This window comes from Nocardia sp. NPDC055029, assembly GCF_053608525.1.
This window is the reverse complement of record NZ_JBSGVQ010000022.1, coordinates 1-113063: the sequence shown is the minus strand read 5'-3', so window position 1 is coordinate 113063 and position 113063 is coordinate 1. Positions and strand designations below refer to the sequence as shown.

105 protein-coding genes and 5 tRNA genes are annotated in these 113063 nt (G+C 69.0%); 53 read left to right on the top strand and 57 right to left on the bottom strand.

Features of this window, described 5'->3' with window-relative positions; all coding sequences use genetic code 11:
* Positions 1 to 198 precede the first annotated feature (198 nt).
* The 3 genes from serC (at position 199) to ACWF9G_RS20035 (ending at position 3532) form a co-directional block, all read left to right on the top strand.
* Complete coding sequence (gene serC, locus ACWF9G_RS20045; protein WP_452516987.1) at positions 199 to 1320, top strand: phosphoserine transaminase; 1122 nt, start codon at positions 199 to 201, stop codon at positions 1318 to 1320.
* Between the two features lie 313 nt (positions 1321 to 1633).
* Complete coding sequence (gene sepH / locus ACWF9G_RS20040; RefSeq protein WP_379307648.1) at positions 1634 to 2641, top strand: septation protein SepH; 1008 nt, start codon at positions 1634 to 1636, stop codon at positions 2639 to 2641.
* A 153-nt stretch (positions 2642 to 2794) separates the two neighbouring features.
* Complete coding sequence (locus ACWF9G_RS20035) at positions 2795 to 3532, top strand: DUF6928 family protein (RefSeq protein ID WP_452516985.1); 738 nt, start codon at positions 2795 to 2797, stop codon at positions 3530 to 3532.
* A gap of 6 nt (positions 3533 to 3538) precedes the next feature.
* Here ACWF9G_RS20035 and ACWF9G_RS20030 read toward each other — a convergent pair whose 3' ends face one another.
* Positions 3539 to 3841 carry a DUF2537 domain-containing protein gene (locus ACWF9G_RS20030; protein WP_379307644.1) on the bottom strand — a complete coding sequence of 101 codons (303 nt, stop codon included), beginning with the start codon at positions 3839 to 3841 and terminating at the stop codon, positions 3539 to 3541.
* A complete protein-coding gene (locus tag ACWF9G_RS20025; RefSeq protein WP_452516984.1) occupies positions 3838 to 4641 on the bottom strand; it encodes a TrmH family RNA methyltransferase in 804 nt (267 codons plus the stop codon). The genes ACWF9G_RS20030 and ACWF9G_RS20025 overlap by 4 nt, the downstream gene beginning before the upstream one ends.
* A gap of 25 nt (positions 4642 to 4666) precedes the next feature.
* On the opposite strand from ACWF9G_RS20025, the gene ACWF9G_RS20020 reads away from it, so the two are divergent.
* Positions 4667 to 5068: a YccF domain-containing protein gene (locus ACWF9G_RS20020; RefSeq protein WP_379307642.1), complete on the top strand. Its 402-nt coding sequence runs from the start codon at positions 4667 to 4669 to the stop codon at positions 5066 to 5068.
* Here ACWF9G_RS20020 and ACWF9G_RS20015 read toward each other — a convergent pair whose 3' ends face one another.
* Positions 5069 to 5506 carry a MarR family winged helix-turn-helix transcriptional regulator gene (locus ACWF9G_RS20015; protein WP_379307640.1) on the bottom strand — a complete coding sequence of 146 codons (438 nt, stop codon included), beginning with the start codon at positions 5504 to 5506 and terminating at the stop codon, positions 5069 to 5071.
* A 62-nt stretch (positions 5507 to 5568) separates the two neighbouring features.
* Here ACWF9G_RS20015 and ACWF9G_RS20010 point away from each other — a divergent pair, with 62 nt between their 5' ends.
* Complete coding sequence (locus ACWF9G_RS20010) at positions 5569 to 5829, top strand: DUF2530 domain-containing protein (RefSeq protein WP_452516982.1); 261 nt, start codon at positions 5569 to 5571, stop codon at positions 5827 to 5829.
* On the opposite strand, the gene ACWF9G_RS20005 is transcribed toward ACWF9G_RS20010, so the two are convergent.
* Positions 5826 to 7865, bottom strand: coding sequence for a neutral/alkaline ceramidase (locus ACWF9G_RS20005; protein ID WP_452516980.1), 2040 nt, complete (start codon positions 7863 to 7865; stop codon positions 5826 to 5828). The two genes, ACWF9G_RS20010 and ACWF9G_RS20005, sit on opposite strands and share 4 nt — an antisense overlap.
* 119 nt (positions 7866 to 7984) lie before the next feature.
* On the opposite strand from ACWF9G_RS20005, the gene ACWF9G_RS20000 reads away from it, so the two are divergent.
* The gene (locus ACWF9G_RS20000) at positions 7985 to 8611 is read left to right on the top strand and encodes a TetR/AcrR family transcriptional regulator (RefSeq protein WP_379307634.1); all 627 of its coding nucleotides are present in this window, start codon (positions 7985 to 7987) and stop codon (positions 8609 to 8611) included.
* On the opposite strand, the gene ACWF9G_RS19995 is transcribed toward ACWF9G_RS20000, so the two are convergent.
* Entirely contained in the window at positions 8608 to 11655 is a 3048-nt protein-coding gene (locus ACWF9G_RS19995; RefSeq protein WP_452516977.1) for a sacsin N-terminal ATP-binding-like domain-containing protein, read from the bottom strand. The genes ACWF9G_RS20000 and ACWF9G_RS19995 overlap by 4 nt on opposite strands.
* Positions 11656 to 11699: 44 nt before the next feature.
* Positions 11700 to 13160 carry a DUF3027 domain-containing protein gene (locus ACWF9G_RS19990; RefSeq protein WP_452516976.1) on the bottom strand — a complete coding sequence of 487 codons (1461 nt, stop codon included), beginning with the start codon at positions 13158 to 13160 and terminating at the stop codon, positions 11700 to 11702.
* 17 nt (positions 13161 to 13177) lie between these two features.
* Between ACWF9G_RS19990 and ACWF9G_RS19985 the strand changes: the two genes are divergently transcribed.
* The 3 genes from ACWF9G_RS19985 (at position 13178) to ACWF9G_RS19975 (ending at position 16372) form a co-directional block, all read left to right on the top strand.
* Positions 13178 to 13954 carry a glutaminyl-peptide cyclotransferase gene (locus tag ACWF9G_RS19985; protein ID WP_452516974.1) on the top strand — a complete coding sequence of 259 codons (777 nt, stop codon included), beginning with the start codon at positions 13178 to 13180 and terminating at the stop codon, positions 13952 to 13954.
* A 67-nt stretch (positions 13955 to 14021) separates the two neighbouring features.
* On the top strand, positions 14022 to 15860 hold the full coding sequence (locus tag ACWF9G_RS19980) for an MFS transporter (protein WP_452516972.1): 1839 nt from the start codon (positions 14022 to 14024) through the stop codon (positions 15858 to 15860).
* Positions 15857 to 16372, top strand: coding sequence for a DUF2771 domain-containing protein (locus ACWF9G_RS19975; protein ID WP_379307626.1), 516 nt, complete (start codon positions 15857 to 15859; stop codon positions 16370 to 16372). Before ACWF9G_RS19980 ends, ACWF9G_RS19975 begins: the two co-directional genes overlap by 4 nt.
* A gap of 48 nt (positions 16373 to 16420) precedes the next feature.
* Here ACWF9G_RS19975 and ACWF9G_RS19970 read toward each other — a convergent pair whose 3' ends face one another.
* The gene (locus ACWF9G_RS19970; protein WP_189031244.1) at positions 16421 to 16840 is read right to left on the bottom strand and encodes a cold-shock protein; all 420 of its coding nucleotides are present in this window, start codon (positions 16838 to 16840) and stop codon (positions 16421 to 16423) included.
* Positions 16841 to 17002: 162 nt separating this feature from the next.
* Between ACWF9G_RS19970 and ACWF9G_RS19965 the strand changes: the two genes are divergently transcribed.
* Positions 17003 to 17236: a hypothetical protein gene (locus ACWF9G_RS19965; protein ID WP_452516970.1), complete on the top strand. Its 234-nt coding sequence runs from the start codon at positions 17003 to 17005 to the stop codon at positions 17234 to 17236.
* 373 nt (positions 17237 to 17609) lie between these two features.
* Positions 17610 to 18218, top strand: coding sequence for a transglycosylase family protein (locus ACWF9G_RS19960; RefSeq protein ID WP_379307622.1), 609 nt, complete (start codon positions 17610 to 17612; stop codon positions 18216 to 18218).
* A 66-nt stretch (positions 18219 to 18284) separates the two neighbouring features.
* Here ACWF9G_RS19960 and ACWF9G_RS19955 read toward each other — a convergent pair whose 3' ends face one another.
* On the bottom strand, positions 18285 to 18476 hold the full coding sequence (locus tag ACWF9G_RS19955; protein ID WP_189030191.1) for a hypothetical protein: 192 nt from the start codon (positions 18474 to 18476) through the stop codon (positions 18285 to 18287).
* A 39-nt stretch (positions 18477 to 18515) separates the two neighbouring features.
* Here ACWF9G_RS19955 and ACWF9G_RS19950 point away from each other — a divergent pair, with 39 nt between their 5' ends.
* Positions 18516 to 20816, top strand: coding sequence for a helicase-associated domain-containing protein (locus ACWF9G_RS19950; protein WP_379307620.1), 2301 nt, complete (start codon positions 18516 to 18518; stop codon positions 20814 to 20816).
* A 10-nt stretch (positions 20817 to 20826) separates the two neighbouring features.
* Here ACWF9G_RS19950 and ACWF9G_RS19945 read toward each other — a convergent pair whose 3' ends face one another.
* Positions 20827 to 21336 carry an LppU/SCO3897 family protein gene (locus ACWF9G_RS19945; RefSeq protein ID WP_379307618.1) on the bottom strand — a complete coding sequence of 170 codons (510 nt, stop codon included), beginning with the start codon at positions 21334 to 21336 and terminating at the stop codon, positions 20827 to 20829.
* A 108-nt stretch (positions 21337 to 21444) separates the two neighbouring features.
* Here ACWF9G_RS19945 and ACWF9G_RS19940 point away from each other — a divergent pair, with 108 nt between their 5' ends.
* Positions 21445 to 22305, top strand: a complete 861-nt coding sequence (locus tag ACWF9G_RS19940) for a hypothetical protein (protein WP_452516968.1) — start codon at positions 21445 to 21447, stop codon at positions 22303 to 22305.
* Between the two features lie 88 nt (positions 22306 to 22393).
* Positions 22394 to 23281, top strand: coding sequence for an LLM class flavin-dependent oxidoreductase (locus ACWF9G_RS19935; protein ID WP_452516967.1), 888 nt, complete (start codon positions 22394 to 22396; stop codon positions 23279 to 23281).
* A 21-nt stretch (positions 23282 to 23302) separates the two neighbouring features.
* Here ACWF9G_RS19935 and ACWF9G_RS19930 read toward each other — a convergent pair whose 3' ends face one another.
* The 4 genes from ACWF9G_RS19930 to ACWF9G_RS19915 form a co-directional block, all read right to left on the bottom strand.
* Positions 23303 to 23695 carry an SgcJ/EcaC family oxidoreductase gene (locus tag ACWF9G_RS19930; protein ID WP_452516965.1) on the bottom strand — a complete coding sequence of 131 codons (393 nt, stop codon included), beginning with the start codon at positions 23693 to 23695 and terminating at the stop codon, positions 23303 to 23305.
* Between the two features lie 112 nt (positions 23696 to 23807).
* A complete protein-coding gene (locus ACWF9G_RS19925; protein ID WP_452516964.1) occupies positions 23808 to 25199 on the bottom strand; it encodes a M1 family metallopeptidase in 1392 nt (463 codons plus the stop codon).
* Between the two features lie 71 nt (positions 25200 to 25270).
* On the bottom strand, positions 25271 to 25936 hold the full coding sequence (locus ACWF9G_RS19920; RefSeq protein ID WP_379307609.1) for a DUF3239 domain-containing protein: 666 nt from the start codon (positions 25934 to 25936) through the stop codon (positions 25271 to 25273).
* Positions 25937 to 26030: 94 nt separating this feature from the next.
* Complete coding sequence (locus tag ACWF9G_RS19915) at positions 26031 to 27698, bottom strand: DNA repair helicase XPB (RefSeq protein ID WP_379307607.1); 1668 nt, start codon at positions 27696 to 27698, stop codon at positions 26031 to 26033.
* A gap of 373 nt (positions 27699 to 28071) precedes the next feature.
* Here ACWF9G_RS19915 and ACWF9G_RS19910 point away from each other — a divergent pair, with 373 nt between their 5' ends.
* Both ACWF9G_RS19910 and ACWF9G_RS19905 read left to right on the top strand, forming a co-directional pair.
* Entirely contained in the window at positions 28072 to 28668 is a 597-nt protein-coding gene (locus ACWF9G_RS19910; protein WP_452516995.1) for a LysE family translocator, read from the top strand.
* A gap of 268 nt (positions 28669 to 28936) precedes the next feature.
* On the top strand, positions 28937 to 29554 hold the full coding sequence (locus tag ACWF9G_RS19905; RefSeq protein WP_379307654.1) for a trimeric intracellular cation channel family protein: 618 nt from the start codon (positions 28937 to 28939) through the stop codon (positions 29552 to 29554).
* A gap of 10 nt (positions 29555 to 29564) precedes the next feature.
* Here the strand turns inward: ACWF9G_RS19905 and ACWF9G_RS19900 are convergent, their stop codons facing one another.
* Entirely contained in the window at positions 29565 to 30743 is a 1179-nt protein-coding gene (locus ACWF9G_RS19900; RefSeq protein WP_452516961.1) for a pyridoxal phosphate-dependent aminotransferase, read from the bottom strand.
* A 174-nt stretch (positions 30744 to 30917) separates the two neighbouring features.
* On the opposite strand from ACWF9G_RS19900, the gene ACWF9G_RS19895 reads away from it, so the two are divergent.
* Positions 30918 to 31133 (top strand): hypothetical protein, encoded by a 216-nt coding sequence (locus ACWF9G_RS19895; RefSeq protein WP_379307603.1) that lies wholly within the window; start codon positions 30918 to 30920, stop codon positions 31131 to 31133.
* Positions 31134 to 31183: 50 nt separating this feature from the next.
* Here ACWF9G_RS19895 and sigJ read toward each other — a convergent pair whose 3' ends face one another.
* The gene (gene sigJ, locus ACWF9G_RS19890; RefSeq protein WP_379307601.1) at positions 31184 to 32077 is read right to left on the bottom strand and encodes an RNA polymerase sigma factor SigJ; all 894 of its coding nucleotides are present in this window, start codon (positions 32075 to 32077) and stop codon (positions 31184 to 31186) included.
* Between the two features lie 66 nt (positions 32078 to 32143).
* Here sigJ and ACWF9G_RS19885 point away from each other — a divergent pair, with 66 nt between their 5' ends.
* Positions 32144 to 32722, top strand: a complete 579-nt coding sequence (locus ACWF9G_RS19885; RefSeq protein ID WP_452516959.1) for a GNAT family N-acetyltransferase — start codon at positions 32144 to 32146, stop codon at positions 32720 to 32722.
* Between the two features lie 136 nt (positions 32723 to 32858).
* Here ACWF9G_RS19885 and ACWF9G_RS19880 read toward each other — a convergent pair whose 3' ends face one another.
* Positions 32859 to 35552, bottom strand: a complete 2694-nt coding sequence (locus ACWF9G_RS19880) for an ATP-dependent RNA helicase (protein ID WP_452516958.1) — start codon at positions 35550 to 35552, stop codon at positions 32859 to 32861.
* A gap of 133 nt (positions 35553 to 35685) precedes the next feature.
* Between ACWF9G_RS19880 and ACWF9G_RS19875 the strand changes: the two genes are divergently transcribed.
* A complete protein-coding gene (locus ACWF9G_RS19875) occupies positions 35686 to 36303 on the top strand; it encodes a LysE family translocator (protein ID WP_379307593.1) in 618 nt (205 codons plus the stop codon).
* Here ACWF9G_RS19875 and ACWF9G_RS19870 read toward each other — a convergent pair.
* Positions 36297 to 37082: a helix-turn-helix domain-containing protein gene (locus ACWF9G_RS19870; protein ID WP_379307591.1), complete on the bottom strand. Its 786-nt coding sequence runs from the start codon at positions 37080 to 37082 to the stop codon at positions 36297 to 36299. The two genes, ACWF9G_RS19875 and ACWF9G_RS19870, sit on opposite strands and share 7 nt — an antisense overlap.
* An 86-nt stretch (positions 37083 to 37168) precedes the next feature.
* Here ACWF9G_RS19870 and ACWF9G_RS19865 point away from each other — a divergent pair, with 86 nt between their 5' ends.
* The gene (locus tag ACWF9G_RS19865; protein ID WP_379307589.1) at positions 37169 to 37531 is read left to right on the top strand and encodes a nuclear transport factor 2 family protein; all 363 of its coding nucleotides are present in this window, start codon (positions 37169 to 37171) and stop codon (positions 37529 to 37531) included.
* 48 nt (positions 37532 to 37579) lie between these two features.
* Here the strand turns inward: ACWF9G_RS19865 and ACWF9G_RS19860 are convergent, their stop codons facing one another.
* The gene (locus tag ACWF9G_RS19860) at positions 37580 to 38671 is read right to left on the bottom strand and encodes a 3-deoxy-7-phosphoheptulonate synthase (protein ID WP_452516956.1); all 1092 of its coding nucleotides are present in this window, start codon (positions 38669 to 38671) and stop codon (positions 37580 to 37582) included.
* Positions 38672 to 38986: 315 nt separating this feature from the next.
* Between ACWF9G_RS19860 and ACWF9G_RS19855 the strand changes: the two genes are divergently transcribed.
* Entirely contained in the window at positions 38987 to 39796 is an 810-nt protein-coding gene (locus tag ACWF9G_RS19855) for an NmrA family NAD(P)-binding protein (RefSeq protein ID WP_452516954.1), read from the top strand.
* Positions 39797 to 39894: 98 nt separating this feature from the next.
* Here ACWF9G_RS19855 and ACWF9G_RS19850 read toward each other — a convergent pair whose 3' ends face one another.
* The 3 genes from ACWF9G_RS19850 to ACWF9G_RS19840 all read right to left on the bottom strand — a co-directional run bounded on the left by ACWF9G_RS19850 (position 39895) and on the right by ACWF9G_RS19840 (position 45121).
* Entirely contained in the window at positions 39895 to 40365 is a 471-nt protein-coding gene (locus ACWF9G_RS19850) for a carboxymuconolactone decarboxylase family protein (RefSeq protein ID WP_452516953.1), read from the bottom strand.
* A 94-nt stretch (positions 40366 to 40459) separates the two neighbouring features.
* Positions 40460 to 41323: an oxidoreductase gene (locus ACWF9G_RS19845; protein ID WP_452516951.1), complete on the bottom strand. Its 864-nt coding sequence runs from the start codon at positions 41321 to 41323 to the stop codon at positions 40460 to 40462.
* 78 nt (positions 41324 to 41401) lie between these two features.
* Positions 41402 to 45121: a non-ribosomal peptide synthetase gene (locus tag ACWF9G_RS19840; protein ID WP_452516950.1), complete on the bottom strand. Its 3720-nt coding sequence runs from the start codon at positions 45119 to 45121 to the stop codon at positions 41402 to 41404.
* A 230-nt stretch (positions 45122 to 45351) separates the two neighbouring features.
* Here ACWF9G_RS19840 and ACWF9G_RS19835 point away from each other — a divergent pair, with 230 nt between their 5' ends.
* Positions 45352 to 46971 carry a (2,3-dihydroxybenzoyl)adenylate synthase gene (locus ACWF9G_RS19835; RefSeq protein ID WP_452516949.1) on the top strand — a complete coding sequence of 540 codons (1620 nt, stop codon included), beginning with the start codon at positions 45352 to 45354 and terminating at the stop codon, positions 46969 to 46971.
* Positions 46972 to 47080: 109 nt separating this feature from the next.
* Here the strand turns inward: ACWF9G_RS19835 and ACWF9G_RS19830 are convergent, their stop codons facing one another.
* Positions 47081 to 48337 (bottom strand): salicylate synthase, encoded by a 1257-nt coding sequence (locus ACWF9G_RS19830; protein ID WP_452516993.1) that lies wholly within the window; start codon positions 48335 to 48337, stop codon positions 47081 to 47083.
* Positions 48338 to 48571: 234 nt separating this feature from the next.
* Here ACWF9G_RS19830 and ACWF9G_RS19825 point away from each other — a divergent pair, with 234 nt between their 5' ends.
* Positions 48572 to 51001 carry a glycerol-3-phosphate 1-O-acyltransferase gene (locus ACWF9G_RS19825; RefSeq protein ID WP_379307573.1) on the top strand — a complete coding sequence of 810 codons (2430 nt, stop codon included), beginning with the start codon at positions 48572 to 48574 and terminating at the stop codon, positions 50999 to 51001.
* Positions 51001 to 52416: an HAD-IB family hydrolase gene (locus tag ACWF9G_RS19820; RefSeq protein WP_452516947.1), complete on the top strand. Its 1416-nt coding sequence runs from the start codon at positions 51001 to 51003 to the stop codon at positions 52414 to 52416. Before ACWF9G_RS19825 ends, ACWF9G_RS19820 begins: the two co-directional genes overlap by 1 nt.
* 35 nt (positions 52417 to 52451) lie before the next feature.
* Here ACWF9G_RS19820 and ACWF9G_RS19815 read toward each other — a convergent pair whose 3' ends face one another.
* From ACWF9G_RS19815 to ACWF9G_RS19805, 3 genes are all read right to left on the bottom strand, one after another.
* A complete protein-coding gene (locus tag ACWF9G_RS19815) occupies positions 52452 to 53657 on the bottom strand; it encodes a Dyp-type peroxidase (RefSeq protein WP_452516945.1) in 1206 nt (401 codons plus the stop codon).
* A complete protein-coding gene (locus ACWF9G_RS19810) occupies positions 53650 to 54201 on the bottom strand; it encodes a copper chaperone PCu(A)C (RefSeq protein WP_452516944.1) in 552 nt (183 codons plus the stop codon). Before ACWF9G_RS19810 ends, ACWF9G_RS19815 begins: the two co-directional genes overlap by 8 nt.
* A 97-nt stretch (positions 54202 to 54298) precedes the next feature.
* Complete coding sequence (locus ACWF9G_RS19805; RefSeq protein ID WP_379307567.1) at positions 54299 to 54847, bottom strand: hypothetical protein; 549 nt, start codon at positions 54845 to 54847, stop codon at positions 54299 to 54301.
* Between the two features lie 151 nt (positions 54848 to 54998).
* On the opposite strand from ACWF9G_RS19805, the gene ACWF9G_RS19800 reads away from it, so the two are divergent.
* Positions 54999 to 55439 (top strand): DUF6069 family protein, encoded by a 441-nt coding sequence (locus ACWF9G_RS19800; protein ID WP_452516943.1) that lies wholly within the window; start codon positions 54999 to 55001, stop codon positions 55437 to 55439.
* A gap of 61 nt (positions 55440 to 55500) precedes the next feature.
* Here ACWF9G_RS19800 and ACWF9G_RS19795 read toward each other — a convergent pair whose 3' ends face one another.
* Positions 55501 to 56262, bottom strand: coding sequence for a polyprenol monophosphomannose synthase (locus ACWF9G_RS19795; protein ID WP_379307650.1), 762 nt, complete (start codon positions 56260 to 56262; stop codon positions 55501 to 55503).
* Positions 56263 to 56346: 84 nt separating this feature from the next.
* A complete protein-coding gene (locus tag ACWF9G_RS19790) occupies positions 56347 to 57030 on the bottom strand; it encodes a GAP family protein (protein ID WP_379307563.1) in 684 nt (227 codons plus the stop codon).
* 142 nt (positions 57031 to 57172) lie between these two features.
* Here ACWF9G_RS19790 and ACWF9G_RS19785 point away from each other — a divergent pair, with 142 nt between their 5' ends.
* The 3 genes from ACWF9G_RS19785 to ACWF9G_RS19775 are packed head-to-tail and all read left to right on the top strand — an operon-like array spanning position 57173 to position 59787.
* Positions 57173 to 57490: a hypothetical protein gene (locus ACWF9G_RS19785; protein ID WP_452516941.1), complete on the top strand. Its 318-nt coding sequence runs from the start codon at positions 57173 to 57175 to the stop codon at positions 57488 to 57490.
* Positions 57490 to 58752: a hypothetical protein gene (locus tag ACWF9G_RS19780; RefSeq protein ID WP_452516940.1), complete on the top strand. Its 1263-nt coding sequence runs from the start codon at positions 57490 to 57492 to the stop codon at positions 58750 to 58752. Before ACWF9G_RS19785 ends, ACWF9G_RS19780 begins: the two co-directional genes overlap by 1 nt.
* A 9-nt stretch (positions 58753 to 58761) precedes the next feature.
* Entirely contained in the window at positions 58762 to 59787 is a 1026-nt protein-coding gene (locus ACWF9G_RS19775; RefSeq protein WP_452516938.1) for a hypothetical protein, read from the top strand.
* 65 nt (positions 59788 to 59852) lie between these two features.
* Here ACWF9G_RS19775 and ACWF9G_RS19770 read toward each other — a convergent pair.
* A tRNA-Asp gene (locus ACWF9G_RS19770) sits at positions 59853 to 59926 on the bottom strand.
* A 116-nt stretch (positions 59927 to 60042) separates the two neighbouring features.
* Between ACWF9G_RS19770 and ACWF9G_RS19765 the strand changes: the two genes are divergently transcribed.
* Entirely contained in the window at positions 60043 to 60696 is a 654-nt protein-coding gene (locus ACWF9G_RS19765; RefSeq protein ID WP_452516936.1) for a TetR/AcrR family transcriptional regulator, read from the top strand.
* Positions 60693 to 63905, top strand: coding sequence for a carboxyl transferase domain-containing protein (locus ACWF9G_RS19760; RefSeq protein ID WP_452516934.1), 3213 nt, complete (start codon positions 60693 to 60695; stop codon positions 63903 to 63905). The genes ACWF9G_RS19765 and ACWF9G_RS19760 overlap by 4 nt, the downstream gene beginning before the upstream one ends.
* Before the next feature lie 25 nt (positions 63906 to 63930).
* Here ACWF9G_RS19760 and ACWF9G_RS19755 read toward each other — a convergent pair whose 3' ends face one another.
* Complete coding sequence (locus tag ACWF9G_RS19755) at positions 63931 to 64785, bottom strand: haloalkane dehalogenase (RefSeq protein ID WP_452516933.1); 855 nt, start codon at positions 64783 to 64785, stop codon at positions 63931 to 63933.
* 183 nt (positions 64786 to 64968) lie between these two features.
* Here ACWF9G_RS19755 and ACWF9G_RS19750 point away from each other — a divergent pair, with 183 nt between their 5' ends.
* The 4 genes from ACWF9G_RS19750 to ACWF9G_RS19735 all read left to right on the top strand — a co-directional run bounded on the left by ACWF9G_RS19750 (position 64969) and on the right by ACWF9G_RS19735 (position 68857).
* A complete protein-coding gene (locus ACWF9G_RS19750) occupies positions 64969 to 65790 on the top strand; it encodes an SDR family oxidoreductase (protein ID WP_452516931.1) in 822 nt (273 codons plus the stop codon).
* Between the two features lie 24 nt (positions 65791 to 65814).
* The gene (locus tag ACWF9G_RS19745; RefSeq protein ID WP_379307548.1) at positions 65815 to 67029 is read left to right on the top strand and encodes an acyl-CoA dehydrogenase family protein; all 1215 of its coding nucleotides are present in this window, start codon (positions 65815 to 65817) and stop codon (positions 67027 to 67029) included.
* Positions 67030 to 67133: 104 nt separating this feature from the next.
* Complete coding sequence (locus tag ACWF9G_RS19740; RefSeq protein ID WP_452516930.1) at positions 67134 to 68117, top strand: NADPH:quinone oxidoreductase family protein; 984 nt, start codon at positions 67134 to 67136, stop codon at positions 68115 to 68117.
* A gap of 50 nt (positions 68118 to 68167) precedes the next feature.
* Entirely contained in the window at positions 68168 to 68857 is a 690-nt protein-coding gene (locus ACWF9G_RS19735) for a TetR/AcrR family transcriptional regulator (RefSeq protein ID WP_379307544.1), read from the top strand.
* A gap of 153 nt (positions 68858 to 69010) precedes the next feature.
* Here ACWF9G_RS19735 and ACWF9G_RS19730 read toward each other — a convergent pair whose 3' ends face one another.
* The 11 genes from ACWF9G_RS19730 to ACWF9G_RS19680 all read right to left on the bottom strand — a co-directional run bounded on the left by ACWF9G_RS19730 (position 69011) and on the right by ACWF9G_RS19680 (position 76256).
* The gene (locus ACWF9G_RS19730; RefSeq protein WP_452516928.1) at positions 69011 to 70135 is read right to left on the bottom strand and encodes a tyrosine-type recombinase/integrase; all 1125 of its coding nucleotides are present in this window, start codon (positions 70133 to 70135) and stop codon (positions 69011 to 69013) included.
* On the bottom strand, positions 70135 to 70347 hold the full coding sequence (locus ACWF9G_RS19725) for a helix-turn-helix domain-containing protein (RefSeq protein ID WP_452516991.1): 213 nt from the start codon (positions 70345 to 70347) through the stop codon (positions 70135 to 70137). The genes ACWF9G_RS19730 and ACWF9G_RS19725 overlap by 1 nt, the downstream gene beginning before the upstream one ends.
* A gap of 15 nt (positions 70348 to 70362) precedes the next feature.
* Positions 70363 to 72072 (bottom strand): replication initiator, encoded by a 1710-nt coding sequence (locus ACWF9G_RS19720; RefSeq protein WP_452516926.1) that lies wholly within the window; start codon positions 72070 to 72072, stop codon positions 70363 to 70365.
* Positions 72073 to 72116: 44 nt separating this feature from the next.
* Positions 72117 to 72764: a hypothetical protein gene (locus ACWF9G_RS19715; RefSeq protein ID WP_452516924.1), complete on the bottom strand. Its 648-nt coding sequence runs from the start codon at positions 72762 to 72764 to the stop codon at positions 72117 to 72119.
* Between the two features lie 142 nt (positions 72765 to 72906).
* Positions 72907 to 73095 (bottom strand): hypothetical protein, encoded by a 189-nt coding sequence (locus tag ACWF9G_RS19710; RefSeq protein WP_452516922.1) that lies wholly within the window; start codon positions 73093 to 73095, stop codon positions 72907 to 72909.
* A gap of 2 nt (positions 73096 to 73097) precedes the next feature.
* A complete protein-coding gene (locus tag ACWF9G_RS19705; RefSeq protein WP_452516921.1) occupies positions 73098 to 73406 on the bottom strand; it encodes a hypothetical protein in 309 nt (102 codons plus the stop codon).
* The gene (locus tag ACWF9G_RS19700; RefSeq protein WP_452516919.1) at positions 73403 to 74704 is read right to left on the bottom strand and encodes an FtsK/SpoIIIE domain-containing protein; all 1302 of its coding nucleotides are present in this window, start codon (positions 74702 to 74704) and stop codon (positions 73403 to 73405) included. Before ACWF9G_RS19700 ends, ACWF9G_RS19705 begins: the two co-directional genes overlap by 4 nt.
* Positions 74704 to 74928 (bottom strand): hypothetical protein, encoded by a 225-nt coding sequence (locus ACWF9G_RS19695; protein WP_452516917.1) that lies wholly within the window; start codon positions 74926 to 74928, stop codon positions 74704 to 74706. Before ACWF9G_RS19695 ends, ACWF9G_RS19700 begins: the two co-directional genes overlap by 1 nt.
* Position 74929: 1 nt before the next feature.
* Positions 74930 to 75535 (bottom strand): DUF2637 domain-containing protein, encoded by a 606-nt coding sequence (locus ACWF9G_RS19690; protein WP_452516915.1) that lies wholly within the window; start codon positions 75533 to 75535, stop codon positions 74930 to 74932.
* A 2-nt stretch (positions 75536 to 75537) separates the two neighbouring features.
* Positions 75538 to 75813: a hypothetical protein gene (locus ACWF9G_RS19685; protein WP_452516914.1), complete on the bottom strand. Its 276-nt coding sequence runs from the start codon at positions 75811 to 75813 to the stop codon at positions 75538 to 75540.
* Positions 75810 to 76256: a hypothetical protein gene (locus tag ACWF9G_RS19680; RefSeq protein ID WP_452516912.1), complete on the bottom strand. Its 447-nt coding sequence runs from the start codon at positions 76254 to 76256 to the stop codon at positions 75810 to 75812. Before ACWF9G_RS19680 ends, ACWF9G_RS19685 begins: the two co-directional genes overlap by 4 nt.
* Before the next feature lie 165 nt (positions 76257 to 76421).
* On the opposite strand from ACWF9G_RS19680, the gene ACWF9G_RS19675 reads away from it, so the two are divergent.
* The 3 genes from ACWF9G_RS19675 to ACWF9G_RS19665 all read left to right on the top strand — a co-directional run bounded on the left by ACWF9G_RS19675 (position 76422) and on the right by ACWF9G_RS19665 (position 78740).
* A complete protein-coding gene (locus ACWF9G_RS19675; RefSeq protein ID WP_452516910.1) occupies positions 76422 to 77267 on the top strand; it encodes a GntR family transcriptional regulator in 846 nt (281 codons plus the stop codon).
* The gene (locus ACWF9G_RS19670) at positions 77264 to 77947 is read left to right on the top strand and encodes an HAD family hydrolase (RefSeq protein ID WP_452516908.1); all 684 of its coding nucleotides are present in this window, start codon (positions 77264 to 77266) and stop codon (positions 77945 to 77947) included. Before ACWF9G_RS19675 ends, ACWF9G_RS19670 begins: the two co-directional genes overlap by 4 nt.
* Before the next feature lie 631 nt (positions 77948 to 78578).
* Entirely contained in the window at positions 78579 to 78740 is a 162-nt protein-coding gene (locus tag ACWF9G_RS19665; protein WP_452516907.1) for a hypothetical protein, read from the top strand.
* A gap of 477 nt (positions 78741 to 79217) precedes the next feature.
* Here the strand turns inward: ACWF9G_RS19665 and ACWF9G_RS19660 are convergent.
* The 4 genes from ACWF9G_RS19660 to ACWF9G_RS19645 all read right to left on the bottom strand — a co-directional run bounded on the left by ACWF9G_RS19660 (position 79218) and on the right by ACWF9G_RS19645 (position 80293).
* Positions 79218 to 79294, bottom strand: a tRNA-Phe gene (locus tag ACWF9G_RS19660).
* A 58-nt stretch (positions 79295 to 79352) separates the two neighbouring features.
* Positions 79353 to 79426 (bottom strand) — tRNA-Asp (locus ACWF9G_RS19655).
* Between the two features lie 30 nt (positions 79427 to 79456).
* Positions 79457 to 79529: transfer RNA gene (locus ACWF9G_RS19650), tRNA-Glu, on the bottom strand.
* Between the two features lie 92 nt (positions 79530 to 79621).
* Positions 79622 to 80293, bottom strand: coding sequence for a TetR family transcriptional regulator (locus tag ACWF9G_RS19645; protein ID WP_379307542.1), 672 nt, complete (start codon positions 80291 to 80293; stop codon positions 79622 to 79624).
* Between the two features lie 796 nt (positions 80294 to 81089).
* Here ACWF9G_RS19645 and ACWF9G_RS19640 point away from each other — a divergent pair.
* Positions 81090 to 81165: transfer RNA gene (locus ACWF9G_RS19640), tRNA-Lys, on the top strand.
* 186 nt (positions 81166 to 81351) lie between these two features.
* On the opposite strand, the gene ACWF9G_RS19635 is transcribed toward ACWF9G_RS19640, so the two are convergent.
* Entirely contained in the window at positions 81352 to 84378 is a 3027-nt protein-coding gene (locus tag ACWF9G_RS19635; RefSeq protein ID WP_452516905.1) for a toll/interleukin-1 receptor domain-containing protein, read from the bottom strand.
* Positions 84379 to 84605: 227 nt separating this feature from the next.
* Between ACWF9G_RS19635 and ACWF9G_RS19630 the strand changes: the two genes are divergently transcribed.
* The gene (locus tag ACWF9G_RS19630; protein WP_452516904.1) at positions 84606 to 85199 is read left to right on the top strand and encodes a DUF937 domain-containing protein; all 594 of its coding nucleotides are present in this window, start codon (positions 84606 to 84608) and stop codon (positions 85197 to 85199) included.
* A gap of 229 nt (positions 85200 to 85428) precedes the next feature.
* Positions 85429 to 86385, top strand: coding sequence for an acyl-ACP desaturase (locus tag ACWF9G_RS19625; RefSeq protein WP_452516903.1), 957 nt, complete (start codon positions 85429 to 85431; stop codon positions 86383 to 86385).
* 62 nt (positions 86386 to 86447) lie between these two features.
* On the opposite strand, the gene ACWF9G_RS19620 is transcribed toward ACWF9G_RS19625, so the two are convergent.
* Positions 86448 to 87032 (bottom strand): hypothetical protein, encoded by a 585-nt coding sequence (locus ACWF9G_RS19620; RefSeq protein WP_452516902.1) that lies wholly within the window; start codon positions 87030 to 87032, stop codon positions 86448 to 86450.
* Positions 87033 to 87322: 290 nt separating this feature from the next.
* On the opposite strand from ACWF9G_RS19620, the gene dusB reads away from it, so the two are divergent.
* The 3 genes from dusB (at position 87323) to phoU (ending at position 91496) form a co-directional block, all read left to right on the top strand.
* Positions 87323 to 88486 carry a tRNA dihydrouridine synthase DusB gene (gene dusB, locus ACWF9G_RS19615; protein WP_452516900.1) on the top strand — a complete coding sequence of 388 codons (1164 nt, stop codon included), beginning with the start codon at positions 87323 to 87325 and terminating at the stop codon, positions 88484 to 88486.
* Between the two features lie 183 nt (positions 88487 to 88669).
* Positions 88670 to 90739 (top strand): LCP family glycopolymer transferase, encoded by a 2070-nt coding sequence (locus ACWF9G_RS19610; RefSeq protein ID WP_452516898.1) that lies wholly within the window; start codon positions 88670 to 88672, stop codon positions 90737 to 90739.
* A gap of 94 nt (positions 90740 to 90833) precedes the next feature.
* Positions 90834 to 91496 carry a phosphate signaling complex protein PhoU gene (gene phoU, locus ACWF9G_RS19605; RefSeq protein ID WP_379310335.1) on the top strand — a complete coding sequence of 221 codons (663 nt, stop codon included), beginning with the start codon at positions 90834 to 90836 and terminating at the stop codon, positions 91494 to 91496.
* Between the two features lie 60 nt (positions 91497 to 91556).
* Here the strand turns inward: phoU and pstB are convergent, their stop codons facing one another.
* From pstB to ACWF9G_RS19575, 6 genes are all read right to left on the bottom strand, one after another.
* Complete coding sequence (pstB, locus tag ACWF9G_RS19600) at positions 91557 to 92333, bottom strand: phosphate ABC transporter ATP-binding protein PstB (protein WP_379038492.1); 777 nt, start codon at positions 92331 to 92333, stop codon at positions 91557 to 91559.
* A 19-nt stretch (positions 92334 to 92352) separates the two neighbouring features.
* A complete protein-coding gene (pstA, locus tag ACWF9G_RS19595) occupies positions 92353 to 93258 on the bottom strand; it encodes a phosphate ABC transporter permease PstA (protein ID WP_379310334.1) in 906 nt (301 codons plus the stop codon).
* A complete protein-coding gene (gene pstC / locus ACWF9G_RS19590; protein ID WP_379038490.1) occupies positions 93258 to 94229 on the bottom strand; it encodes a phosphate ABC transporter permease subunit PstC in 972 nt (323 codons plus the stop codon). The genes pstA and pstC overlap by 1 nt, the downstream gene beginning before the upstream one ends.
* A 91-nt stretch (positions 94230 to 94320) precedes the next feature.
* On the bottom strand, positions 94321 to 95433 hold the full coding sequence (gene pstS, locus ACWF9G_RS19585) for a phosphate ABC transporter substrate-binding protein PstS (RefSeq protein WP_452516896.1): 1113 nt from the start codon (positions 95431 to 95433) through the stop codon (positions 94321 to 94323).
* 294 nt (positions 95434 to 95727) lie between these two features.
* Positions 95728 to 96636: a mycothiol synthase gene (gene mshD, locus ACWF9G_RS19580; RefSeq protein ID WP_452516894.1), complete on the bottom strand. Its 909-nt coding sequence runs from the start codon at positions 96634 to 96636 to the stop codon at positions 95728 to 95730.
* Positions 96637 to 96711: 75 nt separating this feature from the next.
* Entirely contained in the window at positions 96712 to 97473 is a 762-nt protein-coding gene (locus ACWF9G_RS19575; protein WP_379310331.1) for a winged helix-turn-helix transcriptional regulator, read from the bottom strand.
* A gap of 218 nt (positions 97474 to 97691) precedes the next feature.
* Here ACWF9G_RS19575 and ACWF9G_RS19570 point away from each other — a divergent pair, with 218 nt between their 5' ends.
* From ACWF9G_RS19570 to ACWF9G_RS19545, 6 genes are all read left to right on the top strand, one after another.
* On the top strand, positions 97692 to 98537 hold the full coding sequence (locus ACWF9G_RS19570) for an LmeA family phospholipid-binding protein (protein WP_452516893.1): 846 nt from the start codon (positions 97692 to 97694) through the stop codon (positions 98535 to 98537).
* Positions 98534 to 98968, top strand: a complete 435-nt coding sequence (locus ACWF9G_RS19565) for a thioredoxin family protein (protein WP_452516892.1) — start codon at positions 98534 to 98536, stop codon at positions 98966 to 98968. The genes ACWF9G_RS19570 and ACWF9G_RS19565 overlap by 4 nt, the downstream gene beginning before the upstream one ends.
* Before the next feature lie 277 nt (positions 98969 to 99245).
* Positions 99246 to 99716 carry a DUF4395 domain-containing protein gene (locus ACWF9G_RS19560; protein ID WP_452516890.1) on the top strand — a complete coding sequence of 157 codons (471 nt, stop codon included), beginning with the start codon at positions 99246 to 99248 and terminating at the stop codon, positions 99714 to 99716.
* A gap of 31 nt (positions 99717 to 99747) precedes the next feature.
* Entirely contained in the window at positions 99748 to 100581 is an 834-nt protein-coding gene (locus ACWF9G_RS19555; protein ID WP_379310327.1) for a sulfurtransferase, read from the top strand.
* Positions 100582 to 100586: 5 nt separating this feature from the next.
* Positions 100587 to 100892: a DUF1416 domain-containing protein gene (locus ACWF9G_RS19550; protein WP_452516888.1), complete on the top strand. Its 306-nt coding sequence runs from the start codon at positions 100587 to 100589 to the stop codon at positions 100890 to 100892.
* Positions 100893 to 101072: 180 nt separating this feature from the next.
* A complete protein-coding gene (locus ACWF9G_RS19545; RefSeq protein ID WP_452516887.1) occupies positions 101073 to 101765 on the top strand; it encodes an FABP family protein in 693 nt (230 codons plus the stop codon).
* A gap of 331 nt (positions 101766 to 102096) precedes the next feature.
* Here the strand turns inward: ACWF9G_RS19545 and cydC are convergent, their stop codons facing one another.
* The 5 genes from cydC to ACWF9G_RS19520 all read right to left on the bottom strand — a co-directional run bounded on the left by cydC (position 102097) and on the right by ACWF9G_RS19520 (position 109611).
* Positions 102097 to 103839, bottom strand: coding sequence for a thiol reductant ABC exporter subunit CydC (gene cydC / locus ACWF9G_RS19540; RefSeq protein WP_452516885.1), 1743 nt, complete (start codon positions 103837 to 103839; stop codon positions 102097 to 102099).
* Positions 103836 to 105992, bottom strand: a complete 2157-nt coding sequence (gene cydD / locus ACWF9G_RS19535) for a thiol reductant ABC exporter subunit CydD (RefSeq protein WP_452516884.1) — start codon at positions 105990 to 105992, stop codon at positions 103836 to 103838. Before cydD ends, cydC begins: the two co-directional genes overlap by 4 nt.
* A 3-nt stretch (positions 105993 to 105995) precedes the next feature.
* Positions 105996 to 107024 carry a cytochrome d ubiquinol oxidase subunit II gene (gene cydB, locus ACWF9G_RS19530; RefSeq protein ID WP_452516883.1) on the bottom strand — a complete coding sequence of 343 codons (1029 nt, stop codon included), beginning with the start codon at positions 107022 to 107024 and terminating at the stop codon, positions 105996 to 105998.
* Positions 107025 to 107033: 9 nt separating this feature from the next.
* Positions 107034 to 108530, bottom strand: a complete 1497-nt coding sequence (locus ACWF9G_RS19525; RefSeq protein WP_452516881.1) for a cytochrome ubiquinol oxidase subunit I — start codon at positions 108528 to 108530, stop codon at positions 107034 to 107036.
* A 178-nt stretch (positions 108531 to 108708) separates the two neighbouring features.
* Positions 108709 to 109611, bottom strand: coding sequence for an aminodeoxychorismate lyase (locus ACWF9G_RS19520; RefSeq protein WP_452502116.1), 903 nt, complete (start codon positions 109609 to 109611; stop codon positions 108709 to 108711).
* Positions 109612 to 109711: 100 nt separating this feature from the next.
* Between ACWF9G_RS19520 and ygfZ the strand changes: the two genes are divergently transcribed.
* The 4 genes from ygfZ (at position 109712) to ACWF9G_RS19500 (ending at position 112935) form a co-directional block, all read left to right on the top strand.
* Positions 109712 to 110827 carry a CAF17-like 4Fe-4S cluster assembly/insertion protein YgfZ gene (gene ygfZ / locus ACWF9G_RS19515; RefSeq protein ID WP_452516879.1) on the top strand — a complete coding sequence of 372 codons (1116 nt, stop codon included), beginning with the start codon at positions 109712 to 109714 and terminating at the stop codon, positions 110825 to 110827.
* Positions 110824 to 111588, top strand: coding sequence for an MOSC domain-containing protein (locus ACWF9G_RS19510; protein WP_452516878.1), 765 nt, complete (start codon positions 110824 to 110826; stop codon positions 111586 to 111588). The genes ygfZ and ACWF9G_RS19510 overlap by 4 nt, the downstream gene beginning before the upstream one ends.
* The gene (locus ACWF9G_RS19505; protein ID WP_379311481.1) at positions 111585 to 112535 is read left to right on the top strand and encodes an asparaginase; all 951 of its coding nucleotides are present in this window, start codon (positions 111585 to 111587) and stop codon (positions 112533 to 112535) included. Before ACWF9G_RS19510 ends, ACWF9G_RS19505 begins: the two co-directional genes overlap by 4 nt.
* Positions 112536 to 112710: 175 nt before the next feature.
* Complete coding sequence (locus ACWF9G_RS19500; RefSeq protein WP_189030048.1) at positions 112711 to 112935, top strand: DUF3073 domain-containing protein; 225 nt, start codon at positions 112711 to 112713, stop codon at positions 112933 to 112935.
* Positions 112936 to 113063 lie beyond the last annotated feature (128 nt).

Sequence of the window (113063 nt, the reverse complement as noted above, 5' to 3'; positions counted from 1 at the left end):
TTCCCCGCACTCCCAGCCATGCCGGAGGAGGACAACTACGCCGTGCGTTCACTGATCGCGGTTTCGGTCAGGATTCGCACCGATCGCGTCGATAGTGTGCGGTCGGCGCAGTGGAACCAGCCCCACCCCGCGTGTCCCGCCTCACAGCACCCACCCCACCCCGACAACTCCCGCGCCCCCACCACTAAACTCACCCCCATGACCAGTGCGTTCCCGACCATTCCCGCCGACCTCAAGCCCGCCGACGGACGGTTCGGCTGCGGCCCGTCCAAGGTCCGCCCGGAGCAGCTGCAGTCCCTGGTGACTGTCGGCGCCTCGGTGTTCGGTACCTCGCATCGCCAGAAGCCGGTCAAGGACGTGGTCGCGCGTGTGCGCAACGGCCTGCGTGAGCTGTTCTCGCTGCCCGAGGGCTACGAGGTCGTGCTCGGCAACGGTGGCACCACCGCGTTCTGGGATGCCGCCGCGTTCGGCCTGATCCGCGAGCGTTCGCTGCACCTGACCAACGGTGAGTTCTCCTCGAAGTTCGCCTCGGTCGCCAAGGGCAACCCCTTCATCGGTGACCCGATCGTCGTCTCCTCGGAGCCGGGCAGCGCGCCCGAGCCCGTCTCGGACCCCTCGGTCGACCTCATCGGCTGGGCCCACAACGAGACCTCGACCGGTGTGTCCATCCCGGTCTCGCGTCCGGTCGGCTCGGAGAACGCCCTGATCGCCATCGACGCCACCTCCGGCGCAGGCGGCCTGCCGGTGAACATCGCCGACGCCGACGTCTACTACTTCGCCCCGCAGAAGTGCTTCGCCGCCGACGGTGGCCTGTGGATCGCGATCATGAGCCCGGCCGCGCTGGCCCGCGTCGCGGAGATCAAGGCCTCGGGTCGCTGGACCCCGGAGTTCCTGTCGCTGCCGATCGCCGTCGACAACTCCACCAAGGACCAGACCTACAACACCCCGGCGCTGGCCACCCTGCTGCTGTTCGCCGACCAGATCGAGTGGATGAACGCCAACGGCGGCCTGGACTGGACCGTCAAGCGCACCCTCGACTCGTCCTCGCGCCTGTACTCGTGGGCCGAGTCGAGCTCCTTCGCCACCCCGTACGTCACCGATCCGGCGCACCGTTCGCAGGTCGTCGGCACCATCGACTTCGACGACGCCGTCGACGCCGCCCAGGTCGCCAAGATCCTGCGCGCCAACGGCATCGTCGACACCGAGCCGTACCGGAAGCTGGGCCGTAACCAGCTGCGCGTCGGCATGTTCCCGGCGATCGACCCGGAAGACGTGTCGCAGCTGACCCGTTCGATCGACTGGGTTGTCGGCCAGCTCTGAGATAAGACCGCAATCAGGGCCGGTGCCCGGTGAACCCTTTTCGGTTCATCGGGCACCGGCCCTTTGCGTAGGTTCTCCACGGGTTCGCAACATTTGCATTCCAGCAGCGGTTCGCTGGGCGGCAATTGATGTTGATCCATCACCAAAATCCCTGCACACGACCAGGATTCGTGTGGTGAGCCGATCAGATTAGCGGGACCTGGCGTCCCGGTGCGCGATTTCGGTCGTGCGTGTCTGCTGCGGCGGGCAAGTAATGTGCACTACTGTCTAGGAAAGTGGGCGGTGTCGTAGCCGACGCGATAGGGAGGTAACGGTGCGTGAACTTCGAGTGATCGGGGTGACGCCCGACTCCACGCACATCGTGTGCAGTGACACCGAGTCCGGCACCAAGTTCCGGTTGCCCGCCGACGACAAGCTCCGCGCGGCGGCGCGCGGCGACCTCGCACGATTCGGCCAGATCGAGATCGAAACGGAAGCATCTATGCGTCCTCGCGATATCCAGGCCCGTATTCGAGCCGGAGCGTCCGTCGAGCAGGTCACGGCGGAGTCCGGGATGCCGGCCACCAAAGTCGAACGTTTCGCCTACCCGGTGTTGCTGGAACGCGCACGCGCCGCCGAACTGGCGCAGAAAGCGCATCCGGTGCGCCCCGACGGACCCGCGGTGGAAACGCTGCACGAGATCGTCACCGCGGCCTTCGCCGAGCGCGGCCACACCATCGAACAGGCCGAATGGGATGCCTGGAAAGACGAAAAGGGTTTCTGGGTCGCCCAATTGCAGTGGCGCCACGGTCACTCCGAGATCGCGGCGCACTGGCGCTACCAGCCGGATGCGCACGGCGGCTCGGTGTCCCCGCTCGACGACCCGGCCAACGACCTGATCGATCCCGATTTCGGTCGCGCGCTGCGCGGGCTCGCCACCATCCTGCCCACCCCGGTGGAGCAGGCCGCACCGGTCGTCGAACCGCCGACCCCGGTGGAGCCGCGTCCGCGCGAGCAGGTCGCCCCGACCGCGCGTCCTGCGAGCCGTCCCGCCCAGCCGACGCTGGACGAGTACTACGAGCAGCGCGCGGTCGCGGCCGGTGGTGGGGCCGCGGCGATTCCGGCCGCGGCGATTCCGGCCGCACCGGTGCCCGCCGCGGCGATTCCGGCCGTTCCGGCGGCGCCGAGTCAGCCTGCGGCACAGCAGCAGGACAAGGAGCCCGCGGCGACGGAACCGGCGGCGGAGAAGCCTGCCGCGAAGCCCGCACGGGCCAAGCGCGGCAAGGCGCCGATGCCGTCCTGGGAAGACGTCTTACTGGGCGTCCGCAGCTCCGGACATTAACCGCCTCTCCGCGTCTTTTGGCCAGACTCAGGTGCGGGGTCGGGGTGCGTTGGCGGCCGGTGGTTGTCGGCGAGTTGAGTTAGCCCGTTCCCGGTGAGTTACCCATGTTCTTGCTAGAGCTGGTGATTCGGTCCAGGTGGGAGGTGGTGGCTGGTGATATCTGCTTCCACCCTCTGGTATGTCGACACTCCGGATCCGGTGGGTGTGTTGCGGGACCACCCCGAACCTGATCCTGCCGCCGCCGCGGCGCTCGCCGGGCAGTTGTACGCCGAGCACGATGTGCTGCCGATCATGATCGGGACGCTCAACGGGTGTGCCGCGCCGGATCGGGACGAGGTGTACATCGGGTGCTATCCGGGGCTGACCGTCGTGTGCACGGCCGAGGCGGCACTCGTGCGGCCGACGAAACTGCCGGATCTGCTGGTGCGGCCGCTCGCGTCCGAGCAGACCTATCTGGTGTCGTTCGACGCGACACTGCACTGGGGCGCGTTCGCGCATTGGGAGCGGGGCGAATTCCGGCGCTCGTTCAGTTCCACCCGGGTCGACATCCTGGAGAACGAAGGGCTGCCGATGGTGTGGGAGCGGCCGTTCTGGGCGGGTGAGCATCCCGTGCGGTGGTGGGACGGCACGCATCCGGGACCGCAGTCGCTGCCGTTCGATCCGCCCGACTTCGCCGACGCGGCCAATGCCGAATGGCTCGGCTTCCACTACCGCACGCCCGCCGAGCCGGGCCGCCTCGTCCCTGGCGACCTGGCGGTCTGCGGGTTCACGCTCTATCCGAAAGGCCAGGCACCACAGCCCCGGCCCGCGCAAGGGGCAAGGCCGGGCGCGGCCACCCGGCGCAAGCGGGGCCTGTTCGGCTGGCTGCACCGCACCGACCGGGTGCTGTGACGCGACTCAGCCGCCGAGCTCCTCGACGATCACCGCCAGCCAGCCGGCCAGCACGCCGATCGCGGCGCCCGCCAGCACCCACCGCACCACCGGGGTGAACCGCCAGCGCCACGCCGTCGGCGCCACCCCGATCGCGGCGACCAGATTCACCGCGACGGCCAGTAATGGATGCACCGCGGCCAGCGCGGCGCCGAACGCGTAGACCGCGACCGCGCCGAGCACCGCGACAAGCACGACGACAGTGCAGCCCGCGACCCATGGCACCGAATCCGGTTGGGCGCGATAGGGACCGTCCGGCTCCTGCTTCACGATGTCCGCACCCGCTCGTAGAACGCCATCGCCGCCGCGGTCGCCACATTGAGCGAATCGGTGCCGGGCGACATCGGGATCCTGGCGCGCACATCGGTGGCGCGCATGGCCTCCTCGGTGAGTCCTGGTCCCTCCGCGCCGAGCAGCAGCGCTACCCGCTTGCCCGTCATCGCCGTCGCCAGATTCATCGCCGCGGGATCCGGGGTCAGCGCGATGATCTGGAAACCGCGCTCGCGCAACAGGTCGAGGCCGCCCGGCCACGACGGCAGCTGCGCGAACGGCACCCGCAGCACGTGCCCCATCGAGACCCGCACCGCGCGCCGGTAGAGCGGATCGGCGCACCGGTCGCCGAACAGCACCGCGTCCGCGCCGAGGCCGGCGGCATTGCGGAACATCGAGCCAAGGTTCTCGTGGTCGTTGACGCCTTCGAGCACCGCGACCGTGCGGGCGCCGTCGAGCACCTCCGCGGGCGTCAGCTCGGCCGGGCGCGGCGCAACGGCCAGGACACCGCGGTTGAGATGGAAGCCGACCACCTCGGCCATCACCTCGGCGCTGGCCCGGTAGTACGGGATGTCGCGGCCTGCCAGGTCCCCGGCCAGCGGCTCGTAGCGTTTCCCGACACCGAGCAGGGCGCTCGGGGTGAACCGGGAGCCGAGCATCCGCTGCACGACGACCACGCCCTCGGCGATGACCAGGCCTTTTCGCCCCGGCAGGTCCGGCCTGCGGTCGGCGGAGGACAGGTCACGGAAGTCGTCGACCCTGGGGTCGGCGGGGTCGTCGATGTCGATCACTTCGGCCACTGGACAATCCTGGCATGATGGAAGCATGAAGATCGTGCAGTTGATCTTGAACATCCTGTGGGTGGTGCTGTGCGGCTTCTGGATGGCCCTCGGCTATCTGCTCGCGGCACTGATCTGCTTCATTCTCATCATCACCATTCCGTTCGGCATCGCCTCGTTGCGGCTCGCCGGGTACGTATTCTGGCCGTTCGGCCGCACGGTGGTCGGCAAACCGAGCGCGGGCGCCGGCTCGCTGATCGGCAACGTGATCTGGTTCATCTTCGCGGGCTGGTGGCTGGCGCTCGGCCATATCGCCACCAGCATCGCGCTGGCGATCACGATCATCGGGCTGCCGTTCGCCTGGGCGAACCTCAAGCTGGTGCCGCTGTCGCTGTTCCCGCTCGGCCACGAGGTCGTCGACGCCGACGACGCGCGCGCCGCGAGCTGATCACTCGGATTCGGCGACGATCTGGTTCATGATCTCGACGGCCCGGTCCAGGATCTCGATCTGCTCGGGCCGCAGGCGCGAGAGCTGATCGGTCATCCACGCCTCGCGGGCATGCGTCTCGTCGGCGACGAGCGCGCGCCCGGCCGGTGACAGCGACACGATGATCTGCCTGCCGTCGGTCGGGTGCGGGCGGCGCTGCACCAGATCCAGGTCCGACAGCGAGGCGATGACGCGCGTCATCGACGGCGGCTGCACCCGCTCCTTGCCTGCCAGCACCCCCGGCGTCATCGCGCCATCACGCGCCAGCGTCGCCAGAGCCGACAGCTGGGTGAGCGAAATCTGCGCGTCGGCACGGCGGCCGCGCAGGTGTCGCGTGAGCCGTACGACGGCCAGTGAGAGATCACCGGCCAGGGCACGGACGTCCGATGGCGTTGTCACAGTGCAGAACTCTACGGTACGGCCGCGCCCCCTGACGGGTTTCACGCGGCTACTGTTTGGGTATGGATATCGGCCACGTCAGTTCCGAGATGCCCGCGCTGCCCCGACGTCTGGTAGATCCGCGGCCGGTCGTCGTCGCCGGTTTCGTCGCCTGGCTCGTGGCCGCGGCACTGGTGTGGCTGAATCCGGCCTGGTCAGAGGCCAGGCCAGTATGCCTGATGGGCCTTGCGGTCGGCGTGCTCGGCCTGTCGATCTTCCTGCTGCAACGCCGGTCCGCCCGGCGCGGCGACAAGGGCGCCCAGGTGGGGCTGCGGACCGACTAACCGATCACCTCGAATTCGGCGCTCGTCCCGGTGACCGGACGCAGCGCCCCGTCGGCGCCGAGCGCGTCGGCGTAGTGCACGAACCGGTGCGCCCCCGGCGTGGCCGACGCGGGGATGTCCCAGCTGAATCTGGCGATCGAGATCGCGTCGCCTTCCTTGCGCCAGTGGAATCGCACGTCCCACTCCCCCTCGTTGGCCACCCGTACCCAGTCGCCCGCGCTCGTGCGGCGCTGCACCACCAGGAACGTGTCGCCGCGGCGCGGATTGTGTTTGGGATGGGCCGAGACGAACTCGACCGCGACCCGCTCCCCGCGCGGACACTGCGCGGGCGGCTGCACGAGAACGTCGCCGAAAGCGCGACCCTGTGGTGTCGCGTCCGGGCCGGGGGTCGAGGCGAAGTTCGGTTGCAGTGCCGAGACATCGCGCGGCGCCGGACCGCGGCCGATCGCCCCGCCCGCCACGAACGCCGCAGCCAGCCGGGTGAATTCCTGGAGGTACGCGCCAAGCGTGTAGCGCCCGAACAGCGTCGAGGCGCCCTCGTACTGCTGCGCGTCGTACTCCTCGGGCGTGGTGACGTATTCGTGGTAGGAGTTCGCGTAGCCCTGTAGCAGCACCTGTTCCGGGTCGACGCCCAGCGCCGCCGCCACCGCCCGCCGCACCCGCAGGCCGGCGACGATGGTGAATTCCGCGCCGGCGGCGGCCAGATACAGCCCGCCGATCCGGATCAGCTGGATCGGCACCACATTCGGCACCCATGGCACCGGCGGGAGCAGACCAAGCGGCACCGCGATCGCCTTGGGCGCCTGGGCATCCGCGAGCCAGGCCGGGTGTGGCTGGTCGATCCCGCCGAGGAAGTCCACCAGCGGATTGCGTACGCCCTCGGGAATCGGCCCGCCGGGCAGGCCGGGACCGTCCTCGACGCTGCCCGCGATCAGCGAGACGCCGGCGGCGGCGGGCGAGGTGCGTCGCGGTGCGCCGTCGGGAGTGAAGCGGCCGTCGACGGTGACGTCGGCCAGGTCGATGTAGCACAGCAGCGAGTCCACCGAGCCCGACATCGAAACAGCCTGCGCCGCCGCTCTTTTCGATGCCGCGTACTGGCGTTCGCCGAGGATTCTGGTGTTCTCGAACTCGTCGGTGGTCGGCCCGTCACCCGGGGCGAGGTTGAGATTGGGCGACATGTCACCGGCATTGGTCTGCGCGAACGCGGCGATATAGGACGCCGGTCCGTCGAGATGGCGCACGCCGTGTTCGATGTGCTCGGCGGCGAAGCTGGCGTAGCCCTTGTTGTCCGAGCTGATCAGGCGGTTCGCGTTGGTCATCGAGGTGTTGTGGGTGGCGAACCAGGTGAGCGCGCCGACCTCGCGGCCCGCCCTGGTGAAGACCAGCGTGGTCACCGCCGGGTCGACGGCGCCGGGGAACACCGCGCGGTCGGCCTCGGGATTGCGCTCGAAGGAGACGCGGGACCGGTTCACGCTGGCATCGTGCAATTCGGTGCGGCCCAGCGCGATCGCGCCGGGACCGAAGTCGGCGTCGGCCGCGGCGATCGCTTCGACGATGCCGTTCACCTCGGCGTCGTACACCTGCTGCTGAAATCCGAGCGTCGCCAGCGTGTAGGCGTAGTCGTGCGCGGAACCACCACAGCTGGAATGGGTGTGGGTGGAGGTGAGCACGACATTTCGCTCGGTATAGCGATCGCCGAATCGCTGCGCGAGCGCGAACAGCACACCGCGATGGACCGACCCGAACACCGCGCCGTTCTCCACCGCGACGTAGGCGATCCGATTTCCGCCCGCACCGATCACGAACGCGCGCGCCCGCGGGCGCAGATGAATTCCGGCGGTGGCCTGATCGAGTTGCGAGTAGCCCATCATGCCGCATTCCGCCGCGGGTCCGGTGAGATCGGCGATACCGAGACCGAATTCGAATCCGTCCGGTTTCAAATTCGCGTGCGCGGCGGGCGTTCCCGTGGCGACGAGGGGAACGGCGGCCATACCCAGCGCCGAGGCGGTGAGGACGGTACGGCGGGACACGGACATCAGGCGACTCCTTCGCAACTTCCGTTTCGGAGACAACCACACCAACTGGTCATATGTCCAGTATTTTCTCGCGGACCGGCGAATTGACTGTTTGCCACGCGAGCGCTTAACTCGCACGGGTGTCCTCCCGATTGAGCGTCGAAGAACGACGAGCCCACCTGATCGAGGCAGCGATCGGTCTCGCCGAGAAAAAGGGCGTCGCGGGCGTGACCACCCGCGATGTCGCCCAAGCGGCAGGTGTTTCGCTTGGTGTGGTGCATTACTGTTTCGAAAACAAGGATGCGCTGATGACCGAGCTGGTCAAAGCGTTGTCCATGGAATTGCGCGATTCCGTCGATGCGGATGATTCGATCTGGGCGGATGCCGGAACAGGAAAAGAAGCGCTTCACAAATTGGTGCGCGGCGCACTGGAACTGATGTGGCGCAACATCGAGGCCACCCCGGAACGTCAGCTGCTCACCTACGAAACGACCACCTACTCGCTGCGCGAGGGTGAGACGACACCGGCCAAGATCGCGATCGCCCGCGAGCAGTACGCGTTCAACGACAGCACCGTCGCCGACGTGATGGACCACTGCCGGGAAGCCACCGAGACCACCTGGAACACTCCCATCACGGAGCTCAGCCGGTTCATCCTCAACGTCATCGACGGCATCGTGCTGCGCTGGCTGGTCGACGACGACAGCGAATCCGTGCAGACCCAGCTCGATCTGCTCGCCGAGATGGTCACCGCGCACGCGCGCTAACCGCGCGGCACCTGGACGTGCACGGCGTCGTCGGTGAGCCACCACGGCACCCGCACGGTGCCCGACAGCGCGCCGCGCAGGTACACCTCGAGGGTGTCGTGCAGGACCAGCGCGCCGCTCGTGTCCGCCGGTGACCACAGCTGCCGCAGCACCACGCCCAGCGGGTCGGCGGCCCAGGTGGTTCGCCTGCCGGTGCCGAGCACCTCGGCGCTGACTTCCTCGGAGACCAGCGGCAGATCGAGCAGGGACGCCAGTGCGCCCGCATGGGCGGTGTCGCCGGCGACCAGCCGCTCCGGCGGGACCACCAGGCCGAAGCAGGGCTGGTCGAGCACCATGGCGGTGCCCGCGTCGACGACCGCGCCGGACAGGGCGCGAACCTGCTCGGGGAGATCCAGTTCGCGCGGATCGAGCGCGCCGGACTCGACGGCGGCGGCCAGGCGGGCGTGGGTGTGGGCGATGACTTCGGGCGCCGGGGTTTTCGACGGGTCGGCGAGGGCGTCGAGGAGTTCTTCGGCCAGTTCGGCCGACATCACGTCCGGGCGGACCAGGATCGGGCGCAGGACGTCCAGATCCGGTCCTTCGATGCCGTCGACCTCGAACGCCGGGAGCAGACCGGCGAATTCGTCGTCTCCGGGGTGTCGCAGGCGACCGAGGGCGATGCCGTCGATGTGGGCGTGGCGGTGCAGCCACCAGGCGGTATAGCCGTCGCGGTCGGCGAGCAGGGCGCGGGTGCGCGGTTCGGACAGCAGGTGGCGAAGCGCTGTGGGCCAGCGATTTTCGTCGACCAGATCGAGGTCGCGGACGGCGGCGAGCTCGCGGGGGTCCGCGGAAAGGCTGTCCCACCAGTCGTGTTCGTCGTCGAGGTCGTGGTCGGGGCCGATCGGATCGGGGTCGGTGAGTACCGCGAAACCCCAGCCGACGCCGATCGCGCGCAGGGCCTGTTCGCCGTACTCGGCGACCACATCATCGGCGATGGTGCCGAACGGCGAGTCCGCTTCCAGGACGGCGGCGAGCGGGGCGCCGGGGAGCAGCAGCTCGTCGGCGGGGCGCAGTTCCCCTGTGTCGTCGGGCAATTCGAGCAGACCGAGCCAGGAGGGCAGCGTCTCCGGTGTCGCGAACGGGGCCAGGTGCAGGACCGCGTCGACCGTGTCCGGGTCGGCCGGGTCCTGCTCGAGCAGGTCGTGCAGGCCCGGATCGGTGAGCAGGTCCTCCGCGGTGGCACTGCGGGCGCCGAGGCGGGCCAGCAGGGCGTGCGTGGCGTCCGGGTGGACCAGGCGGGCCCAGTGCACCGGGACGGCGACGGTGAGCTGGTCGTCGAGCACGACGGTGCGCGGCCCGGTGACGAGCCTGCCGTCGGCGAGCGGCACCGCGAGCGCACCGAACTCCTCGGCGGTCACGGTGTCGACCACGAACGGTTCGAGCGCGGCGTAGAACCGCTGCCACCAGTGCGGTTCCCGGTCCAAGCCGCTCGACAGGTCGGCCAGGGCGGCGGGGCCGAGACGGTGCACGTCGAGGACGGACAGCTTCTCCTGCTGAGCGCGGCCGGAGAGCTCCGGGATCACCAGGGGGCCGGTGATATCGGCGAGCAGGGTCGCCAGTTCCGGGGTGAGGTCGGGGAATACGCTCGCGCGGGTGGGGATGCCGCAGGGGGCGGCAGCTATGTCCACACCCGTACGCCCAGGCGTAACGGGTGCGGATGTTCCGTGCGCGTCGTCGGCGGTGGACCCGGCAGACACATCGAATGCGAGGACATCTACGGCAGTCGCTGACCCGGCCGGCGCACCGGGCACGAAGTCATCGGCACCCACGTCGGCTCGGCCGGTACCGGAGGTGGGGCAGACGGGGAGCCAGGGGTTGGTGCGGAGTTCGGTGGTGACGGCTTCGCGGAGGAGGCCGTCGGCTTCGCTACGGGCGAATCCGGGGGCCGGGATCAGGACGAGGCGGTCGCGGGGCGGGAGGGCGCGGGCGAAATCGGCGTAGCCGGTGGCGATTTCGGTGAGGCGGGCGCCGGGGAGGAGGCGGCGGCGATCGGGCTGCATGGGGATGTCGGCGACCAGGATCGCGGGGAGGGATAGTTCCTCGTCGGAGCGGGTTGGTGCGCGCAGGACATCAGGAGCGGTGGCGACAGGGCGGCCGTCGCGCAGGGGCAGCAGCCAGCGAGCCCTGGGGGTGCTGTACTGCCACCAGCGCTGGGTGGTGTTACCGGATTGAGCGGGGCCGCCGGACTGCGCGGCACCGCCCGACTGCGCGTGGTCACCGGACTGGGCCGCATCGCCCGACTGCACGTGGCCACCGGGCGCCGCACCGCCGGACCGCGCGGGGGCACTGTGGTGGGCGGCACCACCGGACTGGGCGGGGGCGCTGGACTGGGTGATCGCCAGCTCGGTGAGACCGTCGGTGTCTAGGTCGATGACGGTGCTGGAGAACTCCGCGTCGGCGATCCGGATGCGGTGCAGGGCAGGCAGTTCCAGGAGGAGGTCGACTGCTTCCGCGCGCATCGCATCGAGCAAGGCGTCAGCGTCTACGTCGTCGCGCAGGTGGATGACGATCTCGGTGTCGGCGCCGGCGACCGGGAAGGTCGGCACCGGCCAGGCCAGGCGCAGCACCGGTGGCGCGATCGCCGCCAGGTCGTCGGGGATCTGGATCCCGATGTCGTGCAAGGAGTTCAGCGTCGCGACGCGGGAGAAGCGGATCGATCCGGTCGTGGAACGGACTTCGATCTCGTCGCCGACGGACCGCACCGCCGTGAAGCCGACACCGAACCGCCCGACCTGCTCGTCACCGGCCTTCCCCGACGCGCGCAATGCGGTGAGCGCGTGCACACCGGAAACACCCAGCGGCACACCGGTATTGGCGACATGCAGACGCCCGTCGAGCACCCGCACGGTGAGCTCACCCGCCACCCCCGCCTTCGCCGCGGCATCGGCGGCGTTCTGCGCGAGCTCGGTGAGCACCCGATCCCGGTAGCCCGCGGCCACCAGATCCGCCTCACTCGCACTGTCCTCACGCAGCCGAGTCGGCGAATCCCGCCAGGCGGCAAGCACTCCGGCACGCAGTTCCGCGGTGCCGAAGGGGTCCGCCGAACCGTTCAGCGCGCCACCGACGATCCGTGCTCACTCACCGAATCGCCCGCACCCTCAGCACCCGAATCAGATTCAGCCGCGCCCTGTTCGGCCACGGTCTCCTGTTCGTCGGCCGCAGCCTCCGCGCCCGATGCATCGGCTCCAACCTGTTCGGCACCAGCAGAAGTCGCCTCAGCAGCCGTATCAGCGACAACGTCGGTGTCCGAAGCGAGCTCAGCCCCAGCGCCCGAGGCCGGTGCCACCGTCGCGACTTGGTCGGATTCCGTCACAGCCTCAGCGGTGGAAGCAGATTCGGCCCCGATGTCGCCGGCGCCGGTAGCAGTCGCGCCCGCGGCCACCTCGGCGTCAGCCTGCGACTCCGTGGCGGCAGCCTGGGCGGCCTTCGCCTCAGCCGGAGCTTCCGCGGCGACAGCCTCCGCACCGGTGGCGGGCACAGCCTCCGCGGCCACGGCCTCAGCACCCGAGGCGGACGCACCCTCAGCGGCGACAGTCTCGGCATCCGGCGCGGACTCAGCGGCAGTCTCCGTAGCCGGGGCGGACGCAGCTTCCGCGGCGACGACCTCGTCGGCCGACTCCGGGCGGGCACCTTCGGCGAGTGCCGCGCGTTCGGCGGCCGCCGCGTCCGCGGCTTCCGCCTCGGCGGTCTCCTGCGAGACGGCGGGCCGTCCTGGCTCGACTGCCGCAGCGTCAGCCTCGGCCGCTGCCACGGTGCCGGCAGGCCGCACGATCTCGACGAAATCCACGGCGTGGTCGTCGAAGGCTTCGTAGCGGGGTGAACCGTTGCCGCTGGGGGCGACCACGTCGGAGTGGGCGCCGCAGCCGTATTCGATGTGGACGACGTGGCCGTCGGCGCCCATCGCGTTGCCGCAGACACCGAACGATTCGCGCAGGGCGCCTGCCAGGGGCAGGTAGAAGCCGCAGAGGCCGCAGGTGGAGGGGGCGGCCTTGGCCATCTCGGTGTCGGGGCCGAACTCGGTGTACCAGCGCTGGGCGGCGTCGAGGCGACCTTCGAGGCTGAGCACCTGGGTGCGGCCGAGGCCGACCTCGTAGGCCACCTCGTCGACGACCGGGTCGCCGTTGGCCACATAGCCGGGGACCAGACGCGGATCGTCGGCGGGCGGGGCAAGCAGGTCGCCGGGGCCGAGGTCGCCGGGGCGCACGCGCTGCTCCCACGGGATGAAGTCGGGGGAGATCAGGGCGTCGGGGCCCGGCAGCAGCGCCGACTCGCTGACCGTGGCGTATTCGGCCTCCGGCGGCGCGGCGACGACGACGGCCCACTGCCAGCCGCGGTAACCGGGCAGGGTCGCCTCGAACCGGTGGGTGGCCGCCGTCTCGTCCTCGGCACTCACCCCCAGATGGGCTCCGACCCCGTCGGGTTCCAACTCGACGAGCGCACGACGTGCGACTTCGGCCGCATCGGCCAGAACAGGACGCACGCCGGACTCCGAAACAGATACTGCGCTCACGGCATACATTTTGCCGTATGAAGTGCAATCGGAGTTCGTTGGCCGTCGCAGTGCTGGTCAGCCTGCTCGGCGCGACGGCTTGCGGCGGCTCGGAAGAGCCTGGCCCGCCGCGCTGGCGTGTGGAGGTGATCGGCTCGTCACCGCACGATCCGCAGGCTTTCACCCAGGGTCTCGAGGTCGTCGACGGAGTCCGCTACGAGAGCACCGGCATGTGGGGCGTGTCGAGCGCGCGGGCCGCCGACCAGGCCACCGGCACCGAGACCGCGCGCGTCGACCTGCCGGACCCGATGTTCGGGGAGGGCATGACCAGGGCGGGCGCCATCGTCTGGCAGCTGACCTGGAAGGACGAGGTCGCCATCGCGCGCGACCCGGTCACCCTGGCCGAGACCGGCCGCATCCGCTACGAGGGCGAGGGGTGGGGCCTGTGCGCGCAGCCGCGACGGCTGGTGATGAGCGACGGCACGCCCACCCTCACCTTCCGCGATCCAGTGACCTTCGCGGAAACGGGCTCGGTGACACTGACCGGCTACCGCGACCCACAGCCGAACGAGCTGGACTGCGCCCCCGACGGCACGGTGTACGCCAACAACTACCCCTCCGACGAGATCCTGCGCATCGACCCGGACACCGGCCGGGTGCTCGCCGTCATCGAGGCGGGCGGCTTGCTCAGCCGCGGCGAGCGGGCAGGCACCGATGTCCTCAACGGCATCGCGCATCTGCCGGGCACCGACCGGTTCCTGCTCACCGGCAAGTACTGGCCGCGCCTGTTCGAGGTGCGGTTCGTGCCGAAATGACGCGATCTGGCCGACACTGCCGCGCCGCGAGTGAACGCCGTGTGCCCGCGTGCGCCAGAATTGGACTGTGACTACGCCCCGCGAACCATCCGGTCCCGACCGTGGTCGCCGGGACGGTACCGCCGCGGGCGCCCCGCCCGGCCGACACCCCGGCTTCGGGCAGTACCCGCCGCGCGCGGGTCACGACGAACAGCCGCGGCGGCCGTCCGCACCGCGCAAGGTCTTCCCCAGCCCTGACTCGCCTGATCCGCCGACGGTGAGGTCGAGGAGCCTGTTCCGGCGCGGCAAGGCGGACCCCGATTCCGCGGCAACCACACCGCTGCGTGGCGCCCCCGGACCGAATCCACCCCGGGAGCAGGGTCGACCGGCCGACGACAAGCGCGCCGCTCCCCCGCCGACCCGCCCGCTCCCCCGCGCCGAAGAACCCGCCGACGACGAGGTCAAGCAGCGGATTCCGCGCAAGCTCACGGTGACCCGCGTCGCCGCGATGCGCAGCAGGGAACTCACCGAACGCGGCTTCGCGACCTTCCAGCGCGCCGCCAAGGCCGACGGCGCCGACCAGTCCGGCCTCACCGCGCTCACCTACGCCACGATGGCCAATTTCGCACTCGACGCCGCGATCGCCGTCTCCCTGGCCAACACCCTGTTCTTCGCCAGCGCCACCGCCGAGTCCAAGACGAAGGTGGCGCTGTACCTGCTGATCACGATCGCCCCGTTCGCGATCATCGCGCCGCTGATCGGTCCGCTGCTCGACCGGTTGCAGCGCGGTCGCAGGCTGGCCCTGGCGACGACGTTCGGGCTGCGCGCGATCTTCGCGGTGCTGCTGATCGTCGAGATCGACACGTGGGGGCTGTATCCGCTGGCCCTGTGCATGATGGTCGGCTCGAAATCGTTCGCGGTACTCAAGAGCGCGGTCACGCCACGAGTGCTGCCACCGGATATCGATCTGGTCCGTACCAACTCACGATTGACGGTGTTCGGCCTGGTCGGCGGCACGATCGGGGCAGGCGCGCTGGCCGCGCTCGCCGCGCTGATCGCCGGCTCCACCGGCGCGCTGGTGCTGGCCACCGGTATCGCCATCGCGGGAGCGTATCTGAGTCTGCGGATTCCGTCGTGGGTGGAGGTGACCGAGGGCGAGGTGCCGGCGACGCTGAGCTATCACGGTCCCGACGCGCACACCGAGGTGCTCGAGCCGGGCCAGGAGTCGTCGGTGCCGGCCAGGAAGCGGCGGCAGCCGCTGGGCAGGGCGGTGGTCACCGGGCTGTGGGGCAACAGTTCCATTCGCGTGCTCACCGGCTTCCTGACCTTCTACATCGCCTTCGTCGCCAAGGGTTCCGGCGGCAGCCCGACCGAGCAGGCGGCCATGCTCGCGGCGGTCGGCGCCGCGGCGGGCTTCGGCAATTTCGGCGGCAACGCGACCGGCGCACGGCTGCAACTCGGCAGGCCCTCGCTGGTGGTGCTCGGCTGTACCGCCGCGTGCACCGCGGTCGCGCTGTTCGCGATGCTGACCGGCAACCTGTTCGGCGCGGTTTTCGCCGCGCTGGTCGCGTCGGCGGCGAGCGCGCTGGCGAAGGTGTCGCTGGACGCCGCGATCCAGGACGACCTGCCGCCGGAGTCCATCGCGTCCGGTTTCGGCCGGTCGGAGACGGTATTGCAGCTGAGCTGGGTGATCGGCGGGGCGGCCGGTGTGCTGTTGCCGATCGAATTCTGGAAGGGTTTCGCGGTGATCAGCGTGATCCTGGTGGCCGGGCTGATCCAGACCTTCGTCAGCTACACCGGGCATTCACTGCTGCCGGGTCTCGGCGGCAACCGGCCGCAGCACGCCGAGCAGGAAGTGCCAACTACCCATCCGTTCCGGGCAGGCCCCGGTGCGGTTCCGCGAGGGACAGGAGACCCCATCCGGTGAGCAAGCTCAACGTCCGCACGATCGTCGCGCTGGTCGCGGTCGGCCTGTTCGCCGTCGCCGCGGTGACCGCCGGGCTGGTCGCGTACGCCGTGTCGAAGGCGCCCGAGCACCAACCGCAGATCACCGCGTTCGCGCACGGCGAGACCGTCACCGTCGATCCGTTCATGTACTGCACCGTGACGATGCAGGACTGCCGGTACGGCGAGATGGCCGAGCTGCCGGTGCAGTCGGGCAAGCCGGTGCAGATCTCGCTGCCGGACCAGATCTCCGAATCGCCCTGGCTGGTACAGCTGATCTACCAGCGCCCCTCCGGCGAGCAGGTCGACCGGGTGCTCAGCTTCGCCGACTACCCCGCGGGCATCCGTGCGCTCACCGTCGAATCCCAGCCCGAACCGGACCTGCGCCTGATCGGCATCGAGGTGCAGCTGCCGATCCTGGCCCGCGACACCGCCACCGGCCGCGAGAGCTACATCCCCCACGCCGCCTGGTCGATCAGCACCCCTGAGGTATAACGCCGAAAGCCCCGGCCTCGCGGAGAGGCCGGGGCAGAAAAGCCGGAGCTAGTGGTCGAGTTCGCGCGCCACGGCGCGGACGACCTCGGAGATGCGCTGGGACAGCTTGCGATCCGGGTACTTGCCCCGGCGCAGGTCCGGCTGGACCTTGGTCTCGAGCAGCGTGATCATGTCCTCGACCAGGCCGTGCAGCTCGTCGGGCGACTTGCGCGGGCCCGCGTCCTTACGGGCGGGCTGCTGAGACTGGTTGCCGCGCACGGTCGGCGGCGCCTCGAGCAGCTTCAGGCTGAGTGCCTGCGGGCCACGACGGCCCGCGGCCATGCCGAATTCGACGCGCTGTCCGGGCTTGAGCCCTTCGACGCCCTCGGGCAGCGCGGAGGAACGGACGTAGACGTCCTCGCCCTCGTCTTGGGAAAGGAAGCCGAAGCCCTTTTCGACGTCGTACCACTTCACCCGGCCGGTCGGCACTGCGCTCACCCGTTCATCATTCGACACCCGGACCCTTGTGGTCCGGGTTACTTCGTACTCTTTGTCGCGAAAAGAACGCGCCCCACAACAAGGCAGGACGCGATGTGTGCAGAGTCTACCCCGGTGGCCATACCGCGAGCACATCAGTTTTACGGTGCAACGGTGACCAACACACCTCCGCCCGCACGCGACCCTCGGCGTCCGAGCGATCGCCTGCTGCAACTCGCCGTCGTGCTGTTCGGAATCGGGATCCTGGCCGTGGTCGCGATCTTCGTGACGCCGATCGTCTCCGACAGCTCGCCGGGGCTGTGGCTGTACGGCCTGGCGATGCTCGCGCCGGTAGGTTTCCTGCTCGGCCTGGTGTTCGCGTTGTGGTCGGGCCGCCGCACGCGTTGACGCGTCAACCGGTTACCCCGGCAGATCGATGCCAAGACAGAGGTGTGATCCTCGTCACATAACGGCATGGTCACGAAGTGAGCGTGCAACCGTCGCGCACACGCGGCACCGCGACTACCTGCGCGGACACCTCCGGGATAACCCTGAGACCACCCCGATACCCGTCCTCACACGCCGGTTACCAAATAGTGACTTTCCCCGCTGTCCGTCGTACCGTTTCTCTCAGCCGGGGCAACCCCCGGAACCACCGGCCCGCCGCACCGAACTTCACCCCGCGGGTACCGGACCCCGATTGGAATCAGGGGTGAGGGCGGACCGGGAGACCTCTCGATCCGGACCACATGCAGGTGCGCACGAGAGGGAGAAACCCGATATGAGTGGACGCCACCGCAAGCCGACTTCCACCGGCCGCACTGTCGCCAAGGTCGCCGTCACCGGCGCCATCATCGGCACTGCCAGTGCAGCTTTCGCAGGAAACGCCAGCGCGGCCCCCGACTCCGACTGGGATAGCCTCGCGCAGTGTGAAGCCGGCGGCAACTGGGGCATCAACACCGGCAACGGTTACCAGGGTGGGCTGCAGTTCTCGCCCTCCACCTGGAACGCACACGGTGGTGGCGAGTACGCCGCCACGGCCAACCAGGCCAGCCGCGAGCAGCAGATCGCGGTCGCCGAAAAGGTTCTCGCTTCGCAGGGTTGGGGCGCTTGGCCCTCCTGCTCGTCCAAGCTTGGCCTGAGCAGCGGCCCGACCGAGCGCATCGCTCCCTCGGCCCCGAGCTGGGCCCCGCAGGTCAACGTCCCGCAGGTGCAGGATCCGAGCCAGGAAGTCTTCCAGGCTGTCGACCGCGCGCTCTCCGTCGTGCAGCAGCAGGGTGTCGCCGTGCCGCAGCAGGCGCTCGATTTCTTCAACTCGGCCAAGGGCACTCAGCTCGACCCGGCCGTGATCGACTTCTTCGAGGCGAACAAGGGCCTGCTGCCCTCCTGATCGCCACCGCAGACAACAAGAGCCCGCATCCCCCAGGGATGCGGGCTCTTGTCTTTCGCGTCCGAACTACACCCGGTTGATGACAGTCTGCGGGTGGATGTACGGCAGCTTGGCCGCCGGGACGGGAAACTCGGTGTCCTCACCGAAGGGCGAGAGATTACCGGCGCGGGTCGACGACAGTTCGGTCACGGCGTGCTCGCCGTCGGCCACCTGCGGCCAGCCGTTGTCGACGTAGGGTTTCTTCGATTTGTTCACCACGGCCTCATTCTGGCATACGCACAACGTAGGCTGGATCGGATGATCGCGACGGACTCCCTCGCCGATTGGCTCGGTGCGCGCACCGACGACCAGCTGGTGAAACTGCTGCAGTTGCGGCCCGATCTGGCGGTGCCGCTGCCCGCGTCGATGTCGGTGCTCGCGGTGCGCGCCCAGCAGCGGGCCTCGGTGCTGCGCGCCGCCGACGACCTCGACACGCTCGAGTTCGCGATCATCGAGGCGCTCACGGCCAACGAGGACGCCCGCACCATCGGCACCGCGATCACGCCGCTGTCCAAGACCACCCTGCACGCGCAGCTGAAGGACCGGGTCACCAAGACCGCGTTCACCGCCGCGCTGACCCGCCTGCTCGACCGCGCGCTGGTCTGGCAGACCGGCGACGGCCTGCACCTGACGCCCAGCGCCGCCGAAGCCCTCCCCTGGCCCCTCGGCGCGACGACGGCGCTGCCGGACGCGCTCACCGAGCCCGAGGTCACCACCGCGCTGGCACAGGCCAGCCCGGCCGAACGGGCGCTGCTCGAGAAGCTGGCCACCACCGGCCCGCGCGGCCGCACCAGAGACGCCGCGCCCGGCACGCCCGCCGACCGTCCGGTGCCGCGTCTGCTCGACGCCAGGCTGCTGCACCGGATCGACGACGAGACGGTCGAACTGCCGGTGACGGTCGGTCAGGTGCTGCGCGGCGAACCGGTCACCGACCCGCATGCCCTCGCCCCGCCCAAGCCGACGCTGACCAAGCACGCGCCCGCCGAGGTGAACGCGGTCGGCGCGGGCGAAGTCGGTGAGCTGCTGCGCGATTGCGCCGATCTGCTCGACGCGCTGGGCCGCCTGCCCGCCCCCGCCCTGCGCGCGGGCGGACTCGGCGTGCGCGAATTGCGCAGGCTGGCCAAGCAGACCGGCGTCGATGAGCAGCGCACCGGCCTGCTGCTGGAATTGCTCGCCGCCGCGAAGCTCGTCGAGAAGGGCTTACCCGAGCCGACACCGGAACTCGACACCACCGACGACTTCTGGGCCCCCACCCCCGCCGCCGACGCCTGGCTCGACGCACCGCCGGCGACCCGCTGGGTGCTGCTGGCGCAGGCCTGGCTGGACCTGGACCGCATGCCCTGGATGATCGGCCTGCGCGACGCCGCCGACAAGCCGATCGCCGCGCTCTCGGCGGAGCTGCGCATCCCGCACGCCGTGCGTGACCGGCACGCGATCCTCGGCCTGCTCGCCGAGTACCCGAGCGGCTCCGCGCTGTCCGCGTCCGATATCGGCAAGCTGCTGGCCTGGCGGATGCCGCGGCGGCGCAGGCACTTCCGCCTCGACGCGGTCACCGCGACCCTCGCCGAGGCCGCCACGATCGGCATGCTCGGTCGCGGCGCGCTCGATTCCGCCGCAAGGGCCCTGCTGCACGGCGCGCCGACCAGCGTCGCCGACGCCGAGGCCGAGATGGCCGCGGCACTGCCGGAACCGGTCGATCACGTGCTCGTCCAAGCCGACCTGACGGTGATCGCCCCCGGCCCGCTCGTCCCCGAACTCCGCGCCAGGATCGCGCTGGTCGCCGACGTGGAGTCGGCGGGCGCTGCCACGGTCTACCGGGTCGGCGACGCCTCGGTGCGCCGGGCACTGGACGCCGGGATGACCGCCGCCGAACTGCACGCCCTGTTCGCCAGTCACTCCCGCACGCCGGTCCCCCAGTCGCTGACCTACCTCATCGACGACGTCGCCCGCCGCCACGGCCAGCTGCGCGCAGGCATGGCCCAGTCGTTCCTGCGCAGCGACGACCCGGCCCTGCTCGCCCAGGTCCTGGCCGCACCGGTGGCCGACACCCTGGCCCTGCGCGCGATCGCGCCGACCGTCGCCATCGCCCTCGCTCCGCTCGGCGAACTGCTCGACCAGCTGCGCGAGGCCGGTTTCGCCCCGGCCGGTGAGGATTCCGCAGGCGCGATCGTCGACCTGCGCCCGCGCGGCGCCCGCATCGCCGTACGCCCCCTGGCCCGCAAGCCCTACCGCCCTAGTCCCCCGAGCGACGAGCAGTTGTCCCTGCTGGTCACCGAACTGCGCGCGGGCGAACGCGCCGCGGGTGCCCGCACCGGCCAATCCGTGCGCACCGACGGCACCCGCACCGGCACCGCGGCCACCCTGGCCCTGCTCCAACTGGCCGCCAGGGTGGGCCGCCCGGTGAACATCGGCTACGTCGACGCCCAGGGCGTCGCCAGCCAGCGCGTGGTCGAACCGATCCGCGTCGGCAACGGCCAGCTGGACGCCGTCGACCCCGTCACCGGCGCCACCCGCCACTTCACCCTGCACCGCATCGCGTCGGTCGCCCTGCTGGACTGACGCTCCAGAATTACGGCTTGGCCATGCAGAACGTCGTCTTGGGGTCGGCGACCGTGCGGAACTGGGTCGCGTCGGTGCCGCACTCGAGTTCGTCGGCAACCCCGTCGATCCGCTTGACGACCTTGAACGTCGCCTCGGGCGCGGTACAGGCGACGGCCTCGGCGGGGCGCTTGCCCGCGTCGGCGTAGCAGCTGCCCTGGGCGAAGTTGGGGGCCAGGCAGAGCGCGGTCTTGGTGTCGCCGACGGTGCCGTTGAAGGTGGCGTCGGAGACGGCGCAGGTCAGCGGGGCCGTGCCGACCTGAACGATCCGGTAGTTCGACGTCGCCGCCGAGCAGTCACCGACGGTCGCCTTCATCGCGTCGGCCGCGTTGTCGGTGACCTCGACACAGGCGCCCTTGGTGGCCGCACCCGCGGACGAGTCGCTGTCCGACGAACAGGCGACGACCGCCCCGACCAGTGCGACCGTCGCCACGGGGGCGAACACGATCCGCGCCAGCAGTCGCTTTCCTGGGAAAATCACTGAAAACCTCACTCACCGAACGGTTCAGGCATACATGGCCGCCGGTGACGATACCCAAGCCGGTGTCGTCCGCGCTCGGCCGCGTCGAACCTGGCTACCATCGCAAAGATGACCATCGACGATGTCGCAGGCGAGCTGTACGGCCTCGACCCCGGCGACTTCGTGGCGACCCGCACCGAGCGGGCCGCCCAGGCGCGCGCCGAGGGCGATCGCGACCTGGCCAAGGCCGTCACCGCGCTGCGCAAACCCACGGTCGCGGCGTGGACGGTCAACCTGCTGGCCCGGCACGCGCCGAAGGAGATCGCGGCCCTGCTCGACCTCGGTGACGCCTTGCGTTCGGCGCAGCGCCAGCTCTCCGGCGACAAACTGCGCGCGCTCGGCGCGCAGCGCCAGCAGGTGGTCAACGCGATGACCAAGCGGGCGGGCGAGCTGGCCGCCGAGCACGACCGGCCGGCGAGCGAACAGGTGCTGCGCGAGGTCGGCCAGACCCTCACCGCCGCGCTGGCCGATCCCGACGTCGCCGATCAGGTCCGCGCCGGCGTCCTGCCCGCCACGGTCACCTACGACGGTTTCGGCCCTGCCGGGCTGGTCGCGATCACCGGGGGCAAGGCCGCAGCGCCCGCGAAGCGCGCGAGCACCCGCCGTTCCGGCAAGTCACCGGAGGACGTCGAGGCGGCACGTCGCGCCGAGGCGAAGCAGGAACTCGACGACGCCGAATCCGCGCTCGAGACAGCCCGTTCAGCGCGGGATGAAGCGGAAACCGCCGCCACACAGGCCAAAACAGAGCTGGAAGAGATCGAGACTCGCATCGACGAGTTGCGCACCGAACTCGAGCACGCCGAGCAGCAGCGCCATTTCGCCCGCACCGCCGAGCATCGGGCACGCGGCGAATTGACCTCCGCACGCAGTCAATTCGAACGATTGCAGCGATCGGCCGTCCGCGCCCGCGCCCGCATGGAAGAGGAATAGTCAACCGCCCGACCACGTCGACCCCGAGGTCATCGCTACAGTCGCGGACTGGCTGAAGGCGCGCTGACGGGGCTGGCATGATCGCGGTGTGGACCTACGATTCGGTATTCAGTTGGCGCCGACAGCGACCGAGCTGCCGCAGCTACGCGCGATGGCCGTGGTGGCGGACCGGGAAGGCCTGGATCTGCTCGGCATCCAGGATCATCCGTACTCGGGCGGGCTGGCCGATACGTTCGCGGTGATCGCCACGGTACTGGCGGAAACCGAACGGCTGCGCGTGTTTCCGGATGTCGCCAGCCTGCCGCTGCGCGGGCCCGCGATGCTCGGAAAGCAGGCCGCGACGTTGGATCTGCTCAGCGGCGGGCGATTCGAACTCGCGGTGGGAGCCGGCGCGTTCTGGCCCGCGATCGGCGCCATGGGCGGACCGGTGCGGTCCAATCCCGAAGCGCTGCAGGCGCTCGAGGAAGCTACCGCGATCATCCGCGCCATGTGGCATCCGGGGACGAAGGCGACAGTCGAAGGCACGCACTACACCGTGCACGACGTGCAGTCCGGACCCGCGCCAGCGCATCCGGTCGGGATCTGGTTCGGCAGCGTCGGCCCGAAGGCCAACGCCCTCACCGGACGTATCGCCGACGGGTGGGCCGCGCCCATCCCGCACTACCTACCGTACGAGAAATGGCAAGCGACACAGGACATCATCTCCGCCGCCGCGATCGACGCGGGACGCAAACCGGCCGACATCACCCGGATGGCGCAACTCGTCGGAACGATCACCGACACTCCGGGACCGGTCACCTTGCGCGGCGAGGAACCGATTCGCACCGACGCCGCGGGCTGGGCTCGCGTACTGGCCGATCTCGCCACGGAAACCGGCTTCGACACCTTCGTGTACTGGCCGGAATCCGCCGACGATACCCAGCTTCGCCGCTGGATCGGTGACGTCGTTCCAGCCACCCGCGCCTTGTGCGCCTGACCGTCCCCGGCGCGCCACCCGCTACCCGATACTCACCGGGGTGTTCTGCCCCGTGCGGATACGCCATTCGCTCGCCCGCTGCTCGAGAGTCAAGATGATCACACCGTGCATCGGGTCCGGCGCCGAATCGTCGCTACCTCGTGTGCGTTGCCGCGCAACGACCTGCACGAATGTCGGTGCCAACTCGATAGTCTTCTCGAGGTGGTAGTGCACATTCACGTCGTGCAGTGGCCCGTTCGCGCCGAAGACGAAACGCTGTTTGGTCAGCAGTTCGTCCCGGCCGGCGGCCACACTGCCACTGAAGTTCACGAAAGTGCTGTCCTCCCAGAACAATGCGTTCATGCCGTCGGCGTCGTTGGAGTTGAACGCCCCTTCATACCGCTCCAGCACCCGCACTGCCGCATCGATCGTCATCGCTTCTCCTAGCCTCGGTTTGACGCAGTACAACCAAGGCTAGGAGCTCGAGTGCACTTCAGGTAAAGCCCGCCGAGCTGGATCACATTCTGATCGACCCCGCCGCGGCGATTCAGAGGCCCAGCGTGCCCGGGTACAGGAATGCCTCCCGCGGCGGCGACGTCGAATCCAGCCACTCGCTCAGGAATTCACCGAGCGGCATCGAAGTCCGGCTCTGCAGGAACTCCCGGAATTCCGGCATCGAGGCGTGGCCGTCGCGGTGCTCGTCCACGAAATCGCGGATGGCCGTGAAGAACACGTCCTCGCCGAGCAGTTTGCGCAGCGCGTGCAGGAACAGCGGCCCGCGGTAGTAGACCGAGGTGAACTCGTTGCCGACGCCCGGATTCGCGAGCGCGATCTCCCAGAACTCGGGGTCGTCACGGAATTTCGCGATCGTCTCGCGGTATTTGGTGTCGACGTCGGCCTGCTCGACCCGCTCGATCCAGAGGTACTCGGCGGTGTAGCTGGCGAAGCATTCGTTGAGGCAGATGTCGGACCACTGCTTCACCGACATGGTGTCGCCCCACCACTGGTGGGCCAGCTCGTGCACCACGGTGTCCAGGTCGGCCCACGGCGCATAGGTGGGCCGGGTCTGGGTCTCCAGCGCGAACGGGATCGCGGCGTCGACGTAGATCCCGCCCGCGACGTCGAACGGGTAGGGACCGTACAGGTTTTCGAGGAAGTCGAGGATTTCGGGCAGGCGCTGTTCGTCCTCGCGGTTGGCCTCGGACTCCGGCGCGAAGGCGCTCAGCACCGGGGTGCCGTTCGCCCGCCGCTGTTCGAGGAAGGTGAAGTGGTCGACCGCGACCGTGGTCAGATACCCGAGGACGGGCGACCTGGTCTCCCAGGTGGTGACGAGCCTGCCGTCGCGCACCTCGTGCACGGTGCGATCGCCCGTCGACATCACCTCCCAGTCGGCGGGCACGGTGGCGTGCAGGGTGAACGTCGCCTTGTCCAGCGGTGTGTCGTTGAGCGGATACCAGGTGCTCGCGCTGTGCGGCTGGCCGACGGCGAACGCGCCGCCGCTCGGCGCGTAGGTCCAGCCCTCGCCCGCGGTTTCGGCGGGCTGACCGGCGTAGTCGACGATGATCCGCATCGGCAGGCCGGGCGGCAGCGGGAGCAGCGGGGTGACGACCAGTTCGCGATCGCCGTCGCGGGTGAATCCCGCGGGCTGCCCGTTCACCGTCACCATCAGCACCTCGGGGCCGCGGTAGTCGAGGTTGAACTGGGCCAGCGGCTGGGTCGCGCCGGCATCGATGCGCGCGGTGCCGCGCAGGAAGGAGGTGGGCGGGTCGTAGTCGAGCGTCAGCTCGTAGTGGTCGACGTCGTAGCCGCCGTTGCCGTCCAACGGGTAGTAGGGGTCACCCAACCCCGGCGCCCCGATCAGCCCCTGGTCCGCGCCGACCGGGCGGATACCGAGCGTCAGTATCGCCAGGATCGCGCAGAGGGAGGCCGACCATCGCATCTGGACAGGTACCTTTCGCCGGATCGAGCCCCGCGGACAAACCCCATCGTCCCAGCCCCGCGGCGAGACTCCTAGCCCAGGTCGCCGGGCAGCTGCTGCGGGTCGAGCAGCAGGCGTTTGGTCGCCGTGCGCCGTACCCGCGCGGCCAGCGCCAGGTTCGCGGTGAGCAACTGCCATTCGACCTCGGTGATCTCGCCACGTGCCCGCTCGATCACCGCGCTGTCGCGGGTACCCCACGCGATCGGCATGGCGGTGACCAGCTGCCAGCGTTCGCCCACCTGCCGCGGCGCGCTGTCGGTACGGACCGCGACGGCGGGCACCCGCTCGCCGGGCTCGGGCGCGTGGCCGGGCAGCGTGCGCACCTTGCGGGTGATCAGCGCCCAGCTGCGCGTGGCCGCCGTTGGCTCGGCGACGTCGACGAGGGCGAGCAGCACGATGCCGGACGCCTCGGTCTCGGTGACCACGGCGGGCACCAAAGCACCGTCCTGGTACAGCTTTTCGATACTGGAGCGGTGCGGAGTCCACAGCGCGACCCACAGCGCGATCGCCGCGACGAGGACACACACCACCGCGAGCAGGTACCCCCACGCCTGCCCGCTCCACAACAGCGCGGCCGTGGCCGCGACGGCGAGCCCGGCCACCAGCAGCGCGACCACGCGCAGCCTGCGTAACCCGGTGAACGTCTCGTTGACCGCATGAGCGTGCTCACGGTCGACCACGAATTCGAAGCGGCGCACGGTTCCTTCCTAGCACAAGTTGCGGAGGAGTTTCCTCCACTTATCTGCCGGGGACTTCACCGCACGGTACCGCGATCCGACCTGCCGATCAGCGCTACGCGCCGTCACCGATCGGCGGTCCGAGCAGATCGTCGGCATCGGTGATGCGGTAGGCGTACCCCTGCTCGGCGAGGAACCGCTGCCGATGCGCGGCGTACTCGGCGTCGAGGGTGTCGCGGGCGACCACGGAATAGAAATGCGCCTGTCCCCCATCCTGTTTCGGCCGCAACAGCCTACCGAGGCGCTGCGCCTCCTCCTGCCGCGAACCGAAGGTGCCCGACACCTGCACCGCCACAGACGCTTCCGGTAGATCGATGGAGAAGTTCGCCACCTTGCTCACCACCAGCACCGGCACCTCGCCGGACCGGAACGCGTCGAACAGCGCCTCGCGTTCCTTGTTCTTGGTCGCGCCCGTGATCACCGGCGCGTTCAGATCGATGCCGAGTTCCTCGAGCTGATCCAGGTACGCGCCGATCACCAGCGTCGGCGCGTCCTTGTGCCTGGCCAGGATCGACTCGACCACCGGGATCTTGGTGCGCGCGGTGGAGCACAGCTTGTAGCGCTCCTCCGGCTCCGCGGTCGCGTACGCCATCCGCTCGGCGTCGGTGAGCGTCACCCGCACCTCGATGCAGTCGGCGGGCGCGATCCAGCCCTGCGCCTCGATGTCCTTCCACGGCGCGTCGTAGCGTTTCGGGCCGATCAGCGAGAACACATCGCCCTCGCGGCCGTCCTCACGCACCAGCGTCGCCGTCAGGCCGAGCCTGCGGCGCGACTGCAGGTCCGCGGTCATCCGGAAGACCGGCGCGGGCAGCAGGTGCACCTCGTCGTAGATCACCAGGCCCCAGTCGCGGCTGTCGAACAGCTCCAGGTGCTTGTACTCGCCCTTGGTCTTGCGGGTGATCACCTGGTACGTGGCGATCGTGACCGGGCGGATCTCCTTGCGCTCACCGGAGTACTCGCCGATCTCGTCCTCGGTCAGCGTGGTGCGCGCCAGCAGTTCGCGGCGCCACTGCCTGCCCGCGACGGTATTGGTGACCAGGATCAACGTGGTCGCCTTGGCCTTGGCCATGGCGGCAGCGCCGACCATCGTCTTGCCCGCGCCACACGGCAGCACCACCACGCCCGAGCCACCGGCCCAGAACGAGTCGGCGGCCATCTCCTGGTAGTCGCGCAGGTGCCACTTGGCGTCGGTGTAGTCCAGGCCGATGTCGTGCGCCTCGCCGTCGACGTAGCCGGCCAGGTCCTCGGCGGGCCAGCCGATCTTCAACAGCATCTGCTTGATGTGGCCGCGCTCGGACGGATGCACGATCACCGTGTCGTCGTCGATGCGCGCACCGAGCATCGGCGCGATCTTCTTGTGCCGCAGCACTTCCTCGAGCACCGCGCGATCCAGGCTCACCAGGCACAAACCGTGCGCCGGATGCTTGACCAGCTGCAACCTGCCGTAGCGGCCCATCGTGTCGACGATGTCGACCAGCAGCGGCTGTGGCACCGCGTACCGCGAGAAGTTCACCAGCGCGTCGACGACCTGCTCGGCATCGTGGCCGGCCGCGCGGGCATTCCACAGCGCCAGCGGCGTGATCCGGTAGGTGTGCACATGCTCGGGCGCACGCTCCAGCTCCGCGAACGGCGCGATGGCCTGCCGCGCGTTGCCTGCCAGCTCGTGCTCGACCTCGAGCAGCAGGGTCTTGTCGCTCTGCACGATCAATGGGCCGTCGGTCACAGTGCTCCTCGGCGGCCGGAGCCGCGGGTTCTGGGCCTCGCGACCCTCGACTCAGCACTCGAGACGGGCGCCTGCTGCGCACGCGCTTCGACTGCTGGGGCGAGGGGCAGCCCCGAACGGGCTCGTCAGCCCTGTGCGGGGTGCGTTCGGCCGGGATGTTTCTCCAGTGGGTACCGACGCGATGGGCGCTTCGGCAGCCTTTGTCGATTGTACGGATCGGGACCGACACGACCTGGGCCGATTCGGCCGCCCGCGCGATAGCCGGGGTCCAGCGGGTGTCGACTGGACCGCGACAAGGCCTAGCTGACCAGGTCAGACTCGACGAGTGCTTCAGACAACGGCGGTAATCGGGGTTGCGGCGGCGGCGCTCGGCATGGTGCTGACGCCAGGGCCGAACATGATGTATCTCGTATCACGGACGGTTTCGCAAGGACGGCAAGCGGGAATGATCTCGCTGGCCGGGGTCGCGGCGGGGTTCGGGGTGTATCTGCTGGCCGCCGCGGCGGGGATCACGGCGGTGTTCGCGGTGGTTCCCGGGCTGTATGTGGCGATCAAGCTGGCCGGCGCCTGCTATCTGCTGTGGCTGGCCTGGCAGGCGGTGCGGCCGGGCGGGTTGTCGGTGTTCGCGCCGGCCGACCTGCCGATTGATCCGGCGCGACGGCTGTTCACCATGGGATTCCTCACCAATCTGCTCAATCCGAAGATCGCGATCATGTACATGGCGCTGATCCCGCAGTTCGTCGATCCGGAGCGCGGGACGCTGTGGCTGCAAAGCCTGTCGCTCGGCGCGGTGCAGATCACGGTCGCGCTTACCGTCGACGCGCTGATCGTGCTCGGCGCGGCCGGACTGGCCGCCTTCCTCACCGCGCGGCCGCTCTGGCTGCGGACCCAGCGGTACCTGATGGGGACCGCGCTCGGCACCATCGCGGTGCTGCTCGCCACCGACAAGGCGCGGCCCGCCCCTGCCTGAACTCAGCCCCCACCGCGGCGGGCGAGTGTTCGACGAGGACACCCGCTGCCGCCGGGCCGCGCCACCGTGAGACCCGGCGTCGCGACGTGAAGTGCTTCCGCTCACACGCCAGGGGGCGACACGGTGAGGCCGGGTGGTCGGCGGTGAACTCCTGCGTGTCACGCTGCTGGGTGGTCCTGGCGAGAAGGAGTGAGCGGTGAGTGTTGGGTTGCTGGTGGCGGTGGTCGCGACCGGGCCGTCGGTGACGGAACTGGATTCGGCGGTGACCATGGTGCATCGGGGCGGCGAGCTGCTCGGGGTGATCTCGTTCGCCGCGTCCGGCGCGCTGGTCGCCGCCCGCAAGCGGCTCGATCTGTTCGGCATCGCGGTACTCGCCACCGCGACCGCGCTCGGCGGCGGCATCGTGCGCGACCTGCTGATCGGGCGCACGCCACCCGCCGCGTTCACCGACCTCACCTACCTGTCCGCTTCCCTGCTGACGGCCTTCGTCCTGTACTTCATCGCGCCGTCGCCCCGGCTCACCAAGGGCCCGCTGGAAATCGCCGACGCGATCGGGCTCGGCCTGTTCTGCGTCACCGGAACCGTGATCGCCGACTCGGCGGGTCTCGGCGCGCCCACCGCCGCGCTGCTCGGCATGACGACGGCGATCGGCGGCGGCGTCCTGCGCGACGTGCTCAGCGGCGAGGTGCCGCGCGTGCTGCGCCCCGACCAGGACCTCTACGCCATTCCCGCCCTGTTCGGCGCGGCCACCACCGCCACCCTGCTGCATTTCGACCTGTACCGGGCGTGGACAGGGTTGCTCGCCGCCGCCGGTGCCATCGGGTTCCGGCTGCTGGCCCGCCATTACCAATGGCACGCGCCGCTGGCCCGCCACGCTCGCGACTGAGCCAAGGGCGTCAGCGCACCGGCATACCCGCGCGCAGGCGCCGCACTCCCTCGTCGATGGTCTCGTCGCGCTTGCTGAAGGTGAAGCGCACCAGGTGTTTCCATTCGCCGGGGTGGTCGGTGAACACACTCACCGGCACCGCGACGACACCGAGACGCGCGGGCAGTTCGCGGCAGAACGCCAGCCCGTCCCGCGCGCCGAGCGGGCGGATGTCGGCGCAGACGAAGTACCCGCCGGAGCTGGCGGCGACGCCGAAACCGGTGTCGCGCAGCGCGGCCGAGAGGCGCAGCCGCTTGTCGGACAGTCCGTCACGCATGGCGCGCACCCAATCGAGTTCGGCGTTGATCGCGTGCGCGACCGCCGGCTGGAACGGCCCGCCACCGACGAAGGTGAGGAACTGTTTGGCCGCGAGCACGCCGTCGAGCAGCGGCGCGGGCGCGCACACCCAGCCGATCTTCCAGCCGGTGACATTGAAGGTCTTCGCCGCGCTGGACACCACGATGGTCCGCTCGCGCATGCCGGGCAGGGTGGAGATGCTGATGTGCTCGGCGCCGTCGTAGACGAGATGCTCGTACACCTCGTCGGCCAGCACCAGCAGATCGTGTTCGCCGGCCAGCTCGGCGATGGCGGTGAGATCGGCGCGATCGAGCACCGAGCCGGTCGGGTTGTGCGGTGAATTGATCACCAGCATGCGGGTTTTCGGGGTGATCGCGGCGCGCAGACTATCCAGGTCGAGCACGAAACGGTCGCCGTCGGGGACCAGGCGCGCGGTCCGGCGCCGGGCACCGGCCAGCGCGACCGCGGCGGCGTAGGAGTCGTAGTACGGCTCGATGAGCACCACTTCCTGGTCCGGCTCGACCAGCCCGAGCAGGGCGGCGCTGATTCCCTCGGTGGCGCCGACGGTGACCAGCACCTCGGTGGCCGGGTCGTAGGCGGTGCCGTAGCGGCGGGCGCGGTCGTCGGCGATCGCCTGGCGCAGCACCGGCATGCCGCGGCCGGGCGGGTACTGGTTGAGCCCGTCGGCGATGGCGGCCCTGGCGACCTCGAGCATGCCAGCGGGCCCGTCGGTATCCGGGAATCCCTGACCCAGATTCACCGCGTCGTGGCGGACGGCCAGTTCGGTCATCTCGGCGAAGATGGTCGATCCGAACGGGCGCAAACGGGAGACAGTGGGCGGCGCAGACGACATCTCCGCAGCGTATCCCACTTTTCGACTACGTTGCCGACCGATAGCGAACACGCATGTTTCACAAACGTTTTGGCGGGTTGACCTGCGCTATTGTGCGATCACCCAGGCTGAGCTAGCCTCGCCGTGTTCTACCTCACACACCACTGCGTGGTGGTATATCGAAAGGGGCTCCTTATGGCCTCACCTCTGCTCGATTTCATCGCCGGACCGGCTGCGTCGGAGGTTGCCGGTTCCGCTCTGCGATTCATCCACGACCATCTGCTGGGCAGCCCGATCGTGGACTACTTCACCGGCTCGGCGACCCCGGACAACAACATGGGTTCCTCGACCGGCGACCACAACCTCGGTTCGTCGACCGGCGACCACCAGTGGGGGTCGACCTACCCGTAGACACTCGCGGCATCGGACCGGATCGCGCGGGTCCGGTCCGATGCGAGGGGTCAGCGCAGCCGCGCGCCCGACAGCTTCATCACATTGGCGAAATCGTAAGCAGCCCAGACTTTTCCGTCGCGTACCGAGAATCCGAGGACGCGCACCGGCCGCCCGAACGGCGAGTTCGGATCGGTGAGCACGAGGCCCGATTGCCCGTTCACCGCGGCGAATCCCATGTCCAGCCCCGGTTCTTCCAGGTGCTTGCGCCACAGGCCCAGCGCCAGGCGCGCGATCTTCTCCGCTCCCGCAACCACATTCAGTGCGGTCTTGGTCGTTCCGCCCGCATCGGCGACGAAGGTCGCGTCCGGATGCAGGGTGGCCGCCACCGCCACCACGTCGCCGGTCGCCAAGGCGGCGAGAAACTTGTGCACCGCCTGATCGTGCACCTCGTCGGTGACCGGTTCCGGCGCCTTCGCCGCCGCCTTACGCGCCCGCACGGCCAATTGCCGTGCGGCATCAACGGAGACACCCAGGATCTCGGCGATCTCGTCGAACGGCACATCGAGGCTGTCGTGCAGGACCAGCGCAACACGCTGCTGTGGTGTCAGCGCGTCGAGCACCACCATCGCCGCCATCCGGCTGTCCTGATTGCGGACCACCACATCCAGCGGATCAGGGGTGCGCGACGGCGTGGTGACGATCGGCTCCGGAAGCCACTGCCCCACATAGGTTTCCCGGCGCACCACCGCACTGCGCAGATGATCGAGGCAGATCCGGCTGACCACCGTCGTCAGCCAGGCACGCAGATCGTCGATCTCGGACTGGTGCACCCCGGCCATCCGCAGCCAGCTCTCCTGCACCGCGTCCTCGGCGTCGCCGACGCTACCGGTGAGCCGGTAGGCGACCGAAAGCAGGTGCGCTCGATGCGATTCGAACAGGTCGGCGAGAAGCGGGGAAACCATCGTCGATGATCCTACGGACCGGAAAACCTGCTGAGAAACCGGGCGTCGACCTGTCAGGATGACACGATGTACGAGCACACGCTCACCGACGGCACGGTCTGGCTCACCCGCCCGGCCGGCGCCGACATCGACCGCATCACCGAGTGCTGCCAGGACCCCGAGGTGGGCCGCTGGACGACGATTCCCGTCCCGTACAGCCGCTCGGACGCCGAGCAATTCCTCGACCTGGTCGTCGCACCCGGCTGGGCGGGCAACGCGCCCGTCTGGGCGATCCGCACCGCCGAGGACGGGCAGGTCGAAGGCATGATCGGCCTGCACGCCCGCAGCCCCGGCGTCTGCGAGATCGGCTTCTGGCTCACCCCCGGCCACCGTGGCCACGGCCTGATGTCACGCGCCATCGCCCTGGTCTGCGGCTTCGCCTTCGCCCCCGACGGCCTGGCCCTGGCCCGCATCACCTGGCGCGCCATGGTCGGCAACCACCCCTCGGCCGCCACCGTCCGCCGCAACGGCTTCCACTACGAAGGCACCGCCCGCCTCGGCGGCATCCAGCGCGGCGCCCGCGTCGACGAATGGCACGCGGCCCGCCTGTCCACCGACCCACCCGGCCCCGCCGACACCTGGCCCGCCGACATCGCACCCCACTGAGCTACCTCCGTCCAGCGCGTCGGCGACATCCCGGGCGTGCGGCGGCGGGTTCGAGTGCACGCGTCGGGAGACTGGTCGCCGCGGATGGCCGACCACGATGTTCGCGTGAAAGCCTGGTGATCAATCGGCCGGCTGCTCAGTTCGGGCGGGTGGACGCGCGACGGGCGGTGCCGCGGTGGGCCGTGATCGTCGTCGGGTCCTCTGGCCAGGCGTGTTTCGGGTAGCGGCCGCGCAGGTCGGCGCGGACCTGGGGCCAGCCGTTCTTCCAGAAGCTGGGGAGGTCGGCGGTGACGGCGACGGGGCGCTGGGCCGGGGAGAGCAGGTGCAGCAGGATCGGGGAGCGACCGTCGGCGAGGGTCGGTGGGTCGGTCCAGCCGAAGATCTCCTGGACCTTCACGGCCAGGACCGGCGGTTCGGCGCTGTAGTCGAGGCGGATGTGGCTGCCGGAGGGGACTTCCAGGCGTTCGGGGGCGAGGTCGTCGAGCCGGGCGGCCTCCGGCCATGGGAGCAGGCGGCGCAGGGCGGTGCCCGCGTCGATGCGGGCGAGGTCGGATCGGCGGCGGGCGGTGGCGAGTTCGGTGCCGAGCCAGTGGTCGAGGTCGGCGAGGAGCGCGTCGTCGTCGACGGCGGGCCATGGGGCGCCGAGTGCGCGGTGCAGGAAGTCGAGACGCTGCCGTAAGTTGCGGGCGTCGTCAGTCCAGCGCAGGAGCTCGAGCCCCTCGGACCGCAGACCCTCGCGCACCGCCTTCTCCACCAACCACGTATCCGGTTCGCGCAGCGCCTTTTCCGACAGAACGATGGCCCCGAGCCGCTCCACCCGCCGGGCAACCACGTCACCCGACTCCCACCGCACCTCCTCGGCCCGCGTCACCAACCCGGGTGCGGCCTCCCTGGCGAGATCCTCATCAGCGATGGCCGCCAACCGAATTCGCCCCTCGGACCGCCCCGGATCTCGATCGGCCACCGCCACCGCGAGCCATTCCGCCCCGAGACCGGAACCCGGCGGCACAGTCACCGCCGTACCCCCAGCCATGAGATACGAAGACCCGCTCGCCCGCCGCTTAGCCAGCCGCTCCGGATGCGCCAGAGCGATCATGAGCGCGGCGACATCCGCAGCCGACGCCGATTCAGGCCTCGCATCGCCACGCGCGGCGACTGATGACGATCCGGACATCGCGCCGCCGGGCTTATCGACAGCCGATGCGGATCCGGGCCTGACGACGTCGCGCGTACCGGTCGATACCTCGCCGGATCGGCCGGTCCTGTCTGGTGCGGACTTGCCTGCCGCGGGGCCGTCGGCGGGCAGGTCGGTCGCGGCGACCAGTGTGGTCAGGCGCTGAACTTCCTTCGTCCAGCGGGTTGGGCGTTCGGCGCGCAGGGCGCGGAGTGCGGCGGCCGCGTCGACGCCCGGGGCCAGGGAGTCGTCGTCCATGAGGACCACCATTTCGGCGGCGGCGCGCGCACCGACGTGGGCGGCGCCGTCGAGGAGGGCGCGGGCGAGGCGGGGATGCAGGCCGAGGGCGGACATGGCGCGGCCGCGTTGGGTGATGCGGTCGGTATTGTCGAGGGCGCCGAGGGCGCGCAGGACGGTGCGGCCAGCGGCCAAGCCGCCTTCGGGTGGAGCGTCCCACCAGGCGAGGCCGGTGCCGTCGGGGGTTCCCCAGCAGGCCAATTCCAAGGCGAGGCGGGTGAGTTCGGCGGTGCGGATCTCGGGTTCGGGGTAGGCGGGCAGGGTTTGGTGCTCGTATTCGGGCCAGCAGCGCCACGCGTAGCCAGGAGCTTCACGGCCTGCGCGGCCTGCGCGCTGTTCGGCGACCGCGGCCGAAACACGGACGGTCGCGAGGCCGGAGAGGCCTCGACGGTGGTCGATGCGGGGCACCCGCGACAGACCGGAGTCGACGACCGCGCGGACACCGGGCACGGTGAGGCTGGATTCGGCTACCGCCGTTGACAACACGACGCGACGCCGAGCACCCGGCCGCAAGGCGGTGTCCTGGACCGAGCTGCCCAGCCTGCCGTGCAGCGGTACCACGTCGACCTCGCCGAGATCGCGCAGCAGACCCGCCGTCCGGTTGATCTCGCCGACCCCGGGTAGAAAGACCAGCACGTCCCCGGCGGTGGCGGTCAGCGCGCTGCGGACAGCCCGCGCGACCTGCGCTTCGATCCGCTCCCGTGGCAGCGCAGGCACGTAGTCGACGTCGACCGGATAGGCCCGCCCGTGTACTTCGATGACCGGCGCGCGCACCGCCCCCGGCGATGGTGGGGCGTTCCCACCGGAGCCGGACGCGGACGACGCGACAGACCCGTCCCCCGCGCCGAGCAGCACCGCGAGCCGATCCGCCGCCACTGTCGCCGAGGTGGCGAGCACCCGCAGGTCCGGCCGTAGCCCCGACCTGGCGTCGAGCAGCAGCGCCAGCAGCAGGTCGGCGTCCAGGTGCCGCTCATGGCACTCGTCGAGGACCACGGTGCCGACCCCGGCAAGTTCCGGATCACTCTGCAACCGCCGCACCAGCAACCCCGAGGTCACCACCTCGACCCGCGTCCTCGGCCCGACCTTCCGATCCCCGCGCACGGCATACCCGACGGCCTCCCCCACCTTCTCCCCAAGCAACGCCGCCATCCGCGCCGCCGCCGCCCGCGCCGCCAAACGCCGCGGCTCGGCCACGACGACCCGCCCCTCGGTCTCGGCAGCCAAGGCCAACGGAACCAGCGTCGTCTTACCTGTTCCCGGCGGAGCGACCAGCACCGCGACCCCGCGATCGGTCAGCGTCTCGACGATCTCGCCCAGCGCGGGCCGCACCGGCAGATCAGGCAGTTCAGGCAGCTTCATCACCCACCAGTCTGCCGACCCGCAACTACAAGGACAGCACCCACCCGTGGTGTCGACACCGAAATCCTGGCTCGACCGAGTAACCGATGAACATCTGTTCCCCCTACACCGAGTCCTGGTTAAGCTGCGGGAGATGAACACCGAGTTCGTCCTGACCACGCTCGTCATCGTCGCCACACCGGGCACCGGGGTCCTGTTCACTCTCGCCGCCGGTCTGTCCCGCGGCGTCCGTGCCAGTGTGATCGCCGCCTTCGGCTGCACCCTCGGCATCGTCCCGCACGTGATCGCGGCCGTCACCGGCCTGGCCGCGCTGTTGAACACCAGCGCCGTCGCCTTCCAGACGCTGAAGTATCTCGGTGTCGCCTATCTGCTGTACATGGCGTGGAACACCTTTCGCGACAAGGGCGCTCTGGCGATTCCCGATGAACAGGCAGGCCCGGCGCCCTCGGCGCGCACAGTGATCACCTCGGCGATCCTGTTCAATATCCTCAACCCGAAGCTGACGATCTTCTTCTTCGCGTTCCTGCCTCAGTTCGTGCCGAACGGCGCCCCGAATGCCCTGCCACGCATGCTCGAACTGAGCGCCGTCTTTATGCTCGCCACCTTCGTGGTGTTCGCCGTCTACGGCGCGGCGGCGGCCGCGGTGCGCGGCCACATCCTGTCCCGCCCGCCCGTGGTCACCTGGATGCGACGGATCTTCGGCGCCTCGTTCCTCGCGCTCGCCGGGCGCCTGGCTGTCCAGAATCAGTAGTCGGCGGCGCGGGTGCGGAAGTATCGGCGGGTTTCCAGGTCGGCGGGAAGGTAGACCTCGACGGCGATCTCGTCGAGCGCGATATCGAACGCCGCGCCGAAGGTGGTGACCGTGTTGACGAAGCTCAGCTCGGTTCCGCGATACGCCAACCGGATGCGCAAGGCGACCTCCGCCGGGTCGGGTGGCCCCGGCTCGTGCTCGGGTCCGAACGCCGCCAATTCCTCGTATAGAGCGTGCAATTGCGGATCTCCGCCGCGCGCGGCCTGATGGGCAAGGCGGGAGAGCAGGAACGACCGCACCTGCTCCAGGTTGCGCAGCCGCGGCGCGAGCCCGTCCGGACGCAGACCCAGCCGCATCATGTTGACAGGCGGCCGCAACAGTTCCGCGGCAGCGCCTTCCAGGAACACCTCGACGGCACTGTTGGCCAGCACGAGATTCCAACGCCTGTCCACCGCGAGCGCGGGAAACGGCTCGTGCGCGAGCAGCACCTGCTGCACGGTCTCCCGTGCCCGCACCAGATCGGGCTCGTCCAGCGGTTGCTCGCGGAAGACCGGCGCGTGCCCGGCGGCGACCAGCAACCGATTACGTTCGCGCAGCGGCACATCGAGAGTGTCGGCCAAATGCAGCACCATCGCGCTGCTGGGAATCGTGCGCCCCGTCTCGACGAAGCTGACGTGCCGCGCCGATACCTCCGCCTGGATGGCCAGATCGAGCTGACTCAACCGTCTGCGCACACGCCATTCGCGCAGCAGCTCCCCCACCGGACGATCGTGCGTCATGCCCCGAGTCTGCGCCCCACCCGACACCGCCGCCATTACCAGGCGGGTAATCGACGCGCCGCATCGTGTCGGCGACCCTCAACGTCATGGACACCAACAAACAACTCGTCATCGACGGCTTCCGGCGCTTCGCGGCAGGCGATCTCGACGTGCTCCGCACCCTGGTGCACGCGGACTTCGTCGAGCACAGCCCCGGAAACCCCAGCGGGCGAGACGCATTCATCGACTACATCGCGAAAGCACCGGTCGCCGGCGCGCAGCTGGACCTGCACCGGGTCGTCGCCGAAGGCGATTTGGTGGTCGTGCACTACGCCATGACCCCGCCCGGCGCGCCGACCAGCAGCGCCGTCGTCGACATCTGGCGGTTCGTGGACGGACAGATCGTGGAGCACTGGGATGTCGTCCAGCCGGTACCCGAGGCCGACCAGATCCCGAACGGAATGTTCTGAGACGACCGAAGGACGCCCCCGTCGCCGGGAGCGTCCTTCGTGGTCGGGTCAGGCGCCGCGGCGGGATCCGACGGCGGCGGCGAGCCGGTCGAGCTGGGCGGCGGTGACGTTCCAGTCGATGCACGCGTCGGTGATGGACTGGCCGTAGGTGAGCTCGTCGGCCTTGCCGAGGGTCAGGTCCTGGCGACCGGCGACGAGGAACGACTCCAGCATCACGCCGACCACGCCCTGCTCACCGGCGGCGAGCCGGTCGGCGATATCGGTGACGACGTCGACCTGGCGGTTGTGGTCCTTGTTGCTGTTGCCGTGGCTGGCGTCGACCACCACGCGCTGGGCCAGCGAGGACTTCTCCAGCCGCAGCTTGGCCTCGGCGACCGAGGCGGCGTCGTAGTTGGTGCCGTTGCTGCCGCCGCGCAGGATGACGTGGCAGTCGGGGTTGCCGGTGGTGCGGATCAGCGCGGAGCGGCCGTCGAGGTCGGTGCCGGGGAAGACGTGGCTGGCCGCGGCGGCACGCACACCGTCGACGGCGACCTGCACGTCACCGTCGGTGCCGTTCTTGATGCCGACCGGCATGGACAGCGCGCTCGAGAGCTGCCGGTGCACCTGGCTGGCCGCGGTGCGGGCGCCGATCGCGCCGTAGGAGACCAGGTCGGCGATGTACTGCGGGGTGATCGGATCCAGGAACTCACACGCGACCGGCAGGCCGAGCGCGGTGATGTCTACGAGCACCTTGCGGCCGATACCGAGGCCGGTGTTGACGTCGAACGAACCGTCCAGGTGCGGATCGTTGATCAGACCCTTCCAGCCCAGCGTCGTGCGCGGCTTCTCGAAGTACACGCGCATCACCACGTGCAGCCGGTCGCTCAGCTCCTCGGCCTTGGCGGCCAGCTTGCGGGCGTAGTCCAGCGCGGCGGCCGGGTCGTGCACCGAGCACGGGCCGACGATCACCATGAGGCGGTCGTCGTCGCCGTTGAGCACGTCGACGGTGGCTTTGCGGCCCGCGCGGACGGTGTCGGCGAGCTCGTCGGTGATGGGGTGGACCGTGCGGACCTCGGCGGGCGAGCGCAGGGGGCTCACGCTGAGGGTGCGCTGGTCATCCAGATCGGAATGCCGCGAGTCGATATCGGCTGCGGTTGTCATGTGTGGGTTTCCTATCTTCGAGGCCGACCCACGGACTTTCGCGAACCCGTCGAGCCGGTCAGTGTCCGGCTCGGGGGTGGAGGAGGTCAGCGCGCAGGGTCGCAGACCGGCCCACCCAGGGCCGGCTCGCTAAACCAGAAATATGCGCGCTGCATGCCGTGGACTGTACCACCGGTGAAACGTCGCCAGTCAGGGCTAGGTTGCCCGGAGTGTGGACCATCACACCGCCGCGTCGGCGAAACCGCAGGCCCCGAACCCTTGACCTCTACCTTGCTCGAGCTTTTAGCGTCGGTAGTCGACGAAAGGAAATCGACTGTGACAACGCTGGTTACGGGCGCTACCGGAAACACCGGACGCCAGGTGGTACGCGAACTCGTCGGCCGCGGCGAGAAGGTCAGGGCGGTCACGCGCGATGCCGCCGCCGCACGCACCTTGCTCGGTCCGGAGGTGGAGCTGGTCACCGGGACCCACAACGTGCCGTCGACGCTCGACGATGCCTGGCATGGTGTCGACCGACTGCATGTGACGGTGACCGCCGGGCTCGGGCCGGAGCTGATCGGCCGGGCCGTCGAGGCGGGCGTGCGCCGCATCACCGTCGTCTGGGGCGGCGGGGTCGGTCCGGTCGAGGAGGCGATCGCCGAGTCCGGGGTGGAGTGGACGCGGCTGGAGCCGCAGGAGTTCATGTCGAACACGCTCACCTGGCTCGAGCCGATCCTGACCGACGGCGTGGTGCGCGAGCCCTACGACCACCCGAGCGCGGTGGTCCACGAGGCCGACATCGGCGCGGTCGCGGCCGTGGCGCTGCTGGAGGACGGCCACCACGGCCGCGCCTACAACCTGACCGGACCAGCGGCGATCACCCCGCACGAGCGGATCGCGATCCTGGCCGAGGCGGCGGGCAGGCCTGTCGAGTTCGCCAGGATCACCCATCAGCAGGCCGTCGACCGGCTCATGGCGACCGGCGTGTCCCAGGCCGACGCGGACTATGTGATCGGCTGGTACGCCGAGTCCAGCCCGGAGTCGTACACGGTCGACCCGACGGTGGAGCAGGTGCTCGGCCGCCCGGCGCGCACCTTCGCGCAGTGGGCGGCCGAACACGGGCACCGATTCGCCCAGCGCACGTAGTCGCCTGAGCCGGGCGGCAGGGTCGGCCGCTCAGCCCCACTGTCCCGGCTCGTAGTCGCCGATCGACGGCTGAGCCGGGCGGTGGCACCGGTCTGGGCTCAGCCCCACTGACCCGGCTCGTAGTCGCCGGCCGGGGTGCGGGCGATGGCGTTCATCCGGTTCCAGGCGTTGATCATCGCGATGGCGGCGATCAGCGCGGCGGTCTGATCGTCGTCGAAGTGCTTGCGCACCCGCTCCCAGGTGTCGTCGGAGACGTGGCCACCGTCGGCGACGCGGGTCGCCTCCTCGGTCAGCGCGAGGGCGGCCCGCTCGGCGTCGGTGAAGACGGTGGCCTCGTGCCAGGCGGCGACCAGGTTCAGCCGCGTCGCGGACTCGCCCGCGTGGACCGCGTCCTTGAAGTGCATGTCGGTGCAGTAGCTACAGCCGTTGATCTGCGAGGCCCGCAGCTTCACCAGCTCATAGGTGGCCTTGTCCAGCGTCGAGTCGTCGATCACCTTGCTCGCCATGGTCAGCCGCTTGGTGAAGCTGGTCGCGACACGGTTGGCGTAGAGGTCGAAGCGCGGTTCCATGATGGCTCCTTCGTCGTTCTGTGGGGTTCTACAGAGACGACGAGGGAGCCACCCGCGGTGTGACAGCATCGAAGGTGATGCCCGTCACTACCTCTCAGATCAGGCCGCAGAGCTTCTCGGAGAGTTCCCACAGCTCGGAGGCGACCGCGCGGTCCTTCGACGCGCCGGTGCTGCCACAGCGGGCCGGGTATCCGCGCAGGCCGAGCAGGCCGTCGGGGCCGTAGAACGCGCCGGGCACGACATCGGCGGTAGCCGCGAACAGGGTCGGCAGCGCGCCCTGCTCGGCGCTCTGGGCCAGCGTGCGGTTGCCCAGCCACATCACCGCGTCCTGGATCGACTCGGTGTGCGACATGAGTTCGGTCGCGGCGTAGCCGGGGTGCGCGGCCACCGAGACCACCGCCGAGCCCTCACCGGCCAGCCTGTGCTGCAGCTCGTAGGCGAACATCAGGTTGGCCAGCTTGGACTGGCCGTAGGCGAGCCAGCGGTCGTAGCGGCGGCGCTCCCAGTTGGGGTCGTCCAGGTCGATCCGGCCGATGCGGTGCGCGCCGCTGGAGACGGTGACCACGCGATCGGTGATCCGGTCGAGCAGCAGGTTGGTGAGCGCGAAGTGGCCGAGATGGTTGGTGCCGAACTGCATTTCGAAGCCGTCGGCGGTGCGGCGCAGCGGCAGCGCCATCACGCCCGCGTTGTTGATCAGCACGTCGACGCGCTCGATCGAGTCGGTGAAGGCGCGGACCGAGTTCAGGTTCGCCAGGTCGAGCTCACGGACCTCGGTCGCACCCGGCATGCTCGCCGCGACCCGCTCCGCCTTGCCCGTATCTCGACAGGCCAGGATCACCCGGGCGCCCGCGGCGGACAGCGCACGCGCGGTGGCGGCGCCTAACCCACTGTTGGCTCCGGTGACGACGATGGTGCGGCCGGTCTGGTCGGGCAGGTTCGCGGTAGTCCACTTACTCACTGGCGAAAGTCTACTGCGACCTGCGAAAATCGCGAATCGGCAAGAGCCGGTGCGTGGTCCGCACCGGCTCGGCGGCTGTCAGGACTGCGCGAGGATCTCCTCGTCGGTCATCGCGGCGACCTCGAGGTACATCGCGGCGACCGCCTCGAGCCTGCCCGTGGCGCCCGACTCGGCCTCCCGCTCCAGCATGCGCGCGGCCAGGCCGGCGATGCTGCGGGCGGTGAACAGGTCGGCGACCACGGTGTCGGGCGCGTCGAGCCATTCGCGGATGCGGGCCACCGCCGTGGTGGCCAGCACCGAGTCGCCGCCGAGGGCGAAGAAGTCGTCGGTGACGCCGATCCGCTCGGTCGAGAGGACCTCGCCGACCACCGCGGCGAGCGCGCGCTCGAGGTCGGTCCGCGGCGCGACGAATTCCGTTGCCGTCTCGCTCTTGTCGAGCACCGCGCGGACGGCCTTGCGGTCCGGCTTGGCGTTCGAGGTCAGCGGGAGCTCGGCGAGCAGTTCGAGCCGGGTCGGGACCATGTAGGCGGGCACCAGCTCGGCGGCGGCGGCGAGCACGGCCTCGATGTCGAGGGTGGCGTCCGGGGTGGCGACGATCGCGGCGACCAGCTTCGGCGCGGCCGAGCCGACCACGGCGGCCACCGCGTGCCGGATGCCTGGCACCGCGCGCAGGGCACTCTCCACCTCGCCGAGTTCGACCCGGTAGCCCCGGATCTTGACCTGGTGATCGGCGCGGCCGAGGAATTCCAGGCCGCCGTCGGGCAGGTAGCGGGCCAGGTCGCCGGTGCGGTACCAGCGCAGGCCCTCGTGGGTAACGAACCGGTCGGCGGTGCGCTCCGGATCGGCGCGGTATCCGGCGGCAACGCCGTCACCGCCGATCCACAGCTCACCGGTGACCCAGTCGGGGCAGTCGGTGCCCGCGGGCCCGACGACGCGGCACTGCACATTGCGCAGCGGGGTGCCGTAGGGCACCGCGCTCCACTCGGCGGGGACCTCGGCGCCGACGACCTCGCAGATGGTGGAGTGGATGGCGGTCTCGGTCGCGCCGCCGAGACCGGCGAACCGGCACTCCGGGGCGAGGGCGGCCAGCCGGGCGGGCAGGGCGACGTCGACCCAGTCGCCGCCGAGGATCACCGTGCGCAGCGACGGCAGCCGCTCGCCCGCCGCGGCGGTCAGCAGCATGTCGAGCAGGCTGGGGACGCAGTTCAGCATCGAAACCCGGTGGCGGCGGATGAGTTCCACCCAGCGGGCCGGGTCGCCGCGCTGGGCGTCGTCCACGGCGACCACCGCGCCACCCGCGGCGAGCAGGCCGAAGATGTCGTAGACGGAGAGGTCGAACTCCAGGGCCGAGAGGGCCAGCGCGCGGTCATCGGCGCCGAGACCGAAGCGCTCGTTCAGGTCGTCGATGGTGTTCATCGCGGCGCAGTGCGGCACCTCGACGCCCTTAGGCTTGCCGGTGGAGCCTGAGGTGAACAGCACGTAGGCGATGTTCTCCGGATCACCGAAGACGGGGCGCGCCAACGGTTCCGCGTGGGTGCGCGCCTCGGCCAGGTCGATCGCCCTTGCCTCGGGAATCTGCGCGCCACCGACGGTGAGCACCGCGACCGCGTCCGCGGTGCGCAGGATCTCCGCGCGCCGGGCGGCTGGCTGATCGAAGCCGATCGGCACGTAGACCGCACCCGCCGCGAGCACGCCGAGGACCGCGACAACCTGGTCAGGACCCTTGGGCAGCTGCACGGCCACCGAATCACCCGGCGCCACACCGACTTCCCGCAGCGCACCGGCGACGGCCAGCGCATCGGCGGCGAGCTCACCGTAGGTCAGCTGCCCGGCGGGTTCCCAGAGCACCGCGGGCGCCGCGGGATTCGTGGCCGCGTTCGCGAAGAATCCGGTGTGCAGCAGACCGCCGCTGACCGGGCCGGAAGTCGCGTTGACCCGAGCCCGGGTCGCCGCCTGCTCCACCGGGATGCGCACACCGGCCTCGGCCTGCCACCCCGCACCGCCGACCACGGCGGCGGGACCGGACTCGGCGCCACCCAGCGGATCGGCGAGCGCGGAGCTCTGGCCGCCCAGTCGCTCGATCGCCTCGATGTACCGGGCGAACATCACCTCGACCATGCCCGCGGGGAAGGCGGATTCGCGGATGTCCCAGTTGAGCAGGAGGCCGCCGCGGACCTCGGTGATCTGGGCGTCGAGGAGGACCTGCGGGCCCTGGGAGATGATCCAGACCGGGTCGCCGAAGGTGTCGGTGACGGTGTCGGCGAACAGTTCGCCCAGGTTGAGGGCGCTGGTGTAGACGATGGGGGCGAGTACCGGTTCGCCGCGGTGACGGCCGAGGTCACGCAGGACCTCGAGGCCGGAGTAGGCCGAGTGCGCGCCCGCTTCGTGCAGGCGTTGCTGGAGGGCGCGGGCGCGGTCGGCGACGGTGGCGGGTTCGGTGACGTCGACCTCGAGCAGCACAGAGGAGGTGAAGTCGCCGACGACGCCGTCGACCTGCGGGTGCACCGGCTCGCGGTGGAACAGCGGCAGGTTGAGCAGGAAACGGCGCTGCGCCGACCAGCCGCCGATGGTCTCGGCGAATACCGAGGCCAGCGCCATCGCCGGGGTGATGCCGCGGGCGTGCGCGGCGTCGAACACCCGCGCCTTGGCCTGCGGGGAGAGCCAGCGGTGCAGGCGGATCGTGCGGCTGGGGTCCGAGATCTGCTGGGCCTGCGGCAGTTCCGGCGAACCGGGCAGCTCGGGCAGGCGTTCCTGCCACCAGGCGCGGTCGCGGGCGTGCTCGTCGCCGGTGCCCGCGGGTTGCTCGGCCAGGTACTGGCGGAAGGTGTAGTCCTGCGGCGGCAGCTGTTCGCCGTGGTAGAGCCGGGCCAGGTCGGTGATGAGGATGCGGTAGCTCATGGCGTCGGCGGCGAGCATGTCGACATCGAGGTGCAGGCGGGTGCGGCCGTCGGCCAGCTGGGTCAGCGCGATATCGATCACCTGACCGTCCTGCACCGCCATCCGCTGATGGGTGCGCGCGGTCCGCAGCTCCTCGAGCCGCTGCTCGGCGTCCTCAGGGGACGCCTCGCGCAGATCGGTCACGCTGTACACGGCGCGGCCAGGCCGGTCGAGGGTCTGCTGGGTGCCGTCGGGCAGGAACCGGGTGCGCAGCATGGGATGCCGGACGAGCAGCTGCTCCACCGCGTGCTCGAGCCGTTCGGGATCGACACCGGCACCGTCGAATTCGACATAGAGGTGCGCCGCGACACCGCCGAGCTCCTGGGCGTCGGACCGGCCGATCCAGTACGCGTGCTGCATGGGGGCCAGGGCGAACGGGGTCCCGTCATCGGGCACGATCACCGAGTCGCTTGCCGCCGAATCGAAGTCGGCGTCCACCGGCTGCCTGTCGGCGGTCAGGGCACCCGGCGCGGAGACCTCGTCATCGGCAGCGGATGGCACCACTGCGTCGACGTCGCGGGCCGTGACATCGACGGCCGAGTCGGTCGCCGATGCCACGGCGCCCGCAGCCGTCGCGCTCGAGGCTTCGGTGCCGCTCACCGCGAGGTCGTCGGGGTCGGCGCCGTTGAGCAGGGCGAACCAGGCGTCGACGGTGGGGTGGGCGGCGAGCAGGGCGAAGTTCACCGCGATGCCGCGCTTGCGCCAGCCGCCCGCGAGCTTCATGGTGCGGATCGAGTCGAGGCCGAGCTGGATGAGGTCGGTGGCGTCGGCGACGTCCGAGGGGGCGAGGTCGAGGTGGCGGGCGATCGCGGCGCGGATCTCGGCGCGGTCGATCACGACGCCTTCGGGTGCTGTATCCATCTGCCGGTTCACTCCTTGCTCGCCGTCCGGGGCCGGACGGATTTCGGTACTGCCCGGCGGCAGCCTACTTCATTGAGATAGGGTTGCCTAACCTATGCAAGGTTAGCCTGCGACGCGGGCACCGAGCTACCGGTCTCCCCACCCGCGGCTATGCCGGATCGACCAGCGGGAGGGCCGAGGCCGGGTGCGAGAAACACGCGGCGTGAGCCGCCAGAGCAGCGAGGCAGAACGTGACGTCGACATCGGCCGAAGCAGACCACCGCGAGGGCTACGTCCCCTTTCCCGAGGCCGTGGCACAGCGGTACCGGGCCGACGGCTACTGGGCCGGACGCACACTCGGCGACCTGCTCCGCGACTCCGCGCGCGCCCAGCCGCAGCGTCCGGCAGTCCGCACCGACGGTGGCACCCAGACCTACACCGAACTCGACGCGGCCGCCGACCGGATGGCGCACGGCCTGCTCGCCCTCGGCATCAACCCCGGCGACCGGGTGATCGTCCAGCTGCCGAACATCCCCGAGTTCGCCACCGCCCTGTTCGGCCTGCTGCGGGCAGGCATCATCCCGGTGCTCACCCTGCCCGCGCATCGCCGCGCCGAGATCGAGCACCTCGCCGCGCTCTCCGGCGCCGTGGCCTACCTGATCCCCGACACCCTCGGCGATTTCGACTACCGCGAGCTCGCCACCACGGTGCGGCAGGCGGTTCCGTCCCTGCGCCACGTCCTCGTCGCGGGCGAGCCGGGTGAGTTCACCGCACTGGATTCGATTGCCCGCGACGGCGATTCGCTGCCCGAGATCGATCCGTCCGAGATCGCGCTGATGCTGGTCTCCGGCGGGACCACCGGCCTGCCGAAGCTGATCGCCCGCACCCACGACGACTACGCCTACAACGCCACCGCCAGCGCCCAGGTCTGCGAGCTCACCCCCGACGACGTCTACCTCGCGACACTGCCCGCCGCCCACAACTTCCCGCTGGCGTGCCCCGGCATCCTCGGCACCGTCGCCACCGGCGGCGCGATCGCCTTCACCCTGGACCCGAGCCCCGAGGCCGCGTTCGCCGCGATCGAGAAGCACGGGGTGACCGTCACCGCCGTCGTCCCGCCGCTGGCCCAATTGTGGAGCGCCGCGGTGGAATGGGAGGACGCCGACCTGAGCTCGCTGCGCCTGCTCCAGGTCGGCGGCGCGCGCCTGGCCGAGGTCAACGCCCGCGACGTGGAACCCGCACTGCGCTGCCGCCTCCAGCAGGTGTTCGGCATGGCCGAGGGCCTGCTCAACTACACCCGCCTCGACGATGACGACGAGCTGGTCTGCACCACGCAGGGCCGCCCGCTCTCCCCCGCCGACGAGCTCCGTGTCGTCGACGCCGAGGGCGACGATGTCGCGCCCGGCGAGGAGGGCGAACTGCTCACCCGCGGCCCCTACACGCTGCGCGGGTATTACCGTGCGCCCGAACACAATGCGCGCGCCTTCACCCCCGACGGCTACTACCGCAGCGGCGACCTGGTGCGGCAGCTGCCCACCGGGCACCTGGTGGTCAGCGGCCGGATCAAGGACGTGATCAACCGCGGCGGCGAGAACATCTCCTGCGACGAACTCGAGGAGCACCTGCTCGCGCACCCCGCCGTGCGGCACGCGGCGGCGGTCGGCCTGCCGGACGCCTCGCTCGGCGAAAAGGCCTGTGTCGTCCTGGTTGTCACCGGTGAGCTGCCGAGCCTCGGCGAGATCAAGACCTTCCTCACCGAGCGCGGCCTCGCCACCTACAAGCTGCCCGACGTTGTCCGGCAAGCGGATTCGCTCCCGATCACCGCCGTCGGCAAAATCGACAAGAAGGCCCTGCGCACTGATTTCGCGTGAACATGGGTAACTCGCCGGGAACGCCCGGCCCGGGCCGACGGCTGCAACCGTCGGCCCGGCCGCGCAAGTCCCGCGCACCCCACGACCGGCAGAAGTCGCGGGGAGGCGGTCAAGCCTTGACTACGTAGGGCGCGACGCTGCCGAGCTTCTCGCAGGTCTCCTCGAACTCACGCTCGGGACGCGACTGCCCGACGACGCCGGCACCGGCGCGCAGCCACGCGCCCTCACCGGTCTGGTAGATCGCCCGCAGCACCAACGTCGCCTCCATCGCACCGGTCGGCGAAACACACACCACCGCACCGGAGTACAGGCCACGCGGATCGTGATCGTTACGGAAGACGGAGTCGACGCCCTCGCGCTTGGGGATGCCGGAGGCGGTCACCGAGGGGAACAGCACCTCGAGCGCGTCCCAGCTGGTCCGGTCGGCGGCGAGAGTGCCGCGCACGGTCGACGCCAGGTGTTGCACGCTGCCACGCTCGCGCACCGCCATGAAGTCGGAGACGGCAGGCGTGCCCGGCGCGGCGACCTCGGTGATCTCGGCGAACGAGGTCTGCACCGAAATGGCGTGCTCCACGATCTCTTTCGGATCGGCGAGCAGCTCGGCGCGGGCGGCGTCATCGGCCTCGACACCGAGCCCGAAGGCGCGGGTCCCGGCGAGCGGCTCGGTGGTGACGATCCGGTCGTCGTCGACCGAGGCCACCAGCTCCGGGCTGAACCCGGCCGCTTCCAGCCCGCCGAGGCGCAGCAGGAAGGAGCGAGCCGGGGTGTTGTTGGCCCGGCCGAGACGGTAGGTGGCCGGCACGTCGACGGCGAAGGGCAGATCGACCTTCCTGGACAGGATCACCTTCTGGTAGTCGCCGGAACGGATCTCCGACACCGCCGTGGCGACGCGCCCCTGGTAGTCGGTCGGGTCGGGCCGCACGTCGACCGGGAACGCGACCGGCAGGTCGGTGCCCTGCGACGCGGCGATCAGATCGTGGATATCGCAGGCCTCGGCGGGGGTGGCGCCGCTGATCCGCACGCCGGTGGCGTCGATGCGGACCTCGATCCGCGGAATCATCAGGTGCACCAGCGGGGTCAGCGGGTTCAGGTAGCGGGTCGCGGCCAGCGAGAAGGCGCAGAACTCGAAACCGATCCAGCCGTAGGCATTGCGGCCGTCCAGCGGCAGCGCGGCCAGCGCGGCGTCGACGACCTGGGCGGGCCTGCCGGTCCACGCGCGCGCGGTGGTCTTGCCACCCCACACGGTGCGCAGTTCACCGGCGTCGAGTTCGACGCTGCCGAGCGGGTCGGCGGCGAACACCCACCCGCCGGGCTGCTCGTACATCACGTACTCGCCGAACCGATCGGCCGCCGCCAGCCGGGACATCGCTGCCGCCGGATCGGTCACATACTCCACCCGTACGGGCTGTTCCGTCGACGACAACGATCCTCCAAGGTAATGCTGACCTAACTTCTTCGTGGTTAGGTTAGCATTACCTCGTGGATTAGCCAGCCAGGTCCGTGGGTATCCTTCGCCACCCCGGCCTGCGGCACGGCCGTGCGCAACGCGCGGTAATCCAAGTTCGGTGCGCCGAGGCGGATCTGCCGCTTGAATGGAGAGATGATCGACATCGGTGGGCGGCGCGGCCCGCGAACGGGACCCATGGCCGACTCGGTGGTCGCCCTGGTCGACGCGGCCTCCGGCGTCGAACGCGAACTGATCGGCAACTGGATCGCCGAGGGCGGACTCAGCCGCGACATCGGCTCCGATGCCCCGGTGACCCAGCTCGACCTCGACGCGAAGGCGATCACCAAACGCCTGGTCGGCAGGCACGACGACCCGCTCGTCGTCCCGGTTCGGGTGCTGTGGCTGCCGCCGGAACGCGATGGCGTCCGCCGGGTCACCTTCGCCGACCTGGTCATGCTGACCAACCCGCGCAAACCGAACCGGCTCGTCCAGCGCAGGCTGCTGCGCACCGAACCCGACCGGCACCGGGTACTCGTCGGCGCGCCCGCACGGCTCAGCGAGCTGCGCACCAACAATCCCGAGGCCGCCGCCCTGCTGCGGGCGGGCACGGCCGAGCCGTTCGCGCGCTCGGTGGTGCGCGCGGCCGTCGTCGCGCTGGAGCGGGCCGAGCGCACCGTCATCGGCGACCGCTACAAGGTGCCGCAGCTGGTGGCCGAGGAGATCCTCGATTCCCCCGAGTTCCAGCGCAAACTCGACTACATCGCCGACGAGACCGGCACCGAACCCGACCAGGTGTATCGCAATGCGGAGAAGGCGCTGCGCGAACTGGTCGCCGCGCAGAGCAGGCTGGTCTCGGACCTGTTCACCCAGGCCATGCGACCGGTGCACGCCTCGACCTGGAAGGTCGACACCGACCTGCCCGGCCTGGACGCGCTGCGCAAGCTCAACCGCAAGCACCCGCTGGTGTTCCTGCCCTCGCACCGTTCCTATGTGGACGCTTTCGTGCTCGGTGACGTGCTGGCGCGCAACGACTTTCCGCCCAACCATGTGATCGGCGGAGCGAACCTCAACTTCTGGCCGATGGGCCCCATCGCCCGGCGCACCGGAACGGTGTTCATCCGGCGCAGTTTCGGTGACGACGAGGTCTACAAGGCGGTCGTCGAGGAGTACTTCGCCTACCTGCTGGCCAAGCGCTTCAATCTGGAGTGGTACTTCGAAGGCGGTCGCACCCGCACCGGCAAACTGCGGCCGCCCCGCTACGGCTTGCTCAATTTCCTCGCCGCGGCGGTACGTTCACGCCGCGTCGAGGACGTGATGCTGGTGCCGGTCTCGATCACCTACGAGCGGCTCAACGAGCTGGGCGCGATCGCGAGTGAGCAGTCGGGCGGCACGAAGAAGCCGGAGGGCATCGGCTGGCTCGCCAGATATGTCCGCAGCCAGCAGCATTCGGCCGGGCGCGTGTATGTGCGGTTCGGCGAGCCGCTGTCGGCGCGGGAACGGCTCGGCGCCAACGGTGATCCGCTCGATCAGCGTCCGATGACGATTCCGCTGCGCGACACCACGACCGGCGAGACCAGCGTGCCCGACGAGTCGGCGCTGCGCGAGAGCGAACGGAAAGCCGTGCAGCGGCTGGCCTTCGACATCGCCGTCGGCATCAACCAGGTCACCCCGATCACGGTGAACGCGCTGGTCACGCTGGCGCTGCTCGGCGTACACGAGCGCGCGCTGACGCTGGGGCAGGTGCGCACGGTGGTCGACCCCGTTCTGGGCTACATCGCCCAGCGCGGGCTGCCCAGTGGCGAGCTGTCGGCGCTGCGTGACGATCAGGGCCTGCGGGTCGTCCTCGAACAGCTCGCGCTCGCCGGTGTCGTCACCGTGTATCGCGGTGGGCTGGAGCCGGTGTACGCGATCGAACCCGGCGCGCACCTGGAGGCGGCGTTCTACCGCAACAGCGCGGTGCACTGGTTCGTCAACCGGGCCATTCTCGAACTGGCCGCGCTGACCGCCGTGGAGGAACCGGGCGATGACCCGCTGCGCTCGGCGTGGAAGGCCGCCTTCGCGTTACGCGATCTGCTCAAGTTCGAGTTCTTCTTCCCCGAGCGCAAGGAGTTCGCCGAGCAGATCATCGACGAGGTGCGGATCATCGTGCCCGAATGGGACGAGAACACCCCCGACGATCGGCTCGATCGCCAATTCCTCGGCGCGCTCACCGATTCCGGCTTCGTGATGGCGCACCGCGTGCTGCGCTCCTTCTTCGACGCGCAGCTGGTGGTGGCCGAGCGCTTGGCCGCGCGGTCGGCCGACACAACGATCGACCGCAAGGAGTTCATCGACGAGTGCGTGGCGGTCGGGAAACAGATGCTGTTGCAACAGCGATTGCACAGTCCGGAGTCGGTCTCGACCGAATTGTTCACCAGTGCGTGGAAACTGGCCGACAATCACGGCCTCGTCGCACCGGCAGCTCCGGGCGCGGAAGCCGAATTGCTGGAACGGCGGCAGGAATTCGCCGAACGGCTCCGTGACCTCGGTGAGCGCATCGCACGGGCCGCGAGCCTCGACCCGTCGAACCGGACCGCGATCTGATGAGCACACTCGCCGAAGCACTGGCCGCTATCCGGTCGGGACCGCAGGGATCGCAGGTCGCCGCCGTCTTCGATTTCGGTGGCACCGTTGTCGACGGGCTACCGCGACGGAGTCTGGCGCGCAGACTGTTCCGTCGTGGTGATGCGCGCAGAGCCGCACTGCTCGGTGGCATCGTGCGCGGTGGAAACGACGGTGACTACGCGCGCGTACTGCAAGCCGTCGAGCGGACCTGGGCGGGTCGAACCGAGTCCGATCTGGAAGAGCTGGGCCGCAGCGCTTTCCGCCGCGAGATCTACGGCAGGCTGTTCCCCGAGGCCTGGCAGCTCGTGCGTGCTCACCAGCTGGCCGGGCACACGGTGGTGCTGGTCAGCGAACTCACCCGGTTCCAGGTGCTGCCCGCCGCCGAACGACTCGGCATCGAGCATGTGCTGTGCACGGAACTGGCCGTGGACGACGGCATCCTGACCGGGCACACCGAGGGCGCCCCGCTGTGGCGTGCCGAAAAGGCGGACGCCGTCGGTGAATTCGCCGCGGCGGCCGAGGTGGAGATCGGCTATGTCTATGCCGACAGCGCCACCGATCTGCAACTGCTCGACCTGGCCGAGATCCCCACGGTGGTCGACCCCGATCCGAAGCTGGCCGAGATCGCCGCCGAGCGAGGCTGGCCCGCACTGACGTTCCGTCCCCGCCTCGCGCCACGCCCCGTCGACTATCTGCGCACGATCGCCGGCTTCGCCGCGCTGCTCGGCGGCGCGCTGGTCGGTGTGCTGCGCAAGTCCTACACCGGCCGGCGCCAGGCCATGGCCGACGCCCTCATGCACGACGCCACCACCGCGACACTCGCCGCGATCGACGTGCGGTTGCGCGTCGTCGGCGCCGAGCACGCCCGCGCCCCGCGACCCGCGGTGTTCCTGTTCAATCACCAGAGCCAGTTCGACGTGATCATCGTGCCCAAGGTGCTCGGCGGGGCGGTCACCGGCATCGGCAAGAAGGAGCTGGCCAATCATCCGCTGTTCGGCCCGCTCATGCGGTTCGTCGGCGTCACCTTCATCGACCGCACCGATACCGAACGCGCCAAAGCCGCGCTCGAGCCGGTGGTTTCCACCCTGCGCGACGGACTCTCGATCGGTGTCGCGCCGGAAGGCACCCGGTCGTACACGCCGCGGGTCGGCCCGTTCAAGAAGGGCGCGTTCCATATCGCCATCCAGGCGGGCGTGCCGGTGATCCCGGTGGTGATCCGCAATGCGGGCGAGATCGCCTGGCGGGATTCGCCGATCGCGCGGGCGGGAATTGTCGATGTCGCGGTGCTGCCCCCGATCGATGTCTCCGGCTGGGACCCCGCCGCGATGGACGACGAGGTCGAGCAGGTGCGGCGGCTGTTCGAGAACACCCTGCTCGACTGGCCGCAGGCCTGAGCAGGCCGGGCGCGGTGGTGCGCCCGGCCGGACTCTCAGGCCTCGAACAACCGCTGCCCGAGATAGTGCCCCGGTCCCGGCACGCCGGGCGGGATCGCGAACACGGCCGAACCGACGGGTGTCGTCCATTCGTTCAGCGCGTCGAATTCCGCCAGCCGCTGCTGCACCGGCAGGAACTGGGTGTCGATATCGCGCTGGTAGGCGACGAACAACAGGCCCGAGTTCGACACCTGACCCGGGGCAGGGGCTTCGTCGTAGTTGAAGCCGCGGCGGAGGAAACGTTCACCGTCGTTGGCGTGCCTGGCCCGCGCGACGTGCGACGAGGGCGGGATGACCGGGATGCCGTTGCGGTCGACCGCTGTCAGGTCGGGCTCGTCGTGTTCGGCCGTGCCGGTCAGCGGCGCGCCGTTGGACACCCGGCGGCCGACGGTGAGTTCGCGGCCGTCGGCGTCGAGTTCGTCCCAGGTGTCGAGGTCCATGGCGATGCGCCGCAGCACCAGGGAGGTGCCGCCCGCCAGCCACGGCGTCGACGCGCCGTCGTCCCACACCAGGCGATCGAAGTCGACTGTGCGCGGGGCGATGTTGACGGTGCCGTCGACCTGGCCCATGAGGTTGCGCATGGTCTGGCCGCGCGGAGCGTCCCGGAAGCCGCGCTGCACCCAGCGCACCGCGACCAGCGATTTCACGTGCTTGGACAGCACCCGCACCGCGTGCGCGACCGTCGTCGCCTCCTCGGCGCAGACCTGCAGGACCAGGTCGGCGCCGGTGTAGGCGGGATCGAGGCGGTCGATGGGGAACGGCGGAAGCTGCCGCAGCCAGCTCGGACGCCGCTCGGCCATGCCCGCGCGGGTGAACAGCTCGGGTCCGAAACCGACCGTGATCGTCAGGCGGGCGGGTCGGGTCGCGAGTTCCGGTTCGGTGTCGGCGAGCGCGGGCAGGCCCTGGGTGAGCCTGGACGCGTCGTCGGTCCAGATCCGGAGCAGGCCGATGATGTCCTCGCGGCCGACACCGGGCGCCAGGTCGAAACCGGCGAAGGCCACGTGCCCGGGTGGCGTCGTCTCGACGCCTGCCTGGTGTGGGCCGTAGAACGGGACGACGTCGAGCGCATCGTCCCCGGCTGGTTCCTCACGTGCGAAACCAGCCGCACCCCAGCTGATTCCGGCCGCGCCGACGACACCCGCCGCCGCGGCTCCCCCGCCGAGCAACCGACGGCGGGAGAGCCTGGGATGCGGATCAGCCATGCGTGGGATGCTCGGTGCCCGGCGTGTAGTTCTCCTTGCCGCCGGCGAAGTCGCGGACCTGCGCGGTGACGACGGTGCTCGAACCGTCGGCGAAGGTGAGCGTGAGTGTTGTTTCCGCGCCGGTGCGCAGCGGCTGCTTCAGATCCATGAACATCAGGTGCTCGGCGCCGGGTTTCAGCGTGACTTCACCGTGCGCCGGGATGGTGATGCCACCGTCCTTGGGGCGCATGGTCTTGGCGCCGGTGCTGTCGGGCACCACCTCGTGGATCTCGACGCGATCCGAGGCCGGGCTGGTCGCGGCGACCAGGGTCATCGGTGTGTCGCCGGTGTTCCTCAGGTTGCCGAAAGCGGCGGACATGCCGGAATCGGCGGCCTTGATCCACTGGTCGCTCATGGTGATCCGGTCACCCGTCGGCGCATCGGGTGCGGGGTCGGAGGCCGAGCAGGCGGTGGCGAAGAAGGTCAGCGCGGACAGGGCCGCCGCGGCGCCGAGACGGCGTGCGAGCCGGGGTGGACGCAGGGCGGTACGCGGGAATGCGGACACGGGAGAACTCCGATCATCGGGGTTGGGTGAGAACCCGAACCGACGCGCGGAGTCGACGAATCGACCGCACGGACAGCGGGATTCGTGGAACGGCGGACTACGCCGGAACGGGATGAAGTCTGGTCGCGGCCGCGGGTGGCGGTCCGCGCAGGCCGATGCCGGGTCGCAGGAGGAGCTGCCGCAGGACCGCGCGTTCCTCGACCGGTGGCAGCCGCAACGCGGGCGCGGCGGGCTCGGTGATCCCGGCCAGCACGAGGACGAGGCGCCGCACGCTGGTGATCGCCCGCCGCGCGCCGATTTCGGCGGCGCGGATCGCCAGCGCGCCCGCCGGGATCGCCACCAGGTGCGCGAGCAGCATGGCGGCGGAGAAGCTGTGGTGATGGGTGTGGCCCAGCGTCAGCGCGGTGTGACCGATGCCCTGGCCGACGGCCAGCACCGCCATGGTCGAGGCCGGACCCTCGCCGCGGGGCAGCGCGGTGACCACGACGCCGATCAGGGCGCAGGCGGCGAACAGCAGCGTCAGCGACGATCCGGTGGGAACCGCGGTCGCGCCACCGAGTCCGTGCGCGAGCACGGCGACCGCACCGGAGGCGGCACCGACCGCCGCGCCACGCAAGCGCGCGGTGTGATCCGTCGGTGAACGCACCCCGCCATGCTACGACCCGCTGTCGTAGGCGGACGGTACAGGGCGCGTGACCAGCGTCTCACCCGGTTCGCGGATTGATCACGTTGACCGCTTGACCTAAATAATGGTTCAGGTTTGATGATGGTCTCACCACCGAATGAGGGAGAACATCATGACCACCACCACCGCCACCCCGACCGCAATCCGCACGCTGCCCGCACTGAACCGGCCGGTCGCCGTCCTGGGTGGCGTGGCCGCCGCCGTCGTGGCGAACTTGATCGTCTGGGGCATCGGCGCGGCCGCGGGCGGATCTTTCATCACTACCGAGGGCGGCAAGGTGATGGACGTCGCTCCCGGCGGCGTGATCTTCATGTCGACCGTGCCGCTGCTGATCGGCCTGACCGTCGCCGTGCTGGTGTCCTACCTGTGGACCGGGGTGCTGCGCGTCGGCGCGGTCGTCGGCTCGGCACTGTCGATCGCGACGATCGCCATGACCGTCGACGCCGATTTCGACACCGCCTCCACCATCGCGCTGTCGGTGATGCACGTGGTGCTGGTGCCGGTGATCGTGGTCGCGCTGGAAGGCGTGCGCAAGAGCATCACCGCCCGTTGACCCCCGCAACGACGAAGGACCCCGCCGGAGATCTCCGGCGGGGTCCTTCGTGTGTCAGTACTTACACCGAGCGGCCGAACAGCAGCTTCCACGGCATCAGCGCCGACTCCAGCTGCACCTTCAGGCTCATCTTCGACGCGCCGAGGGTGCGCTCCTCGAACCGGATCGGTACCTCGGCGATCGTGTAACCCTTCTTGATCGCGCGGTAGTTCATCTCGACCTGGAACGAATAGCCGTTGCTGCGGATCGACGCCACGTCGATCGCGCGCAGGGTGTCGGCCTTCCACGCCTTGAAGCCGGCGGTCGCGTCCTTCACGCCGAGGCGCAGGATCAGGTTCACGTAGAAGTTGGCCCAAGCCGACAGGGCCTTGCGGTACCACTTCCACTCCGCCGCGGTCGAGCCGCCGGGCACGTACCGGGAACCGAGCACGACGCCCGTATCGGCGGAGCTCAGCTTCTCCAGCATCGCCGGGATCACCTCGGCGGGGTGCGACAGGTCGGCATCCATCTGGATCACCACGTCGGCGCCCTCGGCCAGAGCCTGGGTGATGCCCGCGATGTAGGCGCGGCCGAGGCCGTCCTTCTCGGTGCGATGCAGCACGCTCACCACGTTCGGCAGCTCGGCGGCCAGCTTGTCGGCCACCTCGCCCGTGCCGTCGGGTGAGTTGTCGTCCACCACCAGCACGTGCAGGTCGGGGACCGGCAGCGCCGTCAGCCGCTCCACCGCCACCGGCAGATTTTCCCGCTCGTTGTAGGTCGGCACAACAACGGTAACCCTCAAGGGTCGCCCTCCCTGCTCACCTGGTAACGCCTCGCGACCCAGCCAGCGGGCGCGAGGGCATGTCATCGATTCGTGATGACGGTACTCGATCGACCTGACGCCGACCTGAGCGGCCGTGCGGGCCCGTCACCACAGCTGGCGTGCGTGGACCAGCGCGTCGACCACCAGGACCACGCCGAACACCACGAAAAGCACCCGCACCACCGGCGGTCCGAAGCGGGTGATCCACCGCACCAGCAGGCGGTACACCCGGCGGGCGCGCGGCGTCTTGCGCATGGCCAGCGCGAGCACCACCAGTGGCAGCAGCAGGGCTATCGCGCAATATCCGGCCACGATCAGCGGCCACGCCACCGGCAGCGGACGCTGCGCCGACAGCATCGCCAGCGCCGCCAGATACGGCACCGAGGTCGGCACCTTGGCCAGCCCGAGCGTGAACCCGACAACCCCCATCAGCCACGGATACTTCCGCACGGGCCGCACCCAGCGCCCGCCACCACGCATCGTCGTATCCATCGGCAACGCCGCGACCACGATCAGCACCACACCGATCAGCAGCTCACCCCAGTACCGCAGCAGCGGCGTCAACTCGAAGTCGAACAGCCGAACCAGGAAATCGATCCCCAGCACCGTCGCGATCCCGAACGCCACCGACACCGCGAACACGCCACCGAGAAAACTGAACCCACCGACCACCGGCGACCGCCGCGCCAGCCGGCTGTCCGCCACCACCGCCGTGGTGATCGCGACCAACAGCACATCGAGCGCGTCGACCACCGCGAACCCGAGCAACGTGATCAGCAGGACACCCATGACCGTTGCGACCCTACTCGCCGGTCACCTGGGTTCCGGACCACGGTGCGACCCAGTCCCACCCACAACGGCGCCGATCTCGTTAGGCTTTTCGTGCCGGGAGTGCCCGACGAGCACCCGCGATCGTGAAGGGGAAGACATCGTGGCGGAAATGTCATTCGACCCGTCAGCGCTCGACGCGTACCAGCGCGCCGCAGCTCGGGTCGCGGATCTACTTGGTGAAGCGGCTACCAATACCACTACGGCGGCGGGGGTGGATCTGTCCGGGCTCGGGGTGCTCGGGCGGGAGTTCGCCGCCGCGTGGACGGAGGCGGCGGGGTCGCACGCGTCGACGTTGAGTACCGCGGGGAATCTGGTCACCGCGTATCAGGACATTTTGAATCGCTTCGGCGCCGACGTCACCGGGATCGATACCGGGCTGGCGGGCGACCTGCGCGCGACCGAGAGCGAGGTGGCGTGATGGCCACGAAATCCCTGGTCACCGAGACCACGCTGAGCACGATCACCCCGGCCGAGGCCGAAGCCAGGATCGCGCCGGTGGTCGCGCTGCTGGAGGTGCCGTTGCTGGAGCTGCGGAAATCGCTGGGCTCCAACACCTCCGCCGACCCCGATGCCGATGTGGTGGCCGCGCTGACCTCGGCGAGCGACGCCACCACCGCCACCGAGGACCCGCACCGGCTCGGCCTGTACGCACTGGAGTCGACCGAGACCGCGGCTCCCGCCACGCCCGCGTTGCGCCAGACCGCGACCGAGGTCTCGGCGGCCGCTGACCGTGGCCAGAAACTGAGCACCCTGCTCGGACAGGCGCATTCGACCCAGGCGACCGCGGCGGCCAAGGTCGACGCGATCATCGCCGACTTCCGCGCCAAGGCGAAGGCCGCCGCACCCGCGGTGAACGGCAACAACCTGGACGCGATCGTCGAACTCGCGGAGGAGGCGATCCAGGAGGCGGTCGGTGTCGTCGGGAGCGCGAGCACCGAGATGGACCAGTACACCCGCAACACCAAGGAGCTGACCTCCGATCTGGGTGGGACCAACGGCGTGACCGTGCCGCAGGGCGCGACCGAGGTGGCACCGGGCGTGTATGTACTCGGTACCGGCGGCACGTCGACGGACACGATCGACACCGACACCACGACGACCGATCCGGCGACGGCGGCGCAGATCGCGTTGCAGGAGGCGCTGATCGACGGTGGCGTCGCCCTCGGCACCGCGGCGATCGATGCGGGCGTCACCTTCGGCACGCACCTGATCGACAAGATCGCCGAGGTCGCGATGCACGGCATCGACAAGGGCGCCGAGCTGGCGACCACCGGGATCGATACCCTCGCCGCGAATGTCACCGGGACCGAGGGCACGGCGACCAGCCCGGCCACGACGACACCGTCGCCAACCACACCGTCCACCAATGGCGGCGGCAACTCGGGCGGGCTGTTCGCCGGGCTCGGCAACGGCGACACCGCCGCCAAGCCGGAACCCGCGAACAACAACGGCAACAAGCCCGCGTCACCGGCCCCGGCGAGCCAGGCGCCCGCCGTGGAACAGCCACAGCAGCAAGCTCCGGCGAGCACGCCGAGTACGCCCGCTCCAGCGCCCGCGCAGCAGCCGGTCCAGAGCGGGGTGATTCCGCCGTCCGCGCGTCCGCAACAGGATCAGGAGACCGAAAAACCGTCGGCCGCACCGAGGCACGGGCAGCCGGGAGTCGTCCCGGCGCCGGCGTAAGGCGTCCGGATGGACAATCCGTTCGGGGCCTATTTCTCGTCACCGGAGGATCCGGCACGCCGTCGCCCGCAGGGCAAACGGCGACGTCGGCGCAGGCGCGAAGCCGAGCCGCAGACCATCGGCACCAACCCGGAGACGTGGCCGCCGCCGGAGCCGGAACTCTACGACGACGCCTCCGGCCACCTCGCGAACGCCCAGACCGAGCCGATCTACCGCACGCCCGCCGACGAGGACGGGTTCACCGGCGACTGGAACGACTGGACCGACGAGGCCCCCGTCGACGAGACACCGCGCCGCGGTGACGATGTCGACTGGAACGACTGGGCCACCACCACCGCGACCGAGCAGAGCGGCGACCGCGTCGAGATGCCGGTCCTGCCGCGCCTCAAGGACTTCGGTGGCGGTGGGCCGATCGCGCGCAGGCCACGCAAGAAATACGACGACGAGCGCTACGACGATCCGCACGGTCGCACCAAAGCCGCTGCGGCGGTGAAGGGGATCGTCGGCGCGCTGGTCTTCGTCGTCGCGGTCGGCCTGGCGGCCAATATCTTCCTCGGCTCCGACGACAAGCCGGTGGCGGCGAAGCAGGCGGCCGTACCCGGTTCGCCGACAACAGCAACCACCGTTCCCCCGCTGCCGGCGCACGCGGTGGCAGGCTGCGAATCCTTCCGCAGCCAATCCATCACCATCAGCGCCGAGCGCGGCGACACCGCCACTCCCCAAGGCGCGATCCTCGGCTTCGAATACAGCTACTACGTGGACCGCGATGCCGCCAAGGCCCGCACCTACGTCACCGACGACGCTCATGTCGGCGACGAATCCGCCCTCGCCGCAGGCATTTCCACCTTCCCGACCGGCGTCAAGTACTGCATCCACATCACCCGCGCCGACTCCACCGATCCGACGCTCTGGAACGTCACCGTCCAGCAGCAATGGCCCGGCGACGCGGCCATCGAGAAGATCCAGCAGACAATGCGCACCGCGGAGGTCGCCCCTGGCCGCTACCGCATCACCAGCATCGACCACCGTCGATAAGCCATGCGCTGAGCAGACCCGGAAACGAAGAATCCCCGCACCAGAACTGGTGCGGGGATTTCTTGCGACCCTGACGGGACTCGAACCCGCGACCTCCGCCGTGACAGGGCGGCGCGCTAACCAACTGCGCCACAGGGCCGTGATGTATCGCTACATCGCGGGAGCGACTGTACCCCGGTAGCGGGCTCGGGCGTTAACCGAGCAGGTGGGACGATGAATCCGTCATTGACATTGACGTCAACGTCAACAACACTTGTGACGGTGACCACAAGTGCGGCCCAGGAGCGGGCGCGGTCGGCGCGCAAGGACAGTGCCGGGCCGCGGCGGGGCGAACTGCTCGACGCGGCGGGGCGATGCTTCGCGGAGTTCGGGTACGACCAGACCTCGGTGGAGACGATCACCACGCGGGCGCGGGTCTCCCGGGCGACGTTCTACGCGTACTTCTCCTCGAAGGACGAGGTGTTCGGGGCGATCACCGAGCGGGTATGCGCACAGTTCCTTGCCGCGCAGCTCGTGGTGGACATCGAGGTCACCGAGCCCGCCGAGGTAATCGCGGCCACCACAACGGCTTTCGCGGAGGCGGTGTTCGCCAACGGCGCGCTGGTCGCGCTGATCGAGCACCGCGCCGGGATCGATCCGGCGATCGGCGCGCAGTGGTCGCGGGTGCGCACCCGGCTGCGCAAGCGGTTCACGACGTTTCTCGAACGGGTCGACGCGCGCGGCGGGATCGACCCGTGCGCGCCACTGTCGCGGGTCGTCGAGACGCTGTCCGACGCACTGCTGGCCGGCGCCTCCCGGCTCGCCGGTACGGGCCCCGACCAGCGTGAACGGTTCATCACCGACCACATCGCCATCGCCGAGCGACTGATCGGCTTCACCCCGGCCGCGCACGACAAGGACCCCCAGTGAAACTGCTGATCGCCAACCGCGGCGAGATAGCCCTGCGCATCATCCGCACCGCTACCGAACTCGGTGCGAGCACCGTCGCGGTCTACGCCGAGGACGACGCGGACAACCCGAATGTGCACGCGGCGGACGAGGCGATCGGGTTGGCGGGCGCCGGGCCCGCGCCCTATCTCGACCACGCCGCGATCCTGGCCGCCGCCAAGGAATCGGGTGCCGAGTTCATCCACCCCGGCTACGGATTCCTCAGCGAGAACGCCGAATTCGCCCGCGCGTGCGCGGCCGCCGGGTGCACGTTCATCGGCCCCGACCCGGCCGTGCTCGATCTGTTCGGTGACAAGTCCTCGGCCCGCGGGACCGCTCTCGCCGCGAGCGTGCCCGTCCTGCCCGCGACCGAAGGCCCGAGCGAGGTCGGCGAGGTCACGGCGTTCTTCGACGCGCGATCCGGCCCGATCATGATCAAGGCACTGGCCGGTGGTGGCGGGCGCGGCATGCGGGTGGTGCGGACGGTCGCGGAGATCGACGACGCCTACCGGCAGTGCGCCGCCGAGGCCCAGCTCGGTTTCGGCAATCCGGCGGTGTTCGCCGAGGCGTTGATGGAGAACGCCCGGCATATCGAGGTGCAGGTTGTCGCGGCACTCGGCGCAAACGGCACCACGGCTCTCGCGCTCGGCGATCGGGATTGCAGTGTGCAGCGCAGGCATCAGAAGCTGATCGAAATCGCTCCCGCCCAGGGTCTTTCGGACACGCTTCGCCGTGAGCTGCACGAGGCGGCGGCCCGTCTGTGCGCGCAGGTCGGCTATCGCGGGCTCGCCACCGTCGAATTCCTGGTCTCCGGTGAGGAATTCGTCTTCCTGGAGGTCAACCCGCGGATCCAGGTTGAGCACACCATCACCGAGGAGGTGACCGGCGTCGACTTGGTCGCCGTGCAGCTGGCGATCGCCCAAGGTGAGACCTTCGACGGGCTCGGCCTGCCACCCGGAATCACCTCCGACGGAGGGCAATCCACCGGCGAGCCCGCCAAAGCCGACGGTATAGCGATCCAGGCCAGGGTGAATATGGAGACGATGGCCGCCGACGGATCGACCATCCCGACCGCAGGCACCCTGACCGCCTTCGCGCCGCCCACCGGTCCCGGCGTGCGAGTCGACACCTTCGGCCGTCCCGGACTCACCCTGAGCCCGCGCTACGACTCGTTGCTGGCCAAGGTGATCATCCGCACCCGCGGGAACTCCTTCCCCTCCGCCGCCCGCAAGGCCGGGACCGCGCTGGCGGAATTCGCCGTCGACGGTCTCCGCACGAACATCGGGTTCCTGCGGGAAGTGCTCGCCGACAGCCATTTCCAGACGGGCATCGTCACCACCGCCTACCTCGGCGAAAACCTGCCAGCGCTGGTCGCGGCCGCCGAGGCGGGACAACCCGAGGTCGCGGTTGCCACCGTCGAGCTGTATCCGGGGCAGGAAGCGGTCCGTGCGCAACTGGCGGGCACTGTGGTCGAGGTCGCCGACGAAGGCGTCGAGATCGGCGGGGGCGGGCAGCTGGTCGTGCTCGAGGCGATGAAGATGCAGCACGTGCTCGCCGCGCCGGATGCCGCCAGGACCATCCGCGTCCTGGTACGCCCGGGGCAGGTCGTCGCGCCGGGCGATCCGCTCGTGATCATCACCCGCACCGGCGCCGACACCACCGGCGGAGTGCAGGCCGACCTGGATCCCGACCGCGACCGCGCCGATGTCGACGAGATCCGCGCGCGTCACCTCGTCACGCTGGATGAATCCCGCCCCGAAGTCGTCGCCAAGCGGCACGGGCTCGGCCGCCGCACCGCGCGGGAGAACATCGCTGACCTCGTCGACGCGGGCAGCTTCGTCGAGTACGGCGCACTGGCCGTCGCCGCGCAGCGCAGCAGGCGCACCGAAGCGGACCTGATCGCCAACACCCCCGCCGACGGCCTCGTCACCGGCCTGGCCACCATCGGCGCCGACCGCTTCGGCAAGGCGGCCGCCGAAGCCGTGGTGGTCTCCTACGACTACACCGTGCTCGCGGGCACCCAGGGCAAGAACAATCACGCCAAGACCGACCGCGCCTTCGAACTGGCCGCCCGCAAGCGGGTGCCGGTGGTGCTGTTCGCCGAGGGCGGCGGCGGCAGGCCCGGCGACACCGACGTGACCGGCATGGGCCTGGACGTGCCGACCTTCCGCGCGCTCGCCGCGCTGCGCGGACAGGTTCCGCTGGTGACGATCGTGTCGGGCCGCTGCTTCGCCGGGAACGCCGCCCTGGCCGGGGTCTGCGACGTGATCATCGCGACGCCGGACGCCAATATCGGCATGGGCGGTCCGGCGATGATCGAGGGTGGCGGGCTCGGGGTCTACCGCCCCGAGGACGTCGGGCCGATCGATGTGCAGCGGCGCAACGGCGTCGTCGACCTGGTCGCCCGGGACGAGGCGCACGCGGTGGCTCTGGCCAAGCAGTACCTGGGCTACTTCCAGGGGCCGGTCGCGGACTACGAGGCGCCCGATCCCCGGCTGGCCAGGCACGTGGTGCCGGAGAATCGGCTGCGCGCCTACGACATTCATCGCGCGATCGAGGCGATCGTCGACGTCGGCTCGGTACTCGAGTTGCGGGCCGACTACGGAGTCGGCATCGTCACCGCGCTGGTCAGGGTCGACGGCGTGCCGTTCGGCCTGGTCGCCAACAGCAGTCATCACCTCGGCGGCGCGATCGACGCCGAAGCCGCCGACAAGATGGGCGACTTCCTGCGGCTGTGCCAGTCATTCGGGCTGCCGATCGTCTCCCTGTGCGACACACCAGGATTCATGGTCGGGCCCGACGCGGAGAAGACGGCCACGGTCCGCCGGTTCAGCGACCTGTTCGTGCTCGGCGCCCAGCTGAGCGTGCCGTTCGGCATGATCATCCTGCGCAAGGGTTACGGCCTCGGCGCAATGGCGATGGCGGCCGGGCACTTTCGCGCGCCGCACTTCACCGTCGCCTGGCCGACCGGCGAGATCGGGCCGATGGGGCTGGAAGGCGCGGTGCGCCTGGGCTTCCGCAAAGAGCTCGCCGCCGCGGCGGACCCGGCCGAACGCGAGACCCTGTTCCAGCAACTGCTCACCCTCGCCTACCAGCAGGGCAAGGCGCTGACCGCGGCCACCTGCTTCGAACTCGACGACGTCATCGACCCCGCCGACACCCGCGCGTGGATCGCCACACTGGCCGACTAGCGGCGGCCTCGGTCGCGCCATGAGATCAGCGCAGGTTGTTGCGGTCCAGCCAGTCGGAGATGGCGGCGGCGAGCAGCTCCGGCTGGTCCTCGGGGGTGTGGTGGCCCGCCACCTCGTCGTAGCTCTGGATATGCAGGTTGGGGATGGTTTTCGCGCACCAGTCGATGACGGCGGGTTCGGTCATCGTCCCGTACGCCGGCGTGAAGTTCACCATGAGCTTCGGTACGTCCGGGCTCGACGCCAGCCATTCGTCGTACGCTTCGGCGCGTGCGACGACGTCGTTCGGTGTCCCGTCCAGCGGCATCGAACGTGCCAAGCGCAGCAGCGGAACCCGGCTTTCCCGCGTCGGGTACGGCCGCTGGTATACCTCGAGGTCGGCAGGGTCGAGTCGGTTCGAAATCGCCCGTAGCCCGTCCTCGACGAACGAGTCGTCCAGGAACATGGACTCGCCGACGCCGTCGGTGCGGATGGCGCGCCACAGGTCTCGGCCGGCCTCGGGGAACTCGTCCCAGCTCATCGGTTTGACGATGGTCTCGGTGAACGCGACCCCGTGTACCCGGTTCGGATGACGGGCCGCCCAGTCGAAGGCGAGCGCGCCGCCCCAATCGTGGCCGACCAGCACGACGCGATCCAACCTCATCGCGTCGAACCAGGCATCCAGGTACCGCGCGTGGTCGGCGAAGGTGTAGTCGATCGGCGGCTTGCCCGAGTCGCCCATGCCGATCAGGTCAGGGGCGAGCAGCCGGCCGGGGCCGACAGCGGGCAGGACATTGCGCCACAGGTACGACGAGGTCGGGTTCCCGTGCAGGAACACGATCGGTTCGCCGGTGCCGGCCTCGCGGTGATGGATGGTCGAGTCGAGGACAGAGGTGTCGGGCACTACCACTCCTGATTAGTTAGTTGACTGACTGACTAGCTGACCGTAGCCGGGCCACGTCGTCTTTGTCCAGGCGACGAAACCGACCCGCTACTTACTTGAAGTTGACGTCAACTTCTAATAAGTTCGGGTCGACCGAGATGAGCGGCCGGGACACGGTCGCTCCCGATAATCGAAGGAACGCACGTGCGAGTTGCGCAGAAAGTGGCTGTCGTTACCGGCGGCGGGGCGGGCATCGGGGCCGCCCTGGCTACGGCGCTGGCCGCCGCCGGGGCCCGGATCGTTGTCTCGGATATCGACGAGACGGCCGCGCTGGCGGTGTCGGCGCGGATCAATGCCGAGCACCCCGGCGCGACCGTCGGCAGCGGCGCCGATGCCGCGGACACCGCCGACATCCACGCGTTGATCGCGCTCGCGGAGCGGGAGTTCGGGCCGGTCGACCTGTATTTCGCGAACGCGGGCATCACCGGGGCACCCGGACTCGACGTCGACGAGCGCGCGTGGGATCAATCGCTCGCGGTGAATCTGCGCGCCCACATCCGCGCCGCGCGGATCCTCGTCCCGCAGTGGCTCGAGCGGGGCGCAGGCTACTTCGTGAGCACCGCCTCGGCCGCGGGTCTGCTCACCCAGATCGGGTCGGCCACGTACTCGGTGAGCAAGCACGCCGCGGTCGGGTTCGCCGAATGGCTGAGCGTCACCTACGGCGACCAGGGCGTGGGGGTCAGCTGCCTGTGCCCGATGGGCGTGAATACCGCGCTGCTCTACGAGGGCAGGGACTCCGGTGACCCGCTCGGGGCTGCCGCCACGCGCGCTGTCGTCGGCGCGGGCGAAGTCCTCGAACCCGCCGAGGTGGCCGAGATCGTGCTCGAGTCGATCGCGGCCGAGCAGTTCCTGATCCTGCCGCATCCGCAGGTGCTGGAGATGTATCGCAACAAGGGCGCCGACTACGACCGCTGGCTGCGCGGGATGCGCCGCTACCAGGCCGCCCTGCTGGCCGAGACCCGCTGACACCCTCGACTCCCTGGAGTACCCATGTCGCTGTTCGATCTGTCCGACCGCGCCGAGAAGTACCGCGCCGACCTGCTCGATTTCATGGACTCGCACGTCTATCCGGCCGAAGCCGTCTACGACGAGCAGATGCGTGCCTCGGGCAACCCGCACTTCCAGCCGCCGATCCTCGAAGAGCTCAAGGCCGAGGCCAAGCGGCGCGGCCTGTGGAACCTCTTCCATCCGCATCCCGGTCGCGGCCCCGGCCTGACCAATCTCGAATACGCGCCGCTGGCCGAGATCATGGGCCGCAGCCATCTCGCGTCGGAAGCCTGCAACTGCAATGCCCCCGACACCGGGAACATGGAGGTGCTCGAGCTGTTCGGCACCGAGGAGCACAAGAAGAAGTACCTCGAACCGCTGCTCGACGGCACCATGGCCTCGGCGTTCGCGATGACCGAACCGGGTGTGGCCAGCTCCGACGCCACCAATGTCGAACTGTCGATGGTGCGCGACGGCGACGAATACGTGCTCAACGGGCGAAAGTGGTTCGCCACCAATGCCTTGCACCCGAACTGCCGGGTGCTGATCGTGATGGGCAAGACCGATCCGCAGGCCGCGCCGCACCGGCAGCAGTCCATGATGGTCGTCCCGATCGACGCGCCCGGCGTCACGATCCTGCGCGGGTTGCCCGTGTTCGGCTACCAGGAACGCGAAGGCCACGCCGAGATCGACTTCGCCGATGTGCGGGTGCCCGCGACCGACGTGCTCAAGGGTGAGGGCGAAGGCTTCGCGATCAGCCAGGCCCGGCTCGGACCCGGCCGCATCCACCACTGCATGCGCAGTATCGGCATGGCCGAACGCGCGCTGGAGATGATGTGCAAGCGGGCGCAGTCGCGAGTCACCTTCGGCAAGCCGATCGCCGAGAACGCCAATATCCAGGACTGGATCGCCGAGTCGCGCATCGAGATCGAGATGATCCGGCTGCTCACGCTCAAGGCCGCGCACCTGATGGACACCGTCGGCAACAAGGCCGCGCGCACCGAGATCGCCGCGATCAAGGTCGCCGCGCCGACCATCGCGCTCAAGGTCCTCGACCGGGCGATCCAGGTGCACGGCGCGGGTGGCGTCACCGACGACTTCCCGCTCGCGGCGGCCTGGGCCGGGCTGCGCACGCTGCGCCTGGCCGACGGCCCCGACGAGGTGCACAAGCGCGCCATCGCGCGCCAGGAACTGGGCAAGTACCGCGGCAAGGAGTGAACAAAGCCGCGGCGGGCACGCCGACCATCGAACGAATCGACGCCGTGGTGCGTCTGGCCTGCGACGTCGCCGACGACGCAGGCATCTAGCGAAAGGATTTCAGCATGAAGGCATGGCAGGTCGGCGAGCTCGGTGAACCACGGGACGTGCTGCGGATCGACGACATCGAAGATCCCGTCGCCGGGCCGGGGCAGGTGCTGGTGCGGGTGCTCGCGGCGCCGGCCAACTTCCCGGATGTGCTGCTGTGCCGTGGGCAGTATCAGGTGAAGCCGCCGCTGCCGTTCACCCCGGGAGTCGAGCTGTGCGGCTCGGTGGTCGCGGTCGGTGACGGTGTCGCCGGGTTCGCTCCCGGTGATCGCGTCGTCGGCACCACGACACTGCCCGGCGGTGCGTTCGCCGAGCTGGCGGTGCTGGACGCGGAGAATGTCTTCCCCGCGCCCGACTCGCTCGACCACGCCGAGGCGGCCGCCCTGTGCATCGGCTATCAGACCAGCTGGTTCGCCCTGCATCGGCGGACCCAGCTGCGGGCAGGCGAGACCCTGCTCGTGCACGCGGCGGCCGGTGGCGTCGGCAGCACCGCCGTGCAGCTGGGCAAGGCCGCAGGCGCGAGGGTGATCGGTGTGGTCGGCGGGCCGGACAAGGCCGAGTACTGCCGCAAGCTCGGGGCCGACCTCGTCATCGACCGGCACACGGAGGACTTCGTGCCGATCGTCAAGGAGTTCACCGGCGGACGCGGCGCCGACGTGATCTACGACCCGGTCGGCGGCGACGCTTACGCCAAGTCGACCAAGTGCATCGCGTTCGAGGGCCGCATCCTGGTGATCGGATTCGCGGGCGGCACCATCCCGCAGCCCGCGCTCAACCACGCGCTGATCAAGAACTACTCGATCATCGGCCTGCACTGGGGGTTGTACAAGCAGTACAACCAGCAGGCCATCCGCGATTGCCACGCCGAACTCACCCGGCTCGCCGCGGCGGGTCAGCTGAAACCGCTGATCAGTGAACGCCTTTCGCTGGCCGACGTCCCCGACGGTCTCGGCAGGCTCGGCGACGGCAGCACGGTCGGCCGAGTCGTCTTCCAGCCCTGAGCAGCGACTCGCCGGGCGCCGCTGACCAGGCCGCGCGCTATAAATACAGCATGGATCGACCCGCGGACACCGACGGCGAAGGCGCGCTGCCCTCGATGGCGCGCACTTCGCTGTTGCGCGAGCTGCCCGCCACCCCGCGCGGCCTGCGGACGCGTTCAGCCCTGATCGACGCGGGCCGCAAGGTATTCGAGCGGCTCGGTTACCTCGACACCAGGCTGGTCGACATCACCCAGGAAGCCAACTGCTCCTCGGGCACCTTCTACACCTATTTCGCGGGCAAGGAAGAGATCTTCGCGGCGATCCTCGAACACGCCCAGGAAGACATGCTGCATCCCGGCATGCAGCATGTGGCCGGTGACGACGACCCCGCGTCCATCGTCGAGGCGAGCAATCGGGCCTACTTCGAGGCCTACAAGCGCAACGCCAAGCTGATGGGCCTGCTCGAACAGGTCGCCAATATCGACCCCGAATTCAGCAAGCTACGCCAGGATCGCGCCGACGCCTTCATCCACCGCAACGCCCGCAGCATCGCGAACCTCCAAGAACGCGGTCTCGCCGACCCGGAGCTGGACCCGATGCTCACCTCGCGGGCGCTGTCAGGCATGGTCAGCCGCCTCGCCTTCAACTACTTCGTGATCGGCGACGGCCACCTCGACGGCGAAGCCCGCCCGATGGAAGACCTCGTCTACACCGTGACCCGCCTATGGGTGAACGCCCTGCGCATGCCCACCACCCACTGACGCAAAAATCCCCTCTACCAGGTACTGGTGAGGGGATTTGTGGTGGCCAGGGCCGGGATCGAACCGGCGACCTTCCGCTTTTCAGGCAGGCACATAATTGCAGGTCAGAGGGGCAGTTTCATGACTCGTGCCCCAAGCGTTCCCCACGGTGCCTCAGTGCTTGACGATGATCGTGCGAGGCATCTGGACACTGGTCGCGCCCCCGGCCAGCTGGCTGAGACCCAGAGCGACCTCCTTGTCTCGTCCTTCGACTGCGTGCAGGTACCGGCTGGCGGCAGCGTTCGAGGCGTGCCCGAGTCGCTTTTTCAGGTCAGCCAGGTTGGCGCCGGTGAGGGCTGCGAGGCTCTGTCCGGTGTGACGCAGATCGTGGAAGGTGACGTCGACGCCGACACGATCACGAGCACGCACGAACGCCTGATAGACAGCGTTACCCCGCATCCGGCGCCCATCCCGACCGACGAACAGCCACACCGGATCCGCCCAGTGCTCGAGGTGCTCCACGAGGTAGGGGCGAAGATGCGGCGGGATCGAAACCGGTCGGCGGCCAGCATCGGTCTTGGGGTCGGCGTCGTACTCGGTGTGCGACTCGAGCAGCTCGACGCGGTTACGCCGAACGAACACCTCGTTGGTGTCCAGGCAGACGTCCGAGCGCATCAGGCCGATGATCTCGCCGCGACGCAGCCCACACCAGGCAGCCAGCAGCACGGCGGCCCGGTAGCGCGGGGTGATGTTCTCGACCAGCGCAGCTACTTCCGTTACGGTCGCGATCGGCCGTTCCTTCGCGCGGTCGGTTCCAGCACCTTTGATCGTGCACGGGTTGACCGTGATCGCGTTGTCGCGCTTGGCCTGATTCATGACCGCGCGAAGGAACCGGTAGGACTGCTGAATAGAGGTACGACCGCCTTTCCCCGCCAGTGCCTTCGCATGCCAGGTCCGCACCACCGGGGCCGAGATTGCGATCAGCGGCATGCCCCGCAGGTCAGCCATGTGAAGACGCAGGTTGCGCAGGCAGGTTTCTTGCCAGCGCGGCCCCACGTCAGGGTTCTCCTCGAGGTAGCGCTTGGCGTAGTCCTCGAACCGCTCATGCCCGATCTTCTCGTCCAGCCAGGTCCCGCGACTGATGTCCGCTTCGACCTTCACCAGGTAGCGGTCCGCGTCGGTCTTGGTACGGAAGGTGTTCGGCGCGTTCTGCCGCAGACCGTTCGGGCCGACGAACGACGCGTGGAACTTGCCCGAGGGCAGCTTGCGCACTTTGCCGAACCGGCGACGACCGGCCATCACGCAACCGCCCGTCCGCCGCTCCAACGAACCTCGACCGGCTCCACACGACCTTCCTGAACGAATGCCTCGAGGTCAGCCACGGTGAACCGGATATGACTGCCGACCTTGTAGAACACCACTCGGCGCTCTGCGACCAGTCGGCGAACGAATCGCTCACCGGTGCCGAGGTATTCGGCGGCCATTGCCACGGTCAGGTATCGCGGATCCATGGTCATCTCACTCCCCTATGCTGCTTCGGATTGCTGAACGGAAATCTGGGTGCCCGGTGGAGCCTCGGCCAGGGCTATGCGAGCCGTGGCGTACTCGATGCGCCATTTCTGCTGGGTAACCACCCGCGCCATCACAAGGTGTTCACGCGGTGGTGCGTCCGGGTCGCCCGGTGGGACCGGGTACACACGGATGTGCGAGGTGTCAGGCTTCTCGATGCCCACCGCGGCGAGCTGTTGCCGAACGAATTCCTGCCGTTCGGCCTTGTGGTCGGGCAGGGTCTTGCCGGTCCACAGTTTCGACACCAGGACCCGGCGACCGGGCAGGCCGAGGAACTCGCGGCGGTGGGCTTTGGTCTTGCAGTAGCCGGGCTGGGTCTTCTCGCTGGCGCCCTTGGGCACGATCCCGTACCGCAACCACACACCGCACTTCGGTGAACACGGGGTCACGCACATCTCGGCGTGGAGCCGGTCGTAGTGTTCGGCCACGCGACGCGACGGCGGGTCGAGCAGGTCACCGACGCTCTTGGTCAGGTACTTGACCAGGTAGCGGACCTTCACATCCATCTTGTCGGTACCGCCAAGGATCTGAACTGGCTTGTCCTGCACCCCGAAGCGGATCACGTGCGCGGGTTCGAGGTCGTCCACCTCGTCCATCACCGCCAGGGCGTCGTCCCAGGTGGTCAGCGGGGTACCGGTTTTCGGGTCGGTGAAAGTGCCGACGGTGTAGTCCCAGACCGGCATGTTCTCGCCGGTGTAGACCTCACGATCGAAGTGCGGCCACCAAATCTGGCGGTAGGTCGCCGCGGTGACCGCCTTAAGCAGAGCATTCGGGACCGAACCCCGGATGGCGATGTGCAGGTGCGGGGCCGCCCGCTTCTGCGGTTCGACGCTGGCGAACACCTGCACGTTCCAGCCCACCGCGCGCCGCAGGTTCTGCACCCACCGGTCATAGAGGGCGGCGAAGTGGATCGCATCGCGGGCGGCACGGGAGTAGTCGTAGTCCTCCGGGTCGACCGGGGAGCCATCCGAGACCATCGCGCCCTTGCCGTCTTTGCCCGCGGTGGGGTCCCATACCTTGTTGATCGCGCCGTACGACGGCAGCGTCAAGGTCAGGAACGTGGAGGGCTGGTAGCCGTTGTAGACCTCACCCAGGGTGCGCTTTTCGACCTTGCGGCGAGGCAGATCCGGCACGTCCTGACGACGGCGGGTGGACTTGGCCTTGCGGGCGGGCTTGCCGTCCAGGGAAGGGAACCGGCCCTTCACCCCGAGTTCGCGCAGCTCGGCATCGATCTCGGCGACCAGGTCGCGCAGCGCGTCGGCTTGTTCGTCGTCACCGGCGGTGCGGTAGTGCTGGTACTGCTCAGCCATCAGTGCGCGAGCACCGAGCAAGTCTGTTTGTCTCTGGGTGGGCTCGACGATCTCATCGACCGGCTCCTCACCCAGGCACCAGCCTTCGCGGAGCTGGTTCATGCGGAGTGTGCGGTATGCCTTGGCGCAGGCCGGGCAGGTCGCTTCGAAACGGCACTTGCACGGGGCACCGATGTAGGAAATCTTGCCGGTCCGGTCATCGACGGCACGCATCGGAACCACCCGGGCGCACACGCCTTCCTTCTCGGCGGCAGCTTCGGCGATGTCCTTGAGCGAGGGCATCGCGCGGCGCTGGGCGGCGGTGAGACGACCGAGGGAGGCCGCGGGCATGGAATCGGCAGTAGTGGTGTCGTTCATGGCGTGGCCTCCCTCAGCTAGTTGGACATCGGTGGGTGGAGTGGTCATGCGGCCTTGGTGCCGGGGATGGTCTTGAATCCGGCCAGCGATTCGAACGGCACGACCACCGGATCGGCGAGCGCGTCGCAGCGGCGGAACGCGATCTCGACCAGTCCGGGACCGGCGAACCTGATCCGTGCCTGCTGGGCACCGAACCCGTGAGCCAGGCTGTCGGCGCGATTGGTCCACGAGTCCGGCGAGTGACCGGGCAGCATCCGAGCCCGCACAGTGTCGGTGGCATCGCCGATACGGACCGACACCAGGCGGGGAACCAGCACGCGGTCTCCGTCGCGGGTGGCCAGGTCGCAGGCGGTGAGCATCTTGGCCCAGCGGCGGCGGTAGCGGAACCAGGACAGGAAACGGGACCGGGCACGACCGGTGAACCAGCGCTCGAAGGTCTGCGGGCTCCGCTGTCGCCACAGCACCATCCCCGCGACTGCCACACCAGCCGCCCCGATCCCGGCAGGCCAACCGAGCAGCAGCCAGGCCACCACCGTCAGCACGACCGGCACGGTGACCATCGGGAACAGGAGTGCCCACCAGACGAGCGCGAACGCGGCGAGCAGGATTCGGCCGGCAATCGTGAGGAGCGCGTCGAGGACTTCGCCCATCGGGTCGTGAGCGGTGGTCGTGGTGGTGGTGGTCTTGCTCATCGGTTCGCCTTCTCGGTGAGATCGTCCAGGGAGAACAATGGAAGTTGGTCAGGCGTGGGAACCGGCACAGCTGGGACAGGCTTGCGCCGCTTGCGAGTTCGAGCGGCAGCAGCTTCCACGACCGGGTTCGGTTTCTTGGTGGTCATGCCGCGTCGTCCCAACCGTCAGGGCCGTAGTCCTTCCAGGCCGGAGCGTGGCCGGTCTCGGCGAGCATCGTCACCGCGACCGCGAGCGGGTCCAGGCCACGGGCTTCGGACCGGCAGCGGCTCCGAGCCTGAAAGTCGATGACATCGGCGAGACCGTTGTCGGTGCGAATCTGCTTGCGGGCCATGGTCATTTCTCCTGTTCGGGTTCGAGCAGCCCGCAGCGCGAGCACTCGGTGACAATCGGAAGGGGCGAGGGGTAGACGGTGAGGATGAAGTCGTGGCCGTCGGCGCGGCACTCGTCCGAGACCAGGCAGCTGTCACAGCGGATGGTGTCGCCGTCGTAGGCCCACCCGGTCGAGGAGTCATAGGACAAGAACTCCGCGGCCTGGTTGGTCGTGTCGAAGCAGATCGACTCACCGTCACCATCGACGTAGATGTCGCCGCAGTAGTCGCAGTAGACGACCACATGCGTTTCGGTCTGGAATCCGCGTTTCATGCCGCACGCCCCTGCTGCTCGTCGTCCTCACCGGGGATGTAATCCGGGTCGAAATCGGAGTAATCACCCTGCGGAGTGGTGTCGGGGCGGGCCGGGGCGTAGGCGTCGACGATCGCGTCAGCGGCGTCGTTGTCGATCCAGAACGCACGCACCCGCACGAACTCGCTGGTGCCGTCCTCACCGACGTAGCCGACACCCGGAGTGGTGTCCGGGATGTCGTGGCACAACGCACCGCGATCCTTGGAGCCCTGCCCGTGCACCATGGCGGTCTGGGTCGGTTCGTCCAGGCGCAGCCCGATCCGGACCGGGAACAGCTGCCGGTTCGGCATGGTCTCCTTGGACGGGTCCTGCAAGGCAGCGATGACCGATACGCCAACCGCGCGGCCCTTCGACAGGAGCTGGCCGGTGAGCTGACGGAATTTCTCTTGCTGCTCCCGGGTCGCGTACGACGACAGCGAGGCAGCCTCGTCGATGACGATCAGGATCAACGGTTCGTCGGTGGTGGGAACGTGCTTGCGAACCCCGGCAGCGCGTAGGCGAGAAGACCGCTCGTCCATCACGTGCACGGCCTCTTCGAGCATCGCCAGGATGCCCGCGGCGTCCCAGTGGAAGCGGACCCACAACCGTTCACCGGCACCGAATTCCATGCCGCCCTTGGGATCTGCCATCCACACGTCGACGAACCCGGCTTTGATCGCGGGCCCGATGCCGTTGATCACCGACCACAGCACCGAGCCCTTACCCGAGCCGGTCGCACCGGCGAGCAGGATGTGGGCGTAGAGGACCCGCAGCAGCCACGCCCGACCGTCCTCACGAACACCGACATGCACCGCCTCGAGGTCGACGCCGGTCGACTCCACACCAGTCGCGGTGACCGGTTCGGCGAGGGTGTCGAAGGTCCGCAGCTCGATCCGCACGAACCCCGGACCAGCCTGGGAGACAAGCACATTCGGGACACCGATGTACTGGGCGAGCGCGTCGCGGGTTTCCTCGTTGGTCCAGTCGGACAGTTTCTGGCCACCGACCACCTGCACGTCGAACACCGCGCCCGAAGCGACCAGGTCGACACCGCCGATGATGGTGGGCCAGTTGCCCTCCGACCCCAGACCCAGCGCGGCCCACATCATGGAGAGCTGACGGTGGTCGGTCAGGATCAGTGCAGCGGTCCGCAATTCGGCCGGCACATCCGCGAGCGGATCCGGTTCGACGGCCCTGGGCACGACGCCGTCGAGGTGGCGCCACCACAGCATGATCCCGGCAGCCATCACGGTCGACAGCGCGACAACGGTGCTACCCATCACGCCACCACCCGCAGGGTCGCAGCGTAGGAATTCAAGGCTCCGGTGAGCATGTCGATCAGTTCGGCCGCGTGCGCCGGGCTCAGATACAGGGCACCACCGTCGGTGGACACTGCCACCATGTCGAGGATGCCGAGGTAGCGCGCTTGCAGGTTGCCGCCCAACGCCAGGACATGCGGCGTCGGGTTGCGGTAGATCGTGAAGAACGGGTCACAGTCAGACATGTCAGTTGCCCCCTGTAGGGATCGGGACCGCGACAGGCAGCAACGGAGACACCGGGCGCGGAGAGTGAATGGTGTGCACCGGCGCGACAGCCGGAGCAGGAGCCGAGACCACGGGCACCACATCGGGCACAGGGTCGACAGCGGAATCGGGTTCAGTCACCACCGCCGCGGCAGCGGTGGGAACTTCGGTCGGCGGAGCGGGTTTGCGCGTCCGCAGCAGCACGGCCAGGCCGTGGGTATCGAGAAGCAGTGCAGCCGGGGCGATCACCGCCAGAATCGCGGCCATGATCCCGTGACCCGAGACCAGTGCGTGAGCGATGTTGCCGCCGATCGAGACCGTCGCCCCAGCGATCAGCACCCGGGTGAAGAAGGTCCGTTCGTCGCTGTCCGCGAGAGCCAGGACGGCGATGGTGGCTTGGATGATGGTGCCGTCCACGATTACCGGGAACAGCCAGGCGAGATGGTTGGGAGTGTGGGCCATGACCGCGAGGTCACGCAGCGCCGCGAACGACAGAACGAACGCGGCGGCACCGATGGCCAGGACGATGAGGACGGCGGACCAGCGTGCCCACCGAATGCTCTTGGGCTGCTGATCCGCCGTACTCACGGTCACGCCGCCTGAGACTCGGCCACAGCCGCAGCGTGTTCCTTGGCTGCGTGCTCTGCGGCATCGTGCGCCATGATCAGCCGGGGAAGCTCCTCGGCCAACGTCCGCGCATGCTCGATCGTCAAGCCTGCATACACATGCCCGGTCTTGCCCTTCAGCTCTACGTAGATCCTGGCCGGGAGTTCACCGACGTCACTGGGTCGAGCTGGTGTGTAGGACACCTTGACTTCCGACGCGGGGCCAGACTGCACGCTCATGTAAGACGACATGGCGATCACGCGGCCTTCTGCACGGCAGGCTGGTTGACCTTCGCGCCGGAGTTGTCGCCCTTGATCCCAGTCGCACGGATGTAGAAGCCGATCGACTTGAACTCACCGTTACCGATCACACGCGGCTTGAGCATCAGCCCCTCCAGCGCGATTGGACGGAAGCCGGGCATCGCCTCGGCCGACGCAGGAACCGGCATGACATCGGAGACGAAGGTGATGTCCAGGCCGGTGTTCCTCGCGCCCTTACCCGCACCGGCCGGGTCCATGACCGTGGCCTTCCACAGCCGCTTCCGAGAGCCGTTGCCCTCGCGGTCGACGTCGATCTTCTGCCGCTTGGGCGCGTTGCGGTCGTTGCTGAACTCCTGGTCCGGCTCGATCTCGCCCACCAGGATCAGGCCCTGAGGGAAGACCGCGTCGAAGTCGGTGGGAATCCACATGTCCTTGAGTGCCATTGGAATCAACTCCTGAATTCAGAGGGATAGACAGAACGTCAGCGGCGGCCAGTTCAGCCCCTGGTTTACCCCTAGGTTCCCTAGGTAGCTTCAAGGTTAGCCTACCTCCCTAGGGAGGTCAATAGCTACATGACTTACCTAGGGAACAGCCCCTATGCTGGGCGAATGGAGACAATCGACCCCGACGACCCCCGTCCGGCGTCCCAGCAGATCGCCAACATCCTGCGAGCGGCGATCCTCACCCGGAAGTTCGCGCCCGGCGAGCGGCTGCCGTCCGGCCCGCAGTTGGTCGAGCGATTCGGGGTAGCCAAAGCCACCGCCGAGTCGGCAATCCGAGCGCTACGGGAAGAGGGGCTCGTGGTCAGCAGGCCCGGGAGCGGTACCTATGTTCGTGAACGGACAGAACGCCCCGTCGGCCTTCGCCCTCACATCGAACAGGCCTTCGAGGCATCTACCGTCACAGTCGACTTCGCCGGGTTCTCCGGTGAGACGCTGCACGGTGCGATCGCTGAACCTCTCGACCGAATCCGTGAGGGACGCCTCCGGCCCGAGAGCCTTACCGTCCGGCTCTTGCTGCCCGATCCCGCGCAACCGTGGTCGCTCCCCGCACGCGTCGACGACCTCACCGATAGCCCGGCGTTCCGCAAGCGCGCGACCAAGATCATGGAGCGGCACGGCAGCGCCATCGTGGAATCCGTCGAAGAGCTCGGGCGGCTTGGCTTGGTCAGCAACGCGTCCGCGCAGATCAGGACCTACCCGGCGGTCCCGCTGTTCAAGCTCTACATCCTCAACGGCGAGCAGGCATTCTCCGGCTACTACCCCGTGGTTGAGCACACCATCCCACTCGACGGAGAGAACGTCGCGATGTGGGACCTCATGGGCAAGGACGCGACGCTGTTCCATCACGCTCGCGATCTCGACCCCGATTCAACCGGCAGCCAGTTCGTAGCGCAGTCTCTGATGTGGTTCGACAGCATCTGGAACTCTGTCGCACGGGACTACCACCCGTGACCGCCCTTCACCGCCTCATCGTCGACCGGCCATGCCTCCTGCTCGACTTCGACGGCCCGGTGTGTTCTGTCTTCGCCGGACTCTCCAGCCGCCGAGTCGCTGTACAGCTCGGAGCCGCAATGGGTATCGGTCTACCGCCGCATCTCGGAGCGACCTCAGATCCATTCGAACTGCTCGACTACGCGGCGAAAATCTCGCCAGATATCGCGATCGCAACCGAACAGGAGCTCACACGCCTCGAGGTCGAAGCCGTCGCGGTTGCCACCCCAACGCCCTACACCCACGACTTGATTCGAGTGGCTGCCAACAAGAGCGGCGGATCTGTTGCGATTGTCAGCAACAACTCCGTCGCTGCCATCGACGCATACCTTCGCATTCACGAGCTCCGGGCGTACGTCGCGGGCATCTACGCCCGTACGTCAGCTGATACACGGCTCAAGCCGAGCCCCGACCTACTCGAAGCCGCCCTTGCAAGTCTGCGAGTGGATACCGGAACCGCGACCTTCACCGGCGACTCGGTCACAGACCTACAGGCCGCCCAGGCAGCAGCGCTTCCGGCGATCGCGTACGCGAACAAGCCCGGCAAGGTTGAGCGGTTCGCTCCCTACGCTCCCGCCGCGACGATCACAAGCATGTTCGCTCTACTCGACGCTGTTCGCGGAGAATCGATCTCGCAGTAGCCTGCACCTCGCCAACCACTTCACGGAGTGGTTGCTGAATTCGGCTATATAGAGTCAAGGGGGCGGCTGGCGCCGCCCCAGCGGAGCCGCCGCGCGGCACCGCGCAGCACGGCAGGCCTCCGCTAGCGCTCCGGCCCGCCGTGGCCCGTTGGGCGCGTCGGCTCCGCTTTGGCGACGTGGCAGCACGCCCCGTTCCTCGATCTGGCCACCTCTGCATTCAACCGCGCAGTGCTGGGCACGACGTGAGCCGTCCCCGACTGACTCTCCCGCAGCACCCAGCGAATCGGCCGGCATCGTGCCAGTCGACCGGCCGTGGTTGCGCACGCCCAGCAGATAGCAGCGATGGTCACCAGGGGTTCCTCTCCGCCTGGTGCGGCCCGACTCTGTGTCGACGGAATCTGCCGATGGCGTACCAGACCACACCCACCCCGGCAAAGACCAAGACGTGTCACCACCCGAGGTGATCACCCGCGGCGACGTCATTTCGGGCAGTTCATCTCACCTCGAGCTCTCAGCCGGGTGACCACCTCGGGTGGTGAGCCTTTGCCGGGGCGGGTGCGGCCTGGTCCGGGCGAGCCCAGATCCCACCGACACAGAGCAAGACCACCCCAACCGGAGAGGAACCCCGACCATGGCCATCACCGCCCCCGTCACCTGCTGGGCCTGCACCACCGCACCCTCCACCACCGTCTTCCCCGAGTACGACCTCGGCCCCTGGGCACCGCTCTTCGCCTGCCAGCCCTGCCTCGACGACTACCGCATCGGGGAGGAGCTCATGCGCGAGTACCACTGACCAGCTGGGGGCTTCGGCCCCTTCCGGGCCGCCGACAACGAGGTCGGTAGCGGGTCGCCAACGGCGTCGACCCCAGGCCAGTAACACCCAGCCCGGCGAGTTGCCGAACGAATCCGCGGTGAGGTCGGTGGTATCGCGACTGGTGGCCGCGCGGGCTTGGCTGGGGTCGGCCTGCATTGTGATCCCGCGCCCCTCACACCTCAAGGGCGCTACGCGTCAGCAAGCTGATGGCATTCGCCACCCTTGACCTGCGAGCCTCTGCGCGTGAAAGGCAGGCCTTATCGGGCAGGCGGGGAGCCAGCCCACCTCATGCGCAACCCGACCCCAGCCATGCCCGAAGAACGAGAACCGGCGTGCCCCCAACGTGCCCCAAGGCCCGGATTTCAGCGGTAAACAGCGGTCAAAACTCGACCGGTACCCACGAGGGGGTATGAACGCAAAAAATCCCCTCTACCAGGTGTTTTGGTGAGGGGATTTTGGTGGCCAGGGCCGGGATCGAACCGGCGACCTTCCGCTTTTCAGGCGGACGCTCGTACCAACTGAGCTACCTGGCCGCAGGCACCCGTACTGAATGCCATACGCGAAGCGCCGGATCACTCCGGCGCTTACTTGCGACCCTGACGGGACTCGAACCCGCGACCTCCGCCGTGACAGGGCGGCGCGCTAACCAACTGCGCCACAGGGCCTTGCTGTACTGCTACACAGTCCGGAGACTGTACCCCCTACGGGATTCGAACCCGCGCTACCGCCTTGAAAGGGCGGCGTCCTAGGCCGCTAGACGAAGGGGGCTCGTCCCGGATCTCTCCGGACCGGCTTTCAACGTTTCCGTTGGGAGCTCGCATAGCTTATGACAGGTGTGCGCAGACTTCCAAATCGCCTGGTCAGGCGCCCAAACCGAGGTCATCGAGGCGTGCTTGTGCGCGCCACCCGTCGCTGCGGAAGCTCTGGATCCACACCGGGGTTGCCATCGCTTCGACAATAACCTCCAGCACCTCGGCGAACCGGGCACGCAGGTCCGCGGCCGAACCGCTGGCGATCGGATCGACCAGATAGCGCTGGCCGGCCAGGGCCGCTGCGAGGGTGCGGGTGAAGCGGTCGGGGTCGGCGTCGGCGCGCAGCTGGCCGTCGTCGATCGCGCGCACCGCGAGGACCCTGGTGGCGCGGCCGACGATCCGTCCGCCGCCGTTACCCGCGTCGCGATGGAAGTCGGGCTCGATCACGAGCCGGTACTCGGCCTGCACGATGGTGTCGTGCTCGAGCCGCAGCGCGATCTCGTCGACCATCCCGTGCAGCAGGTCGAGCGGGCCGAGGTCGGCGCGGCCCAGCCAGCGTTCCGCGCAGATGCGGTAGCGCTCGACCGCGGTCTCGAGCACCGCGCGCGCCAGATCTTCCTTGGAGTCGAAGTGGAAGTACATCGCGCCCTTGGTCGCGCGCGAACCTTCCAGAATGCGGTTGAGCGATGCCGCGGCATATCCGCTCTTCCCGAACTCGACGGCCGCGGACTTGATTATCGCCGCGCGTGTCCGGCGGGCCCGCTCTTGCTGCCGTGCCATGCTCGAAACGCCTCCGAACCTTCTCACCGCCATCGATCAATAACCGACCGTTGACGCGAATAGTGGTTTTAATACAAACTTTTGGTATGAAATCTCGCAGAAAAGCCGGTACCCCGCCGGCTGGTATAGTTCGCCCGCCCGGGTGCGCCGCAGGGGGTGCACACTCGGGCTCAACTACCTGTGAGAACCGCCTCCTCCTGCGGTAACGATTGCCCCTTTGCCGAAGATTCGCGCACCCTTCACGATTACCCCGGCACTTCGAACCCTCGATGAATTCCTCGACACCACAACCGGCACCGGCGCGCCGAACAACGCAGCACCGGTGATTGTTTCGAAATTCACCAGGCGATCACCGTACCCGCATTCGCGAGCCGACACGCGGCAAATGGAACACCCATCCGAACATCCGGTTCGGTTATCCAGATCAGCAAACGAGGCGCAACCGAAATGGTTTCGTCGGCTATGAATTCCGTAGGCGCACAGCCCGGTTGACCAGGCCCACGACCTTCGGGCGAACCCCCTGCTGTTCGCCCGGCGGTCGCGAGACCCGCGTCCACACCGGACCACCTGTTCGACCACGTATCCCCTGCTCATCGAAAACTGTTGCGTGACAACAGTATTCGATACCATGCCGAGACCTGAAGTGCGAACGGTGGTGGGTACCAGTTGTTTACCCGGGAATCGTCGGTTGCGGGCGCTTCGTTACCGGCGTCCACCAGGGTTGATCGGGCTCCGCGACGGAGCTGGGGGCCGGTATTCGGCCCGCCGACGGGGTGTCCGCTAGACTCCCCTCCGCGCCCCTTTAGCTCAGTTGGTAGAGCTGGTGACTTTTAATCACTAGGTCGTAGGTTCGAGTCCTACAGGGGGCACCACGATTTACCGGGCTGACCTGCGGTTATGACCGAGCTGGGTCATCAAGTAGGACTCGGGGCGCCAACAAAGCTGCCGACTACGCTCCCCGAAGCCGTCCCGGTCCTGATGATCCCACCCCTACGCCCCCTGATCCGCGGTTCCCCGAGACGGCGGATTGCTGTGATTCCCGCCACGCTCGAGCCGATTCAGCGGTCGTCGGGATGAGGCGGGAGGCCGGGGCAGCTGGGGCGGTACTCCAGGTCGGGGGAAACCCAGTCCGACCACTGTTGGCGGCTCATCTCGAAGGTCAGCTTGTCGCACAACTGCCCGGTCCACGCGCCGGGGCCGGGCCACGTCCACCGGCCGCCGTTTTTGCCGAAGCCCACATAGGTGGTTCGGATGACCGTGCTGTCCGCACTGATCCCGACGTCTTTGATCCAGCCTGGTGACCCATGCAACGGCTCGCCGACGGCGCGGCCGTCGGCGAGGTGCCAGAAGCGCAGGGTCTGGTCGCCGGAGCCGGAGACGATGTAGCGGCTGTCGGCGCTGATCGCCAAGCTGAGCACCATCCCGGTGTGTCCTTCCATCGCCGGACCGATCTGCTCGCCCGTCCGCGTATCCCACCGGCGCAGGGTGGTGTCCTCTCCGGTGACGAACCGGGAACCGTCGGGAACTATCGCCACCGACCAGATTCCCCGTGCGCGAATTTCCTTGATCATGGCGCCGGTGCGCAAGTTCCACAGTCGTACCGAATCGGGGCTGTGCGTGAGCAGGCGTGTTCCGGCGGCGTCGAATCGGATGCTGCTGAAGTCCGCGGTGTGCCCGGTCATCGGGTCGCCGATCGGTGTGGCGGTTTCGGTGTTCCACAGTCGCACGGTCTGGTCGCCGGCGACGGCGAGGTAGCGCCCGTCAGGGCTGAGCTCGATCCTGTCGGCCTCGGGCGATCCTTCTAACGGACCGCCGACGAGTGCCCCGGTTTCGATGTTCCACAGCTGCACGATGTTTCCGGCGGTGGCCGTGGCCAGGCGGGTGCCGTGAGCACCGATGTCCAACGCGCTCACCGGCTCGCCGAATCCGGTCAGGGGACGGCCGGCCTGCGTGCCCGCTTCGGTGTCGTAGAAGGTGACGGTCTTGTCCGGTCCGGCGATGGCAACGCGGCTGCCGTCCTCGCTTATCGCCGCACGGGCGTCGGAGCCGTCGGGGTAGTCGACCAAGGCGGTGCTGCGGCCGGTCTGCGAATCCATGAGCCACACCGTGGCAGTGTCGTTGTCCAGCTTCACGAGCCGCCGGCCGTCGCCCTCTGCTGCCAGCACCGGGCCGTAGCCGGCCCTGGGCGATCCGGGGTCCACCGGCAAGGGCACCCCGAGCGAACCGGACTGGCCAAGATCCCAGACTCGCAGCGTCCCGTCCCAGGCGGTGGAGGCGAGGCGGTGGCCGTCGGGGCTGAACGCGACGCCATTCACAAACCCTGTGTGGCCTGCCAGCGGCGTCCCTTCCGCCATGCCGGTCACGGCGTTCCACAGCCGGATCGAATTGTCGGTTGCCCCGGAGGCCAACCTGGTGCTGTCTGGACTGAAAGCGACCGCATTGACGCCCCCCTCGTGCCCGACGAGCGGTGTGCCGAGGGGTTGGCGCGTGTCGGCGTCCCAAAGCAGCAGCGCCGCTCCGAGTTCGGGTTCCGCCTCTGCCGCCTTGACCGAACCGGCGCTGCCGGACGCGATGCGCCGCCCGTCGGGGCTCCACGCGACGGTATTCACGGGCAAGCTGTGCCGTCGCAGAGTCTCGGGTGGGTTCGTGGGGTTTTCGACGTTCCAGATTCGCACGGTGGTGTCCTCGCCACCGGAGACGATGTACCGCCCGTCGGGGCTGAACGCCACCGAGTGCACCGCACCGTCGTGGCCGGTGAATACCTCCCCGCGACCGCTGGCGACATCCCACCACCGGATCGTGCCGTCCTGGCCGCCGGTCGCCACCGACCGGCCGTCCGGCGCGAAAGCGACGCTGTGGACGACACCCTGGTGGCCCGTGAGCGGCGGTGCGGCGGACCTGCCGGTCTCGGCGTCCCAGATCTGGACCGCACCGTCCGGGGTGGTGCCGGCGATGCGGCTACCGTCCGGCCCGAACGCCGCGCGCAGGGCGAGTGGCTGCGGCTCGAAGACCCGATAGATCGGGGTTCCGGTCGTAGCATCCCAGAGCCGCATCTCGAAGCCACCGGTGAGGATTCGGTCGCCTGCCGGGCTGAACGCGATGCTGAAGTCGGGCTTGGCCGTCCGGTAGACCTCGGTCATTGCGGCACGATCTCCGGTGAAGACCGGCGTACCGAACGGCTTACCTGTCTGCACGATCTTCTCCACCGCCGCTTCGGCATTCAGCGTGCGCAGCAGCGCACCCTCGTCGAAGTCGGGTGCGATCTGCGCGGCGGCGAGGGTCTGCTGGATGGCACGGACGTCATCGCGCGGCCGGGCACCGCCCAGCATCGCTTCGGCCTCGGACACCAACCGCAACGCGATCGCCTGATTGCGCTGCCGCACCGCCTCCCGCTGCCGGTCGACGGCGATGAAGGCCGCCGCGAGCGCGAGGACGGTGAGCAGCACCAGACCCGCGATCGCGGCACGGCGAACCCGGCGGAACCGGCGTTGCTCACGCAGGTCATCCCCCGCCAGTTCGTATTTCGGCTTTCCATGGATGGGAGCGGCCAGGTCGGTGAGCTTCTCCCGGAACAGCGGGGCGCGCGGGTCCCACGGCGCGTCCTCGGTGACGTCGACGTAGAGGGGTTCAGTGGGCAGCACGCCCGGTTGGGTCAGGACCGGCAGCGCCACGGTCGATCGCTGCGGATCGAAGCAGTGCGTGTGCCGATCCCATTTCAGCTGTCCGCCCGCGACGACGAACAACAACTGTTCCGGTCCTCGCGTGCGCAGCCAGTAGTCGATCTCACGGTCGACCCATTCCGAAACGGCCGAGTGCGGCGACAGCACGACGATGCAGTATCGGGCCTGATCCATCGCCTCGGTGACCTTGCCCCACAGATCGGGGCTCGCGGTCAGGTCGGTCGCGTCGCGGAACACCCGCAGCGCGTGCAGGTGACCCATCCGGCGGCCGATGCGGTGCAGGCCCTTCTGGATGCCTGCCGCGATCGCGCGGTCGGCGTGCGAGTACGACAGGAACGCGTCATAGGCGAAGATCGGCGCGGCGCCGAGCGGTGGACCCGCCGCGATCGTCATCGACTCACCCATCGTCTTCTCCCAGTGTGGGACGACCGTTCCCCTCGAACGGTCCTCCCCGGACGGGCTCCGATCACGAGTACCCGGCTACTCGGGTTCCCGCGGGCCGCGCGATCCATCGTCACGTGGCGACGCGCCGCACGCAGACGCCGCCGAAACCAGCGGTTCCGGCATCGCGGGCCCCTACCCTGAGCGTGACCCGGGCGCTACCGGGCACCCCCTCGACACAGGCGGAGCCGATGACTTCTTTCGATGATTTGCTCTCCCAGGTACCGATCGCCCAGATCGCCGACCAGCTCGGCGTCGACCAGGCGACCGCGACCAATGCCGTTCAGGCCGCGCTGCCGACGCTGCTCGGCGGCCTGCAGGCCAACGCGGCCGAGCCTCGAGGCGCGGCATCGCTGCTGGGCGCGCTCGACAACCACGGTGGCCTCGTCGAAGGTGACGGCGCGGTCGATCTGCAGCAGGTGGATGTGGCCGACGGCGAGAAGATCGTCGACAACGTCTTCGGTGACGAGAAGAACACCGTCATCAGCGCCCTCGGCGGGACCGGCGGGACCGGCGGCAACGACCTGATCGGCAAGCTGCTGCCGATCCTGGCGCCGATCGTGCTCGCCTACGTCGCCAAGCAGCTCACCGGCGGTGGCGGTGCGGCCGCGCAGGCGCCCCAGCCGCAGGCCTCGGGCGGCGGTCTCGGCGACCTGCTCGGCGGGCTCATCGGCGGCAGCACCAACAGCGGCAGGCTCGGCGGTGTGATCGGCGAGGCACTGTCGAAGAACGCGGGCGGCGGGCTCGGCGGCATTCTCGGCGGTCTGCTCGGCGGCAAGCTCTGAGAGTTTTCCCACCGGGGGCTAACGTCGCGCGGCCCGTAGCGATAGACCCTACGCTGCGGGCCGAGCACCTAGACTCGTCAGCACGACGAGACGGCGTCGGCCGAGGTTGTGGCGTTGCTCAACTTCGACGGAAATCCGCTCAGTTGCGTTTCGCATCACACCTACGGTGCCGTAAGGTATGGCCGAATCGCGACGTTCGACCGTAAGCACGACAGCGAAGGGTTTTTACATGGCAAGGGATCTGACTCAACTCGAACTGCTCACAGAGTTGGAGCCGGTTGCCGAAGAAAACGTCAATCGGCACCTGTCGCTCGCCAAGGAATGGCACCCGCACGATTACGTCCCGTGGGATGAGGGCCGCAACTTTGCCGCCATGGGCGGCATCGACTGGGATCCTGAGCAGTCCAAGCTCAATGAGGTCGCCAAGGCGGCCATGATCACCAACCTGCTCACCGAGGACAACCTGCCGTCCTACCACCGTGAGATCGCCGAGAACTTCTCCCAGGACGGCGCCTGGGGCACCTGGGTCGGTCGCTGGACCGCCGAGGAGAACCGCCACGGCATCGTGATGCGTGACTACCTGGTGGTCACCCGCGGCGTCGATCCGGTGGCACTCGAGAACGCCCGCATGATCCACATGACCAACGGTTTCGCCTCGCCCACCGAGGTGGACGCCGGCTTCCTGCACTCGGTCGCCTACGTGACCTTCCAGGAGCTGGCCACGCGCGTGAGTCACCGCAACACCGGCAAGGTGTGCGACGACCCGATCGCCGACCGCATGCTGCAGCGCGTCGCCGCCGACGAGAACCTGCACATGATCTTCTACCGCAACCTCTGCAGCGCGGCGCTCGACCTGTCGCCCGACCAGGCGATCGAGGCCATCTCGCTCATCGTCGAGAACTTCCAGATGCCCGGCGCCGGCATGCCGAACTTCCGCCGCAACGGCGTCCTGATGGCCAAGCACGGCATCTACGACCTGCGTCAGCACCTCGAAGAGGTCGTCCAGCCGGTGCTCAAGAAGTGGGACATCTTCGAGCGCACCGACTTCACCGCCCGCGGTGAGGCCACCCGTGAGCGCCTGGCCGGGTTCCTCGACAAGCTGGGCCAGGACGTGCTCAAGTTCGAGGAGCAGCGCGACAAGATGCTCGCCCGCGAAGCCAAGAAGCTCGAACTGGCCCGCGTCTAGCCCGCACAACGACCAACGCCCGCCCTCCGTGCTTCGGAGGGCGGGCGTTGTCGTCGGTGCGGCTACTTGGTCGGCAGGGTGCCGTCGGTGCTGCCGACGTCGGTGATCTTCCAGTCCTGACCCGCGTCGACGGTGATGTTGTAGGTGACCGTATTGCGCAGGCCGTCGGGGTTCTGGGCGTTGGTGGTGCTCACGTCGACGAAGGCGGCGACCTTGTAGACCTCGCCCTCGTGCGACATCACCTTGGCGGTGATCGGCGTCGCGGAGGAGGTCCACTTCAGCGGGATGATGATCTGCTCGAGCTTGGCGCCGGTGGCGTCGAACTTGGCCGACAGCTCCGGCGAGGTGCCCGCCTTCAGCTCGGCCACCCAGGCGTTGACGTCCTGGTAGTTCAGCGTCGCCGAGCCGACGGCGTAGTCCAGGGCGATCTGCTCGGCCTTGGCGTTGTCGGCGTCCTCGGCCTTCAGGTCGGAGAGATCGGAACGCGCCGAGCCGAGCAGCACGCCGAGCACGAGGGCGATGATCGCGAGGACGGCGATCACGGCGCCGCCGATCAGCGTCGAGACCCGCACCGCGACCGTGCCCTTGCCCGGCTGGGCAGGCGGGGTCTTGGTCAGGTCGGTGGCGTCGTCAGCGGGTTCGGCCATGGGTGGTTTCTCCGATTACGTGGGGACAGCGCACCGCCGGAGGCGACGATGCCAGCAGTGACAGGTTACTGAGCCGTAGCGGGGTCGGCGGCCAGCCGCGGCCGAATGCTGTCGCGTTGGTCACACCTGCCGGTCCGGCGAGCCGGTCACAATGCTGTTACCACGCGAAACAGGTACTGGGCGATATCGATCACATTCGGCGCGAATCGGTCGGCGCCGAGCGCTCACCGGCATGGCTGTGATAGGTCGCACCAGGGTGTTTTTCGGTCGCGACCTCGGGTGATGAGACAATGGCGAGCGTGACTACGACGATGCCCCAGGTGACAACGGCACTGCGGATCGGGCCCTACCCGGTCGATCCGCCGGTCGTGCTCGCCCCCATGGCGGGCATCACCAACCGCGCGTTCCGCACATTGTGCCGCGAGTTCGGCAGCTCGACGTCGATCTACGTGTGCGAGATGATCACCGCCCGCGCGGTGGTCGAGCGCAACGAGAAGACGCTGCACATGATGTCGTTCGACGCCGACGAGAACCCGCGCTCGATGCAGCTCTACGGCGTCGATCCGAAGACCCTCGGCGAGGCGGTGCGGATCATCGTCGGCGAGGGCATGGCCGATCACATCGACCTCAATCTGGGCTGCCCGGTCCGCAAGGTCACCCGGCTCGGCGGCGGCTCGGCGCTACCGTACAAGCGCAGGCTGTTCGCCAACATCGTGCGGGAGATGGTCAAGGCCGCCGAACCGGCGGGTGTCCCGGTGACCTTCAAGTTCCGCATCGGCATCGACGACGACCACCAGACTTACCTGGACACCGGTCGCATCGCCGAGGCCGAGGGCGCGGCCGCCGTGGCGCTGCACGCCCGCACCGCGGCCCAGCTGTACTCCGGCGCGGCCGACTGGTCGGCCATCGCCCGGCTCAAGGAAGCCGTCACCACCATCCCCGTGCTCGGCAACGGCGACATCTTCTCCGCCGACGACGCGCTGCGGATGATGGACGAGACCGGCTGCGACGGCGTCGTCGTCGGCCGCGGCTGCCTCGGCCGCCCGTGGCTGTTCGCCGAACTCAGCGCCGCGCTGCGCGGCGAGCCCATCCCCGAGGGCCCGGTGCTCGGGCGCGTCGGCGAGATCCTGCTGCGGCACGCGACCCTCCTCACCGAGCACGACGGTGAGGACAAGGCGATGCGCGACATCCGCACGCACATGGCCTGGTACCTGATGGGCTTCCCGGTCGGCTCGCAGCTGCGCCGCAGCTTCGCCACCGTCTCCCGGCTGACTCAGCTCGAGGACCTGATCGGTCAGCTCGACCCGTCCGCCCCCTTCCCCACCGACGCCCTCGGCCCGCGCGGCCGCCAGGGCTCGCCGCAGGCCAAGGTCGCCCTCCCCGACGGCTGGCTCGACGATCCCGAGGACGACACCGTTCCCTCGGCAGCCGATGTGATGCACAGCGGCGGCTGATTCCGGCCAGGTCAGACCGCCATTGTCATCGGTGCGCAACGAGTTCGCCTTCGATTCGTTTGCGCACAGGAGTGGCTACTCGTGGCGGAATCGTTATCATTGCGGACATCGTTCGGCTGCGGTACGAATCGGAGCCGTCGGTGACGCGCATGTTGCGGCAGATTGAAGAAGTGAGGTTCGTTGGTGGGTGACGATCGGCGCGGGCGTACGCCCCGGCCCGGAAGTCGCGCCCCCTGGGAGCGCTATCCGACGGCCGAACCCACCGAGCAGCCGGACACCGGCGCGCGACGGTCCAGGCACGCGGACACGGCGCAGGACCCCGGTGCGGCACCGCTGACGGTGCAGGACCTCGTCGACCGCGTCGACAGCGAACGCACCAGGCGCGGCAGGCGCCCCGCCCCCGACACCGACGCGGGTTCGCGTGCGGGCCGCCGGGCCCGCGACCAGGCGCCGCGTCCCACCCAGCGTCCCGACATCACCGCGCGCACCGACAGCTCGTCCGTAGTCGACGACATCGCCGGCACACCGCATCGCGCCGAATCCCCCGCCGACCGCACCGCGACCACCGCGCTGCCCGCCCAGGCGCCCGACCCGGGCCGTGGCGGACGCAAGCCCGCCGCCCCGCGCCGCGCCCACGATCCGATCGGCGACCCGGCCACCGACATCCTGCCCGCGATCACCGCCGAGCCGCCGCAGCGCGCGAGGCCGATCAAGGCCACGGCCGCCGCACCGCCACGGCATCCCTCGGCCGACGGCCGCCGCGGCAAGCAGGCGCGGATGGCGGGCCGGGTGGCGTGCACCTTCTTCGCGGTGCTCGCGCTGGTCGTCACCGGTGGCGGCTGGAGCTACCTGCAAGCCACCGACAACAGCTTCACCCAGGTCTCGGCGCTCGACGGCACCACCGAGGACGTGCTCGACGGCGACATGCAGCTCGGTGACGAGAACTACCTGATCGTCGGCACCGACACCAGGGCGGGCGTCAACGCCGACCTCGGCGCGGGCACCACCGACGACGCCGAAGGCGCGCGCGCCGACACGGTCATGCTGGTGCACATCCCGAAGAACCGTTCGCGCGTCGTCGTTGTCTCTTTTCCCCGCGACCTCGATGTCACCCGGCCGCAGTGCGCGGGCTGGGACAACGAGAAGGCCGCCTATACCGACCAGAAGTTTCCCCTGGCGATGGGCGACAAGCTCAATGCCGTCTACGCGCTCGGTGGCCCCCGCTGCCTGGTCGACGTGGTGCGAAAGATGTCGGGCCTGAGCATCGGCCACTTCATCGGCATCGACTTCGCCGGATTCCAGGCGATGGTCGACCGGGTCGACGGCGTCGAGGTCTGCTCCACCAAGCCGATCATCGACGGCGTGCTCGGCACGGTCCTGGAAACCTCGGGCAAGCAGCGCATAAACGGTGAGACCGCACTCAACTATGTGCGCGCCCGACACGTCATCGGTGAGGAGCGCAGCGACTACGACCGGATCCACCGGCAACAGCAGTTCCTGGCGGCCCTGCTCCGTGGGGCGTTGTCGAGCAAGGTGCTGCTCGACCCGGGCAAGTTGCAGGGTTTCGTCGAGGCGTTCGGGCAGCACACCTTCGTCGACGGCGTCGGCACCCAGGACCTGATCCTGCTCGGCCGATCGCTGCAGAAAGTCAATGCCGGTGCGGTGACGTTCATTACCGCACCGACCGCAGGGACCACGGCGTACGGCAACGAGATTCCGCGCGAGTCCGATATCAGGGCGATCTTCCGCGCGATCATCGACGACCAGCCGCTGCCCGGTGAGGAGACCGCCCCGCCGGTCACCAGCTCGGCCGAAGCACCGCCGACGCAGGCGCCCAAGGTGCATGCCGTCAGTCCGGGATCGGTGTCGATTCGGGTTTCCAACGGAACCGGCCGCACCGGCGTCGCGCAGCAGGCCGCCAACAAGCTCAGCACGATGGGATTCGGGATCTACAGCGTCGGCAACTACCCCGACGGCAGCGAGTCGACGGTGGTGCACTACTCGATGGGCAACGAAGCGGCGGCCGCGACTGTCGCCAGTTCGATCCCCGGCGCGGTCATCGAACGCGACGACAACCTGGACGGGATCGTCGAGGTCATCCTGGGTTCGAGCTTCGCGGGACAGGTCCGCACCCCCACTGCGGTCGGTACCGAGATCCCCAACGTGGGGACCGGCAAAGCGATCGCGGCGGCACCTGTCGCCCTCCCGTCCGACCTCGAACACATGAACGCCGCCGACACCAGCTGCGATTGATCGACCACCCGGGCTGAGCTGGCATGACACTGCCACGCGGCATTCACCCGGTGTTGGGTGACAGCGCCGGGGGTACCCACTAGGGTCTGCAATCATGCGTGTCATCTACAACGAGCAAATGGCGGATCTCGCCAACCTCCTGGGCGAGATGGCCGGTCTCGCTGGCCAGGCGATGGAACAGGCCACCCAGTCCCTGCTGCAAGCCGACCTCACCCTGGCCGAGCAGGTCATCGGGGAGCAGGATCGGATCTCGGTGATGATCTCCGAGGCCGAGGAGAAGGCCTTCGCCCTGCTCGCGCTGCAGGCCCCCGTCGCGGGCGACCTGCGCCAGGTGGTGAGCGCCATCCAGATCGTCGGTGACGTCAACCGGATGGGCGCGCTGGCACTGCACGTCGCCAAGGTGACCCGCCGCCGCCACCCCAACCACGCGCTGCCCGAGTCGGTCAACGGCTACTTCGCCGAGATGGGCCGCATCGCGGTCAACATGGGTGCGGGCGCCAAGGAGGTGCTCGAGACCCGCGATCCCGAGCGTGCCGCCCAGCTCAACCAGGACGACGAGGCGATGGACGACCTCCACCGCCACCTGTTCACCCTGCTGATGGACCGCGAGTGGAAGTACGGCGTCGCCTCGGCCGTCGACGTCACCCTGCTGGGCCGCTACTACGAGCGCTTCGCCGACCACGCCGTCGAGATCGGCCGCCGGGTGATCTTCCTCGTCACCGGCGTCCTCCCGGGCGACGACGAAGTCGAAAGCTAGGGAACACCAACGGAAAAGCCCCCGCACTCCTTCCAGGAGGCGGGGGCTTTCTCGTTGCTCTTAACCGAAGCGGCCGGAGATGTAGTCCTCCGTGGCGCGCTGGGTGGGGTTGGAGAAGATCTTCTCGGTGTCGTCGATCTCGATCAGCTTGCCGGGCTTGCCCTGGGCCTCGAGATTGAAGAAACCGGTCTGGTCACTCACGCGCGCGGCCTGCTGCATGTTGTGGGTGACGATGACGATGGTGAATTCCTTCTTCAGCTCGGTGATCAGGTCCTCGATCGCCAGGGTGGAGATCGGGTCCAGCGCCGAACAGGGCTCGTCCATCAGCAGCACGTCGGGCGAGACCGCGATCGCGCGGGCGATGCACAGACGCTGCTGCTGACCACCGGAGAGGCCGCCGCCCGGCTTGTCGAGCCGGTCCTTGACCTCGTTCCAGAGGTTGGCGCCCTTGAGCGAGCGCTCGGCGACCTCGTCGAGTTCCTTCTTGTTGCGCACGCCCTGCAGCTTCAGGCCGGCCACCACGTTGTCGCGAATGGACATGGTGGGGAACGGGTTCGGGCGCTGGAACACCATGCCGATGGTGCGGCGCACGCCCACCGGGTCGATCGCGGCGCCGTAGATGTCCTCGCCGTCGAGCAGCACCGCGCCCTCGACGCGGGCGTTCGGGGTCACCTCGTGCATCCGGTTCAGCGAACGCAGCACGGTGGACTTGCCACAACCGGAGGGACCGATGAAGGCGGTGACGCTGCGGGGCAGCACGGTCAGGTCCACGTCCGACACAGCGTGGAAGGCGCCGTAGTAGATATTGAGATCTTTGACGTCGATCCGCTTGGCCATCTGAGTTATCCGTTCGCTTCTATCGGTTCCGGGTGAGCAGCTTGTTGACGCCGGCAGCGGCCAGGTACAGCGCCGCGATGATCAGGATCAGCGTGAGCGCCGCACCCCAGACCCGCTCGCGACCGGCAGCCTCCGGGTTGGCCAGCTCTTGGTAGATCAACAACGGCAGCGAGGCCATGTTGCCGTCGAAGATGTTCTGGTTGATCGACTTGCTGTAGCCGACCAGCACGAGCACCGGCGCGGTCTCACCCATGACGCGGGCGAGGGCGAGCAGGATGCCCGAGATCATGCCGGGCGCCGCGGTGGGAATGACGATCCGCAGGATGGTCTTCCACTTCGGCACGCCGAGCGCGTAGGACGCCTCGCGCAGCTCATCGGGCACCAGCTTGAGCATTTCCTCGGTGCTGCGCACGACGACCGGGAGCATCAGCAGGACCAGCGCCAGCGAGACGGCGAAGGCGCTCTGCGGCATACCGAAGGTCGCGATCCACAGCGCGAAGATGAACAGCGCGGCGACGATCGATGGCACACCGGCGAGGATGTCGACCATGAAGGTGGTGACCCTGGCGAGCCTGCCGCGACCGTATTCGACCAGGTAGACCGCGGCCATGACACCGAGCGGCACGGCGATCACCGAGGCGACCGCGGACTGCACGATGGTGCCGTAGATCGCGTGGTAGACACCGCCGCCGGTCTGATCCGGCAGGATGCCCTTCTGCGAGTTGAACCACCAGTCGGCGGACACGATCGCGGTGATGCCCTTGGTGACGACCAGTCCGAGCACCCACACCAGCGGGATCAGCGCGATGACGAAGCACGCGGTGACCAGGCCGGTCGCGATGTTGTTCTTGATCCGCCTGCCGGTGCTGACGTGGCGGAAGGTAGGCGCTTTGACCGGCTTGTCGAGGGTCGTTGTGCTGGTCATCAGCCGTTCACCTTTCCACCGGAGGCCAGGCGGGCCAGCGCGTTGACGACGAAGGTCAGCGCGAACAGGACGAAGCCGGCGGCGATGTAGGCGCCGGTCGGCAGCGGTGCGCTGAACTCCGAGGCGGCGGAAGCGATCTTGGAGGCGAAGGTGTAGCCGCCGTCGAAGAGCGACCAGGATCCGGCCTGGCTCGCGGTGCGCAGCACCACCAGGACGGCGATCGTCTCACCGAGCGCGCGGCCGAGGCCGAGCATCGAACCCGCGATCACACCGCTGCGGCCGTAGGGCAGCACGGTCATCCGCACGACTTCCCACTTGGTGGCGCCGAGCGCCTGCGCGGCCTCGATGTGGGCGCGCGGGGTCAGCGCGAAGACCTCGCGGGCGACGGAGGTGATGATCGGCAGGATCATGACGGCGAGCACGACGCCAGCGGTGAAGATGGTGCCACCGCCGCCGATCGAGACGTTGCCGTCGGAGAAGAGGAAGAACCAGCCCAGCTTGTCGTTGAGGAACTGCTGGACCGGCGCGATCTGCGGCGCGAGCACAAGGAAGCCCCAGAGGCCGAACACGATGGACGGCACCGCGGCGAGCAGGTCGATCAGCATCGTGAACGGCCTGCCGAGCTTCGACGGCGCGTAGTGGGTCAGGAACAGGGCGATCCCGACACCGATCGGCACCGCGACGATGAGCGCGAACACCGAGCTCAGCACCGTGACCATGAACAGGTCACGAATGCCGAAGCGCAGGTTGTTCGCGTCACCGGTCGAGAATTCGGTGCTGGTGAAGAAGTTGACCTCGTCAGCCCGGAGCGAGGGGACCGCGCGGATCAGCAGGAACAACGCGATCAACGCGATGGCAGCGACGATGGTCGCGCCTGCCGCGGTGGCCGTCCAACGGAAGATCGTCTCGGCGTTCAGGCGGCCGGTACGACCCCCGTCAGGGGCCTTGTCGATTTTCGGTTCGGTCGGCATAGTCGCAGTATCTCCGGCCGCCCTCGGGCTCGTCGAATCCGACGAGCCCGCTGCGGTCACCTCAGGGTGCGTGGTCATGGTCTTCGAGCGATCAGGAGATGGCGTTGATCGCGGTGGTCAGCTTGGTCTTGAACGCGTCCGGCAGCGGCACGTAGCCCGCCTCGGCGAGACCGGTCTGGCCGTTGGTGACGGCCGAGGTCAGGAACGCCTTGACGGCCTTGCCGGTCTCGGCGTCGGCGTACTTGGAGCACACGATCTCGTAGGTCGCCATCATGATCGGGTACGAGCCGGCCGTGGTGGGCTTGTAGAACGAGCTGGTGTCGAGGACCAGGTCGTTGCCCTCGCCCTTGACCTTCACGCCGTCGATCGACTTACCGGCCGACTCGGCCGACAGCTTGACCGGGTCCTTGCTCGCGGAGGTGATGATCTGCGCGATCGACAGGTTCTGCGCCTTGGCGAAGGACCACTCGTTGTAGGTGATCGAGTTCTTGGTGCTCTTGATCGCGGCCGAGGTGCCCTCGTTGCCCTTGGCGCCTTCACCGACACCGCCGTTGAAGGTCTTGCCGCCACCCTTGCCCCACGCGCCGTCGGAGGCGGCGTCGAGGTAGAGCTGGAAGTTGTCGGTGGTGCCCGACTCGTCGGAGCGGAAGATCACGGCGATCTTCTCCGACGGCAGCTTGGCGTTGGGGTTGAGCGCCTTGATCTCCGGGGCGTCCCAGGTGGCGACGGAGCCGTTGAACACCTTGGCGGCGGTCGGGCCGTCGAGGACCAGGTCGGTCACGCCGTCGACGTTGTAGGTGATGGCGATCGGGCCGAAGACGGTCGGCAGGTTCCACGCCGGGGCGCCGCAACGCTCCTGCGCCTTGGCGGGCTCTTCCTTCTTCGAGCTCAGCGCCGAGTCGGAGCCACCGAAGTCGGTCTGGGCGCCGATGAACTCGTTCACACCCGCGCCGGAGCCGCTGGAGGTGTAGTTCAGGGTGAAGCCGTCGCAGTTGGTCTCGTAGGCGGCGACGAAACGCTCCATAGCGTTCTTCTGCGAGGAAGCACCGGACGCCTTCAGCGCCTTCTTGCCACCGCAGGCGACGCTGCTGTTGGCGGCGTTGCCGGTGTCGCCACCGGTGTTGTCATCGCTGCCACAGGCGGCCAGGGTCATGGCGCCCACGGCGAAAACACCGACCAGGGCACTGGTGCGCTTGAAGTTCACTTTTCCTCCGACATTGCTGACGACTCGCTCGGTCCCTCACCGGCCCGGGCGAGTTGGGAGGTGCGGATCGCGGGGGAACGCGCGCACCAGGCGACGACTGTGCCGCCCAGAAGTAACCTAGGGTCGCCCGGTTGACAGTGAGCCGGACGTGGGTTAACGGAGAATGAACACCCCGGCGCGAATAGGGCTACGATTGTGACGTTTGCCCCAGTTTTACTCACACGTACCCGGTCATCCGCGCAATATTCAGCGGCGCAGAAGAATTCACCCGCGGTGTGAGGTGTCTCGCAGCCGTCAGGGCAGCGCGTAGGCGACGTCGATGTGCGCCGGGGCGAACCCGAGTTTGGTGTAGGTGTGCACGGCGGCGTGGTTGTCGGCTTCGGTGTAGAGCAACACCTCGGCCAGCCCCTCGGCGCGCAGGTACCGCAGTCCGGCCAGGGTCAGCAGCCTGCCGAGGCCACGGCCCTGCGCGGACGGATCGATGCCGACCACGTAGACCTCGCCCGCCGGCGCGGCGTCGGGATGCGCCTTGGTCCAGTGGAATCCGAGCAGGCGCGCCGGATCGGCGGCGTCGAAGGCCAGGAACAAGCCGGCCGGATCGAACCAGGATTCGGCGCGCCTGGCCGCGATGTCGCGTTCGGTCCAGCCGCCCTGCTCGGGGTGCCAGGAGAATGCGGCGTTGTTGACCCGCAACAGTTCGGCGTCGTCGGCGGGGCCTTCGTAGGTGCGCAGGACGAGATCATCCGGCACCACCATTTCCGGTAGCTCCGGGGTTGCCAGCGATCGGCGCATCTGCCACAGCTCCCGTGCCGTGACGAGCCCGATGCCGGCCGCGACCGCCTTGGCCGCGGGCAGGTCACCGTGCGCCCACACCCGCGCGCCGGGTCCGCCTTCGGTCAGCGCGGCGCGCACGAGCTCGGCGCCGACGCCGTCGCCGCGCGCGGACGGGTCGACAGCGACCTCCGCCATCGCGGGGTGTTCGTCATGTGCCGCAACGAGATTCGCGTAGCCGACGAGTTCGCCCGCGCGTTCGGCGAGCAGATGTCTTGTCGCCGGGTCGGCCGCGGCGAGGGAGAGCACCGCCTGTTCGGAGACCGGCGCGACACCGTCGGCCGCCTTCGCCCTGGCGAGCAGGTCGCGCACCAGCGTCGCGGTCGCCGGATCGATCCGGTCGGTCCAGGTCAGGGTTGCTGTCTGCGACATCGCCGTCCTCCTCGCTGTGCGCGGCTGGCCGACGACCACGCCGCGCCGTACCGTCCTGGCGCTGCTCGGCGCGCGCTACTGCGCGCTGCCGTTGAGCGGGGCCAGCGAGTCGTCGCCGTCGACGTCCTCGTCGTGGAAACTCACCACGTCACCCTTGGTGGCGGGCGTCCTCGCCGGGCGGACCGCCTTGTAGCCGACATTGCGCACGGTGCCGATCAGCGACTCGTACTCGCTGCCGAGCTTGGCGCGCAGGCGCCGCACGTGCACGTCGACGGTGCGGGTGCCGCCGAAGAAGTCGTAGCCCCACACCTCCTGCAGCAGCTGGGCGCGGGTGAACACCCGGCCCGCGTGCTGGGCGAGGTACTTGAGCAGCTCGAATTCCTTGTAGGTGAGGTCGAGCGGGCGCCCGCGCAGCCGCGCGGTGTAGGTGCCCTCGTCGATCACCAGCTCACCCAGGGTGATCTTGCCCGTGTTCTCCGGGCTGGCCACACCACCGTTGCGGCCGACCAGCAGCCGCAGCCGCGCGTCCAGCTCGGCGGGGCCGGTGCCCGGCAGCAGGATGTCGTCCAGGCCCCAGTCCGCGTTGACCGCCACCAGGCCGCCCTCGGTCAGCACCGCGACGACCGGCACCGAGGAGCCGGTGCTGCCGAGCAGCCTGCACAGACCGCGCGCGGCGGCCAGATCGGTTCTGGCGTCGACCAGCGCGACATCGGCGCTGCCCGCCTCCAGCAGGGACGACACCTCGGTCGGCGCGGGCCGCACGTTGTGCGCCAGTAGCGACAACGACGGCAGCACCGCATCGGGGTTGGGGTCGGAGGTCAGTAGGAGCAGCTCCACCGGGCTCTCCTCCTATCTCGTGGCTCCGCGGACGACAGCAGCCGCGTAGCTACGTCGCCGAAACACAGGTCAGTCGATTGCAACATTAGCCCCTGAAGGCTGATGACCTCGCACCATGGGCCGAGTCGCGGTGTCTCTGTCGCCATCCATCCCACTTCTGACCTGACCGGAGGGTGCGACGGAGAAGTGCCAGGACGCCCGCCGCTAGGGTGAGGAGCATGCGCAAGCTGATCATCGGGCTGCTGTGCCTGGCCGGGGTGGCGGTGGTGATCGATTTCGGCGCCGCCGCCTACACGGAGTACCACGTATCGCGGCAACTGCGTGCCGGAGCCGACTTGTCGGCCGACCCAGAAGTGACCATCAAGGGCTTCCCGTTCCTCGCCCAGGCGATGTCGGGCCGCTACGACGACGTGCTGATCCGCGCCCGCAGCATGCGCCCCGACATCCCCGGCGAGATCGCACTGGAGGCCAATCTCTACGGCCTGCACGCCTCGGCGAGTCAGTTGGTCGACGGCACCGCGCGCACCGCGCAGGTCGACCGCGTCGAAGCCAAGATGGCGATCGAGCCGACCGAGCTGGGTCGCCTGTTCGGCATCCCCGACCTGCAGGTGCTCGGCCCGCCCGCCGACAAGTCCGACGGCACCGGCGGTTCCGGCGGTTCCGGGCTGACCACCGCGGGCGCCCATGTCCTCAAGGGCTCCCTCCCGGTCGCGCCCAACGGCCGCGTGCTCGGGCCCGGCGTCGTCCCGACGAGCAACGCGACCAAGGTCGAGGTGCAGGTCGAAGCCGATCTGCTGCTCGACGGCGACAAGATCAGGATCCAGGCCACCCGCTTCTACACCGACCGCACCTCGACCGCCGATACCCCGACCTCGACCACCAAGTCCGAGATCCTCGACGTCGATCGACCGGCCGTGCTCGAGCGCTTCAGCCGTACGATCGATACCAAGGAACTGCCGTTCGGCATCGCCCCCACCGAAGTGGAGGCCAAAGGCGGCCAGATCATCGTCTACGGTGTCGGCCGCTCCCTGACCATCGACCTGGACCGATTGCAGCAACCATGATCGAACTCGTCATCCTCGCCGCCGTGGTGCTGGCCGCCGTCGCGGTCGGCCTGCTGCTGCGGCGCAACCAGGGCCGCGTCCGCCCGGCCACCCTCGACCCCGAGACCGCCCAGCGCGCCCGACTGCTCGACGCGGCGGGCGTCACCGGCGCCACCCCCGCGGTGCTGCACTTCTCGGCCGACTGGTGTGGCCCTTGCGACGCGGTCCGCCGGGTCGTCGCCGGCGTCACGGCCGACCTGTCCGCATCCCCGAACGCACCGCGCGACATCGAGGTCGACATCGACGCCGACCCCGCGCTGGCAAGGGAACTCAACGTGCTCTCGCTGCCGACGACCTTCGTCTTCGACGCCGAGGGCAAGGAGCGTTTCCGCATCTCCGGCGTGCCGAAGGCGGGCGATCTGCGCACCGCGCTCGAACCGCTGACAGTGTGATCTAGCCCCCTGTTACGGGGGCCCGGGACATTTCCCGGGACGACCGGGTAAACTGCTTCTCGTGCAATCCGACCACGAGCTGATGCTCACCCGACGCCGCACAGTTGATCTGTGTCGGCTCGGTGGTTGTTGCTGCCTGTGCCGCTGAACGGTCGGCATCTCTGAACGAGATTCCTGACGCCGACCTATGTCCGCCGCGCGAGTGATCGTCTCGATCCCCCGGCGAACTGGCAGATCCGAAGTCAACAGACTCATCTTCAGCGCAGGAGTTCGCACAATGACCATTTCCCTTGATTCCCCACCGCGCGTCGACGTCCGCGGGCCACGTTTCGTGGCCTGGGTGACGACCGGCGTGCTGGTTCTGGTGCTCGTCACCGCCGCTTTCTCCACCGTCGCCGCCGCGATCCTGATCGGCCTGCAGGCCGTCGTCTTCGCGATCGGCGCGTCGGGCGGCCCTGCCAAGAACCCTTACGGCCGGATCTACGCGGCGTTCATCGCGCCGCGGCTCGGTCCGCCCACCGAGACCGAGCCCGTGCCGCCGCTGCGTTTCGCGCAGCTGCTCGGCTTCGCGTTCGCCGGTCTGTCCCTGCTGGGCTTCGTGCTCGGCTCCCCGATCGTCGGCGCGGTGTTCGCCGGCTTCGCTCTGTTCGCGGCGTTCTTGAACGCGGCGTTCGGGGTCTGCCTGGGCTGCCAGATCTACCCGCTGGTGGCCCGCTTCCGCCGGTCCACTGCCCCGGCATCGAACTGAACCCCTGCAAGTCATCTCTGAAAGGAACAACATGGCTCGCTCCGATGTCCTGGTCTCCGTTGACTGGGCCGAAGAGAACCTCAACGCCCCCGGCGTGGTCTTCGTCGAGGTCGACGAGGACACCTCCGCCTACGAGGGTGGCCACATCGAAGGCGCCATCCGCCTCGACTGGAAGACCGACCTGCAGGATCAGGTTCGCCGCGACTTCGTGAACCAGGAGCAGTTCTCCGACCTGCTCTCGGCGCGCGGCATCAGCAACGACGACACCGTCGTGCTCTACGGCGGCAACAACAACTGGTTCGCGGCGTACGCCTACTGGTACTTCAAGCTCTACGGCCACAACGACGTCAAGCTGCTCGACGGTGGCCGCAAGAAGTGGGAGCTCGACGGTCGTCCGCTCTCGCGTGACGCGGTCTCGCGCCCGGCCACCCAGTACAAGGCCTCGGCGCCCGACAACTCCATCCGCGCGTTCCGCGACGAGGTCATCGCGGCCATCGGCGCCAAGAACCTGGTCGACGTGCGTTCGCCCGACGAGTTCTCCGGCAAGATCCTGGCTCCCGCGCACCTGCCGCAGGAGCAGAGCCAGCGGGCCGGCCACATCCCGACCGCGATCAACGTGCCGTGGAGCAAGGCGGCCAACGAGGACGGCACCTTCCGTACCGACGCCGAGCTCGCCGAGCTGTACAAGGACGCGGGCCTGGACGGCGAGAAGGAGACCATCGCCTACTGCCGCATCGGCGAGCGTTCCTCGCACACCTGGTTCGTGCTGCAGGAGCTGCTCGGCCACCAGAACGTCAAGAACTACGACGGCAGCTGGACCGAATACGGTTCGCTCGTCGGCGTGCCTATCGAGTTGGGAGCGTAATCAATATGTGTGCAGCACCTACCCAGAGTCAGGCCATCCCGGCCGGTGTCGACGTGGAGAAGGAGACGGTCATCACGGGCCGCGTCCTGAGCGCCGACGGTCAGCCGGTGGGCGGCGCGTTCGTGCGTCTGCTCGACGGCAACGGTGATTTCACCGCCGAGGTCGTCGCCTCCGGCACCGGTGATTTCCGCTTCTTCGCCGCGCCGGGTTCGTGGACCCTGCGCGCGCTGTCCTCGTCGGGCAACGGCTCGGCCTCGGTCACCCCCGAGGGCGCGGGCATCCACTCGGTGGACGTCGCGGTCGCGAAGTAAGAACCTCACAACGGCCCTGGTAGTTCCTGTGCGGAAACTACCAGGGCCGTTTTCGTGTCCGCTCACCGGACTCGCTAGACTCCGATTCGTGGTCCTCTTCTTCGAGATTCTCCTTGTCGCCGTGTCGATCCTCATCGGCTGGTTCGGCCTGTACGTCTTCTACCGGCTGTTCACCGAGTCATGAGCGGGCTCGCGAGCGAAGGTTCCGAACCGGCCGAGCGCGCGAGCACAGAGCAAGACGCTCCGGCCGAGCGTCGCAGCGGTGACGAGGCAGTCAACGTCGCCGCCGAACGGGCCAAGGAGACCGGTGTCAGGAACATCGCGGTCCTGGCAGGTCTTCCCCTGCCCACCGACACCGCGAACCTGCGCGAAGGTCCCGACCTGAACCACGCCATGCTGGCGCTGCTGCCGCTGGTCGGCGTGTGGCGGGGCGAGGGCGAAGGCAATCATTCCGCCGACGGTGACTACCGCTTCGGCCAGCAGATCGTCGTCTCGCACGACGGCGGCGATTACCTGGTCTGGGAATCGCAGACCTGGAAGCTCGACTCCGAGGGCAACTACGAGCGCCCCGATCTGCGCGAGAGCGGCTTCTGGCGCGTCGGCACCGAGGGTGACGACGAGATGCTCGAGCTCCTGCTCACCCACAGCAACGGCATCGTCGAGCTGTTCTACGGCACCGCCCGCACCCAGTCCTCCTGGGAACTGGCCACCGACGTGGTGATCCGCAGCCAGTCCGGCGCGGTCGTCGGCGGCGCCAAGCGCCTCTACGGCATCGTCGAAGGCGGCGACCTGGCCTACGTCGAGGAACGAGTAGACGCCGACGGCGCCCTCGAACCCCGCCTCTCGGCCCGCTTGCAGCGCTATATCGGCTGACAGACGCACCGAAGGCCCCGCGCTGCTGCGCGGGGCCTTCGACGTTCTCCGGAGAAATGGAGCGACCCCCGAGCCGTTTCGCTGCGTTCGCTGAACGCGGCGGTCCCGGTTGGATCGTCCGGGGGCTCGGGGGTCGGGTGACTGCCTGGGATTCGCTCAGCGCACCGCTGGGGAATCTCCCGCAGTGGTGCTGCTAGCGGGCAGCCACCTCACGCATCCGATGAACATACATTCCTCAGATCACCTCCTCTCTTGTGTACTGATGAATCTATCGGCACGTCGTGAGCTCGGCAATTGATTTTCTCGTCGCGCTGACCTGGACGAATGCAGGTCAATGCGCCGGGTGGGTGAGCTGGCAGGTGCCGGTGGCGTCGACGGTGACGATGGTGTCGGCGCGGTGGTCCGCCGGGAGCTGATGGGTGACGACGACGACCGTGCGGTCCGGGTCGACCAGGCCGCTGTCGGTATCGAGGAGATCCCGGAGCAGTTGTTCGCCTTCGGCGGCGGCCAGGTGCTCGGTGGGCTCGTCGAGCAGCAGGGTGGTGGCTGGGGCGACGAGTGCGCGAGCGAGGAGGATGCGTCTGCGCTGTCCGCCTGATACCGCGGCCGCGCCTGCGGTCAGCCCCGTGTGGATGCCGTCGGGCAAGGAGTCCAGCCAGGGGCCGAGTCCAACTGTGTGCAGCGCCGTTTCGGCGTCTTCGACCGTGAGGTCACCGCGCGCGACGCGCAGGTTCTCCAGGATCGAGGTGCCGAACAGGTGTGCGTCCTCGGCGAAGAAAGTTACCCCGTCGCGAGGCGCGTCGAACAGACCCGCCCAGGACATGAGCAGGGTCGTCTTGCCCGCACCGCTGGGCCCGATGACGACGATTCGGCTGCCCTCGGGCAGCGGGATACGCGGCAACCGGGACTCCGCGCCGGCGAGCGTTTCGGGGACCTCGTCCACCCGGCTGCCCGAAACCGCGCCACCGCCTTCCCCTGCGGCGCCGCTGGTCTCACCGGACTCGGCGGCGCGGAGACGGTGCAGGGCTGCGCGGGAAGTCGTCAGAGTGGTTGCCGCGGCGGGGAGGGCGCCGACGGCTTCGAAGGCCGACAGCGGGACCAACACCAGGATGGTGAGGGCCATCGGGGTCATGCCGCCGGGCAGTCCGCCCGTCGGTCCGTAGGCGGCGATGCCGACCAACAGGGCGCCCAGCGCGCTGACGCCGATGGACAGCGGGGTCGCCGCGGCGGCCCAGGCGCTGTGCGAGGCGGCGGTGTCCTCGGCTTTCACCGCGCGCCGGGTCGCCTTGTCCGCCTGGGCGAGTGCCGCGTCGAGCTTGCCCGCGACGCGCAGTTCGGCGGCATGGTCGAGCACGGTGACCGCCTCCGCCGTGAACTCCGCACGGTCAGCGCGCACCGCCTGCTCGGCTTCCCGCGCTGCCACTCCCGACAGCCACGGCGCCAACATCCCCGAAACGGCTAGGGCAACAGCCAGAATCACCGCCGCGGGCACCGAGATGAACGCGATCAGCCCGACCGCCGCGAGTGACAGGATCACCGCCACCGCGACCGGAACGAGCACCCGGACCACCACCGCACCGAGGTCATCGATATCCGCGCCGATCCGCACGAGCAGATCACCCCGCCGCATCTCCCGCAGGTCACCACGCCCGCGTTCCGGTACGTCCGAACCTTCGGACTGGGAACGATCCGCCGAAGTCCCCTTCCACCACCAGATATCCGAATGCGCCAGCGTGCGATACACCGTCGTCCGCGCCGTGGTCATCGCCCGCAGCGCCACATCGTGGGTGGCCAGCCGCTCCAGATACCGGCACAGTCCCCGCGAGATGCCCAGCGCCCGCACCGCGACCACCGCCACGCTGAGATACAACACCGGCGGCATCTGCCAGGCCCGCGCGATCAACCACGCCGCCAGCGCGGCCAACCCGAGCCCACTACCGAGCGCCGCCACACCCCAGGCGATCGCCACCACGACCCGCCACGGCGACAACGCCAGCAGTTGCCGTATCTCCCGCAGGTCCTGCCGCAACGACCCATCACCGGAACCGCCACGCTCGAGCCCGACTTCGGTCATGACACCGCCACCCCCTGCACGCCATCCGCGACGCCGTAGCTTCGAGATTCCGCGCCATCGCTGTTCGTCTGTGTGCCGGAGCCACGGTTGGCAGAAGTGCCGCCGATGCCGAAGCTGGTGTCCGGGAACGCATCAGCCGAGGCGGCTCGAGCAGTAGGTGTCGGCCGGTCGGGATCGTCGTCGCCGGGGCAGTCGGTGGCGGGTGCGCTGCTACCGACTACCTGGACGACGACGTCCGCTGCGGCCAGGACTGTCGGGCGGTGGCCGACGACGACAACGGTCGCGCCTGCGACCGCGAGGGCGCGCAGAGTGGTCAGCACGTGCTGCTCGCTCTGCGAGTCGAGGTGGGCGGTGGGTTCGTCGAGCAAGAGAACGGGGCGGCGGGCGGCCAGCACCCTGGTGAGGGCGAGGCGCTGTCGCTGGCCCAGTGACAGGCCGATGCCGCCCTGGCCGACAATCGTGTCCCAGCGGGACGGCAGTTCGTTCAGCACGGCGTCGAAACCTGTGGCGGTGCTGATCTCGTCGAGGTCCGCGGCGGAGGCGTGTGCGCCGAGCAGTTCGACATTCTCGCGCAGTGTTCCCGGGACCAGCACCGGTCGCTGCGGCAGCCAGGCGATGCGGGCCCACCAGCTGTCCGGGTCGAGCTCGCGGACATCGGTACCGTCGACGAGGACAGCACCGGCATCGGGCGCAACCAGGCCGAGAATCGCTTGCAGCGCGGTCGATTTCCCGCATCCGTTCGGCCCGGTCAGCACTGTCACCGCCCCGGGGGCGAGCTCGGCGGTCAGACGATCGGGCGCGTTCCCGGACCGGGCCGCAATCGTCAACCCACACAGCATGATTGCCGAACCAACCCGACTCCGAAGGTCGCCGATCTCCGCAGCCCGCCGGCTCGCATCGGACCCGACCCGGTGCGCAGAGTCGGCAGACTCATGCGCGACCGGAACGACACCATCAGCCGCCCACTGCTCATGGGGGCGCCGAGTGGCCGCATGAATCGCACCCTGCTCATGGGTGCCCCGGACGCCACCGCGTGCCGCGCTCTGGTCGCGGGCAGCCGACGCGCCATCACCGACGAAATCGCCCGCCTCCAGCACCGCGAAAGCCTTGTCCCCCGCCGCCATTCCATCCTGCGCCGCATGGAACTTCTCCCCCACCTGCCGCAGCGGCCAGTACACCTCCGGCGCGAGAATCAACGCGACCAGCCCGGCGTACAAACTCATCTCCCCGTACACCAACCGCAAGCCGATGGCGACGGCGATCAGCGCGACACTCAAGGTCGCCAGCGACTCCAGCACCATCGAGGACAGGAACGCGATCCGCAGCGCTCGCATGGTTCGCTGCCGCAGCGAATCACCCAGTGCCTCGACCTGATTCACCATGCTCGGCCCGTCGGCCCCTTCACGGCCGAGGGCACGCAATGTCGGCATGCCCGCGAACAGGTCGAGGAGCTGGTCGGACAGGCGGGTGGTCGCGGCGAGGGTCGCTTCGGCGCGGCCCTGGGTGAGCAGGCCGATGAGCACCATGAACAGCGGGATCAGCGGCACCGTGATGATCGCGATCAGCGCCGAGGTCGGATCGTGGAAGGCGATGACCACCAACACGATCGGCGGCACCAGGCAGGCCAGCAGCAGGGCAGGCAGGTAACCGGTGAACCAGGCGCGCAGGCCGCTCAGTCCATTGCCCACCACGACCGCGATCTCGGTCCGGCGCGCGTCGAGTTCGCGCGGCGGCAGTTCCGCGCCCGCCCGCAGCACCGCCGATTCGAGCTCGGCGACAACGGTGGCACCGGCTCGGTGCGCCAGCCGCGCCTGCCACCAGCTCGCCGCCGCGCGCACCGCCACGGCGACGGAAAGCCCGATCAATTCCGTTGTCCACGCGCTGAACTCGCGCTTGCCGGGGTCGGTGATGACCCCGGCAAGCACCCGGCCGAGCAGGACAGCGATCACCACGATCGTGGCCGTGATCACCAGCGCGAGCAGCACCGACACCACCAGGTGTGGCCGGGCCGAGCGGGCGTACCGCAGCAGGCGAGGATCGACGGGGCGGCGCTTGGCAGTCCGCGCACCGTCCTCTGACGTGTTCGCGGATGCTGATCCGGCACCGGTCTGCCGATCGACCGACCTGTGCTGCGACCTGCCCGCCCGTGCCATGACTCAGTCCTTGCTGGTCAGCGGCAGCCCGGTCGGCGCCGGAATCTGCTCGACGGTCAGCCGCTGACGGAACACCCAGTACGTCCAGCCCTGGTAGACCAGCACGACCGGCGTGGCCAGCAGGGCGGCCCAGCTCATCACCTTCAGCGTGTACGGCGTCGAGGACGCGTTGTAGATGTTCAGGTCGTAGAGCGGGCTGATGGTCGACGGCAGCACGTTCGGGTACATCGAGCCGACGATGAGCACGGTCGCCGAGATGACCGTCAGCGTGGTGCCGACGAAGGCCCAGCCGTCGCGGCCCGCCGCGTTCGCCGCGCCGGCGAGCACCAGGCCGAGCACGGCCGTCACCAGCACCGCCCAGGTCCAGCCCGCACCGTAGGCGAGCTGGGTCCACACGCCGAAGCCGCCGACGATCACCGCGGTCGGCACCAGCAGCAGCCGGACGATGCGCTGCGCGTCGGTACGGACCTCGCCGCCGGTCTTGAGCACCAGGAACACCGCGCCGTGCAGGGCGAACAGGACGCCGGTCGTCAGGCCGCCGAGCAGGGCGTAGGGGCTGAGCAGATCCCACACCGAGCCGACGATCTGGCGATCGGAGTTCAGCGGCACCCCGCGCACCAGGTTCGCGAACACGCAGCCCCAGGCCAGCGCCGGGATCCAGGAGCCGATCCCGATGCCGATATCGCACCAGGCCCGCCATTTCGGATCGTTGATCTTGGCGCGGTATTCGATCGCGCAGATCCGCAGGATCAGCGCGACCAGCAACAGCAACAGCGCCAGATAGAACCCGGAGAACATGCTCGCGTACCACTCGGGGAACGCCGCGAACATCGCACCGCCCGCGGTGATCAGCCAGACCTCGTTGGCATCCCACACCGGGCCGATGGTGTTGAGCACCACGCGCCTGCGGGTATCGGAGCCCTTGCCGAGGATCGGCATCAGCATGCCGACCCCGAAATCGAAGCCCTCCAGCACGAAGTAGCCGGTGAACAGCACGCCGATCAGTACGAACCAGAACTGCTGCAGATCCATCACCGGCTCCTAGTAAGCGAAGGAAAGTTGTTCGACGGCAGGCTCTTCCGGTTTGTGATGCCTGCCGGTGTCCGGTCCGTCGGGGCCCTCGCCGGGGGTGGGCGGCGTCGGTTCGTCCGGCCCGGCGACGGTGTACCGGCGGATCAGGTAGAACCACACCACCGCCAGCACGCCGTAGAGCAGCGTGAACACCACGAGGGAGAACACGACCGTCGCGGGCGCGTGGTCGGAGACCGCCTGCTGCACCGTCATCCGGATGTTCGGGTCACCGGTCGGGTTGGGCACGACCGCCCATGGCTGGCGGCCCATCTCGGTGAACACCCAGCCCGCGGCGTTGGCCAGGAACGGGGTGGGGATCGCGAGCAGGCTCAACCAGGAGAACCAGCGCTGGTCGGGCACCCTGCCCCCGCGGGTCACCCAGAATCCGGCGAGCAGCAGCAGCACCGAGCCCGCGGCAAGGCCGATCATGGCGCGGAAGGACCAGTAGGTGACGAACAGGTTCGGCCGGTAGTCGCCGGGCCCGTACTCGACGTTGTAGGTCTGCTGGAGATCGACGACGCCGTCGAGGGTCACGTCGGTGAACTTGCCCTCGGCCAGGTACGGCAGCACGTAGGGCACTTCGAGCACATGGGTGACGCTGTCGCAGTTGTTGTGCGTGCCGACGGTGAGGATCGAGAAGTCGGGGTCGGTCTCGGTGTGGCACAGCGATTCCGCCGAGGCCATCTTCATCGGCTGCTGCTCGAACATCAGCTTGCCCTGGATGTCACCGGTGAAGATCACCGCGACGCCGGCCAGGGCGACCACCACCAGCGAGGCCCGCGCCACCGGCCGCCACATGGTGCGCGCGTCCTCGAGTTTGGCCGGGTCGCCGCTGCGCGCGTTGCGCACCATCCACCAGCCGGCGATGCCGGCGACGAAGGTACCCGCGGTGAGGAAAGCGCCCGCGACGACGTGCGGGAACGCGGCCAGCGTCGTGTTGTTGGTGAGCAGCGCCCAGATGCTTTCCAGCTCGGCGCGTTCGGTCTCGGGGTTGTACCGCGCGCCGACCGGATGCTGCATGAACGAGTTCGCGGCGACGATGAAGTAGGCCGACGCGTTCACACCGAAGGCCACGATCCAGATGGTCGCCAGGTGCACGAGTTTCGGCAGCCGGGTCCAGCCGAAGATCCACAGGCCGATGAACGTCGACTCCATGAAGAACGCGATGAGCGCTTCCAGCGCCAGCGGCGCGCCGAAGATGTCGCCGATGAAGCGGGAGTACTCGCTCCAGTTCATCCCGAACTGGAATTCCTGCACGATGCCGGTGGCGACGCCGATGGCGAAGTTGATCAGGAACAGCTTGCCGAAGAATTTGGTGAGCCGGTACCAGTGTTCCTTGCCGGTGATCACCCAGGCGGTCTGCATCATGGCGATCAGCGGCGCCAGACCGATTGTCAGCGGTACGAAGATGAAGTGATAGACGGTGGTGATACCGAATTGCCACCGGGAGACGTCCACAATGTCCATCCGACCCTCCAGCTTCTACTACGACAAGTTGTAGTAGATCGTACGCCTGGATCTCCCCCTGGTGAGCGTGACAACCGCCACGACACGCCGAAAGGTTACTGCGCGAAGGGGATCTACGCGGCCCGACCGGGGATTCCCGGCGCCGCGGGGGCACGCCCACCCGTGCCCCGGACACGACTCACCAGTCGCCGATGGTCCCCGGCCGTTCGACCCCCAGATTCACCATGTCGATGATCTCCTGCGCGTTGTCCGGCGCCGACATGCGCACACCGTCGAGCTGATTCACCCGCGCGGCCAGCGTGATGCTCGACAGCAGCCAGATGCTGTCGCAGTCGAACAGGTCGGCGGTGAACAGCGACTGGTACTTGCACTCCCAGCCCTGCTTCTCCGCCACCGCGAACAGCGAACGCTGCGTTACCCCCGGCAGCACTCCGCTCTTCGCGGGCGGGGTGATGAGCTGCTTGTCGCGCGCGATCACGACGGTCGAGCGCGGGCCCTCGAGCACCCGGTGCTCGGTGCTGTGGAAGATCACGTCCTCGGCGCCCATCCGCCGCGCGAACCGCAGTGCGGCCATATTGGTCGCGTAGGAGAGGGTCTTCGCGCCGAGCAGTTGCCACGGCGCCGCCTGCGCGAGGTCGACCGAGATGCCGCGCGCCAGCGACATCACCTTCACGCCTTCGGCACGGGCCGTCGCGACCCGAGCCGGTACCGGGGAGACGAGCACGTACGCGGTGGGCTTCGGTTCGGTCGGGGTCAGTCCCGCCGGAGCGTCGTATTCCGAATCGCGGCCGCGGGTGTAGATCAGCCGCAGCATGCCTTCCTCTTCCGAACCCCACTCCTTGCACGCCAGCTCGACCGCGGCGCGCCATTTCGACAGCCCCGGCTCCGGCAGCTCGAGCGCCTGCGCGGACCGGCGCAGCCTGGCCAGGTGGAATTCCAGCGCGGTCGCCGTGCCGTCGCGGACCAAAATCGTTTCGAAGACACCGTCGCCGCGCAGTGCGCCGATGTCGTCGGCATAAAGCGACGGCGCGTTCGCATCAGCGACCGCGCCGTCGAGTGTCACAAGTACCCGTTCTCCCATGTGACGAGCGTAGGCGTTATCGCTCCGTTATGCCTACGGCTGCTCCGAATCGGACGCCCGGCTGCGGCGCGTGTCGGTGGACGCGCCTACAGTGGGTCTTGTGTCGGTGGTCGTCGCCCCCAGTCCTGTTCTCCACACTCCGGGTGCCGTCGCGGGCGCACCTGGCTCCCCGGACGCCGCGGTCGCGTGGCATTACGGTGATCCGTTCGGCGAGCAGAAGGCCGCGGCGCAGCGCGTCGCGGTGGTCGATCGCTCGCATCGCGGCGTCGCCAGGATCACCGGCGCCGAGCGGCTGAGCTGGCTGCACACCATCACCAGCCAGCACATCGCCGCGCTGCCCGACGGGCACAGCGCCGAGAATCTCGACCTCGATCTCAACGGCCGCGTGCTGCACCACTTCGTGCTCACCGATCTCGACGGCACCGTCTGGCTCGACACCGAAGCCGAGCGCGGCGCGGACCTGGTCGCGTTCCTGCAGAAGATGGTCTTCTGGGCCGACGCCAAGCCCGAGCCCGCGCCCGACTACGCCGTGCTGAGCCTGCTCGGCCCGCAGGTGAGCACCCTGCTCGGCGCGCTCGGCATCGCCGCGCTGCCCGAGGTCTACGCCGCCGTCGCGGTGCCGGGTGGCGGCTTCCTGCGGCGCATGCCGTGGCCGAGCGCCGATTCCTTCGACCTCGTCATCCCCCGCGCCGAGCTCACCTCCTGGTGGACCAAGCTCACCGAGGCGGGCGCCGAGCCCGCGGGCATGTGGGCCTTCGAGGCCTTGCGCGTGGCCGAACTGCGTCCCCGGATCGGCGTCGACACCGACGAGCGCACCATCCCGCACGAGGCCCGCTGGATCGGCGGCGTCGACGAGCACGGCGCGGTGCACCTGAACAAGGGTTGCTACCGCGGGCAGGAGACGGTCGCCCGGGTGCACAACCTCGGCAAGCCGCCGCGCAACCTGGTGCTGCTGCACCTGGACGGCTCGGCCGACGAGCGCCCGGCCACCGGTGCCGACGTCACCGCGGGTGGCCGCACGGTCGGCAGGCTCGGCACGGTCGTCGACCACTACGAACTCGGCCCGATCGCGCTGGCCCTGATCAAGCGGTCGGTCCCCGCAGGCACCGAACTCGTGGCAGGCACCATGGCCGCCGCCATCGACCCCGACTCGATCCCCGCCGACGATGTCGTACAAGCGGGCCGGGCCGCCGTCGACCGGCTGCGCGGGCGATGAGCCGCCCGATCATGCGCGTCGGTGACACCGGCCGGGTGGAGGCCGTGTGCGTCGTGCACGCCGAACTCGAGGTCCGCACCCGCGTCGGGCGCACCGCCATCGACAAGCGACCCGTCGACGGTCGCGTCGAAGTGCGGGCCCTGGGCCTGGCCGGTGATCACGTCTGCGACACCGCCAACCACGGCGGCGCGCACCAGGCCGTCTACGCCTACGGCGAGGAGGACGCCCGCCGCTGGGCCGGTGAACTCGACCGCGAGTTGCCCGCGGGCTGGTTCGGCGAGAACCTGCGCCTGAGCGGGCTGCCGATCAGCGATGCCGTACTCGGCGCGCACGTCACGATCGGCGACACCCTGCTCGAGGTCAGCGCGCCCCGCGTCCCCTGCTCGACCTTCCAGCAGTGGGCGGGCGAACGACAGTGGGTGAAGCGCTTCTCGCTCCAGTCCGACACCGGCGCCTACTTCCGGGTGCTCACCGAGGGCACGGTCGGCGCAGGCGACGAGGTGCGCGTGGTGCACGTGCCCGCCCACGGCATCACCGTGCGCGACGTGTTCACCGGCGCCGACCCCGCGCTGCTGGAACGGCTGCGCACCGAGGAGCCGACCATCTCCGACGACATCCGCATGCAGATCGACCGGCACACCAGAACCCGCACCGACGTTCCCCTGGAGGTCCGGCCCATGAGCGAGCGTCAGCGAGCGAATCAGCAGCTCAGCGTGCGCACGCTCATGACGGAGCCGAGCGCTAGCGAGGCGCAGTCATGAGTGTGGAACTGGTCGAGGTCGTTCGCTCGGGATTTCGTGAGTGCGTGCACCGCGGCTCGGTCGTCGTGCTCGATGCCGACGGCACGCCCACCCTCGAGCTCGGCGAGGTGCACGGCCCGATCTTCCCGCGTTCCACCAACAAACCGATGCAGGCATTGGCCCTGCTACGCAGCGGTTTCGACCCCGTCGACGACGACGAACTCGCCGTCGCCACCGCCTCGCACTTCGGCGAGCCCGACCACATCGCCCTGGTCCGCAGACTGCTCGACCGCTACGGCTTCGCCCCCACCGACCTCGCCTGCCCACCCGATCTACCCTTCGATGACCGCGCCCGCGCCGCCGCGCTCACCGGCTCAGGCCCGAGCCCGCTCTACATGAACTGCTCGGGCAAACACGCGGCGATGCTCGCGACCTGCGTGATCAACGACTGGCCGCGCACCGGATATCTCGACGTCGAGCACCCCCTGCAGCAGGCGGTGCTCGCCACGATCGCCGACGTCACCGGCGAACCGGAAACCGACCTGGGCATCGACGGCTGCGGCCTGCCGATCGTGCCCGTCTCACTGGTCAACCTCGCGCGCGCCTTCGCCGGCTTCACCACGGCCGAAACCGGCACCGCGCCGCGCCGGATCGCCGATGCCGTTCGGGCGAATCCGCGAGTGATTTCGGGCACGAAGGGCCCGGACCTGCTGGCCATGGCGGCCACCCCCGGCCTGTTCTGCAAGATCGGCGCGGACGGTGTGCACGCGGGTGCGCTGCCCGACGGAAGGGCCTTCGCGTACAAGATCGACGACGGTCACGACCGTGCCCGGATGCCCTTGACGCTGGCGATTCTGCGCAGGCTCGGGGTCGATTGGACCGACGAGCACACCGACCTCGCGGCCACCGCGGTACTCGGCGGCGACGCCAGAGTCGGTGTGATCCGCGCGATCCCGGGGGTGCTCTGAGACCGGGTGCGCTCGGCGAAGAAGGGGCAAACGGCACCGGTTCGGTAGTTCTTCACCCACTCCTGGAAGCGCGACCGCCTGACACACGCTAAAGTGTCTGTCAGGAAGAGTATTAATTCGAACGGGGCCGCCAACAAACCCCAGGCCGCCCCGCAGTGACGCGAGGGGGTCAGCCATGGGCCGTGGCCGGGCTAAGGCAAAGCAGACCAAAGTCGCACGTGAGCTCAAGTACAGCTCCGCGCCGACCGACTTCGCGAGCCTTCAGCGCGAGCTGTCGGATAGCACTCCGCTCCACTCCCAACCAAGGAGTGGCGGCGTGATTTCCGATGAGCACGACGCAGACGATTCGCCGTCCCGTTGGAACAACGAGGACGACGACTACGACAGCTGGCGTCGCTGATCGAACGCCGGTGAAGGGGGAGGCCACGACGGCCTCCCCCTTCAACCGTTGTTCCGGCAGCGATCCAGGCTCGCAGCAGTACGGCGAACATCCGAATACACGACGAGCGTCCTGTGCACACACAGGAC

What these genes read in the sequence shown, in the direction of transcription:
- ACWF9G_RS20020 (WP_379307642.1), top strand. Translation starts at nt 4,667, where the DNA reads ATGAAGATCGTGCAGTTGATCTTGAACATCCTGTGGGTGGTGCTGTGC.
- ACWF9G_RS19865 (WP_379307589.1), top strand. Translation starts at nt 37,169, where the DNA reads ATGGACACCAACAAACAACTCGTCATCGACGGCTTCCGGCGCTTCGCG.
- ACWF9G_RS19645 (WP_379307542.1), bottom strand. Translation starts at nt 80,293, where the DNA reads ATGGCACGGCAGCAAGAGCGGGCCCGCCGGACACGCGCGGCGATAATC.
- pstB (WP_379038492.1), bottom strand. Translation starts at nt 92,333, where the DNA reads ATGGCCAAGCGGATCGACGTCAAAGATCTCAATATCTACTACGGCGCC.
- ACWF9G_RS19715 (WP_452516924.1), bottom strand. Translation starts at nt 72,764, where the DNA reads ATGAGCAAGACCACCACCACCACGACCACCGCTCACGACCCGATGGGC.
- cydC (WP_452516885.1), bottom strand. Translation starts at nt 103,839, where the DNA reads ATGACCGAAGTCGGGCTCGAGCGTGGCGGTTCCGGTGATGGGTCGTTG.
- ACWF9G_RS19960 (WP_379307622.1), top strand. Translation starts at nt 17,610, where the DNA reads ATGAGTGGACGCCACCGCAAGCCGACTTCCACCGGCCGCACTGTCGCC.
- ACWF9G_RS19720 (WP_452516926.1), bottom strand. Translation starts at nt 72,072, where the DNA reads ATGAACGACACCACTACTGCCGATTCCATGCCCGCGGCCTCCCTCGGT.
- sigJ (WP_379307601.1), bottom strand. Translation starts at nt 32,077, where the DNA reads ATGGTTTCCCCGCTTCTCGCCGACCTGTTCGAATCGCATCGAGCGCAC.
- ACWF9G_RS19705 (WP_452516921.1), bottom strand. Translation starts at nt 73,406, where the DNA reads ATGAAACGCGGATTCCAGACCGAAACGCATGTGGTCGTCTACTGCGAC.
- ACWF9G_RS19550 (WP_452516888.1), top strand. Translation starts at nt 100,587, where the DNA reads ATGTGTGCAGCACCTACCCAGAGTCAGGCCATCCCGGCCGGTGTCGAC.
- ACWF9G_RS19695 (WP_452516917.1), bottom strand. Translation starts at nt 74,928, where the DNA reads ATGTCTGACTGTGACCCGTTCTTCACGATCTACCGCAACCCGACGCCG.
- ACWF9G_RS19680 (WP_452516912.1), bottom strand. Translation starts at nt 76,256, where the DNA reads ATGGCACTCAAGGACATGTGGATTCCCACCGACTTCGACGCGGTCTTC.
- ACWF9G_RS19860 (WP_452516956.1), bottom strand. Translation starts at nt 38,671, where the DNA reads ATGACAACCGCAGCCGATATCGACTCGCGGCATTCCGATCTGGATGAC.
- ACWF9G_RS19900 (WP_452516961.1), bottom strand. Translation starts at nt 30,743, where the DNA reads ATGTCGTCTGCGCCGCCCACTGTCTCCCGTTTGCGCCCGTTCGGATCG.
- pstA (WP_379310334.1), bottom strand. Translation starts at nt 93,258, where the DNA reads ATGACCAGCACAACGACCCTCGACAAGCCGGTCAAAGCGCCTACCTTC.
- ACWF9G_RS19780 (WP_452516940.1), top strand. Translation starts at nt 57,490, where the DNA reads ATGGCCACGAAATCCCTGGTCACCGAGACCACGCTGAGCACGATCACC.
- ACWF9G_RS19820 (WP_452516947.1), top strand. Translation starts at nt 51,001, where the DNA reads ATGAGCACACTCGCCGAAGCACTGGCCGCTATCCGGTCGGGACCGCAG.
- ACWF9G_RS19930 (WP_452516965.1), bottom strand. Translation starts at nt 23,695, where the DNA reads ATGACGATCGATGCGGCAGTGCGGGTGCTGGAGCGGTATGAAGGGGCG.
- ACWF9G_RS19870 (WP_379307591.1), bottom strand. Translation starts at nt 37,082, where the DNA reads ATGACGCACGATCGTCCGGTGGGGGAGCTGCTGCGCGAATGGCGTGTG.
- ACWF9G_RS19910 (WP_452516995.1), top strand. Translation starts at nt 28,072, where the DNA reads ATGGTGCTGACGCCAGGGCCGAACATGATGTATCTCGTATCACGGACG.
- ACWF9G_RS19790 (WP_379307563.1), bottom strand. Translation starts at nt 57,030, where the DNA reads ATGGGTGTCCTGCTGATCACGTTGCTCGGGTTCGCGGTGGTCGACGCG.
- phoU (WP_379310335.1), top strand. Translation starts at nt 90,834, where the DNA reads ATGCGTGTCATCTACAACGAGCAAATGGCGGATCTCGCCAACCTCCTG.
- ACWF9G_RS19635 (WP_452516905.1), bottom strand. Translation starts at nt 84,378, where the DNA reads ATGGGTGAGTCGATGACGATCGCGGCGGGTCCACCGCTCGGCGCCGCG.
- ACWF9G_RS19830 (WP_452516993.1), bottom strand. Translation starts at nt 48,337, where the DNA reads ATGTCCCGGCTGGCGGCGGCCGATCGGTTCGGCGAGTACGTGATGTAC.
- ACWF9G_RS19825 (WP_379307573.1), top strand. Translation starts at nt 48,572, where the DNA reads ATGATCGACATCGGTGGGCGGCGCGGCCCGCGAACGGGACCCATGGCC.
- ACWF9G_RS19630 (WP_452516904.1), top strand. Translation starts at nt 84,606, where the DNA reads ATGACTTCTTTCGATGATTTGCTCTCCCAGGTACCGATCGCCCAGATC.
- ACWF9G_RS19875 (WP_379307593.1), top strand. Translation starts at nt 35,686, where the DNA reads ATGAACACCGAGTTCGTCCTGACCACGCTCGTCATCGTCGCCACACCG.
- ACWF9G_RS19775 (WP_452516938.1), top strand. Translation starts at nt 58,762, where the DNA reads ATGGACAATCCGTTCGGGGCCTATTTCTCGTCACCGGAGGATCCGGCA.
- ACWF9G_RS19925 (WP_452516964.1), bottom strand. Translation starts at nt 25,199, where the DNA reads ATGCGATGGTCGGCCTCCCTCTGCGCGATCCTGGCGATACTGACGCTC.
- ACWF9G_RS19565 (WP_452516892.1), top strand. Translation starts at nt 98,534, where the DNA reads ATGATCGAACTCGTCATCCTCGCCGCCGTGGTGCTGGCCGCCGTCGCG.
- pstC (WP_379038490.1), bottom strand. Translation starts at nt 94,229, where the DNA reads ATGCCGACCGAACCGAAAATCGACAAGGCCCCTGACGGGGGTCGTACC.
- ACWF9G_RS19555 (WP_379310327.1), top strand. Translation starts at nt 99,748, where the DNA reads ATGGCTCGCTCCGATGTCCTGGTCTCCGTTGACTGGGCCGAAGAGAAC.
- ACWF9G_RS19620 (WP_452516902.1), bottom strand. Translation starts at nt 87,032, where the DNA reads ATGGCCGAACCCGCTGACGACGCCACCGACCTGACCAAGACCCCGCCT.
- ACWF9G_RS19800 (WP_452516943.1), top strand. Translation starts at nt 54,999, where the DNA reads ATGACCACCACCACCGCCACCCCGACCGCAATCCGCACGCTGCCCGCA.
- ACWF9G_RS19740 (WP_452516930.1), top strand. Translation starts at nt 67,134, where the DNA reads ATGAAGGCATGGCAGGTCGGCGAGCTCGGTGAACCACGGGACGTGCTG.
- mshD (WP_452516894.1), bottom strand. Translation starts at nt 96,636, where the DNA reads ATGTCGCAGACAGCAACCCTGACCTGGACCGACCGGATCGATCCGGCG.
- ACWF9G_RS19730 (WP_452516928.1), bottom strand. Translation starts at nt 70,135, where the DNA reads ATGGCCGGTCGTCGCCGGTTCGGCAAAGTGCGCAAGCTGCCCTCGGGC.
- ACWF9G_RS19665 (WP_452516907.1), top strand. Translation starts at nt 78,579, where the DNA reads ATGGCCATCACCGCCCCCGTCACCTGCTGGGCCTGCACCACCGCACCC.
- ACWF9G_RS19510 (WP_452516878.1), top strand. Translation starts at nt 110,824, where the DNA reads ATGAGCCGCCCGATCATGCGCGTCGGTGACACCGGCCGGGTGGAGGCC.
- ACWF9G_RS19895 (WP_379307603.1), top strand. Translation starts at nt 30,918, where the DNA reads ATGGCCTCACCTCTGCTCGATTTCATCGCCGGACCGGCTGCGTCGGAG.
- ACWF9G_RS19700 (WP_452516919.1), bottom strand. Translation starts at nt 74,704, where the DNA reads ATGGGTAGCACCGTTGTCGCGCTGTCGACCGTGATGGCTGCCGGGATC.
- ACWF9G_RS20005 (WP_452516980.1), bottom strand. Translation starts at nt 7,865, where the DNA reads ATGTCCGTGTCCCGCCGTACCGTCCTCACCGCCTCGGCGCTGGGTATG.
- ACWF9G_RS19505 (WP_379311481.1), top strand. Translation starts at nt 111,585, where the DNA reads ATGAGTGTGGAACTGGTCGAGGTCGTTCGCTCGGGATTTCGTGAGTGC.
- cydB (WP_452516883.1), bottom strand. Translation starts at nt 107,024, where the DNA reads ATGGATCTGCAGCAGTTCTGGTTCGTACTGATCGGCGTGCTGTTCACC.
- ACWF9G_RS19885 (WP_452516959.1), top strand. Translation starts at nt 32,144, where the DNA reads ATGTACGAGCACACGCTCACCGACGGCACGGTCTGGCTCACCCGCCCG.
- ACWF9G_RS19905 (WP_379307654.1), top strand. Translation starts at nt 28,937, where the DNA reads ATGGTGCATCGGGGCGGCGAGCTGCTCGGGGTGATCTCGTTCGCCGCG.
- ACWF9G_RS19950 (WP_379307620.1), top strand. Translation starts at nt 18,516, where the DNA reads ATGATCGCGACGGACTCCCTCGCCGATTGGCTCGGTGCGCGCACCGAC.
- ACWF9G_RS19625 (WP_452516903.1), top strand. Translation starts at nt 85,429, where the DNA reads ATGGCAAGGGATCTGACTCAACTCGAACTGCTCACAGAGTTGGAGCCG.
- ACWF9G_RS19985 (WP_452516974.1), top strand. Translation starts at nt 13,178, where the DNA reads ATGAAGTGCAATCGGAGTTCGTTGGCCGTCGCAGTGCTGGTCAGCCTG.
- ACWF9G_RS19815 (WP_452516945.1), bottom strand. Translation starts at nt 53,657, where the DNA reads ATGGCTGATCCGCATCCCAGGCTCTCCCGCCGTCGGTTGCTCGGCGGG.
- ACWF9G_RS19940 (WP_452516968.1), top strand. Translation starts at nt 21,445, where the DNA reads ATGACCATCGACGATGTCGCAGGCGAGCTGTACGGCCTCGACCCCGGC.
- dusB (WP_452516900.1), top strand. Translation starts at nt 87,323, where the DNA reads ATGGCGAGCGTGACTACGACGATGCCCCAGGTGACAACGGCACTGCGG.
- ACWF9G_RS19525 (WP_452516881.1), bottom strand. Translation starts at nt 108,530, where the DNA reads ATGGACATTGTGGACGTCTCCCGGTGGCAATTCGGTATCACCACCGTC.
- ACWF9G_RS19850 (WP_452516953.1), bottom strand. Translation starts at nt 40,365, where the DNA reads ATGGAACCGCGCTTCGACCTCTACGCCAACCGTGTCGCGACCAGCTTC.
- ACWF9G_RS19500 (WP_189030048.1), top strand. Translation starts at nt 112,711, where the DNA reads ATGGGCCGTGGCCGGGCTAAGGCAAAGCAGACCAAAGTCGCACGTGAG.
- ACWF9G_RS19745 (WP_379307548.1), top strand. Translation starts at nt 65,815, where the DNA reads ATGTCGCTGTTCGATCTGTCCGACCGCGCCGAGAAGTACCGCGCCGAC.
- ACWF9G_RS19725 (WP_452516991.1), bottom strand. Translation starts at nt 70,347, where the DNA reads ATGGATCCGCGATACCTGACCGTGGCAATGGCCGCCGAATACCTCGGC.
- ACWF9G_RS19735 (WP_379307544.1), top strand. Translation starts at nt 68,168, where the DNA reads ATGGATCGACCCGCGGACACCGACGGCGAAGGCGCGCTGCCCTCGATG.
- ACWF9G_RS19560 (WP_452516890.1), top strand. Translation starts at nt 99,246, where the DNA reads ATGACCATTTCCCTTGATTCCCCACCGCGCGTCGACGTCCGCGGGCCA.
- ACWF9G_RS20010 (WP_452516982.1), top strand. Translation starts at nt 5,569, where the DNA reads ATGGATATCGGCCACGTCAGTTCCGAGATGCCCGCGCTGCCCCGACGT.
- cydD (WP_452516884.1), bottom strand. Translation starts at nt 105,992, where the DNA reads ATGGCACGGGCGGGCAGGTCGCAGCACAGGTCGGTCGATCGGCAGACC.
- ACWF9G_RS19840 (WP_452516950.1), bottom strand. Translation starts at nt 45,121, where the DNA reads ATGGATACAGCACCCGAAGGCGTCGTGATCGACCGCGCCGAGATCCGC.
- ACWF9G_RS19675 (WP_452516910.1), top strand. Translation starts at nt 76,422, where the DNA reads ATGGAGACAATCGACCCCGACGACCCCCGTCCGGCGTCCCAGCAGATC.
- ACWF9G_RS19520 (WP_452502116.1), bottom strand. Translation starts at nt 109,611, where the DNA reads ATGGGAGAACGGGTACTTGTGACACTCGACGGCGCGGTCGCTGATGCG.
- ACWF9G_RS19710 (WP_452516922.1), bottom strand. Translation starts at nt 73,095, where the DNA reads ATGGCCCGCAAGCAGATTCGCACCGACAACGGTCTCGCCGATGTCATC.
- ACWF9G_RS19545 (WP_452516887.1), top strand. Translation starts at nt 101,073, where the DNA reads ATGAGCGGGCTCGCGAGCGAAGGTTCCGAACCGGCCGAGCGCGCGAGC.
- ACWF9G_RS19880 (WP_452516958.1), bottom strand. Translation starts at nt 35,552, where the DNA reads ATGAAGCTGCCTGAACTGCCTGATCTGCCGGTGCGGCCCGCGCTGGGC.
- serC (WP_452516987.1), top strand. Translation starts at nt 199, where the DNA reads ATGACCAGTGCGTTCCCGACCATTCCCGCCGACCTCAAGCCCGCCGAC.
- ACWF9G_RS19570 (WP_452516893.1), top strand. Translation starts at nt 97,692, where the DNA reads ATGCGCAAGCTGATCATCGGGCTGCTGTGCCTGGCCGGGGTGGCGGTG.